Genomic DNA, 115,343 nt, shown 5'->3' on the forward strand with positions numbered 1-115,343 from the left:
AGAGCAAAGCGTCCGTTGTGCCAGAAGTTTCACTGGCCGAGCTCTCAATAAATGCGTGTGAAGACGCTGACTATACCTGGCGTCTTCAGGAGCAATTTTTGCCAAAGTTGAAAGCGCATAATTTACAGGCTTTGTTTGATACCATCGAAGTGCCACTCGTTCCGGTGTTAGTTTCTATGGAGCAAGCAGGCGTTAAAATTGATGTGGCAGTCTTAAAAGCATTAGAAGATAGAGTAGCTGCGCAGATAGGAAAACGAGAAAAAGAAATATTCGCACTAACGAAAACAACGTTTAATATTGATTCTCCGCGTCAACTTGCAACAGTCTTGTTTGAAACTCTTAAACTGCCAACGGCTGGCATTGGTCGAACGAAGTCTGGTTACTCAACTGCGGCGCCAGAGTTAGAAAAATTAAAAGGGACGCACGAAGTTATTGCAGCGCTACTAGATTATCGCGAGCTTACGAAGTTGCAGTCTACGTATATCACCGCCTTACCTAAAATGGTGTCTCCTAAGAGTGGCCGGTTGCACACGACGTTCAGTCAAGTAGTCGCTGCTACTGGTCGATTGTCTTCTTTAAATCCGAATTTACAAAATATTCCTGTGCGGAGTCCCTTGGGGGCACAGGTGCGTTCAGCGTTTGTTGCTGAGCCAGGAAATATACTTATTTCGGCTGACTATTCCCAAATTGAATTACGTATTGCAGCGTCATTGTCTAAAGATCCAGTCATGCTTGCTATTTTTCAGGACGGAAAGGATATTCACCAGGCAACAGCGGCACGTATCCATGGCATATCGGAAGCTGAGGTAACGAAAGAAATTCGTGCCACAGCGAAAGAGGTGAATTTTGGCGTGCTGTATGGTATGGGGGCGTGGGGGTTGGCAGCCCGAACAGGGTTGTCGCCCGCCGCAGCTCGGGAGTTCATTGATCGCTACTTCACAACCTTCGCAGGATTACGAACCTACCTAGACGAGTTACTGGTGACAGCCAAGAAGCAAGGGTTTGTTGAAACACTGTACGGTCGTCGGCGATACGTACCTGAATTGTCTTCGGGTGCCGTCATGGTGCGGCAGGCCGGTGAACGAATAGCGGTCAATATGCCTATTCAAGGGACCGCAGCTGACATGATGAAACTGGCTATGATTGCCGTGTGGAAAGGGCTACCCAGTATTTCCCCGGCAGCGCGTCTGGTACTCCAAGTGCACGACGAATTAATTATTGAAGCACCTATTGCAAGTGTTGGAGCCGTTGGAGCGTTTCTTCATGATGAAATGATTGCTGCGGCCAAGCTCAGTGTGCCGGTGGTTGTTAACGTGGCCGCCGGACATTCCTGGGGGTCGCTAGAGGCGCAGTAATTTATGGTGTTTCTCATTAGCGGTCCTGATACATTGCGAGCCCGCCGTAAGGTGTCAGAGATAAAGGCGAAATTTATACATGATGTTCCGAATGGCGCCGTCACCCGTATTGCTGGTGAGGGTATTACTGTTCGCAGTGTCCAAGAAAACTTTGGGGCTGCGCCGCTTCTCGCCCGTCGGCAACTCGTCATTGTGTCGGACCTCCTGCTCGTGAAAGAAGTAGCCGTTCATAGTGCGGTTGCTGCGTTTTTGGAGCGATTACAGCAAGCGAATGACAGCAATGTCATTGTTTTTTTTGAAACTGAAATAAAACAGGCCGGGCCACTCCTCAATTGGTTGAAAGCGAATGCGCTGTGCCAGGCGTTCCCAGTGCTAGATAGTCGGCAGATTGCTGCGTGGGTCGTGGCAGCCTGCAAAGAACGAGGACGAGCAATTACCCCTGGTGCTGTGGCGCAACTTGTTACCGGTAGTGGTGGTGACAATTGGCGGTTGCTGAATGAAATAGAAAAATTGCATGCCTATGTACCAGTCAACGCGCCGATTACGGAAGACGTTGTTGCAATTCTCTTTACGCCTACGGGCGAAGACAAAATTTTTGCAATGATTGACGCCGTCATCCGAGGAGAAACCGATACCGCAAGCTCGCTCCTCAATCGGCTCCTCGCCGATGGCGCCGCCGCAGAGAACATCGTAAGCCTGCTCGAGCAGCAGTTACGTACCGTGCTTCTCTTGCAGCTTGATGCCTCTGGGTCGGCATTACGTGGTGTGCATCCGTATGTAATACAAAAACTTCTTCCCGTCGCTCGACGGTCAGGAATGCTGGAAATTAGAAACGCCTACGCGGCATTAGCCGAGGTAGACGTTTCTATTAAGCAGGGGACAGTTGACGCAAAGACAGGATTGCTGCAGTTCGCTATGACGTCTTTTGCCAAAGTTTCATAAGGCGAGATTTTGTTCTCGCTGCCGCATTTTTTTTGAGCACCTTTTTCTTCACTGATTTATCAAGCATTTGAACAGTTGCTTTCAGCAGACTTTCTGCCTCGGCACTTTTTGTGCTCGCCGCTTTGCGTGCATTTTTCAACGTACGCTTTAGGGTCTCTCGAACAATCTTATTTTGTGCGGTGCGCTTCTTCGTTTGTCGCAACGCCTTCATTGCATTCGGTTTTCGAGGCATGTGTTTGTTGGGAAGTAAGATTCAATAAGTAGCGCTAGCATAGCAGTTTCCTTTGGAACGTCAACACTTTTTCTTATCTAACGTCCCTCGTTCGTTTTGAACGGCTGTTGTTGGGAGTAATCGTTCCAGAATGGTTCGCTCCGTCAGTTCAGTCACAGTAACCGCATTTTTCACTGAAAAAGGTCCAATTTCTGTACGACGAAGCTCTATAATGTAGCCACCCGTGCCAAGCGCTACCCCCAGATCGCGCCCTACTGCTCGTACGTATGTTCCAGATGAGCACGTCAGACTGATTTTTACGTCGTTATTGCTGTAGGTAATAAGTGCCAAGGCAGTAATCGTAACCGGCACGGGTCGAAGTGTCACTGGTTTACCTTGGCGTGCGTGAATGTAACTTGCGACCCCGTTAATTTTCTTAGCAGAAAATGGCGGCGGAAGCTGCATGGTGGTGCCGATAAATTTTTCGAGCGCTTTACGGACGGTTTCTTCCTTTGGTGGGGTAAACCCAGCCGTTGGTATTGGCGTCGCCTCGGCGTCGTCGGTGGCTGTAGTTGCCCCAAGCCGGATAGTTGTTTCGTAAGATTTAGTAAGTCCCAAAAGTTGTCCGAGTGCTTTTGTTGACGAACCAATACCGAGGATGAGGAGACCACTCGCATAGGGATCAAGCGTGCCAGCGTGACCAACCTTTATTTTTTTCCCATATGGGCGGAGCAGGCGTCGTACCGTGGCGACAACATCATGCGACGTCGGCCCGACCGGCTTATCGACCAGCAAGAATCCACTCGGTTGATTGTTTGAGGTCATGGTAGTCATTGTTGACGAAAAGGGTAATTTCTCGTATATTGAAGACCCTATGAACTTATCAGAGCTGGCTCGCCGCCTCAAGGTCTCTCCTAACGAGCTTCGGGAAAATTTACCCAGGCTCGGTTTTGATATTGGGCGGAAAGCAATTAAAGTTGACGATCGTGTTGCCACAAAAATTTTGCGCTCCTACGCACAGGCAAAACGGGAAATGGAGCAGCGCGACAAAGAGAATCGTAAGCAGCAAGAACTACAGACGGCAGTGGCCGCCGCCAGCACTGGCGTGGAGTTACCAGCCGAGGTAACGGTTCGCGAATTGGCGCAGATGCTTGGTATTAGTGTGCCGTTACTCATGACTGAACTTTTGAAGAACGGCATACTTTCATCATTGAATGATCGGCTTGATTTCTCTACCGCGGCAGTGGTCGCAGAAGATCTCGGTTTCACGGTAAAAGCAAAAGGTGAGAGTGGCTCAGGCGAGGGTACGGTTGGTGCCGCTGAAATGCTAAAAGAGGCGCTTTTGAATATCGAAACGCAGCCTCGCCCGCCGGTGGTTGTTGTCATGGGGCACGTTGATCACGGCAAAACAACACTGCTCGATACCATACGAAACACCAGCGTTGCCAAGAGTGAAAGTGGTGGAATTACGCAACACATTGGAGCCTACCAAGTAGAGCATAATGGTAAGTTGCTGACCTTCATTGATACCCCGGGCCACGAAGCGTTTCGAACCATGCGTTCTCGTGGCGCCAAGGTGGCCGACATTGCCGTACTTGTTGTAGCGGCCGATGATAGTTTGAAACCACAAACCCACGAAGCGCTCGCCATGATTCGTGGTGCCAATCTACCGTTTATCGTGGCTATAAATAAAATAGATAAGCCGGAGGCCAACATTGAACGGGTGAAACAGGATTTGGCTTCGATTAGTTTGCTGCCAGAAGATTGGGGCGGTAGTACTATTTGTGTACCAATCTCAGCAAAAAGTGGTGAGCATATTGATAAATTGCTTGAGATGGTGCTCCTTGTTGCCGATGTGAATGCCGAGCGGATTGTGGCGAACCCTGATGGTCGCGCTTTGGGCTCAGTTATTGAAGCTCGGGTTGATACCAGTGAGGGGCCAATTGCCACACTACTCGTGCAGAATGGCACCTTACGTCGCGATGACGTACTTGTGCACGGTGACACGTTAATTGGTAAGGCTCGACTATTAAAGTCTCACCTAGGCGTCACCATTGAGTCGGCAGGACCATCAACTCCTGTGCGAATTCTTGGGCTGAAAGAGGCTCCTGAGGTGGGGGATGTTTTAGAGGTTGCTGATAGCGACACGGAATATCGTACAGCGAAAAAGGTAAAACGGCAGCGTCAAATCATGGATGCCTTGCCAGCCATGCGCTCAGAAAATCAAGAAACACCAACCATTCTTCTGCCAGTGCTTCTTAAGGCTGACGTTTTGGGCTCGCTGGAGGCCATTGTTGAGGCGATTGAAAAAATGAGCACGAGTCAGGCTCGGGTTCAGGTGATTGGTCGCGGGTTGGGTCACATTACTGAGGGGGATATTGCTCGCGCGGCCGCTACCTCAGAAACGCTGGTGGCAGGTTTTCGTGTTCAGGCAACTCGTGAGGCTCGCGATGCCGCTGACGAACAGGGTGTTGCGGTCAAAACCTATGAAGTAATTTATGACCTCATTCGTGACATTAAAGAGCAGCTTTCGGGCAAGTTAAAACCTGAGATTGTTCGTAGCGATGTTGGTCTGGGCATGATTTTAAAGATTTTCCGCCAAGAGCCGAAACGGCAGGTTGTTGGTATGCGTATCACCGCAGGTCTTGTTACCGCTGGCGCGCTTTTTGAACTTGTTCGTGGTGGTGAAATTGTTGGGCGCGGTACGGTGAGCCGCCTGCAAGCGGGTAAGGAAGAAATTCGAGAAGCGGCCAGTGTTACAGAGTGTGGCGCAGAATTAACCGGTAGTGTGCCAAAATTTGTCGAACAAGATGCGTTGCGGTTTTACACTGAAGTTGAAGAGCGGCGTGCTATTGCCTAGCCGCTTATAAAGTTGTTATGACTCGTCGGACTGAGCAAGTAAGTGCAGAGTTAGCAACACTTATTGGTCGCTACCTCCTTGAGCAACCCGACGAATTAGATGGGGCATTGTGCACTATTACACGGGTGGAAACCACGCCGGACTTAGCGCATGCACTCGTTTTTGTGAGCATTTTACCGGATCAGCGGCGAGGAAGTGCGTTGGCGGTACTACGGCATTTTCAGCGACCATTTGCGAAACGACTCTTTCATGATTTGACCATGAAAGTAATTCCACGAATTCATTTTCATATTGACGACGTCTTCGTGCGAGCGAATGCAATGGAGACGTTACTAAATCAAGTAGCGGCTGAGCTTCCTCCACTTGAAGATGTCGCAGAGAAGCCATGACCTTTAATGCTTTTCGAGAAGCGGCCGATACCCTTCGCGCCTCGCGTAATCCGCTTATCATTCTTTTGCGGGATGTCGATGCGGATGCGCTCGGCACCAGTATGGCGGTGGCCCGGGCAGTTGCCCAGCAGGGTGCCCACGTTACGCTCTACTGTGGTGAACCTATCCCGGCCAATTTAGCTTTTCTGTTAGACGCTGCATTCCCTATTTCGACGACGTTGTCGCAGAGTGTCTTGGCGGCAACTGATGCGATAGTCGTTGCTGATGCCGGCGCTTTAGAAAGAACGGGTGTGGCCGAGGAAGTACGCGCATGTGTTGCACGGGGGGTTCCACTAATCAATATCGATCACCACCAAGTCGCGGCTGCGTTTGGCACCATCAATCTCGTTGATGCTGGCGCGTCTGCCGCTGCGGTTTTAGCCTACGACCTCATTAAACTTGGTGGGTGGATTATTGATCGTGATATGGCCACGGCAATATTGGCTGGAATCGTTGCTGACACCGGTAATTTTTCGAATGGCGGCACCACTATCCGCGCATTGGAAGTGGCGGCGCACTGTTACGCAACTGGTGCCGAATCACGATTAGTCATTCGCGCGCTCTACAATTCAAAACCGGTGAATGCTTTGAAGCTGTGGGGAGAAATTCTCTCACGGCTGACAAAGCATGAACGTCTTGGCATAGCGAGCACGGTAATTCTTGATGACGACTTTGAAAAGTACGCTATTGATGAAGAGTCTACCGAAGGGCTCGCTAATTTTTTGAATGGTCTTAGTGACGTGAAAGCCGCACTTATTTTAAAGCAGCTACCGAATAACGAGATTCGTGGCAGCCTGCGTACAACCAGAGACGATGTTAATGTGGGTAAATTAGCACAGGCCCTTGGTGGTGGCGGTCATCGAAAGGCTGCCGGATTTACTATACCAGGTCGCATAGTTCGTTTTAAAAATGGTTGGAAAGTTGTTTAAAAGTTGCCACGGGCAGAAGAGCGGACTATCCTAGTAGCCATTAGCCATTAGCCATTAGCCATTAGCCATTAGCCATTAGCCATTAGCCATTAGCCATTCTATTATGGTTCTTATTCCAACGGTCATAGAAAAATCAAATTTTGGTGAGCGAGCATATGATATTTACTCTCGTTTACTAAAAGAGCGAATTATATTTCTTGGAGATGTTATTGATGATCACGTTGCCAATACGGTCATCGCGCAACTTTTATTTCTAGATTCGGATAATTCAAAGAAGGATATAAAATTGTATATCAATTCACCTGGTGGCTCGGTAACGGCTGGGCTCGCAATATACGACACGATGCAGTACGTCAAAGCAGATGTCTCCACCATTTGTATAGGGTTGGCGGCGAGTATGGGGGCGGTACTGCTTGCGTCAGGCGCTAAAGGGAAGCGTTACATTTTACCTAATGCCGAAGTGATGATTCATCAAGTGATGGGGGGTGCTGAAGGTCAGGCATCGGACGTTAAAATTCGAGCTGAGCATATCGTCCGAATCAAAGATCGTCTCAACGCTATTTTGGCAGGCCACACGAATCAACCAGTAAAGAAGGTGGAGCAAGATACGGATCGTGATCGATTCATGACAGCCAAGGATGCACATCAGTATGGCATTGTCGACAAAATAATTACTTCATCGCCGAAAGCGTAGAGTGGCTAGTAGGGTGTATTGTTAAGGCATCTGGAGCACTTGGGGCCTTGCGATAATGGTATTTTGGTGGTATAGTTTCGCCGCAACGTTTCCTTTACCTATCCTCGAACATTCATTCGTTCCGAAACGGAATTGGTGATCGGCAGATTCATTTTCATGGCTTCTATTCCTGTTGTACGTGATTGATTGCCACCGACGCATCGTGCGCTTCGGTCTTGTGTGCACCAACTAAAAAGTTCGGTACGGGGGTGTTCGTTTACGAACACACTATGTCTGTAACTGTGGTTATTATTTCGTCTATCCTCGCGCTTGGCGTTGGGGCTGCTTTTGGTTACCTGGCTCGTCGTTTAGTTGGGTCGCGGACCGTTAATTCAGCTGAAGCTCGTGCGGAAAGTATTCTCGAAGAAGCGAAACGTCGAGAGAAGGATACTGTCCTTGGGGCAAAGCAAGAAGCTTTAAAAATTTTAGACGAAGCGAAGCAAGAGATTGCAGGTGAGCGACGGGAGCTAAAAGAACAAGCCCAAAAAGTAGAGAAGCGAGAAGGGTTGTTTGAGAAGAAGTTACTAGAAGTTGACGACCATGAAAAACAGATTGAAAAGGACAAGCAACGGGTCGAAGAACAGTTGAAGCAGGCAACGGAAGCGCACGCCGCAGCCGTAACGAAGCTTGAGTTGTCAGCCGGTTTGAATCGTGACCAGGCTCGCACTGAGCTTTTTGCCGCTGTTGAAGCAGATGCCAAAGAAGATATCGTATCTCGAATTCGTAAAGTACAAGATGAGGGGGCGACTGAAATCGAAGAAAAGGCCAAGCGAGTGTTGGCCATGGTCATTCAGCGCTGCGCCATATCACACGCCGCTGACACCATGACGACAACCGTTGATTTGCCGTCTGACGACATGAAGGGTCGCATCATTGGAAAAGAAGGTCGTAACATCAAAGCCCTCGAGCAACTTACCGGTGTTGAAATTGTTGTTGATGAGACGCCCGGGAGCATCATGATTACGGGTTTTAATCTGGTGCGTCGTCACTTAGCGAAGCGAGCCCTAGAGCGGTTAATGCTTGATGGTCGGATTCATCCGACCCGAATTGAAGAATCAGTGCTGGAAGCAAAAAGAGAGTTAGCCCTTGAAATGAAAAAAGAAGGTGAGGCTGCTATGTATCAGCTCGGGCTCACCGGGGTGGATCCTAAATTAGTGCAGATTCTTGGTCGGCTAAAATTTCGTACCAGCTTCGGACAGAACGTACTCCAGCACTCATTGGAAGTCGGTACACTGGCCGGATTATTAGCAGAAGAATTAGGGGCAGATGTTCCAGCGTGTAAGAAGGGCGGGCTTTTCCACGATATTGGAAAAGCGGTTGACCACGAAGTGCAGGGTGCCCATACAGAACTTGGTTACCGACTGATGAAGAAGTACGGCATGCCAGAGCATATCGCCTACATGGCAATTGCCCACCATGAAGATCGCCCTTCTACGTTAGAGGGTGTCATCGTTCGCACAGCTGATGCTATTTCTGGTTCTCGGCCAGGAGCGAGACGGGACAGCGTGGAGCGGTACATTCAGCGACTAGAAGAAATTGAAAAAGTTTCTTTGGCGGTTCCTGGTGTCACAAAAGCGTACGCCATTCAAGCTGGCCGCGAAGTGCGGGTCTTCGTGACGCCGACTGAAGTAGACGACCTTGGCATGATTAAAGTTGCGCAGCTCATTGCTAGAAACATTGAGAAGGAACTCAATTACCCAGGTGAAATTAAAGTGAATTGTATTCGGGAAAGTCGTGTTATCGAGTACGCTCGTTAGGCTGCTTGCCATACGCAGTACGCTTTACGATATACGGGGGAGGTGATAGTGGGTAGTGGAAGAAATGTTACTCAGTGTAGCTTATAGAATATGAACGCGACGCATCTTGCAACAGAGGAAAAATTTAAAGATTTGCGGGTGTGGCAGCAAGCCCACGAGTTAACACTTTTGGTGTATAAGATAACAAAAAGTTTCCCTGACACGGAGCGTTTTGCCTTAGTAAGCCAAATGCGTCGTGCAGCAATCTCAGTGGTTGCCAATATTGTCGAAGGGTCTAAACATCGTACAACGAAGGATCGTATTCATTTTCACGTTATAGCAAATGGCTCGCTCGAAGAGTTAAAATACTACTTCATTTTATCGTTAGATCTCGGATTCATTAACCAGAAAGAGCAGGAAGACTTACTTGATTTGGCGAGAGGCGTTGGTGCTATGTTACATGGTCTTACTAATGCTCTGCGCAGTGGCGTATAGCGTAAAGCATATAGCGTATGGGTTTAGCCATTCTTTTCCTGGGTGACGTTGTAGGGCGAGTTGGCCGTACTGGTGTTGCGAAAGTTTTAAAGCACTGGAAGACCCAACTGCAGCCAGATGTCATTATCGCGAACGCTGAAAATATTGCGCATGGGAAGGGCATTACCCGGGCGACCATCGAGGAATTACGTGTCGCTGGTGTCGATGCTTTTACTAGTGGGAACCATGTTTTCCGAAAGCCAGAGATTTACGATTTTATTGAGGACCCGAAATTGCACATTACTCGGCCGGCGAATTATCCGCCCGGCGTCGCTGGTAGTGGCGCCACCTTGGTGCCCACCCCACATGGTGACCTACTCCTCATAAACACGATGGGACGAGTTTTCATGCATGAAACATTGGATTGCCCGTTTCAGGCGGTCGATTCGGTTCTGGCGGATTACCAAAATCGCCCGCACGTCGCCACCTTTGTTGATATGCATGCTGAAGCGACCAGCGAAAAGATAGCCTTCGGTCACTACCTTGATGGTCGGGTTAGTGCTGTTGTTGGCACCCACACGCACGTAGCGACGGCTGACGCAGAGATTTTACCTGGTGGCACGGCGTACATTACTGATGTTGGTATGTGCGGCTATAAAGGTGGTGTGCTTGGCGTTGATAAAGCTAACGTACTACATGCCTTTTTAACGCAAGAGCCAGTTCGTCATGAAATTCCAGAAGCTGGTTTGTGTGCTGTAAACGGCGTGCTCGTTGTTATTGATGCCTCTAACGGCAAGGCAATTTCTATTCGGCAACTGCACGAAGAAGTGATGGTGTAGTGCCTGGGGGGTGCGACATTTAGCAAAAACCCAGCCTGGCGGCTGGGTTTTTTGTACTCTCATGGGGCACGCAGGAGGAGAGAGATTTTCTCGCGGCAAACGCTTCTTTTTGAAGAGAGGCGTCTACGTTTGAGATCTGCGTACCCCATGAGAGTGGGCGAGGGTGAAGAGGAAAACGGTTGAAGATACAATTTTCTTTCTTCACCCTCGCCCGGCGCTGAAGGAGGCTCTTCGGCGCCCTTTGAAGATAATGCAAAGTCGCAGTATCGGCAAAGGGCAACGCACCTCATTATTATATGGGAAGAGGCGGAAAACGAGTGCTGTCGTTTTTCCGCCCCGAAGAACGTGGAGTGGGTGCATTTAGGTGCACAACCACTCCGCATCGACCGGGTTGACGCTCATTGATGAGCCTTTTTCCACGGTCTGGAGAAAGACGGAGGGGGTAGAAGGAAAGTACCACCACACCTCCGCAGCGCGCACAAATGAGCCAAAGAGTGACCGGACGGTTTTTTCCGTAGTCGTTTTCTCTTTTTGTGCACATTCCGCGCGCTAAAGAAACTAGGGTGGGAGAATCGTGGAGCGTTGCGCTCCGGAAGGAATTCTCTTGGTGGACATCCACCCTAGGGTCCACAAGGGACCAGTTCTTTGTGAGTATTTTTACCCACGGACCTTGGGATTAGAAGCTGGAAGTATTGATCCAAGGGATCACTTCCGAAAGAGTAGTTTCAAAGAAGTGGCGCAGGATAAGCCGAACCAAATCTTTTCTCTACCGCCTTGGCTCTATAGCGAGCACAAGTCTAACCCCGAAGTCCGTAGGCAGCTCTGATAACAGAGCACCCACGGATGTTGGCCTTGTTAGAGACTCCCACCACCCTCCGGGCTAAGCGCTGGCGTGACCCGAAGGTTGCCGGCGTAATGATCTTTTAGCAGGGACTCGCGAGTTTGCACCAGCGAAAGCCTTGCTTTGAAATCTGCCCGTCCACGAAACGTGGAACAGGTTTAGCCCTTAAGGGTGGTAGGAACCTCACGCGATAACAAAACGGCGCAGCCGCTTTTGAAAGAGACTGCGCCGTTTTGGCGTACACCAACTAACCCTAACGGGTTTGTTGGCGAGTCTCTCTCCTCGCGTTTTGACTGAGGTTAAATTCAAAGAGCACGGTTTGTTCCATTTAAGGAACTAAGTAGCATAGCGCAGCTTAGGGAATATGTCAAGACTTAACAAGAAAAGAGCTGTATTTACTAAGAAAATAGGAGTTTTTGGTCATTTGTGGAAACTAAATCTATCGGTTAGAGTACTTGTGTATAGAGTAAAAGCACGTTTTTTGAGGCCTTAATAGAATCATCCTTGAACCAGGAACGCCTTGAATTTTAAGTATAGGAAGAGAAGTAAATTGGTACGATTTATGACACCACATTATTTAAATGACAAAGATCCCTGGTTACTGGGAGAGAATATTCCTGACTCAGATATTTTCTTTTTTCAAATTGTCTTCTCGTCATTTACAAACGACAGAAGTTACTCGTTCATTAAAAAGTACAAGAAAGTAATAGCTCCGTACGATAAATTTAATATGAGTTTCTATTTTGGAGAGAGAGATTCGTATCTTGTTGCGGAGAGCGTATTAAGGGCTTTGATAGAGCGTCCAAAGTTTGCCACAGAGCTAAATCGTAATATTGTTGCCTGGTCCAAAAAACTTATGCTATTTGCGCGTAGGGTAGCAAGAAAACCTTTGCATAAATTTTCAAATACGGCATTGTGGCGGTTATATGATGAACATGATCGTGTGCATACCAAGCTATACACGTATGGATGGTTGCCAGTGTCGGTCGATATGTTTCACAACAATATGACCACTGAGCTAAAGCGACGCTTGGCAAAAGTCTGTACATCGAGTCAAGAAGTCAACGAAGCTTTTGTTTTACTTACGACTCCTTCACAAAAAACAATTATTGCCAAAGAGCGTGAAGAGTTTTTGGCGATTTATACTAAAGCAAAACCATATCTAAGAAAGAGTGTTACTGCTGTTGCATTTCCGCTAAGCCTTCAGAGACTCTGTCGTCGACATCAGCAGCGCTGGGGGCATCTTGGATATATTTACGCCGGTAATGTAGAGCCGTTTTCGGTGCAATATTATATTCAAGAGATGGTTGATCTTAAGCGAAGCAACATAGAGGTAAGTAGTTTATTGATAAAAGAAAAAAGCCAATTGCTGGAAGCAGTGCGTAAGCAAAAAGCATTTTATAAAAAAAATAAGATGTCTCCTGAAGATGTGCGTTTATTTGCCGCCGCGAGAGATTTTTCAATAAGTAAACTTTTTCGCCGCCACGCCCAGCTGCTTGATCTTTATCTTCTGCACAAAAGCTTATTATCAGAAATTGCTCAGCGCCTTAGCCTGACACGTTTTCAGGTCCAGTTTATGTTGAAAGACGAAATAAAGGCGGCGCTTATCAATGGCAAAGTTGATGACTCCTTGTTGTCTGAGCGTTTAAAACAGGGCGTTTATTATACGGAGCCGGGTCTTGAAACTGTTTACACGGGCCGCAAGGCACGAGTCTTGGCTAAGGCGCTTGCTAGTGTTGGCATTGGTGAAGGGGACGAAGTTACTGGTCAAACGGCCCAACCGGGTTATGCAAAAGGTGTTGTGAAAATTATTATTCGGGCGAAGGATATCGCAAAGATGAATAAAGGTGACATTTTGGTGTCTATCGCTACTGACCCTGATATTGTGCCAGCCATGAAAAAAGCCGGAGCGATTGTTACTGATCAGGGCGGCATAACGTCGCATGCCGCAATTGTAAGTCGAGAGCTAAATAAGCCGTGCGTGATAGGAACTAAATATGGCAGTAAGATTTTTAAAGACGGCGATATTGTTGAAGTAGATGCAACGAACGGGATTGTAAGAAAAGTTACTTAAATAATGTGACTCAAAAAGGAAAACAAGAGTGGATACTAGGAAACGAGGAGGAGGGCGTTAGCCCGTGGTCCTTGGGTGTTTTTACGCCAGCCTTTCGTTTTGGTGTTGCTCGTCGCGCTCAATATTCCATCCCACACTTCATTGTGTTTGAAGGTACTCATATGCGTTGGATACCTAGTAAAAAAGATACAGAACAACTCTCAGAAAGGTTATTGAAGAAACAAATAAAAAATCAAAATTACCTTACGTTTGTGAGCCATCAATCGGTCAAATCTTGTGATAGATTGTATGACTTTTCTGATAAATGTTTAGAATATAATTACAGCCCTCTTAGCAATAAAGAGTTCGCCAACTTTTTTATCAATCACGAAAAGTTAGTTAGGGATGTTCTTGGTTGGGGCGTACTCCCGGCCTTAATGGATATTCCGCGCCCGGTGCTTTCCGATTACGCTACAGAGCTGCTATCTAAAAGAATTCGCCAGTTAAAGTTAATGGATTCTTCGGCCGATTGTTTTGCCAGCTTAACTGCGGATATTGATAATAATATTCAACGGCAAGAACGGTTAGCTTTAAAACGATTGGCCGTTGTGATTTACAAAAATCAGAAAAATGTAGAGGAGCGAATAAAAAAACATATAGCCAAATTTTCTTGGGCTTACTACGGATATATTGGGCCAATACTTAATGCTGGCCATGTAAAAAAGGAACTTAAAAGGTTGTTTAAAGAAATTAAAAAAACAGAAAAAGAATTAAAACAATTGCCACACGAAAAAAGACAAATCAAAAAAAAGCGATTGGAAATGGAACGTAAGTTAAAATTGACCACAGCCGAGCGTAAACTTTTTGAAGGAATGAGAGAAGTGATGATTATGAAGGCTGCTCGTCGTGATGCCTTGTCTTATTCTTTTTATGCTATGCAAGGCGCACTTCAAGAGCTTGCTCGGCGGTCTGGTGTGTCAATTAATCATATTCAAAACGTAGCTCCTTGGGAGCCGTCGTTACTGCTTCAAGGTAATTCTGATTTAAAAAAGGAATTACCAAAACGAAGTAAGATTTGTATTCTCGATGGAACTACTGTTAAACTTCGCGTTTTGTCTGGTGTCAAAGCAAAACAGTTTTTAAAGCAAAATTATAAGTCTGAAGTAGTAAAAAACAGTAAGGAGTTAAAAGGTCAGGTTGCCTGTGTAGGTATGGCTAGAGGTAAGGTAAAAATTGTTAATACGCCGTCTGACATGGTCAAGATGAAGCAAGGGGACATTCTTGTTTCTATTGCCACCACACCGGATATTGTGAGTGCTATGCGTAAAGCGGGAGCCATTGTAACGAATACTGGGGGTATTACCTCTCATGCGGCAATTGTGTCTCGGGAGCTTAATGTTCCCTGCGTGATAGGTACGAAGTTTGCAACCCAGGTATTTAAAGATGGTGATATGGTTGACGTGGATGCAAACAAGGGAATCGTGAGACGGATTAAATAACTAGCAGTTTATGGCATCAAAAAAAGATTGGTATGTTTGGGGTGAGTGGCCAGGAATTCCCTGGTTCAATAGTTGTTATATGTACACTCTTTCGTTAGATCTTTCAAAACGTACTGGTATACCAATTACACATTTTGCGACTGATTATAAAGAAGGGGTTCAACGCGTTTATTTGTTACGGCATGAATGGGAAAATGGTGGATTTTTGTATCTCAAAAAAATTCTCAGGAATCCTAATAGTTTAATCAAAGCGTTGGAGTCTATTGAGAGTAATGCAAAGAAATTAAAAGAGTTTAATAGCGAGGTACGGAAAATTGCAGTGGAAGCTTGCACATTGAATGAGTTGGCAACATTGTGTCATCGGTTTCACAAAATTAACCATGAATTATGGTCTGCGGGGATGGTTCCCAATTTATTAGAATTAAACCAAGCGCACCTTTCGGGTTATTTGCGCGGGTATATTAACAAACAAACTAAATCAGATATTTCTGCAGATGACTGGCAAATTTTGATTACGCCAACTAAAAAGTCGGCGGCCCAACAGGAAGAACTTTCGTTACTCTTGCTTGCTAATAAGATTTCAAAGAACATCAAGTTGAGACAGTTGTTTGAACGCAAGCAAAATGACGTTTCTGAAGCAATCGAGCTTTTACATTTTCCAAAGATTAAACAAGAAATTCGTCAGCATTACCAGAAATATAAATGGTTACAATTTGGATGGACTGGCCCAGATTCTACTCCTGAACAACTAATCGGACGATTGGCGGCCCTACTTCACGAAGGTTATGTTTCAACCTGCCTTCAGGACAAAATTCAGGCGGAACAAGTAGTAGCAAGGAAACAAAAATCATTGCTGTCGTCGATTGGCGTTGATAGAGAACATCGACAGTTGTTACAGTTACTTCAACGAATATTATTTGTAAAGACAGTACGCATGGATGCGCTTTACGAAGGTTACTCAGCCTTTCATCCGGTAGTACAGGAGATTGCTAAGCGTTTTTCACTTTCCTTGAATCAGCTTTATATGGTGTACCTTGGTGATTTAGAACATGCGGTGAGAACAAAATCCTTTGACCATGAAAAATTAAATGCACGTTCCCGTTATTCTGCGTGTATTAAACAGAACGATCGTCTTGTATTTTACAGTGGTGAGCAAGCCCATAAGAAAATGAGCTTAATAATTTCAAGTTTACCCAAGGTTAAAAAAACCCATACAGTTAGTGGTGAGTGTGGGTATCCGGGGAAGATCAGTGGTGTAATTAGGTTCGTTCCGACATCGAAGGATATGTATAAAGTAAAAAAGGGAGATATTTTATTATCCCAAGCAACTGACCCGTCTTTTTTGCCGGCCATGGAAAAGGCTGCTGGCTTTGTTACGGATTTGGGTGGCTTAACAGCTCATGCCGCTATTGTCGCTCGTGAAATGAAAAAACCTTGCGTGGTTGGTACAAAAATTGCCACAAAGATTTTTAAGGATGGCGATATAGTTGAAGTGGACGCAAGTAGGGGGATTGTTAAGAGAATAAAGTAGTATTTAGTTTGACAAATCACTAATAAAAGGGTATAATTGCTTTATTAAATTTAAATAAGATTATTATGTTTCACGAAAATTCATTTTCCGAGGCGCACAGAGAAGCAAAAGATGAAGGGAGAGAAAAAGGGAAAAATGTTTCTGTACAGTTTGTTTTTAGACGTCATGAGGAGCCAGGAAAGACTCCAACAGGTATGTCAGCAGATTTTTTAACTGAGAAAGGAATCGCTGGTGCGAAGCAGCGTGGACATGACTTAGCAAACAGTGGTGAGTACGTAATGTTTTTTGGTAGTAAAGGTGTTCAACGGGCACGTGAGACCGCGGGGCATATGATTGGCACATTTCGTGATGAAGCAGGGGCTGCTGCACTTATTAATAAGCCAATGACAGCAGAGGATCAGCAACGTGCAGGTCATGGTGAATTACCGCCCGGAGACGTTGCTATTTATCGATCGAGTGATCTTAATCCTGTTCCTAATTTTGCCAAAATAAATGAAGCAGCAAAAGCTGAGGGGGCAAAGACGATAGATGAGAGCGTGCAGTACTGGTTGGATAATCCTGAAAAGGCAAAAGAGTTGGCTGCGGGAACCCCAGAGGAAACGGCTGCTGAGTTGGCACACCGATTGGGTCTTGGTATAAAAATGTCGGGGAAATTATACGAAGACACGAACTTAAGAGTGGAGAATTTGACTCATGGTCCGAAGCTCGAAGCGTTACTACATGAAGTAATGATTGATGATACTGGCAAACGGGGGTTTGGCCGACTCGAAGAGATGGGAGGAATGTTTCAACCAGGTGAAGATGTAAATTTGGCAATTCATCGTAATGATGAAGGGGAACTAGATCTAGGTGGTATAGACTTTCGTGGAAAACACTATGGTGTAGATATGGAGCGTCTTGATGAGTTGCGAGACCTTTACAGGAAAATGCAGGAAGAAAAACGTAAAAAGTAACAATTAATTTCGAATCATGTTCAGTAAGGTATTTGAGGAGATAACAAAAAAAAACGTTAAAGAAGCCGGAGGCAAAGGTGCATCATTGGGTGAAATGACCCACCTTCTCCAAGGATTCGGCGGGCAAGCCCACGGAGTGGTGCCGCCGGGTTTTGTTGTTCTGGCCGGTGCCTTTGATAGATTTCTGAAAGAAACTAATCTGAATCTTAAGATTGAAGCTGTTCTCAAAAAAGTAAAATCTAAGGATTTAAATTCAGTTGAAGTTGCCTCAGAAAAAATCAGAGCTCTGATGGAACGGGAGAAAATACCAAAAGATATTCAGGTAGAAATTAAGGAATCATATCAAACGTTGAGCAAAGGAAGGGCTATGTTTGTGGCAGTTCGCTCGTCTGCCACCGCGGAAGATTCTAAGGCTGCTTCTTGGGCAGGGGAACTCGAAACGTATTTGAACGTCACAGAGAAAAATCTCATGCAGTCGGTCATGAAATGCTGGTCGTCATTATTTACGCCGCGAGCTATTTTTTATCGCTTTGAGAAAAAGCTTCATCGTACCCCTGTTTCAGTCGCTGTTGTGGTGCAGCAAATGGTTCAGTCTGAAGTGTCAGGCATTGCGTTTACTGTTCATCCAGTAACAAAGGATTACAACCAAATGGTTATAGAAGCGGGGTTTGGTCTTGGTGAGGCAATTGTATCTGGGCAAGTAACGCCAGATACGTATGTCATAGACAAAAAGAAATTTGGTCTTCTTGATATCAATGTATCAACACAAAAATTTAAAATTGTGAGAGGGCCGAAAGGCAACAGTGATAAAAAATTGAGTGAGGCCGCGGGTAGTAAACAAAAACTAACTGGTAAAGAAATTATTGAGTTAGCTAAACTGTGTGTAGCTATTGAGAAGCATTATAAACATCCGCAAGACATCGAGTGGGCTTTTGTAAAAGGAAAATTTTACATTACGCAGTCGAGGCCGATTACGACGCTCGGTTAATTGTCAGTAAACGTTAACGACCCCCTTGCTTCTCCTTGCAAGGGGGTCGTTCGTTATTTCTTGCCAGTTGGTTGAGGCGCAGCCGTTTCAGCTGAGCAAGGACCACGCTTCGCGAAATTTCGCGTATTTCCCGCGATACGGTCGTTCTCTGGTCGACCGCGTGATGTAGGCACTCTTTTTCCCTGCAAGTGCATCCCAGGGTATAACGTATATCCGGTCTATGATTCGACCCTGGTTATTGGTCGGCACACAGACGAAGAAGTCGGTATACTCCTTCAGATGTTTTCTTGTTCTTCTCCTGCATGGGCCGAGGTTGAAGAAAGCGGCTTCATAGTGGTATCGGTATTCCCAGTTACCACTTTTCGTCCAACTAGACCGCTTTTTCATCCAGCCCGTTCGAACTGCTATGCGCTGAGTTCGTCCACCTACCTGGACAGTAAAATCGTAGCAGCATTGCCAGTCGCTATATCCGTAGACCTGATGGTACGAAATACCCAGGTCAGCGAACAATGTTGCCATCCTCGCGACGGTCGCCGCGTGCACCATATGAGGTGCTTTTTTATTTTTCATCGGTGACACCCTCTTCAGTTGCTGGCCGTATCTTAGTTGATGCTCGTTTTGTGTCAATCTTTACATACTAACGCCCGAAACGTTATGATGAGCGCACTTCCAAAAGGCACTAGTGGGGCGGCCATGGTGTAGTGGTTAGCACAAGAGGTTGTGGACCTCTCGGTGAGGGTTCAATTCCCTCTGGCCGCCCCAGTGGTGCTTTTTGTACTTTAAGGACAACCCTTCGGGTTTTCCTTAATATTCCTTTCCTTCAGCAAAGGCCGTTCGTTTCTTCTTCCGCGCGACAACGAGCAGAGCTCTACGGTCGCCGTGCTCAGAAGAAACTCACTATGATTTGATAAAAGCTAGCTGAGAAAGACTTACATCGAGTAAAGAGGCGACTAGAGATTTTTTTGAATACAGGTTTGGTCAATTTGCTATACTGACGGTATGCAAGATACGAAACATATTGCCTGGCATGCTGAGCCGGTTCGATTAGTGCTTGAACATTTTAATGTAGTGCCAGCGACCGGCTTACCAGTCGGGGCGGTTTCAAAACAGCGGTTGGTCGATGGTATGAATGAGTTGCCATTTCGTTCTGGCCCACGATGGTGGCAACTTGCCCTCCATCAGCTGACGAGCCCGCTCATTTTTATTTTATTATTGGCCGCTATTTTGACGGCATGGCTCGGCGAGACGGTTGATACAACCGTCATTCTCACCGTTGTTACTATCAATGCCGCCATTGGTTTTTTCCAAGAGTATCGATCACAGCGAATGATGGAAGCGCTGCGACGAATCGTTCGCGTGACGACGATTGTTTTGCGCGATGGTACGCCGAAGCAGGTAGATGCGAGTGAGCTTGTGTGCGGGGATATCGTACTTTTGAAGACGGGGAGCAAGGTGCCAGCTGACGTTCGTCTTATTGAGACTACGGACTTTGCCGTAAATGAGGCACTGCTGACAGGTGAATCCGTTGCCGTGAAGAAACATACCGACCCAGTTGTTGAAGCGGCTGTTTTGGCAGACAGAACCAGCATGGTATGGATGGGAACAACCGTCGAACGCGGCGCAGCTAGTGGTGTTGTGGTGGCTACGGGATTGTTAACTGAAATGGGCAGAATTGCGGCGCTTTCCTCTTCGGAGGTGAATAGCAAAACACCACTGCAGCAACGGTTGCAGCAATTGGCTCGTACTATCGGTTGGGTCGTCTTTGCGGTTGGTGGCTTACTCATGGTGCTTGGGGTCATTAACGACATTCCTTTTACCATTGCCTTTAAAACCGCTGTGGCTGTGGCAGTTGCTGCAATTCCGGAGGGCCTGGTGGCAGCACTCTCCGTTGTATTGGCCGTTGCGACGACGCGTATTTTGCGACAGCGCGGTCTTGTACGAACACCGTTGGCTGCTGAAACCTTGGGTTCTACAACGGTCGTGTGCACAGACAAGACCGGAACATTGACGGAAGGCATAATGCAAGTACAAAGCGCCCATATTGTAGGTTCAAATACAGTGCCGCTTCTTACTTTGGCACTTGCGAACGAAGCCGTTATTGAACAGCAAGAAGTCGGTACGGTTATTCGTGGTGAATCGACAGATCAAGCAAAACTGAATTACGCAATTTCTCAAAATAGTGAATTGACGAATGCACGATTACACTATCTTGAGCAATTTTTTTTACCTTTTGATTCAACCGCTAAATACATTGCCACGTTTGTGACTGATCCGGCTGACCCTGGTGTTTTGCGGATACTTGTTTGTGGGGCACCCGAAGTACTGCTCGCTTCGTCATCGGTACTTGGAAACGGTGAGGTATTAGGTACTTCTCAGCAGATTTCATTAAAAGCCGAGCACGATACGCTTGCGAGAAAAGGGTTGCGGGTAATCGCAGTCGCTGACCGTACAGTTTCGATCAAAGAAGCGCCTCATGACATTGCGGCCGCACGTGTGCTGATTCACGACTTAACGTTCCGTGGGGTATATACGTTGGCTGACCCAATTCGGTCAGACGTTATCGAGACATTACAAGAAACACGGGCTGCTGGACTGCGAGTGGTCATGGTGACTGGAGATCATCTCCTTACCGCCAGTGCGATTGGTGCAACTTTAGGGTTTCGAACAGCGCATGAGTTTATTGCCGATGGATTATATCTTGATACGTTGGATGATGACGCATTGCGTCGTGCGGTGTCTCGCATTGAAATTTATTGCCGCGTTACACCAGAGCATAAAATGCGAATCGTGCAGGCTTTTCTGGCAAATGGCGAATCAGTCGCCATGACCGGGGACGGCATCAATGATGCCCCTGCATTACGTGCGGCGGATATTGGTATCGCCACAGTTTCCGCGACGGACGTAACAAAGGAGGCGGCTGACCTCGTGCTGCTTACGAATGGACTGGGTACGATTGCCGCGGCCATTCGTGAAGGGCGAATTGCTTTTGATAATATCAAGAAGGTGGCACTGTTTCTTTTTTCGGCGTCGTTTACTGAGCTTATCTTGATTTTAGCCGCAATTTTCGTTGCTGCACCACTACCACTAACGCCCGTCATGATTCTTTGGGCAAATGTTATTCAGGATGGGCTGCCGACTTTTTCATTGGCGTTTGAGCGAGGCGAACAGGATGTTATGCGTCGTCCACCCGTGCCTCGTCGTGCGCCAATCTTAGATTCTGACGGTCGTATTATCATATTCGGCACTGCGGTTATTCGCGACGGGCTGCTGGTTGGCGTCTACTTCTTCTTTCTTTGGGGGTTGTCGTATCCCTTACTGTACGCCCAGACGATCATGTTTGCCGCTATTGCCATTAATCCACTCCTGTATATTTTTGCTCTGCGCTCTTTCCGCCAACCCATTTGGCGGACGGGCCTCCGGGGTAATTGGTTCCTATTGGTGGCGAGCGCATTCGGTCTGCTTCTGGCTGGCGTTGCCATCTATCATCCTCTGTTCCAGCGTTATCTTGGTACAACAGCGCTTCTGCCACGTCATCTCGGTGTCATCCTTGTAGTTGCACTTTTTAATGTCGTGGTGATTGAACTTGTAAAGTACGTCGCTCGTAATCGCACCAATCCGTTGCGCACGGCAAGTGCCTAGAGTCCACCAACAAACTCTTCGAACGTTGTTTCCTTTTGAGGAATTTTTTCAGCCGATAATGGTAGGGTAAAAATCATTCGAGTTCCTTTTCCTTCGTCTGACTCGGCATGGATGTCGCCGCCGTGGTTCTTGACGATGTTTTTCACAATGAAAAGTCCTAAGCCAGAACCCTCTGTTTGCATTCGCACGACGTTGTCACCTCGAAAGAATTTGGTGAAAAGTCGATGCATCTGGTGTTTCGGAACCCCAACGCCGTGGTCTTCAATCGTAATCTCCGCATGATCGGTATACTTCTTTACGCGGACATCAATTAATCCGCCCGGCTGAGAGTATTTGATTGCGTTCTCAATGAGGTTTTGCAGTACGAGCTCCATTTTTGCTGGATCAATCTGTAGGGGCGGGAGGGTGAAGTTCGGCTTGTCGTAGGCAAGGCTTACCCCGTGCGCGGCTGCCTCAACACGGAACCGCTCAATAGCCTTTTCGAGGTAGTCGAGCATATCAGTTGCTTGGAAAACATAACCGAAACGTCCTTCTTCAATACGGGCGACGTTGAGTAGATCACCAACGAGCCGAATCATTCGCTCATTTACTTTGTATCCACGATCGAGAAAGTCACGCTGTTCTTGACTAAGTGGGCCAATATCTCCATCACCGAGCATTTTCATTGTCCATTTTACTGCTGACAGTGGGGTGCGCAATTGGTGAGCCGCAATCGAGATGAATTCTGATTTCATTTGGCTAATGAGCTGTTCGCGTCGACGTTGGACTTCCAGTCGATCAATCATGACGTTAAAGGCCTCGGTTAATTCAGCGATTTCATCTCGCGACGTCGGCTTTAGTCGATACTGCAGATCGCCCTCACCAACCAGGTGCGTCAGACGGACGAGTCGTTTGAGTGGGCGAACGAGAGAAGCAGAAATAATACTTCCAGCAAAAATGACCATAATAACCACAAGCACCAGAATAAGTATGTTCTGGGCCAAGAGTACTTGTTCGATTTGGCTGACACTGCTCTCTGGCAAGAATTGGCGAATGGAGCTTTGGTAGATGGTAACGGTTAACCCCGCAGAAATTGCGATTGGTGTTACCGATAGCATGAAAAAAGTTATGAGGATGCGCAAAAAAACAGAGCGTCGGCTCACGCCGAGCGTTGGCGTTGCCGGTAGTTTGGGCAGCGGTACTTCTGCGCTCAGGTCAACCGTGAACGGGTTTTTTAGTGCTTCCGTTTTTGGTATCACTTCATTGGTTGGCATATGACCCTTCAGACTGTGTTACAAAAAGTTGGCTTTCATCCTTCGCCTCGTCATGAGTGATGATAATGTACACAAACAGGAAACCAGCAACGTATAACAGCCGGAAAACAACAAGTGGCCAACTAGTGATGACTTTTGATTCGTCTATACTGCCCAGGAGTAAGTAAAGCAGTAGAGGAGCAGCTAGCAGTGCTTGATAGACGTCGCCATTTGTTGCCCGGTTTCTTAAGCGATGAACGATATCATAGATGGCAAGCGCAGCGAGTATTATTACTTCAATGCCGAAAATGCGAAATGAGTATATATTCACCGTTGCCTCGGCAGAAAAGCTCGTCACGTCATTTAAAGGGATTCCGCCTGGCCGTAACACGAAAGCCAAAGCGGCAATACCCATACAGAACGAAAGTAACGCCGCTATAGTGCTGAACAATTGAGAGTTTGTCACTCGTAAAACAAGAAAAGCGAACAAGGCAGGACCACCAAAAAAAACAGATGCTTGCACAAGCATGTCGGCGTAACCAATCCATTCCCCAGCGTATCCTAAACCTGCCGCCACATAGCGCACCGCAGAGCAGCCCCACACAAGGGTTGTAAACCACCAGAACCACGTATACGACTCAAGCGCCGGTGTAGACCAGGTGTGCCGGCGGGTCAAACGTATCGTTAGAGCCAATGATGCTAATGCAACCGTGGCGCTTACAAATGCGTTCACCATTATGCCGATGTTGACGATAGTCCCTGAAAGCATGAGGAAATTGTACCATAGCTGGCTTAAAATATAGCCGTAGATTCCTCGACGAGACTCTGAGCATTCTTTATACTGACAGCTAGTTAAGGTGCGCTCGCTTCATACTAGTTAATAACGCATGTACCTCGAGAAATTAGAAATTCAAGGATTTAAAACCTTCGTTCGTAAAACTACCCTTACGTTCCCTCAGCCAAAAACTGGTGAGCGTCGTGGCGTTGCTGGAATTGTCGGCCCTAATGGTTCCGGTAAGTCAAACTTTGCCGATGCCTTGCGATGGGTGATGGGAGAGCAAAGTTTAAAATCTCTACGGGGTAAAAAGTCTGAGGATGTTATTTTTTCTGGAACCGAGAAACTGCCGCGGGTTGGCATGGCCGAGGTGTCTCTTTTTTTGAATAACGAGGATCGACAAGCGCCAATCGATTTTAGTGAAGTCGTAATTACTCGACGATTGTATAGGAGCGGTGAATCTGACTACCTCATTAATAATAAAAAAGTTCGTTTGCAAGATGTCACCCTCCTGCTCGCTGAGGCCAGCTGCGGACAGAAAACCTACAGTATTATAGGGCAGGGTATGGTCGACGCCATTTTAATGGCCACACCACTTGAACGGAAGGCCTATTTTGACGAAGCATCTGGTACCCGACCCCTACAGTTAAAACGTGAAGAAGCAGAGCATAAGTTGCGACAAACTGAAGATAATTTGCGACAGGGCGACGTACTCATTGAGGAAATTGCTCCACGACTTCGTTCATTAACAAGACAGGTTCGAAGATTAGAGCGGCGGGAGGAGGTTGAAAAAGAACTTATCGAGCTGCGACATCATTTTTATGGTTCCGCCTTGTTCCAGAGTCAGCAAGCTATGCGCAGAAGTGAAGCAGAGCTGAATGCAGCTGCGGCACTGAGAGAAACAGCCACAAAGACGTTACAAACACTTGAAGAACAATTTGGCACACTGGAACGAACTGTTGGGGACGGCGAAGGATACCAACGCTTAACAGCCGAGTATCAACGTATTTGGGATGCCCGAGCGGCGGTTAGTGAGAATATTTTACGGTTGAAAAGTCAACTGGCGGCGAGTAGCGCAGCCGTAAACCAGGCAGTATCGGTGCCAGCATTAACTGAAGTTTACCATGCGCTGGAACGAACGGTGGGTGCTTTACTCGATGCAGTAGAGGGACAAAAGCAACTAGATAGCGTAGCTATTCAAGCGCACAGCAATTCGCTGCGAGAGCATCTTGTTGTTTTTCGAGGCCATTTATTTGGGGCTACAGAGGACGATACAGAAAACACTACGTTTACTGCTGAATTAGAACAGTTTGAGAATGAGGCCACACATCTCGCTAAGTCGCTTGATGCGGCTCAGCAGCAAATGCAGCAGTTCCACGAAAAAGAGCGAGAGAAAAATAAAACTATTTTTGACCTCGAACGCAGTGTTCGCACGGCTCGTGAACACGTAAGTGGTTGCGTTGAGAAAGAACATGAACATCAAATTACACTCGCTCGATTAAGTGCGACTCGTGAAGCGTTGAATCGAGAAATTGCGGAAGAGTTGAATGGCGCAACACCACGACCCGAGACAACACTATTTTCTGAACCAGAGCAAAGTGAGATGCGGCACCGCATGGAGGGGCTAAAGCGCCGCCTGGCAGAAATTGGAACGATAGACGAAGAAACAGCAAAAGAGTACGAAGAGACAAAGACACGGTTTGAATTTTTAACTGGTGAAGCCGAGGATCTTCGCAAGGCAACGCATGACCTTCGGCGTGTGGTGCGGGAGCTTGATGAAACGATTGCCCGACAATTTACAGAGTCTTTTCAACGCATCAGCAAAGATTTTGAAAAGTTTTTTACCGTACTTTTTAATGGTGGTACGGCAAAATTAGTGGCGGTGGCGGTTGACGACCCTGGGGTGAGCGACGAGGGTGGTATGGACTCGACCGGGTTTGAAGCGTCACGAGAACGAACCGGCATTGATATTCAGGTGACCCCGCCAGGGAAGCGATTGAAACACATTAGTATGCTTTCGGGTGGTGAACGTGCGCTGACATCTCTCGCGTTAATTTGTGCCATTATCTCTTCCAATCCATCGCCGTTTGTGGTGCTTGATGAAGTTGATGCTGCGCTTGATGAAGCGAACTCTGTGCGGTTCGCAGAAATCATTGATCAACTTTCTCATCGAACGCAGTTTGTCGTTATCACCCATAACCGAGCCTCCATGCATCAGGCAAATATTCTCTATGGCATTACCATGAGTGATGATGGGGCATCAAAAGTACTATCATTGAAGCTAGAGGATATTGAACGAACACTGCCCGAGACGGCTTGACGTGGCCAGTCTTTTTACCTATACTCAGTCGACGCTCTGAATGGGGCGCAATTAAATTTACTTTTGTCATTTTGCCATGGTAACTATTCGTTTAAGTCGTGTCGGCAAGCGCAAGCAGCCAACGTACCGATTTGTCGTTCAAGAAAAAGGCCGAGATCCGTGGGGAAGCCACATTGAAATTGTTGGTCATTGTAACCTGCGCTCTACCCCAACATCGGTAGTATTAAAGACCGATCGTGTGCAGTACTGGCTGTCGCAGGGAGCGCAACCATCAGATACAGTTTGGAACATGCTTCTTGACCAGAAGCTTGTGACGGGTGACAAGCGGAAGACAGTTGTGGTGAGTAAAAAGAAGAAGGCCAAGATGGCCGAAGTGGTTGCCAAGGCTGCCGCCGAGAAGAGTAAGGAAGAAGAGAAGGTAAAAGCCGCAGAAGCAGCGAACGCAGCTGAGGCAACTCCTGAAGTAACTTCTGAAGCCCCAACAGAGCCGGTTGCGGAGTAACAGTTGCTCGTACATTTAAAGGCCAACAAAACCCTCACGAGCGTGAGGGTTTTGTTATTAAGATTCGTTGACAGGCCGTGCGGAGGTTGCTACCTTTCAGCAAAGCCCCATAAGGGGTTCCAGGCTGCAATTAATACCCAAGGTCGACAGTACTGGATGTAATGAAGTAAAGATAGTAACTAAAAACAATGGAAAAAGATCAAGAGTTTGTTGAGTATGTTGTTCGTGGTTTAGTGAATAGTCCTGACGAAGTTCGCACTGAGCGAACCGTTGACGAAATGGGTGTGCTCATTACCGTTTTTGTCGCACAGGACGATAAGCGATATGTGATTGGTCGAAAGGGTCAGAACGCCCAGGCGCTTCGAACCTTGCTGCGTGTTGTTGGCGCTAAGAATAATGCTCGGGTGAACCTAAAAATTTACGAGCCAGAGGAAGAGCGACAGGCTCGTTTTGCGAAGCGTGATGCTGAGCGACCACAGGGTGAAGCACCAAGTCGTGCCCCTCGTGAAGCGGCACCAATGACGAGAGACGAAGACATCGACACTAGTGCGGTGGACGACCTCAAGATTTAGTTCGTTTTTGTAGAACGATAAACATACCCCGACGTACGTCGGGGTATGTTTTTGCTTTTTTTTCTTCAGTAGGTAATGATTGACTTATGCTTACGATAGACATCCTTACCCTTTTTCCAAATATATTTGATTCGTACTATGGCGCGTCAATTTTAAAACGTGCGCAATCGAAGGGGGTTGTTCGTATTGCCGCCCATAATATTCGTGATTTTACGGCTGGTCCGCAGCATATGACCGATGATCGACCATACGGAGGTGGGGCAGGCATGGTGATGTTGGCAGAACCTATTTTGAAAGCGGTAGAGGCTGTGAAAAAAAACAGTAAGACTTCAGCAAAGCGACGAAAAATTATTGTTATGTCGGCCAAGGGAAAACCATTTACTCAGAAAATGGCGTATACATGGGCGAAACAGTATGGTCACCTTGTTATTATTAGTGGTCGGTACGAAGGTATTGATGAACGAGTAACGAAAATTCTTGCTGCCGAAGAAGTGTCGATTGGGCCCTATGTTCTGACCGATGGAGACGTGGCTGCTATGACTATCACTTCTGCGGTTACTCGGCTTTTGCCCGGTGCTATTCGACTGGAATCACTGGCTGAAGAATCTCACTGGGATGCACTCGTCAAAGAAGAGTCACAAGAGAATGGTTCGCTTGAGTACCCGCACTATACTCGACCAGAAATCCTTACGTGGAAGCGCAAAAAGTACACGGTGCCGAAGGTCTTGCTTTCCGGAGATCATAAAAAAATTGACGAATGGCGTAAGAGTGAGCGACTAGAAAAAACCACTTGACTGACTACGTAACGGCTTTTAGGATTAGTGCACTACGCAACGTCCTAAAAAAGAGGAGGAAAGGAACGATGAAATCGAGCACCCGGCCGGTAGTCGTCTACGCCCGTAGTTACTGGTACAGTTTCCTGCGCTACTGGCGGAAACTGGAAGCCCGGTATGAAGAGTTTGATGCGACGTACCGTCGCATCTATCCAAAGTGAGCCTTTGGGGCCGAGGGATGACGCCGTTGTCTCCCTCGGCCTCGGCACAATGGTTGACCGCTTTATGTAAACTCTGTATTATTTTTTCCAATCAAAGCGGAGGAGGATTGCGATGGGTGTACTTGGAACCGTTGTGTTTGATGTAGTCATTGGGTGGCCGTTCGCCCTTGTGGCCTTTGTCCTCTGGAAAGACGGCGCATTCGATCAGCGCTCAAAGCCCCCAAAGGTTTGAGCAAAACCCGAGCCTGGAGGAGGCGAGGAATGGAAAAACTGAACCAGTTTTACCACCTCGTTTCCTCCCGCGCTCGGCAAAAATGACCACTTGACACCCCCGGCTGGGGGTTTTATTATATGTAGGCTAACAAATTAATAGCAAAGGCTATTTACTAGCTAGCCGTTACAAGTGTAGTGGTCCCCGAGAAGCTTTTTCGGAGGCAGACAAAAGGGCGAAACTTTGGTTTCTCTCTTTTTTCTTCCGACGAGAGCGATTACCCAGAGAACGTGCTACGCCGCTTCAATTGAAGCGGTCGAGGAGTTCTTCAATCGTTTTTTCGGAAGCTAACAGAACATTGACAACTGTACAGTGGTAAGGAAACTTCATTGATTTCTTTTCGCTGGATAAACGAGCCGGTGTGCTCGTGGACCAGCACCCTTCTTGGAAAGTATCGCAAGATATTTAAAAGAAGATACTCATGAGAGTTTGATCCTGGCTCAGGATGAACGCTGGCGGCGTGTCTAAGGCATGCAAGTCGAACGACTGACGCAAGTCGGAAGTGGCAGACGGGAGAGTAACACATTGGTAACCTACCCCACATAGGAGGATAACCCCGTGAAAACGGGACTAATACTCCGTATAATCCTTCGGCTTAAGTTGAAGGATGAGAGGCGCAAGCCGATGTGGGAGGGGCCTATGCCCTATCAGCTAGTTGGTGAGGTAATAGCTCACCAAGGCTACGACGGGTAGAGGGCGTGAGAGCGCGACCCTCCTCACTGGGACTGAGACACTGCCCAGACTCCTACGGGAGGCTGCAGTCAAGAATCTTCCGCAATGGCCGAAAGGCTGACGGAGCGACGCCGCGTGCCAGAAGAAGGCCTTCGGGTTGTAAATGGCTTTTCTCAGGGACGAATTAATGACGGTACCTGAGGAATAAGAGGTTGCTAACTCTGTGCCAGCAGCAGCGGTAATACAGAGACCTCGAGCGTTATCCGGATTTATTGGGCGTAAAGGGTCCGCAGGCGGTCTAATGCGTCTCTCGTTAAATGGTTCGGCTCAACCGAACCACTGCGTGAGATACGGTTAGGCTAGAGGCTGGGAGAGGTATGCGGAATTGCTGGTGTAGTAGTAAAATGCGTTAATATCAGCAAGAACACCAAAGGCGAAAGCAGCATACTGGAACAGTTCTGACGCTCAGGGACGAAAGCGTGGGGAGCGAAAGGGATTAGATACCCCTGTAGTCCACGCCGTAAACGATGAATGCTAGGCATTGGCAGTATCGACCCTGTCAGTGTCGTTGATCTAAGGTAACCCCTTAAGCATTCCGCCTGGGGAGTACGGCCGCAAGGCTAAAACTCAAAGGAATTGACGGGAGCCCGCACAAGCGGTGGAGCATGTGGTTTAATTCGACACTAAGCGAGGAACCTTACCAAGGCTTGACATCTCTGGAATCCGCCCGAAAGGGTAGAGTGCCCGCAAGGGAACCAGATGACAGGTGCTGCATGGCTGTCGTCAGCTCGTGTCGTGAGACGTAGGGTTAAGTCCTTCAACGAGCGCAACCCTCATCCTGTGTTAAATATTCACAGGAGACCGCCCGGGTAACCGGGAGGAAGGTGAGGATGACGTCAAGTCAGCATGGCTCTTACGCCTTGGGCGACACACGTGCTACAATGGGGTTAACAACGGGACGCCAAGTCGAGAGACGGAGCAAATCCTAAAATAACCCCCCAGTTCGGATTGAGGTCTGCAACTCGACCTCATGAAGTCGGAATCGCTAGTAACCGCGCATCAGCCACGGCGCGGTGAATACGTTCTCGGGCTTTGTACACACCGCCCGTCACGTCAAGAGAGCTGGTCGCACCCGAATACCCAGTCCGGGTAGAAGGTGAGGCTGGTGATAGGGACGAAGTCGTAACAAGGCATCCGTAGCGGAAGCTGTGGATGGATCACCTCCTTTCTAAGGAGATATATATGTTTCGTTTCTCACAAATGAAAACATAGCCAGTCGACCCCACATCGTTCAACTTTGTTGAACTATGAGGGGCCCCGCAAGGGTGGCAACACGAGAGATATTGAAGTTTCCTTCCACTGTACAGATTGTTAATAAAAAACCACTCCGACAAGTAGTCGGAGTGGTTTTTGGTGTCTGTTTAGTTTTTTGAATCGTAGGTAGCGGAAAGAAAATTGAGTGATTTGCCACTGTCTTTGAGGAGTTTGGCGTTCAAAGCTTCAGCCGCTTTGAGGTAGGTTAGGAGTTCTGGCGGGCAGTCGGACGCTTCTAACGCCCGACGGTAGGCAGCGAAGTCTTTGATAAGGCAGTGCCCACCAACACCGCGACCATCGTCATGAATAACATCGGTAAAAGAGGATTCAATATTGGGGTCAGCCACGAGTGCCTCTCGCACGTCGTCGTATGAAACTTCGTAGTGCTGGCAGAGTTCGTAGAGTGAGTTAGCAAAAAGAATTTTTAAGTAGCGATACACATTGCCGCCGTACTTAACAAGCGCCGCCGCACGAGCGTCCATTATTTTTACGTACGGCGCGGGTGGGAGAATAGCAATGACTTCTTCGGCGTGTGGTCGTGAGATTTCTGTGACGCCAATGATATGTCGAGCTGGGTTCGCCACTTCTTCAGCTGCGTACAATGCTCGTAAAAATTCTGGCGCATGAATGATGGCAACCCCTGGTCGGAGTGCCTGTAGTTTGTCGGTTGTTTCAGGGAGGATGGTTGATTTAATGACAAGCACAGCACCATCACGCACTAGCGGAAGGGCAGCGACTAGTGCGCTGTCGTCAAAGCCTTGTGGCGTGGTTGGTGTGGGGACAGCAATGAAAACGATGTCGCACGTTGCAATCGCCTCGCGGTTTTCGATGAAGGCAGGTTCGAGGCTATAGCGAACAATGTCGTAACCTCGTGCGGCAAAATTGTCAGCGTACGCTTTGCCAACAAATCCTTGCCCAATGAAGCCGATGCGTTTCGTCATGAATTTATTATACAACGAGAAAGTGGGGATGGTCATCAAAAATAAAAAAGCCCTCGATGGTGGGAGGTCATTGACGGGATACTTTAACTTTTACACTTCGGTCAAGAAACAAATTTTGATGGCTTTCTAAAGTGCTTTGATAGATATTTTAAGGCTTGCCGACGTACTTCGCGTCGGGCCAGTTATTCACGAGTTTCTAAAGAATAAAGATCGTAGGCAATTTCTTCGTAAGGATGAACTTTTTTCAATGCCACTAGAACATCATCGACAACTGCAGCATCGCATTGGCATTCAATACGTTCTTCTTCTACTTCTTCAAATTTTCCGACCTCGCCTATGGTGGGATTAGCACCTTTCTCCGGCTTAAAACGACCAATCCCTCTAGTACTAAAAGAACAGAAAGAATAATTTCCTAGTTTTCCAGCTCCGGCTTCGGCAATGGCTTTTCGACATTCATCGGCATTTGCCAAGGGCACCGTAAAAATGAGTTTGTATTTATTGGCCGACATAAGGTCTCGATTGTTTGATAAGTATTATTGGTGGCTACGATGAATAGGGTCGAACCGTTCAAGGGAACTTTATTAGATCCCGTCTTCAATTTCTCTCGGTATAAACCGAGCGAAGTTACTCGTAGTAAATCTATCGAACTATTCGAATGATGTTTTGGGTCCTCGTTCGAATAACTAACCAAGCTGTAACTATCATACAGAACGTATCCCTTTTTCCCGAAGAGCAGCGGTGACTTCTATGCGTTTTTTATTTTCTGGATCTTCAAACCCATTGGTAAACGACACTGTTAAGCCACCTTCCCGATTGCGGCTGGCTCTGATGCCGTCCAGACCGTCATGGGCGATAGGAAATGTATAACGATTCTTAAGTTGTTCAATTATTATTTCGTCTGAATATTCACGTGCGTTTAATCCGCACTCTGAAAGGACCTCTTTAATAATTGCTAGTGTACGGAAATACTCAGCATATTCTTGTGTTTCTAACCTTGGTTCCTGACTAGATTTTTCACCCATTATATTGAGGATTCAACTTTGAATAATATAAAGGTAAGACGTGATATTATTTTTAGCCATCCTTCGCCAAGGCTTCGGAGGACATTCTTCGCTTTTCTTCTTAACTACTTTATGGCTGTGCCATTCGTGGCTCGAAGAGCGAAGAATGGTGGGCGTGGATGGACTCGAACCATCGACCTCTTCATTATCAGTGAAGTGCTCTAACCAACTGAGCTACACGCCCTTATGAATGCGAAATCTCAAATGAACAATGTTTCCAGTCTACTACTCTTTACTATTCGACAAACCCGTCACGATACGAAGCGATGAGCGGGTAATCTCCGCCAGAGGCGGATCCGCCGTTGGCGGAAGCTGCTTGTCCGCCGTAGTTCGCCGCGGCGAACGGAGGAGGGAGCTACACGCCCGTAATTTTCAATGTGGGGGCACTATAGCAGACGAGCTGGTGAGGTGCAATAATTGACCATTTCACCTTCTGTTCATTATGCTTGGCTCGAGGTCAGGAAGAGGAGGTGCCGCTGTGCCCAAGTTTCATTGGTACGAGGTAGTAACCTTGCCGATTCTTGCAGTCATCGGGCTGCTGGCCGCGGGCGCCTGTATGGCGTGGCTGTTCCAGCATCCCGAAGAGTGCAGAGGTCGTCGGTGAACTATCCGAGGGGGGGGGTATCCGAACACGGAGCCCCCCTCAATCCCTTTCGTCTTGCCTCATTGCCTGATATTGGGTACCTTTTGTCTACCCAATACTGCGTCGTTTTGTAGTTTTTATTGTTACATTTCCTGTTATGCCTCATGCCGAGGTAGCTCAGTGGTAGAGCAGTGGTCTGAAGAACCACGTGTCGTCAGTTCGATTCTGACTCTCGGCACCAAGACGTTAAGGCAAACCTTCCGGTTTTCCTTAATATTCCTTTCCCTCAGCAGGAGGGCGTTCAAAAATTATTCCGTCGTCAGCGAACATAGTTCTACGGCCGACGTACTCATAATTTTCTCACTCGCAGAAAACTCACTTTATGCAAAGAACCGTTCTGTTTTGCGCATAGGGTAGCTAAGTCTTATCGGGGATTGGCGCAGTTGGCTAGCGCGCCTGCTTTGGGAGCAGGAGGCCGCCGGTTCGAGTCCGGCATCCCCGACCACATTAATTTACATTGCGACTTAGGTCGCAATGTTTTTAATATCAGTAGTCCCGCATCCTAAGTTTCCATTCCTGCTAAGCAGGAATGTATAGTAAGTCGGTAGTGCCGCTAGCGAGCGGCGCAGAAGGGCGGGGCCACACAGTGAGTTTAGTTCATAAAAAATTCCCTGACCCAATTTGGGTCAGGGAATTTTTGGTGTCCCGCTGTGGCGGGACTACTGACTATTTAGAGTTATGGACTTCGTCATAACTGAATTATTGAAGCCGCCCCACTACTGTGGGACTACTGATATTTTATACCTTTCGACCAGGTCGAAAGGATTGTTAATGATGCGGGAGGGAATTCCGACGCCCTTCGTCGCCAGCAGTGCGACTCAGTGCTCTGTCCTGGGCAGCGCTGAATGCTGCGCTTGCTCGCATCCATCGGCGCTCGCTTAATTCGTCGCGTCTTCCGACGCTCCTCATTGCTTGCTGCTGCCCGCGACCGAAGGAAGTGCCTGTGGTATTCGATTCCCTCCGATCGTACATAAAAAATTCCCTGACCCAAATTGGGTCAGGGAATTTTTGGTGCCGCGGGAGGGAATCGAACCCTCACGAGGTTGCCCCCACAGGATTTTGAGTCCTGCGCGTATACCAGTTCCGCCACCGCGGCAGCACTCAAACAATAGTTCCTCTTCAGCACTCGCCCATCAATTGTGCTCAAAAGCGTTGAAAGGCAGGTGAGGCGCATTGTATTTGTGTTCTGGTGCGTTGTCAAAGGGGCGCAAGTGAAGGTATACTGCCCCTCATTAATGTATACACAGTATGTCTGAACTGCGTTCCGTTACCCTAGCCTCCATAGATACAAATCCTTGGCAACCAAGGCACGATTTCGCCGTTGAAGAATTGGCTGGTCTGGCTGCTTCAATAAAAGAGCACGGCATTCTTCAGCCACTTGTTGTAACTGAACTACCAAGCGGTCGCTACCAACTTATTGCTGGTGAACGGAGGTTTCGGGCTGCGAAACAAGCCGGATTGTCGAAGGTATTTGTCATTGTGCGCGAAGCGAATAATCAACAGCGATTAGAATTGGCTCTCGTTGAAAACTTGCAGCGACAGGATTTAAACCCCATTGAACGAGCACTAGCATATCAGCGGCTGATGCAGGAGTTTCAACTAACGCAGGTTCAGGCGGGTGAACGGGTGGGAAAAACACGTTCGGCGGTTGCTAATGCCTTGCGACTCCTTGATTTACCGGCAAAGATTCAAGAAGCAGTCCGACAAGGTGTGCTTACTGAAGGGCATGCGAAAGTTATTGCTGGGTTACCTACAACACAGCAGATGAGTTTCTTTGAACGAGTAATGGCTGGAAATTTGTCTGTTAGAGAAACGGAACGAATTGGTCGCAAAGTTAAAGCTGGCCGCCCTGCCGCCCAAGCGTCAGTAAACGAGGATGAGATAATCGATCACTACCGGGGACTACTCGAGGGGGAGCTAGCGACGAAGGTAGAAATTAATGACAAGGCTGGTTCAGGTGAGGTAACTATTCATTTTTATAGCGAAGAAGAATTGCAACGAGTGGTACGAAAGATTTTAGGCAAAGAAGAGGGGGAGTAATTTTTGACTATTTATTACCTCAGTTTTAAACCTATCCCACATTTATATTTCGTTTAGTTTATTGTTCACTTTCTTGCTTGTCCAAGAAAGTGGTCGCAAAGAAGGACACCCTCACTCCGACACTTACGCGACTTCTCGCACTCTGGCACAGACTGGTCATGAACTCCTCACTATTTGTTCGTCAGACAGCATGACCAGTGTTTTGTCTGTGCCAGAGTGCTGGTCGCTGTGGTGCCTACGCTAAAGGGTTAAGAATCCAAAAAACCCGTTAGCGACGTCAGCCCAGCGGTGCTGCAAGAGCTTGCGCTTTGGAAACGGCCATGTGTTCGACAAAGCGGGAAGCTGAGAAGTTCATGGCCGAGCTGCAAGGTCGCGCAGCTAACCGCGTCGCTAGCGGCGCGAGGGCATCGTTCTTTTGGTAACTTTTCTTGGATGAGCAAGAAAAGTTACAGTATTCATTACACTTGGTTTATAACGGGCAGCACCATTGGTCGACGACGAGTGGCGGCATACAGCATCTGTCCGACTTCGTTGCGAATCTTCTCATTGAGGTAGGATTCAATCGCTGGATTATCTGGTGTTGTTGCCTGGACAATCTTTTTCACTTTGTCCCTCACTCGGCCAACCAGTTGGGGTTGATCTTTCATGAATATAAAACCTCGAGAAATGATGTCTGGTTCACCAATAAGCGCATTAGTTTTTCTGTCGATGGTAACTATGACAACAAACATTCCTTCTTCAGCCATGGCTTGTCGTTCGCGAAGAACAACGCTAGAAACGTCACCAACCCCTAGGCCGTCGACAAAGACGTAGTCTGCGGGGACATGTCGCTTTGTTAGCGTTCCGCCATTCTTTGTGAATTCGATAATCTGTCCATTGTTGGCGATGAAAACATTTTTTGGATCAACCCCAGTTTGCACCGCTAACTCGCCTTGGGTCACAAGGCGGAAGTGATTGCCGTGCTGTGGAATGACATATTTGGGCTTGAGGAGTCGGTGCAGTAACTTCAGGTCTTCCTGCTTGGCGTGTCCGCCAGAGTGAATGTCCATCATGGCGTTGTTGTAGACCTTGGCCCCACGGCGAACGAGGGAGTCCTGTAGTCGCTCGACCGTGCGCTCGTTTCCTGGAATGACCGATGAAGAAAATATGATGGTGTCACCTTTTCGTAAGGATACAATGCGATGCTCGTCACGAGCGATTCGCATAAGTGCAGAATTTTGCTGTCCCATAGCACCCGTGCATATCACAATGAGTTTATTGTCTGGATAGCGACTAAATTCATCCTCTTCAATGAGAACACCCTTTGGTACCTTGAAGTATTTCAGGCGCTGCGCAATTTCGACATAGTTGTGAATACTGCGGCCGAGGAGCAACACTTTTTTCCCTAGGACGTTCGCAATGTCGATAACTTGCTGATGTCGGGTGAGGAGTGACGCAAAAGCCCCGATAATGACCCGACCTTCGGCTTTTCCAATGAGCTCTGCTAGATTTTCTCCAACCTCTTTTTCTGATATTTGGTATCCAGGTGAACTTGCGTTTGTGCTGTCTGGCATGAGCGCGAGAATACCTCGGTGGCCAAGGTCAGCGAGACGAGCGATATCGGCCGGTCGTTCATCAACCGGTGTGTAGTCAAATTTAAAGTCACCAGTGTGGGCGACGGTACCAACTGGTGTGTGAATAGCCACACCGAAAGCATCGGTAATGTTGTGGTTTACGTGGAACGGCTCAACGACGAAGTGTTTTCCAATCGGCAATTTCTTTGTTGAGTCTACTTTAATGAGCTTTAATTTTGAGGCGCGCGGGAATTCATCTTGGCGACGTTGAATTATGCCCAGCGTTAAGGGGGCAGAATAAATTGGTGGGTTGCCAATCTTTTGAATGAGATACGGTATGGCACCCATGTGGTCCATGTGCCCGTGCGTGATAATGACTGCGCGGATTCGTTTTTCTTTCCCCTTGAGGTAGTCAAGATTGGGGATTATGAAATCGATGCCAGGCATGTCTTCTTCTGGAAACTGAATCCCCATGTCGACGATAATAATATCGTCAGCATATTCGAAGATGCAGCAATTTCGGCCGATCTCTTCAAGTCCACCAATGGGAATAATACGAAGTGTGCCACGGGCAACTTCAGACTCCACGGCTGGTGTTGTTGGCTTCGGTTGAGTAACGGAAACTGGTGTTGCGACGCGTTTTACGTTCGCGGGAGTGGCCGTTGTTTTATTGATAGACGGCTGCTTGTCATTGGGTCGTTCGTTGCTGCGGAAGCGATGATGCCCCTGGCCACGTGGTGGCCGACTACTAAAGCGGGACTGTTCCATGTATTTTTGCTGCGGTCATACCAAAGATTTGGTAGAGCCGACGGTTGTGGTAACGGTGAATAAAAAAACTGCGTTAACTTTCTAGTAATTGTGGTTGTTGACGATTCAGTACTGCTGTAGTCAACACCATGGTGCCCTGGGAGGGACTCGAACCCTCAATCTCTTGCGAGAACTAGCTCCTGAAGCTAGCGCGTATACCAATTCCACCACCAGGGCAAGTGAGCGGGGGTGTTTTGTCGATGGCATTGTTCGATACGGCTTCGTTCGACGAGTAGTGCTCGAATGAAGCTGCGTATATCTACCGTAAGGGTACAACGTACAACGTAGTGCTAATCTTTTAAAGATGAGCAGTTTTGTTCTGCGTTCTACTGATTCATTTTATAGCGTAGCATCTAACGAGCTCTATTTGTACCACGACTTTTCAGTTATGTCAAGAAATATTAACGAGAAAAAGCTCGTTTCGTTTCGATATACCACGTGTTCAGTGTTGTAAATCGATCAGCCGGTATGGCCAGTTTTGGAATGCTAACGCCGTGTATCTCGTGACTGATAAGATATTGGCGGATGGGTGAGTATAAGAATATGGCCGGTGTCTCGTCGCTAATTATTTTTCGTAGCGCCGTGAACAGCTCCTCCCTTGCCGCAGTGTCTTCTGAGCGACGAATGCGATCAATGAGTGTGTCGGCATCAGCATTTTCAAAGAGTGACAAGTTGAGTCCGGGATCGTTTTTTTGCGACGAATGCCAGAAGGGATAAGGGTCAACAGTGGCAGCGTAAACAATAGTGTAAAGGAGTGCGTCATACGCACGTGGTCTGAGCACTGTATCGCGGACGTGGTCGGCGGTTGCTGGGGCAATGATGTTGATTTTAACGTCTACGCCAATCGTTCTCCAAGATTGTTGAATGAACTGGGCAACGTCGCGATCAGGTTGGCGATCTATGGCGGTGAGCGTGACACTGAGCGGCGTGCCTTGGCGATCTGAACGAAGGGTGTCGTTTACTTTCCAACCCGCACTGTCGAGCAAAGCTGCTGCCTGTGTTCTCTCAACTGTGCCTGTATCCGCCGCTTGTTTCGTACCCATGACATTTGTTGGAAATGGACCACGACTAACGTTTGCCTCGCCAACGATAGTACTTAGCACCAGTGCTCGGCGGTCAATTGCTAAATTTAGTGCTTCACGTACTCGCCCGTCGGCCAGTGGCCCTTTTTGACTGGTATTAAAAAAAACAGCAGTTATCGCAGGTAGCTGCATATCATAGCGGTTGAAACCTCGGCTTGTTTTGGCCAAAAGTTCAGCGTCACTGTTCGCTATCATAGCCAGGCCGTCGACCGTACGACTTTGCAGGGCGTCGAGCGCTGAAGTTTCGTCTGGATAGAATTTAAACGTCAGTCGTTCGATGTAGCCAGATTGATTGGTATTTTCGGTCGGCACGAATGAATAACTTCGCGTTGTTCCGTCACTATCTTTTGCCAATGAAGAAAATTGCCATGGACCACTGCCGATGGGTCGACTGTTGAAATCGGATTGACGTACTTGATCGGTCGGTATTTCTTCCCAAATATGTTTTGGAATTATGCCAACGGTGAGGATTTCTAAAAACGCGGGGTACGGTTCGGGGAGAGTAAATCGAATTGTTTTATCATCGACTCGCTCTACGACAACCCCTTGAAGTGTCTGTGCCAACGGACTGCGTAGCGCCGGGTCTGTAAGTCGTTCGAATGTAAAGACCACGTCGTCAATGGTGACCGGTTCGCCATCATGCCAAATAGCTGTTTGCTTAATAGTGATGGTGTATGTTTTTTCATTGTCCATTGAAATCGTATCCGCTAAGTCTGGCACTGGCTTTAGGGCAGCGTTGTAACGGAAGAGCCCCGAGAAGAGTAGTCGGGTTAAATCGGTATCAATAGCAGATGTTTGGGCCAGCAAAGGGTTAAGGTACGTTGGTTGGCCAATCAATCCTTCGCGATAGGTTCCACCAGTTTGTGGTGCGAGCGCGAGGTGTGTATTAAGTTGATTAACACTAATCCAAATGCTCGAGACAGTAATTAATGTTAGACAGGTCGCAATAATGCGCCGCTCTTTTTTTGAAAATAAAGTTGTCGAATATAATAATTGCTGGCTACTCGGTAGCCAGGTTTTCACTCGCTTAATAAAACGAAGAATGGCGCCGTCGTTCATGATTGAGATCGCTAGTAGTTCTCAGTGAGTAAGCTGGCATGCGCCAGCACATCACTCCAGCGTCATTAAAGAAGAACGCGAGCTAATGATACAGCAGCGAAAAGTATGCCGAGCGTAACCGTTACCCGGAAGAGTGAACGCTCGATGCCACGCTTGGCATAGGAGATGCCACCACTGTTGCCACCAAACGCACCACCAACATCACTACCACGTCGTTGCAAGAGAACGACGATTACTAAAAGTACAGCCAATATAATTTGGGCGTACGGGAGAAAAGGAAGAATTAATTCTACGTTTGCCATAGCTGCGTATGATAATTGGTATAGGTAATAGAATGAAGAAGTAGCAAGAATAGGCGTATACTATATCAGGGAATCACTCAGGGGTCAAAACGTTGCTTGCGTATTTTTAAGAGTCCTCGGGTGCCGCTTCCGGTTACTTTCATGCGCGGTGACTGTTTCCGCTGACGAGTTTTTTGTTTTTTCTCGACAGACCGAACAGTCGGATGGTCGAGATCGTAATCATGCAGTGGTCGCTCAAGCATAACAGTAGACAGTGTGCCAGTTTGGTGGTACAGTTGGCAACTGTTTCAGGTTCCGTTTGTTGCTACGAATTCTTTTAACCAAGCCTTTCACTTGGTGCGTCCTATGGATCAGCATTCGCAAGCAGTACCGAAGCGGTGGCGGCATTGGTTGGCGCTCATCGTTATAGTTGGCGTTTTTATAGGAGCACTGTTGCTTCGATTATTTGGTTCGGGCGATACCTTGCCGTCCAGGTCTGGATTTACCGTTGGAACTGTTCCGACCAACAGTACGGGCGCTGGGTCGCTAACTCGCTCAAGTAATCCCACCCTTGGACCAATTGATGCCCCCGTTCAAATAATTGAATTTTCAGATTTTGAGTGCCCGTTTTGTCAGCAGTCTTATTCCGCTATTCGAACGTTGGCGTTGCGCTACCCAGAAAAAGTGCGCGTCGTTTACCGACACTTCCCCGTGGCGTCTATTCATCCAAACGCGGTAGCTGTGGCTGAAGCCGCTCAGTGTGCTGCAGCGCAGGGAAAATTTTGGCCGTATCACGATCGATTATTTCAGAATCAATCCGCTATGACGAAAGTTCATCTCATACGGTATGCCAGTCAGGTGGGTTTGAGCGAACAGCAATTTTTAACCTGTATTGAAACAAGAGCGCAGCAGGTAGTAGTGGAAGAAGATTTGGCTGATGGCGTACGCCTTGGGGTGCGTGGTACCCCGACGTGGTTTATAAATGGTGAAAAAATAGAGGGTGCGCTGACGCTCGAAGGACTTACGGGCGTGGTTGAGCAGTTTAAGTAAGTATGAAGCGTTTTTTTCTAACAAGTAGTCTTTCTGTTGCCATGCTGATGCCGCAGCTGGTAAGGGCAATTGAATTTGTGCCATCAATATCAATTCCTGGAGTCGCTACAGCTGGCGAAAAAATTACCATTACGGGCAGTACTTTTGGTGAGTATATTGTCGGTCTATACAGTACGTCGCTGTCCGTTGGTGCGATTCTTTCCACGATTGTTTTACTCGTAGCTGGTTTTATATGGCTGACAGCGGCCGGGAATGTTGGTCAAATCGAAACAGCCAAAGATGTCGCCGGTGGAGCTGTGTCAGGTTTAGCCTTACTTTTATTGTCGTGGGTATTACTCAACACCATTAATCCTAATTTGGTTAATTTTAAAACCCTCGATATTGAATCAATTGTTGAACGGCCACTTTTTGACTCACAAACAACATATTGTTGTTTGTGTGGAGAAACAAACCCAACATGTTCTGATCGTGTTACCCCATCAAAGGGTGAATGTCGCTGTACTGATACGAGCCTTTCAAAACTGTACGTATCAGAAAGTGAATGTGCTGCTCTTGGAGTCGGCTGTCAGTACATTGCGCAAACGGAAGCTGTACAGCGGCAAAATGCTCTTTCAATTTGTCAAAAAGAAAATCCGAGTAAAACGTGTCGATTACATACTTCTTCAGCAACGTGTTCAAATGTGGCGGAATGCCAAGCTGACTTAATAAGTAGTGGACGTTCGGGGCCATGTACATTAGAGAATAGCTGCGCATCTACATATGCATGTAACAAGGCGTGGGATTGTAGTACCGCAACCCCGAAACTAATTGGACCAGATGAGATGGGCTGGGCTGGTATAAGGGGGTGTTGCAGACCAGCCGGTCGCGACGGTGATGCGTGTGGTGATGACGGATTAATAGATACTGCAAATGATGATTGTGCTTCTGGCTACCATTGTGTAGCTCCGGATACTCACTATGGGCCAGCTTTTGAAGTCGGTGTCTGTCGTCCGAACACGTAATAATTATGCCAACTGAAATTGTTGTAAAGGGCGCCCGCGTCCACAATTTAAAGAACATTGACGTCACTATTCCTCGAGACAAGCTGGTGGTTATTACTGGTTTGTCTGGTTCAGGAAAGTCATCATTGGCGTTTGACACAATCTACGCTGAAGGTCAGCGACGGTACGTTGAATCTTTGTCGGCGTACGCCCGACAATTTTTGGGGCTCATGGATAAGCCAGACGTTGACCAGATTGACGGATTGTCACCAGCAATCTCTATTGACCAAAAGTCAGTTTCCCGGAATCCGCGCTCTACTGTCGGCACTGTAACGGAGATCTATGATTATCTGCGTTTACTTTTTGCTCGCATCGGTCAACCACACTGTCCAAAGTGTGGCCGTGAAATTAGTCCGCAAACTGTGCCACAAATTGTTGAACGTATTTTAAAACTGAAAACCGGCCTTTTCTTAATACTGGCCCCGCTGGTGCGTGACCAGAAAGGTGAACACAAACGACTGCTTGATGAGGTTGAGAAAGCGGGCTACGCCCGAGTTCGCTATGACAAGCTTCTTTATACAATTGCGGAAGCGCGCGAGTTAGCCATTGATAAACAAAAGAAACATAGTCTGGAAGTTGTTATTGATAGACTTGAGGTGCATGAATCGGTGAGTGCCGAGCTTAAAACAAGACTTCGTGAGGCGCTTGAGCAAGCGCTGGATCTCGGCAACGGGCTCGTCATTATTCATGAAACCGTGAATGAAACAGACCACCTTTTCAGCCAGCATTTGGCCTGTGCGCACTGTGGTCTGGATATACCACAATTAGAGCCAAGGAACTTCTCATTCAATAGCCCGCATGGTGCCTGTCCGACGTGTACGGGCCTTGGAACGAAACAAGAGATTGATCCAACCCTGGTTATGCCTAATCAGCGGTTGTCGATTGCGGAAGGAGCGGTTCGTCCATGGTCGCGTTCAGCGGCCAGTCAGTATTGGCATATGACCAAGCTTGAGGATGTCGCTCGCCGGCGAAAATTTTCTCTTACCGTGCCAGTGAGCGAGATGCGACAGCAAGATATAGATTTGGCTTTGTACGGCGATCCAGAAAATGATTTCGAAGGCGTTATACCGTTTCTCGAGCGACGGTATCAAGAGACGGATTCTGACTATTTCCGAAATGAGATTGAGGCGTACATGCGCATTACCCCTTGCCCGGTTTGCCGCGGACAACGACTGAAACCAGAAGCGTTGGCCGTAACGGTTGCGGGTCAGTCTATTGCGGAGATAACGGGGCTCACCATTAAAGCGGCTCAGGCGTTTTTTGTTACCTTAGCCGCCCCAAACAGTTCATTTACCAAAAAAGAAAAAGAGATTGGTCGGCAGATTTTTAGAGAAATAAGCGCCAGACTCACTTTTCTTGTTGATGTTGGGTTGCCGTATCTCACCCTGCATCGGTCAGCCACTACGCTTTCCGGTGGTGAAGCGCAACGTATTCGATTAGCCACTCAAATCGGTTCGTCTCTCGTTGGCGTTGTGTACATACTTGACGAGCCATCAATTGGTTTACATCAACGAGATAATGCGCGACTCATTACCACCCTCAAAGCACTTCGAGATATGGGTAACACGGTGCTCGTTGTCGAACATGACGAAGAGACGATGCGCGCGGCTGATCACCTCATTGATATTGGGCCGGGAGCTGGAAAGCATGGTGGTGAGCTCGTTGCCCAAGGTACACCAGCGGCCGTTGCCAAGAATCCTAAGTCGCTGACGGGTCAGTACTTGTCTGGGAAGAAACGTATTGCCGTTCCGAAACGGTATCGGACAGGGTCTGGGGCGGCCATTGAAATTATTGGTGCCACTGAGCACAACTTGAAGAATATTGATGTCACTATTCCACTCGCTAAGTTTGTGGTCGTTTCTGGTGTGTCGGGTTCAGGGAAATCAACATTGATTACCGATATTCTTTCTAAGACCCTTGCCCAGCGTTTTTACGGAGCGAAAGATTCACCTGGTTCGTATAAAGAAATGAAGGGGCTTGAGCTGTTAGACAAAGTCATTACCATCGACCAGTCGCCGATCGGTCGAACGCCGCGGTCAAACCCTGCTACATATGTTGGTTTGTTTACCCCCATTCGTGATTTATTTGCCAACCTGCCTGAATCAAAGATTCGGGGGTATCAACCTGGTCGATTTAGCTTCAATGTGAAGGGTGGGCGTTGCGAAGCCTGTCAGGGCGAAGGTCAGGTGGCGATTGAAATGCAGTTTCTGGCTGATGTCTACGTTGATTGTGACGAGTGTCACGGAACACGGTATAACGCGTCAGCATTAGAGATTCATTATCGAGGAAAACACATCGCTGAAATCTTGAATATGACCGTCGAAGAAGCGCGATTATTTTTTACCAATATCCCATCTATTCGCATTAAGCTTGATACGCTTTTTGATGTTGGGCTTGGCTACCTTCGACTTGGACAACCAGCCACAACGCTTTCCGGCGGAGAAGCGCAACGGGTTAAATTGGCAACGGAGTTATCTCGCCGTGCCACAGGGAAAACACTCTACATATTAGATGAGCCAACAACGGGATTGCACTTCGAAGATATCAAGCATCTGCTCGACGTGCTGCAGCGGCTGGTTGATAAAGGAAACACTGTGCTGGTGATTGAGCACAACCTGGACGTGATTAAGTGTGCCGACTGGGTTATTGACCTTGGTCCAGAAGGAGGGGACCAGGGGGGTGAGATTGTGGCAATTGGTACGCCAAAAGACATTGTTAAGGTGAAGCGGAGTTATACCGGACAGTTTTTGAAAAGCCTTGTGTAAAGACTCTATGTCACAACCGTATAATCATCGGGCAATTGAAAAGAAGTGGCAGGAACAGTGGGACGAAAAGGCCACCTTTAAAGTTGTTGAAGAGAAAAACCGGAAGAAGAGTTACCTGCTCGTAGAATTTCCTTACCCTTCCGCAGAAGGGTTACACGTTGGGCACCCGCGAAGTTACACCGCGATGGATGTGCTGGCTCGTAAACGACGGGCACAAGGTGAGTTAGTACTTTTTCCAATGGGATTTGACTCGTTTGGTTTGCCGGCAGAAAATTATGCCATTAAAACTGGGCAGCACCCGGCGGTTATTACAAAAAAGAACATTGAGAATTTTCGGCGGCAGTTAAAAAGTCTGGGGTACTCGTTTGATTGGTCTCGGGAAGTTATTACCTCCGACCCCTCGTACTATCGCTGGACACAGTGGATTTTTTTAAAGCTGTATGAGCGTGGGTTAGCGTACAAAGCAAAAAAAGCTATCAATTGGTGTCCGTCCTGTAAAATTGGGTTGGCACACGAGGAAGTCATAAATGGCAAATGTGAACGGTGCGGCACTGAGGTTCTACAGCGGGAAAAAGAGCAGTGGATGTTAAAGATTACTGCATATGCTGATAGGCTACTCGACGATCTAGACACCGTTGATTACTCATCACGCATTAAGATACAACAACAAAATTGGATTGGTCGTAGCGTAGGCACCCAATTTAGTTTTCGGTTGCGAGGAGTTACTGGTCAGGAAGATGATAAGCATGAGGTTCGTGTATTTACGACTCGACTCGATACTTTGTATGGGGTCACGTTTATAGTCGTGTCTCCCGAGGTTGCATCATTTTGGATGGATATAGGCTGGCAAGCGAGGGACGAAGTGCGAGACTATGTTTCAAAGAGTTTGGCAAAGCGTGAATTGGAACGAACAGAAGCAAAAGATAAAACAGGTGTTGACGCTGGCATTCGGGCGGTACACCCATTGACCGGAGAAGAACTGCCCGTGTGGGTGGCTGATTACGTCCTTGGTGCGTACGGCACAGGGGCTATTATGGCAGTACCGGCGCATGATGAACGAGACGCGGCGTTTGCTGAAAAATTTCATTTGCCAGTTCGTCGTGTGCTCGTTAGTGATGCGGCCGCAGGTTTATGGACAGGGGAGAGTGTATTGGAAAATTCAGATAAATTTACTGGCATGACCTCCGCGGATGCTCGCCGCGCCATTGCCACAAAAATTGGCGCCGAAGAAAAAACACAATATAAACTGAGAGATTGGGTTTTTTCACGACAGCGGTACTGGGGTGAGCCTATTCCAATGATACTGTGCCAGGGTTGTGGTTGGGTAGCAGTGCCCGAAGCGCAGTTGCCAGTTGAGCTTCCGAATGTAGAGCGATATCAGCCAACTGACAGTGGTGAATCACCACTGGCCGCTATTACCGATTGGGTTCAAACGATTTGCCCCACCTGCGGCGGCTCGGCAGAGCGTGAGACTGACACCATGCCGAACTGGGCGGGTAGTTCTTGGTACTTCTTACGATATGCAGATCCAAAAAATACTACCGAGCTTGCCGCACTGGATAAGCTGGCCTATTGGACTCCGGTTGATTGGTACAACGGGGGAATGGAACATACGACGTTACATCTTTTGTATTCTCGTTTTTGGCATAAGTTTCTTTATGACCTTGGGTTGGTACCAACAGCAGAACCGTATGCGAAGCGTACGTCGCACGGTATGATTTTGGCTGAAGACGGGCAGAAGATGTCGAAGTCGCGCGGTAACGTGGTTAACCCTGACGAAGTGGTAGATGCTTTCGGTGCGGATACGTTGCGGGTGTACGAAATGTTCATGGGACCATTTGAAGATGCTATACCGTGGAGCACAAAAAGCATGGGCGGCGTTCGCCGTTTTCTAGAACGCGTATGGAAGTTTGGTCAACAATTGCAGGATAGGTCGGTTGGTAGTGGAGAAGCACAGACAACAATACTGCGTCATGAAACAGCGCAAGCAGTTAAAAAGGTGACTGATGACATTGAACAATTTCGTTTCAATACTGCGCTCTCTGGAATCATGGAATTTTTGAATGCGTTCACAGAGCAGAAGACTAGCAGTCGAGATGAACTCATAGAACCGTTTAAAACATTGCTGGTTCTTTTGCAACCGTTTGCCCCACATGTGACGGCAGAGCTTTGGCAACAAATCGGTTCCGCTGGGTTCATCTGGGAAGCGCCGTGGCCAACGTATGATGAAGCAGATTTAGTGACCGACGAAGTCACCGTCGCCGTGCAAGTGAATGGGAAATTGAGAGGTACGATTATTATTGGTCGAGAACTTGATGAGCAGGCACTTTTGACCGCGGCTATGGCGCATCCAAATGTTTCCGTATGGTTATCTGGTAAAGCCATACGAAAGACAATCGTGCGCCCAGGTGCACTGGTGAACTTCGTTCTTGAGTAAGGTATGGCGGTTGTTCAATTGAGCAGTATACAAGAATGTGTGCGAGCATTGCAGCAGGGTGGCCTTGTTGTTTACCCAACAGAAACAAGCTATGCGCTAGGGGCTGATCCTCGCAGTGCTAAAGGACTAAAGGCCATTTTCGAGGCAAAAAGTCGCTCAAAAAATATGCCTCTCTCACTCATCGCGTCTTCTGTTGCCTCGGCAGAACGCCTGGTTCGTTTTTCGTCGAAAGCAAAATTGTTGGCCGCACAGCATTGGCCGGGGCCACTGACGCTCGTCTTACCAGCAAAATCTTTATCTTTGGCTCGTCGATTGGGTAGCTTAGACGGCACCGTTGCCGTTCGTGTTTCTTCTTCTCCTGTTGCAATAGCACTCGCTCGGCGGATAGGTGGAGCAATCGTCGCGACGAGCGCGAACAAGAGCGGCGCGGGGGACAGTTATGATGCGCGTGCAATTGAAAAGTTCTTTGCCGCAGACGACGCACTTATTTTCTTTTTTTCGAGTGGTCGTTTACCGCGACGGTTGCCTTCGACCATAGGTCGAGTCGTCGGTGATGAAGTCACCGTGCTGCGCCAAGGATCCATTTCAATAAATTTTTAATCATGAACGCTAGTACAAAGGCTGCGAAGAACGAACAGCATGGTACGACCGAATTGCTTCGTCAGTATGGCGTCATGCCGAAGAAAAAATTTGGTCAAAATTTTTTGGTTGACGACGAGGTGTATGACAGCATCATGACGGCTGCTGCCGTTCAATCCTCAGACACAATTTTAGAAATTGGCCCCGGTGTTGGATCGCTCACCGAACGACTCGTCGCAAAAGCGAATCGTGTTGTAGCAGTCGAGATTGATAGAGAGCTTGTTACCGTTTTGCGTGAACGGTTTGCGGCGGTCAGTAAACTCGAAGTGTGTGAAGGAGATATTTTGGCAAAGCCTCTGAAGGCGTTTAATGTGGCCGCACCATATCGCGTCGTAGCTAATATTCCGTACAACATCACCGCCGCGCTCATTCGTAAGTTTTTATCAGATGATGTGCAGCCACTATCTATGACGCTTCTTGTGCAGCGAGAGGTTGCCGAACGTATTGTGGCGGCGCCGGGAAAAATGAGCTTGCTCGGCCTCTCCGCCCAACTGTACGCCACCCCAGTTTTTGTTCGGTCAGTGCCACGGGAAAGTTTCTATCCACCGCCAAGTGTCATGAGCGCCGTTGTTCATTTTTCATTGGTACATTCGTATCCTTTCAGCGACGTTCCAGAAGCATTTTTTTGGCGGGTCGCAAAAATGGGTTTTGCCGGTAGAAGAAAGCAGCTACAAACAAATATTCGTGCTGGTTTTCAGCTCTCTCGAGAAGCGTGCGATGCTATTTTTAAAAAAAGTAACATTGCCGAGCGTGCCCGTGCCCAAGAGTTGACCGTTCTACAGTGGCACACGTTGTCACTGGCGCTACAAAAGTTGTAGTTTTTCAAAGAATAATGGTGCTTTATTTCCGAGTGGAAGCATAAAGGACGAAGAGTACTTTTTGACAGCGTTTTCCTTTGACGGGGAGGGTCATTCTCTGCTATAATGAGTGGGTGATTTCCACAATTCTTAAAATAAAAAGCTAGCGAACCATCAAGGAAAGTCGATGATGGATTTTTTTCAAAAACTTGGCGTTCGATTTGATCAGCACAGCCAATCAATCCTGTTGGCGTTTCTGTTTTTTGTTGGTGGCGTTGGTCTCATTCTTGGTGGAATGAATTTGCGAAGCTCTTTACGAAATCCATTTATTGAAAAGGGTGTTGGCGCTCTTCAAACAGCCGAGGGAACAACAGCGCTGGTTGACACTGATGGTGATGGCTTAACCGACGAAGAGGAATTGGCGCAGTATGGCACGAGTCCGTATTTGGCGGATTCTGACTCAGATGGCGCAAACGATGCCGATGAACTTGCTGCGAGCAGTGACCCCAATTGTCCAACTGGAAAAAATTGTCAGGCCGTGGCTGAACTTGATGTGCCGAGTAGCGCCGGTGATACCTTCTCGTCGCTCCTACAGGTTTCTGCAAATGGCACAACAGAACCAAGTGCGGCGCAGATTCGAGCGGCGTTGCTCACTTCCGGTGTGGCTGAATCAGAATTGGCAAAACTAACTGATGAAGAAATAGTTGCTGGGTATCGTAGCGCTGTGCAGGCTCAAACTTCAACGACAGCGAGTGATGGCGTTCAGAATCTTTCGACAGAAGAAATTCGAAAGGTACTTAAAGAGCAAGGAGTGACTGACGAGCAGCTCTCCAAAATTTCTGACACCGAACTGCTGAAACTTTACGAAGAGACGCTGCGTCAGACGCAGCCGTAGTTTTTTATATGCAGTTAGGATTACATAATCGGCAAAAGCGTCATCGGTTCGTGGGTGCACTACTCGCGCTTGTGTTTTTATTTACTGGCACGTTTGGAGCGCCGCAACGGGCGAATGCGCAAGCCATCAAGGCCTTTACGACATCGGTTAGTGACATTTGGACTTCACTCCAAACTATTGGAGACAAAGCGGTGGCGGCGTACGAGAAAGCAGCAGATATAAAAACAGAAGCACTGAAAGAGTCGGCCGCGGTGAGCTTTCGTCAGGGCGTTAGTTATTTTTTAAATAAGATTGCCAGTGACACAGCCGTGTGGATTGCCAGCGGTGGGAAAGGGCAAAAGCCACTCTTTATTACGCAGGGGTGGGGTTCCTATTTGACCGATGCCGCAGAAGGGGCGGCCGGTGCTTTTGTTGATGGACTCATCACCGGCCCAGTGGCAAGTTGCCAATGTCGTGATCAATACGGCTCAATCGAACCAAATACGGCGACCGAGGAGGTGCAGTGTTTGACTACAACTACCATAAACGGAATTCCTGTTGAGTGTCAGTGGACCCCTGGTACGAAATCAGATTCAACAAATACGTTGGGACTTATTGCCCAAGGGTTATGTGCACCAGATGCTGATATTCAACTTTCCATTAATTTAGGGTTAGCGAATTCCGGTCGACAGCGTGCCCCGAAGTGCACCTTTAGTCGCATTAAGCATAACTGGGAGCAATTAATTCGAGAGAAAAACTTTCTACCAACGCTTTCTCAGAGTTTTAACCCCAGTCAAAGCGACCTCGGCATTGCGTTGACACTGCAGTCAAATCTGTTGCTTGAAAAAAGAGAAGCCAAAGAGCGGGCAGAAAAAGAGCGACTTGAAGCTGGTGGGTATAAGCCAGTAACGGGCGGCGTAGGGGATGTTTTGAAGTTACCTGGTCAGACGGTGCGAGGTATTTTTGACGGTGTTTTTAAAACGACAACTGAGCAGAATCAATCGCCGACCGGCACCATTATTGGTGATGCTGTTGATATTTTTGTGAATACATTGGCCACTAACTTCTTGAAAAATCTTATCAGCGGTGGATTTAGTGGTAATACTTCTTCGAGCGGTGGGAATAAACCTAATTTGAGTAATTTTGAAGCCGAATCCGCCACTGAAGGGGTTCTTGGCGCGCAAGCTCGACTGGCGCAAGAGCTTCGTCCACGGTTTACTGTTCCTGGTCGGTATGACGTGTTGTCACAGCTCGTGAGTTGTCAGAATACAAAAAATCCAGGGCCGAATGATTGCGTCATTACTGATAGCTTTCGGAACGCCGTGTCGCAGCGCCTTACCGTTCGTGAAGCTGTTGATCGCGGACTCATTAACGCAGACGCACCGTTTGGATTTGTTGCGTGGGATCCACAATCAGTTGAGCCAAGTTACAATGAAGGGATACCGTATCGTTCAATTCTTATTCTACGAAAATATAGGATTGTACCAGTCGGGTGGGAGTTAGCCGCCCGCTACATTGAACGTTTTCAAGATGATTCCCCAAAACGAGTTACGCTTGGTGAGTTACTGAACCTTTACGATCAACCAGAGCTGCCGGGTGGAGCATTGAACCCATACTATCATTTAGTCGATCCGTCATGGGTGCTCGTGCCACCGGATTCGTTTTGCAAGTTGCAAGGTTCTGGTCCACAAATTCTAAGCCAGGATGTTTTGCCCGGTGTGGACTCTGACAATGATGGCAAGTTCACTTCAGTTGGTGATACCGCCCCCAAAGTCGCGATTTCTCGAAATGCAAATTACTGTGCCGATGAACAGACCTGCATCGCTCGAGATAATGATGGGAACTGTAAGTTCTACGGGTATTGTACCGAAGAAAAACAAGTTTGGGATTTTGGTGGGAAGAGCTGTTCACCTCAGTTTTCAAGTTGTACCACATTAAAAAATGAACTCAGCGGTACTACCGTCTCCTATCTCCTCAATACGGTTGATTTTTCTCCATGTGACGCTAGTTCCGTTGGTTGTGCCATGTATAGTGCAACACCATTGTCTGATACAGTCTGGAGCACGAGTGATGTCATATTCCTGAATAACCAAGCAGAAACGTGCAGTAAAGATGACGCGGGGTGCCGAAAGTTTATTCGTACCGGCGCGCAATTTCTAAATGGGTTAAGCACAAATTTAGTTCGTAATCCTGGATTTGAAGTGGTTGCAGAGGACAACAGCTTTACCGGATGGACCGCAAATGGCGGCGCCGTGGAGTCGGTCACCGAAGCGCAATTTAGTGGGAGCCGGTCACTCAAGGCAACAACACTTAGCGTGCTATCGCAGTCAGTTCTCACTGGGCCACTAGCCAATCAAACCGTTACGCTTTCATTTGAAGCTCGTGGAGCCATTGCTGGTCAAGTTCTTGGTTATACCCTTGCGGCAGGTGATGCCATACAGACAGCCGCTACCCTTACCACCGAGTGGCAGCACTATGAGGTGCGGAAAACCTATGGTGCCACAGCTGCTTCATCACTTACGCTGGAGCTGTCAGTCCTTACTGGTGTCGCAATTGACAATGTAAAGATTCAGCTTGGTGCCGCGTCGGCGTATTCAGCATATGGCGAAGGGGCAAGTAATAGTTCGGTGTATTTAAAACGAGCACCGGCGTACCTCTCTGCGAAGACTGACATCGACTTTCTTGCAAGTAACGAACAGAGTTGTCGGCCCTCGGCGGTGGCTAGTGATGCCGTAGATGAGAATAGTGAACGGGCGGAATGTCAGCCGTATGCCCGCTACTGCACACCGCAGGAAGCTGGTTGTCTGCGCTATACGCCCACCAATCGCACAACACCGGTAACGGCCGTGAGTGGTTCTTCGTGCCCGGGCGAGTGTGTTGGCTTTGACACCTACACCCAAGGGAAAACTTTCTTTGAGTCGGTAAAATTTGTTGACCTTATTCCTACCTCGGGAGAGCGTTGTTCAGCCGCCGCGGTTGGTTGTGATGAATTCACAAACTTAGACACAACAACGCAAGGCGGCGAATCGCGCGAGTTCTACCAACAGGTTCGATTCTGTGAATTACCAGGTAGAGCAGATGCCGGGACATTCTACACATGGGAAGGGTCAGACGACACCGGCTTCCAGTTGCGAGTCTTTACTTTAAAGAAAACGGATGTTGGAGTAGAAAATTATTTTGTAAACGATGTCGGTGACACCGGTGTTGACAGCGCCGCGCCGTGTACGAAAATTGATTGGTCCGACGATGGTCAGTCTGCGACCTGTGCTGATACAACGCAAACCGCTGACCCGGCGTGGCGAACCTGCAACGAGAACACCTATCAAGGGAATCCCGATTGTCGACAGTTTTATAATGAAGCTGGTTTAGTGTCGTACCGTTTGCTATCCCACACCATTAGCGTGACGGACCAATGTCGGCCATTACGGAAAACGACGTCCAACACCATAGATTGTGAGGCATCAAATGGTTGGTGGAACAGTGCGTTGCAGGCCTGCTTGTATCAAGCCGTGCCAGGTGAAGGTCGGCAGTGTAATGCGGCGGTTGCTGGCTGCCGTGAGTATCGAGGCGGCACAGCCGCTCGATATCGAACTATTTTAAATGACACCTTTGAGCGTGGCACTGGAAACTGGGAGGGTGGACGATTAAGCCCGGTGGCCAGTACAGTCGGCGGACATTCGTATGAAATACTTGATCGCACTACCCGTAAACCAGTAACGGTTTCTGATGGTAGCAGTACGGCAGTTGACGGCTCGGTTACAAACGGGGCAACGTACGTCGTGAGTTTTTCAGCACGGGCACAAAATGGCGATACTGATTCAGCTTTCGTACTTTCTTTTGAAAGAAAGAGCGGGGAGGTCGACCTATTAATTACAGATTCTTTAACGAATGAGTGGCAAACATATCAGAGTGACCCAGTAACTATCTCTGTAGACCCTACTGACCCCCTGGTTGGTTTACTTATAACGCATGCTGGTGCAGGTCGCGCTTATGTCGATAACGTTACATTACGCACCACGAGTGATACGCATTACCTCATTAAAAATTCTTGGCAAACACCATCCGCTTGCTTTGCTCCGGACACTGGGGAACCCTATTTGGGTTGCCAATCATATAGAGTGAGTGACGGTTCGGAACGTTCTGTGTGGGAGTTTGGCGGAGCCTGTCATGATAAGGTCGTTGGCTGTGAAGCCGTCATCGACACGCAAAACACAACGATTGGTGAAGTAGCCCCCTTTGCTAAGACATTTGCTGAGGACAGTGAAACAATCATTACCGTACCTGAAGACTCGCTCGACTATATCGTTAATGACCCAGCCAAAACATGTAAAGTAAGCGCCCAAGGGTGTGAGCTTTTGGGGAAAGCAAACCTTTCTACTGCGTCAGCATCTCCAACCCTTCCGTTGGCCTTAGCGGTTTTGCGATGCCACACACAAAGAAATTCTTGTGTTTCAGATTTGCGCATTAGATTAGTTGCCGCCGGGTATGATAAAGATTTGCTAACAACACCAGGTATTGATGAAAATTTAGTAGCGAAGTTTGACAGTAACGTTTTAGGCGCTAAGGATGCGTTACTCATCTTGCGCAATTCTGTTGGTCTTGGAGATCCAAACATTAGCACCTGGACGACAGGAGCTGTCTTAAATAATCCTGACACCTACGACAGTATTCTTTGTCGAATTGATGAGCTTCAGTGTTCTGCCTTTACTGATAGCGGTGGCTCGACGTATTACTTTAAAGATCCAGGTAGCCAAATTTGTGAATACCGAACTGACAAACCAATCGCTGGTTGGTACGTTAAGGGAACCATAAGTCTGACCCCAGATTGTAACGCTAGTCAGAATGATCCTGACGTTAACATCCACATTGCCGGTGGCACTGCGCCTAGCCCGCAGTCTGGGTTTACTGGTGTGTGTCCGGCGCAGCAAAATAGTTGTCGCGAATTTATTGATCCTCGGTCTGATGGCAGCGCTAACATTCTCTATAACGGTGAGTTCATATTGAAAACTGATGACAAACCAGTTCGGTGGAAGGAAACGGTTCCTGGGGATATAGCTGATGTAGAGGGTGGTGTTAAAATTATGGAGGGTGGTCTTGAGCAAGAGCGGGTGGCACTTCGAACGCGCACCCTGTACGTATTGTCAGCCGAGGTGAAAGCGGTAAATGCCGCCGCTACTAAAACAGCGGGCTATGTCGGTATAGATTGTGGCGTGGGTGAAGTGTTTACTGCTAGTGATATTCCCTATGCCTTTGCCGTGCCACGTTCTACGGAAACCTTCGAACGATTCAGTACACAGTTTTATGTTAGTGGTGACGACCAGGGTGATTGCACCGTTAGTGTTGGTTTGGCGGCAAGTTTGCTTCCTCGAGACAAAAGCGAATTTACCACAAATAGCGGTGTGATTGTTCGTGCCATTAGCTTACGCGAAGCAGGACTACACTATGAATTAGCCAATGGTGTATCGCAAAAAGATTGTGCTGGTACGGTAAACAATGCGAACTGCGTGCTGGTTGGTGTGCAGCAAGACTTCACCCAAAAAGGTATCACCGCCAATTTTGATGCCGATACAAGCCCCACAAGTACGAAAGTGCCAAACAGCGATAGTCGGGGAGAGTATGTATGTATTACCGCCGAGAGCCGCTGTGTTGGAACTGATAGGGCGTGTACTAATGATAGCGACTGTCAGCTGCAAAAAGATGCAACGTTCATTGCTAGCGTGCAGCCAGGTCGCGAGTGTGGTGCATGGCTATCTTGCCGGACGGCCAGAACAGTTGTCAAAGGTGGGGTTACTAATAACGTTTGTCTGGAGGTTGAAGGGTGCCAAGAGCTCGACGACAAGGGGAATTGTATTCGACGAGCCCCAGACGTTATTGATACTGACCTGACCTACACGGCAGCCACCGTCGACCTCTTGCGTAATCGGTCCGGGTATTCAAAGGTCGGCTTTGACTGGACAACGGATCCGTTGAAGAAAAAAGTGATTCAGGGGTATTTAGCGCCAGGGATGATGAGCCAAATTGGTCAGTTAGCCGGGAATTTTAATGGTACCTTTGAGAGCGCTAGCATTGTTGGTGAACCGTTCGGGTGGGTTGGATGGGGGCAAGGCCAGAATATGCTGGTGATTGGTGACCCACTGGCTGCTCAGGATGCAGGCATTAGTTATCCTGCAGAAGGGAAGAATGTACTTGAGGTAAACGCCAATCATGCTGATCCAGACGCCAATCATGCTGATCCAGACGACGATTACGTGCTTAATGATGCTTCAACAAATCTTTCTCGCTTTATTCCCGTTACACCAAACACCGAGTACGTGCTATCTGCTTTGGTGAACACAAGGCAATTCACTGGTGAAAGTAGCGAAGTTCGTGTCTTTGAATACAACGGCATTGCTGAAACTATTCCCAATGCCACGGGTGATAAGTTTTCTGCTCTACTTAACCTTGGTCGTGGGACTGAGTGGACTATTCGCACTGATAAATTTACAACAGCTAGCACTACGAGTTACGTGCGACTGCAACTTTCATGGGTGCCGCAGGCCGGTAAACCAGAGACTTCCGGGTTCTGGTATATTGATGATATTAAATTACAACCAGCACTTGAATATCAGAAAAATGAGTTTTATAACCCTAACGACCTGGCGGGTAGTAGGGTTGCTCCTGACTTTCCACCACTTGCCTATGAGCGAGGTTTAGAAACGCTTGATTATAAGTACGCTTCACAGTCATGCCGGCTTTACCCGCAGGCTGATGCCCTGTCGTGCTCCTACTTTGACGACAATGGATTAAAGCAGCGCGGTAAACTGGGTTATTGTTTGGAGTGGGACACGCAAAATAAGAATTACTGCATCCAGTGGTGGCCGGTGGACAATGTTATTGGTGAAGACAGTGAAGAAGATCGAGCCGGTTACGACGGCCCCGTTCCTTTGTACCAGTGCATTGAAACCTACGACGGCTTCTTACCAGCCACCAGCAATAATTTTTACGGTGTCTATTACAATGGCAAACATTCCTCAATTAAAATAGAGGATCCGTGGGAAAGCTATCAGATAGAAGCAGATAGTACCGTTGTCATCGACCTCTTCAAGAGTGGCTTTGATGGTTTGCCAAATGTGTCATCCGGTGGCATTACTGATAAGCCTGGTACCTGCAACAGAGATGGCGGTGACATCACTGGGTGTGAAATCGCGATTCGTATATTGAAGGCTAGTGATGACGAGGATGAATGTGCCGAGGTGTATGTTGGTAACAAAATGGGACAGGTCGTTAATGGTGACGACAGTGAAGACGGGGATGTAAAAGTGAGAGCGGCAGAAGTGACAAGAGTTACAACCCGCAAGTCAGCCGCCTTTCTTGATTTAGCTGATCTTGGCCCTGAAAATAGTAAACGCAACTATCGGTATCTTAAAATTTCAACTATTGATACTGGTTGCGATCAATCAGAGATTCGGCTTTGGGTCCGTCCTAACTTTGCCTGCACGGCAGTGCTTCGAACAGTGGACGAGGATGGTACTAATAAGGCCTACGCCAGTCGGGTAACGTCTGGAGCTACCTACCCATTTAGTTTTCCAGGCGGTCTAACCTACGGGTATTCAACTGATAGCCCACCATTTGGTTCGGCGGTGCCGCCAGCCCCGGCGGGAGATCCCACGCAATGGGATACCAATACTGAAGCTGGAAAACAGGCACTGTTCGCTATGCCGAAGCAGGTGAATACTAGCAACAAAGAGCTCGCCCGAGCTGGTGGCCCGTATAGCTGTCTTTCGATTGGTTCAGTGCAACCTTTCGTTGCCGAAGGTGAGCCATGGACCTGGGGAGGGACGGTTAGCATTAGGCAGCCAGCATGTGCTTCTTATCTTGGTGTACCTGGAGTAGTCGGGGGTCGTAATGAGGCGGTTAAACTGCTACAAAATTTATTTGTTAAGAGCTACGGGATGTGGGAGTGGAAGAATGAAGCATACACTCCAGCAACTGGTGCTATTTTAACAGTACCGGATGAGCGGTGTAAGAATAATGTTCGACCCGAACCGGATGATCCTGATGCTGCCGATGCTTGCTTTGTGTATCCAGGTATTCCAAAGGCTGTGTTAGACACAACAACCGTTAAGGATGTCGGTGTTGTTGGTATTAGATTCACCGCCGTAGCTGACTCCGACCAGGAGCCTATTGTGCAGTACATAGTAGACTGGAGGGACGGCTCTAAGACTACGCAAACAGGCTTACGACTTTCCAGCCGTTCAGAAATTGCGCAGGCGATTTCGCTCACTCACAATTACTCTTTTGATCAAATCAGTCAGTGCAAAGAAAATGGTGATTGTGGGGATGTTGGCGGTACCGGTACCGATAGCAATCCGTTCACTGTCAAGCCACAGGTGCAAATTCTAGATAACTGGGGATTCTGTAGCGGTAGTACCCTTGGTTCGGGAGACAGCCTGAGCACGGGTGGCTGTACAGGCTCATGGAAAGAGACGGAAAACGAGGTAGAGATTACCAGATAGGGTATGGCAAATACATTTAGCAGCGTTGACGAACAATTGCTTGCCCAAAATAGTGATGTGGGTGAACAAGAGCGCGCACAGCAACTGCGTGGGCTGCAGTCTATTGCCCGTCGGCAACTCGCCTCGCGGGCGGTGAAAAAGGGTGCTGGGGCAGCAGCCCGTTCGGGCGCCATGGGGGCCGCAAAAGCCGCTCGAACAATTTGGATTATTATGGCTGCTCTTGCCACCCCGGAAGTCTTGACGGTCGTTATCGTTTTGATGCTTCTTGTACTCTTCATGAATTACGCCTTATCGATACCAGTTGTCGGCGACATACTGAAGTGGTTTCTATGAGTTTTCGTGATCTCTTAAAGAAGAAATATATACGTCGTCAGGTATTGATAGCTGCAATGCTCGGTTTCATTGTCATGCTTCCTATCGGTGTTAAGGCAGCAGGGATTGGTGACGGGATTCAGGGGACCATCTTCGGAGTACTTTCATGGGGCATTTATGGCATTGTGCTCTTTTTATCTCGTTTTACCGTTTGGCTTGTCGGTTTTTTAGTAAGCATCGGACAGTATAACGGATTTATTAATTCACCAGTTGTGTTGCAGGGTTGGGTGGTATTGCGAGATATATCGAACATGTTCTTTGTACTCATCCTACTTTTGATAGCGTTTGGCACCATCCTTCATATTGAGCAATATCAAATGAAACGATTGCTGCCCAAAGTGCTCCTCATGGCAATCTTGGTTAACTTTAGTAAAGCCATCGCCGGGCTGCTGATTGATTTCTCACAAGTTATAATGCTCACTTTTGTGGCGGCGTATCAGGCTGCCGGAGCGGGGAATTTAGCGCAGGCAATGCATCTAGATAAAATTTTAGCAATAAAAAATACAGAGGATGGTGGTTTGTTTGATGAAGCTGCTGCCGAGACGCTCGTGGCATTACTACTTGCACTTGTATACATAGTCGTTGCCTCGGTTGTTGTTGGGGCTTTTGCGGTGATACTTGTGGTACGAATGGTGATGTTGTGGTTGCTCATCATTTTTTCACCACTCGCCTACGTCCTTTCCGTTGTGCCTATTGGGCAAAAGTATGCCAGTCAGTGGTGGGAAAATTTTGCAAAATATGTAATTTTAGGTCCGGTCATGGCATTTTTCTTGTGGCTATCACTCGCCACACTGCCGACCCTTATTGCAAGTGACGCCGACCTTGCTGTTCGTACACAATCAAGCGGTAGCGCACAATCACTCGCCGAAGAGAAAGAGCAAGTCAAAACCATCGGTATTACAGAGATTGGCTCTGGGTCTGTGATGTCCGGATTTCTCATCAGCATCGTTATGCTCTTTGCGTCGCTCATGTTTGCAATCCAGACTGGTGGCGTGGTTGGGAAGATTGCTGGTGGTGCCTATGGTCAATTACTGAGTAAAGGCACCACAGTGGCAAAGATACCATTAGGCCTTGCCAGTTGGGGAGAAAGAAAGGTTGCTCGCATGACGGGTGGTGTAACCGCATTTCTGAACCCAGTCCGGGTTGCTCGGGCTTGGCGTGGTTACGCTGCACACAAAGCGGGTCGTGAGGAGGCAGAAATTGGCTATCGAGCAGGGAGCGCCGCTAGTGCTCATTTTGCCGCTGGTCGAGGGGTGCGCGGCGCACTGCGATTAATGGCCGGAGCGCATGAAGATGCTTTTGAAACGTATATGGGAACGCATGGAGTGATGCGTTTTGTCAAAACCATGAGCGGCAACAGTAAAACAGGTACGAATGATTTTCTTGATGCGAAACGATTACAGCAAGAGGCAGATATTGAGCGGGAAACTTTCAATGCCGCAACTGATAAGGGGCGAGTAGATAAGATTCGGCAAATTGGAAAAGAGCACTATGCCGACAAATTTCGTACCAAGATTATGAAGGAGGAAGTTGATCGCGTCAGTGTTATTCGTGGTTTTGGGAAAAGCGACAATAAACTTGACCCCTATAATTCACGTAAAGAAATTAACGATGAAGGTAAGCAAGAAGTAGTTACCCTTAAAGACGCAGCAGAAAAAGCAGGCGTTGATTTAACAGACACTAGCAGTAGTACAACACAGGCGTTTCTGCGTGAATGGGATGAAGATAATGCCCGTCGTGATTTAGGTAAGCGGCCAGGTGGTTTGGAGGGTCGGGTGAGCGCACTTGTTGCAAAAAAGGGCGATGCTGATATTTTGGACCAAGGCAAACGTACGCTCGGTGAGAAATTAAAAGCGCAAGAATCCTATGTTACGGAGCTTATGGCGGGTGGGCTTTCGAGCACAGAAAAAGCAACACGTGAGCAACAAGAAAAGACAGTAGATGAAGAATTACGACGTATTACTGCGGCGCTTAAAACGGCAAGTGGTGTTGAGAAACAATCACTCAACGCACTAAAGACAGAATTACAGAAAGAAAAAAAGAGTGGTCGATTTGATAAAGACACTGCAGGTAACTACTTACTGACCAAGAAAGAACGGGATGAAAATAAAGAGAAAATTAAAGACTTCAGTGATCCTCGCCGGGCTGATTACAGCAGTGCGCTTAAAGAGCAGAAAAAGCTTTACGGGATGACGTTAGACCCAGCCGACGCCGCAGAAAAGATGGAAATTGACCGTGCGAAAGCGAAGGCAGATGAAATAATGGCTCGTAGAAAGGAGCCAGATGTGGCACCTCGCCCGTATTTTGCCGAACAAGCATTCAGGCATTTAGAGTCGGAAGAATCGTCGAAATTACCGCGCGAAGCCATGGAGTACGACGAAATTGATGCATTACTGAAAGATGCATTACATGAGGGGAACATCGTGAAAACATCAGCGCTCATGAAGAAAGCGGCGAAAGATGCTAACGACAACGAAATTTGGAATAGTTTCGGTTATGGTAGTGGGCCCGAAGGTGCTGAGCAATTTAGAAAGGCAAAACTTGTCCCATTAATGGGGGACCAGGCCTCAATGTCACTCATGAGTGAGCTGAACTATATTAACGAAGATATTGGTCACACTAACACCACTCGTTCGTATGGGGTGAGGAATGGTTCATACTATAAGAAATCTGCAGCTGAGCAATCGGCATCCGCGGCGTGGGAAGTAACGAAACGGCAATCACGAAACTTTTTGCAAAATACAAACCGACTTGGTTTTGGGTATGAAGATACTGAAGGCAAGTTTCACCTTGATTTAACTGGCAAGCTTATCATTTCATCAATGCAAAATGACATGAATTACCGGTTGAATCGAAAAGAGTTTAACAACAACCTATTGTTGAAATTACTAGAAGACGTAGATTCGCTCGACGACATGGTACGACGGGGTCTATTGCGGAGAGATTTGGTTGATAATATGAAGTCGCTAGGCCGAGAACATGTGCGGCGCGGTGTACCGAATAGCCCGGGTGGTTTTGAGTCAATGGCACGGCAGCTTTCCGTTTAGGTAAATTTCACTATGCCAATAACAAAAAAAAATGAAACAATCGAGGTGGTGGCGAAAGCGCTACCCAATCCAGCATATTTAGAATCGGTTACAAAATATTTCCACGAGCAAGTTTTCGTGGAAGATAATGCTCGAGAGGCCGATAGGTTTTATCGTGTTTTGGTCGAACTGTTACCGAAAGACTCTTTTAAAGAGCGATACCCAGAGCTCTACACTGGCTATGAAAAGCTGCTGTATGAATGTCAATTCTATGCCTTTGCTTGGTTGACTGAAGATGAGGCTCTCAACCTAGTGCGTAATCATTTTTCCCTTGCGTTCCAGCTCTCCGCTATTTTAGAGCTCCGCCGGAAAATAAGAGTTAAACTTATCGCTGATTATCAGATAGAGGCACGTGATGCTTTCAAGGAAAAGTTACGGCGAGCAGCAGAACAAAATACTGAAGTCATTACTGGTAAGCAGCTGCAGCAAGACGGAGCTGCTACAACAGCCCCTCCAACGGTTGGCAATTGGATCAGAAATTATGTGGGTGCTGTTGGTACAGCAGGGCCGGTGGACGCGCTCCGACAAGCCGAATATTTTACAAAAAATAAGAATTTTGACGCACTGACACAGACGGAGAAAGAGGGCATTCGGTGGTTATTGGAAATATACGAGTCACTTCGGTGGTCGTCTTTGACACCGGAAGGTTTAGAGGAAGTACTCTCTACAAATATTGATGGGAAAGAGGTGCTCATTAGTGGAGGGGAGGTGGAGGAAATTTCTCCTGAAATCCGTAAGCTGGTGCAGAAATTTCAAGAAGTAGGGCTCATTTCTGAGAGTGAAAAACCTTCGCCTGCCGTGCTTGAAGCTGCTGTGGCGGCATCTACTGTTATTGCAGAAAAACCCGTCGCGATGCCGCCGCTTGTTCTCCCTGTTGCCCCTGCACTTGTGACTGGTGAATTGCCACGCATTTCTGCCTTGCCTGCTCCGCCAGTGGTTTTACCATTACCTCCAGTTGCACCAATTATAATTCCAAAGCCACCTGCAGCTGAACCACGGGTTGAAAAAATTATTAATCCCACTCCGCAAAAGGTGGTGGTCACTAAAACGAGCGAGTCGCCATCAATGGTTGACGTGAAACGGTTTGGCGGTGCTGTTGGGCCAATTGATGAGTTACGACTTTCGACACTGAATGATTTTCGTAAACTTGACCCAGATCCAGCTGAGGCGGCGAAGCGAATACTGCAAAAGATTCACCTCCTTGAAGATGAATCATATGATCGGAAGGCCGACGCCATTCGTGCCTGGCGACAAAGCCCCGTTCATCGATTGTATTTAGACGTCATCGACGAGAGTGTTCGCACAGGTATGCCAGTAACCGAACTCTTTGAGAAATACAACGTGCGCCAAACGGAATGGGAAGCACTTGGCACGTTATCTCGTGATTTGAGTAGCTAAGTATGCAGCAGTTTATTATTCCCCAGTTCATTGATGAAGAACCCCATATTCTTGGGCCGATAACTGTTCGACAGTTTTTGCTGCTTCTCATTGCGGGCTTCTTTATTTTCCTCAGCTATCGACTCGCGGATACTGCCTTATTTATTGTGCTGACCATAGTACTACTCATCATAAGCATAACTTTGGCATTCGTTCGGGTGAACGGTCGCCCTTTTCATTTCTTTTTGCTAAATTTAGTGCAGACATTGCAACGTCCTCGGTTACGCATTTGGCGCAAAGAAGTGAGCAGAGAAGAAATTCAGGACGAATCAAAAATGCCAGTCCTCGTCCCAACTGTCATAGTGGCGAAAGCGCCCATTAGTCGTTCCCGTTTGGCGGAACTCTCACTCATTGTTGATACGGGTGGGGCATATGCTGGTACTGAAGGTAATTAGCGTGTAATTGAAAATAAGTGGCTAAAAGAAAGGCAAACAAGGCAACACTGAGTACCCAGCGATTTCTAGAAATCGCTGAAGTGCATGATGATACCGTTGTCCTTAAGGATGGTAGCCTGCGTGCGGTACTACTTGTTTCGTCAATCAATTTTGCCTTGAAGTCAGACGATGAACAGGAAGCGATTATTCAGGGATATATGAGCTTCTTGAACTCTATCGATTTTTCGCTTCAAGTGGTTATGCAATCTCGCCAGCTGAATATCGCTGGCTACCTTGATAAGTTAACAGCCATTGAGCGTGAGCAGACTAACGAGCTCTTAAAGATGCAGACGGGTGAGTACCGTCAATTTATTAGAGAATTGGTTGAATTGGGGCAGATTATGAATAAGCGGTTCTATGTGGTGGTGCCATATCAACCTGGGAGCGACAGTCAAAAGCCATTTTTTGCACGACTCCGTGAGGTGTTGCGACCAGCTTCAATCTTGCGTCTCAGTGAGGATCGGTATCTTCGGCATCGACATGAATTAATGCAGCGGGTTGATCATGTGACGAGCGGGCTTAATTCTTTAAGCCTCGAAGTTCGCATGCTTGATACACAGACGTTAGTTGAACTGTATTATGGAACGTATAATCCTGAGAGTGCGCGGTTAGCGCCACTTGTTGATCTCCATGATTTGCAGGTCGATGATACGGCGTTCCGTTCTACACCATCACTATGATTACCTTGAATCGAAATAAAAAAAAGATTGCTGCCGCTGCTGAATCCGTTTCGGTCGAATCTTCAGCGCAGAGCCGAGAGGCGTTGGAGATCGCAAGAGTTTACCAGAAAGGCGTTATTCGATTGCGTGATATTGTCGCGCCGACTGCGTTTGAGGTTGAAGCATCGTATATTAAGTTGAATGACCAGTACGTGCGCACACTCTTCATAACAGAGTATCCACGGTACATCTCGGTTGGTTGGTTCGCACCACTCATCAATGTTAGTACAACCATTGATCTGGCACTCTATATTTACCCAGTGAGTTCGGGAATTGTTTTAAAGCAACTCCGAAACAAGGTGGGGTCACTGGAAGCAGAAATTATCGCGGAGCACGAAAAGGGTGCACCGCGCGATCCTATTAAAGAAACAGCATTAAAGGATATTGAACGACTCAGAGATGACCTGACACAGGGGGTAGAGAAGTTCTTTCAATTTGGGCTTTATGTGACGTTGTACGCTGATACGCTTGAGCATCTTGATAGGACAACAGGGGATATCGTGCAGCTGCTTGGCACGAAGCTTGTCTATGCTCGAAAGGTGCTCTATCAGGCAGAGCAAGGCTTTATTTCAACCGTCCCACTTGGCGTTGATGAACTGCAGATTACCTTCAACATGAACACGTCACCTATTTCTTCTGCGTTTCCCTTTGTTTCTTCAGAACTGACTAGTGACGACGGCATACTGTACGGTATCAATAGGCACAATAACAGCCTCATTCTCTTTGATCGGTTCTCGCTGCAGAATGCGAATACGGTCGTGTTCGCCACCTCTGGAGCTGGAAAATCGTACACTATTAAGCTTGAGGTACTGCGGTCCCTTATGCTTGGGGTGGACGTTATTGTGATTGACCCTGAAAAGGAATATCAACACCTTTCTGAAGCGGTCGGTGGCACCTACTTAAATATTTCATTGGCCAGCGAAAGCAAGGTAAACCCTTTTGATTTACCGCGCGGTATTGGTGACGATATACAGACAGGGGACGTCATTCGTAGTGCCGTCATTACGCTGAAGGGATTACTTCGTATCATGCTCGGTACGTTAACAAGCGAAGAGGATTCGCTGCTTGATCGCGCCCTCTTGGAAACATATGCCAAAAAAGACATTACACCCGAATCTGACTTAACCCGAGTAGAGCCACCAATTTTGGCCGACCTGGAAGACGTTTTGAACGGTATGCAAGGCACGCAAGATATGGTGGCCCGGTTGCAAAAATATACCAAGGGGACGTTTGCCGGACTTTTGAATAGCACAACAAACGTCGTCACTGATAATCAACTAATTGTTTTTTCAATCCGAGATTTGGAAGATGAATTGCGACCAATTGCAATTTACACAATTATAAACCACATTTGGAATTTGGTTCGCAGCGAGCGAAAGAAGCGGATTCTTGTAATTGATGAAGCCTGGTGGATGATGCAGCACGAAGACAGCGCCAAGTTTATATTTGCGTTAGTGAAACGGGCTCGTAAATACTATCTTGGGGTAACGACTATCACGCAAGACGTCAGCGACTTTTTAAGTTCACCGTATGGATTAGCGGTAGTGAATAACTCAGCGATGCAACTCTTGTTGAAACAGTCACCAGCCGCCATTGATTTGGTACAGAAGACATTTCTTTTGACTGAAGGCGAGAAGTACCTGCTACTGGAGGGCAGTGTTGGTGAAGGCATTTTCTTTGCTGGGCCGAAGCATGCGGCTATTAAAGTTGTGGCTTCGTATACGGAAGATCGTTTGATTACAACTGACCCACGGCAACTCTTAGAAATGGAGGCGGCGGCAAAGCGCGACAACGCTACACCGCCAGTAGCATAATGTATATGACTCGACGAACAAAGATAATAATAGGTGTTGGGTTCTTGTTGGGCGTTGGAGTGCTCCTATACTTTCTCTTTCAATCTCGACAAACCCCGCCAGAGGTTACTCCGCCACCGGCAAAGCCAGCAGTTGAAAATAGAGACGATGGTACTGCCCAGGTGATTGGTGGCGTCGAACCTACCCCAGAAAGCACAGCGCTTCGAACTGCCCGGTTTGTCGCAGAGCGGTACGGTACGTTTTCGAGTGATGAAGGTCTGAATGGGGTGCAAGAATTAGTCGCTGTTTCTACGCCTCAAACCACTGAATGGCTAACGGGAATCTACATACCGCAAGTAACATCGCGAATGAAAACTAGTGTATTTTACGCTGAATCTGCTCGCGTGCTTGCGGCAACAATCATTACGATAAACGATACAACCGCCGGCGTTCATATTCGTCTACAGCGTCAAATTACTGAAGGGAGCGAAGAACGGATGAATAATGCTGAATTGGATATTGAACTGACGCGAAGTGGGAACACGTGGCTTGTTTCAGGCATTTTTGAAGACCGCTGATGAGCGCAGTTGTTGAAGTATGGCGCTGGCTTACAGACGTAATCCAGCGTTTACTTTTTCCAGTGTTTTGTTTGCGCTGCGGCGTGGAAGGTGATTTTTTATGTGCTGCTTGTCAAAAAACTGTGCCACCGGTGCCGGTTCAAGTCTGTGTTTTTTGCTCGGTGTCCAGCCCCAATGGGCGTACGTGCAGTGCCTGCAGCCGACATGCGCTTGACGGCGTTTGTGTGCGTGGCATGTACGATGACTGGAGTTGGCGGGTGCTCATTACGGCCTGGAAATTTCATGGTGCAGCAATCACGCCGCTCCTCAGTCGGCTTCTTGAGGATAGTATCGCCGTGCTTCCAGAAAGTTATCGGACTGGGAAGTTTATGGTAGTTCCAGTACCGCTTGCTAGACGTCGACAACGTGAGCGGGGTCGAAATCAATCAGCGGAGCTCGCGAATGCGCTTGTCGGTCATCAGTTGATTGTAGCTGCGCTTACTCGTGTTCGAGAGACCGCCCAACAATCGCAGTTATCAAAAAAAGATAGGATACGAAATGTTCATGCTGCCTTCAAAGCTAATCCTGCGCTTGTGCAACCGGACACAAACTATCTGCTCATCGACGACGTAGTCACTACTGGGGCTACGCTTGAACAAGCGGCGCAGGCGCTTAAAGAAGTCGGCGCAACGTCTGTTTGGGCAGTTACTCTAGCAAGAAGTCGCTTGCTTTAAGTGCTAGTGAGAAAGAAGAAACAAAAAAAGTTTCTAACGGGTACTTCATCTATTTGCCGTCGCATGGTAGGGACGATTGGCGGAACTTTGAACCAAAAGAACGGCTTAACTTCGCGATTATCGATAAAAGAAAAGGAAAATTAAGACGAATTTACGAGGAAAATCTAAACTGCTTTGAAATTCCAAAGCTCGCGCTTAAAATTATTGAAGAATGATCGATTTTAACTCGGCAATGTTATTAATTATAAAATCTGGTTTTAAAGCTTCGAGTCTTTCTTTTGTGAAAAATCCCCACGTTACCGCTCCAGTCTTTACTCCCGCGTTTTTGCCTGCTTCTATTTCATGATTTGAATCGCCGATAAAGATAGTTTCTTCCAATTTAAAATTATTTCTTTTTGTTAATTCATATAGACTTTCGGTTTTGTCATACGCATTGGTGATAACATCATAAAAAATATCTTGGAGTCCAAAACTGACAATTTCTGGCAAAAGAGTTTCAGGGAAATCAGAACTTAAAACTGCAATTTTAATTCCCTTTCTTTTAAAATCTTTAATGCTTTCTACAATTCCAGGATAAGATTTTCCTTTTGGGGATTTAGCGACCGCGCGTCTGTAAGCAGTCTGTTCTTCTTCAAGAGTAAGATGGGGTGCATATTTATTATAAAAACGCATGTAGGGTTGTTCCCATTCTTCCTTCAACTCTATTAATGAAATTGGTTTCAAGTCTAATTCCTCAAAAATTCGATTAACAACAATTAGCTGATTTTCAACTGAATCGTTTATCACTCCTGACCAATCAAAAATTATATTTTTAAACATACGTATCTATTTTAAACTTGGATATCTGACGGTGGTGGCCCGCCAAATCAAAGGAATTTCTTCGGACAAGGATTAGTTCACTCCTTCGGCGTGCTCAAAATACATCTTTAGCTCTAATATTTTACGAAGTTCGCTCTAGTCGACACTGCGGAGAGGGTGGGATTCGAACCCACGGTACCTTGCGGTACAACAGTTTTCAAGACTGTCGCCATAGACCACTCGGCCACCTCTCCGCACTACCGACTAGTTTTTCCACCAGAGGCGGATCCACCCTTGGTGGACAAGACTGTCGCCATTGTAACCACCGACTACCTAGAAGTCCCGCGAAGGCGGGGTCGGACACCTCTCCGCACTACCGACTAGTTTTTCCGCTTTTGGCTGAGCCACTTCTTTACGAGGTAAATATACCAGTGATTATGGCGTCGGCATAGTTTAGCTACTTCCCGATCGAATGGCAAATTAACTTTCTAAAAATCCACCAGACTGATGTTCCCATAGTTTTACATAGAGTCCTTTCTGGTGAATCAATTCCTCGTGTGTGCCATCTTGAACGATTCTTCCTTGGTCTAGAACAATGATTCTATCTAAGTGTTTGATGGTAGAAAGTCGGTGAGCAATAACCAAAGCGGTTTTTCCTTTCATTAATTCCCAAAGTCCTTCTTGAATATATTTTTCTGACTCAGAATCTAGTGAGCTCGTCGCTTCATCTAAGATGAGAATAGGTGCGTTCTTCAGCAGTGCCCGAGCAATGGCGATTCGCTGCCTTTGTCCGCCACTTAACTTGACACCACGTTCACCAACCAGAGTTTCATACCCTTGCGGCAGTTGGTTGATGAATTCATCAGCGTGGGCGATTTTTGCTGCTCGTACTATCTCTTTTTTGCTTGCCTTACTATTTCCATAGGCAATATTTTCAAGCAAAGAACGGTGAAAAAGTAGTGGTTCTTGGGGAACATAACCAATCGCTTCTCGGAGTGAAACCTGACTAACCTTCTGGATATCTGTGTCATCAATTGTAATCGTACCTGAGTTAACATCAACAAATCGAAGAAGTAACTTTGTCATCGTTGTCTTTCCGCCACCGCTTGGACCGACTAAACCAATTTTTTGATGCCCTTCAATTTGAAGGCTAAGGTCACGAAGGAAGGGCGTATGTTCATCATTCCCCGAATAGGTAAAGGTAATTTTGTTGAAACGTATTGCACCGTTTTTAACATGAAGCGTGGTTGCTCGGGGAGCGTCTTCAATAAGTGGTGCGGTTAGAAAAAGTTGCGTTAGCTCAGCCGCTTCGCTAACAGAAGATTCAAATTGACGGTAGACCTTGTTGATTTCCCAAAGGACTCGCGTAGTGAGAGCGTAGTAGGAAAAAATAATCATAATTGCACCGGCGGACAACCCTAGTTGTTCTGCAAATAGTACGGCAGCGATGAGCCCGCAGGTGTTGGTGAGCACATAAATAGGTGAGATTACCGTGTCGAATCTCAGGTTTTGAAAATTTGCTGCCCGTCTGTATTTATCAGTAAAGTCAGCAACGTAGGTGCTAAAATTTTCTAATTCCCATTTTTCTTTTGCAAAGGACTTAATAATAATCATGTTGCCGATGGCGTCAGATAATTTTCCAGCAACTCTGCTGCTGGCATCATGACGAAGGGATACCAAGTGAGCGCGGCGGCGAATAATTGGTAGAGCGACAACGAGAGCAATCACGATCCACATTACAAGTATGAATGGCAGCCACGGTGAGTACTGCCATAGGACAATGAGCGCAAAAAGTATTGGGAAAATATTATTTGTCACACTGAACGCCAGTGTATCGGTGAACGTTTCGAAATTTCTAGAGAAGGCCATAGCCTTCTTGGTTAATGAACCAACAAAGTTATTAGCGTAGAAGTCATAATCTCGGTCAGAAAGTCGTTTAAAAACAATTCTGCCAAGGTTGTAAAAAGCATTGGCTTCGATTTTTACCAAATAATGAAAACCAATTCTCCAAAAAATTTCACCGAGCATCCATAAACTTGCAAAAGCAAAGATGTATGGCGCAGCGGTTGTAAGTGAGATGGTGCCATCAGCGACAAAAATGTTAATGAGTCGGCCGACAATGAGTGGGGGGACAAAAAAAACGAAAATCGTACCAGTTGCTGGCATAAGAAACGCTGCCAGCGAGTACCAGGGGTAGGCCCGGTATTGATCGGTAAAGTCCCGCAGTACTTGTCGTACTGCATCAGGAGTAATAAGTTGCTCTGCCATAGACAGTTACTTTAGCCAATTTCGTGAATATGTCCATTATAATAGAAAAAACTTCTGCAATGTGGCAGAAGAAGTTCAGCTGGTGAGGTAGGTGGAGGATTGTTTCGAAATGATTTCTGAACGACCCTGAGGGAGGGATTTCCGGCGTGTCTCGTCGTCAGCAGTACGACTCAGTGCTCTAATTTGAAGGGGAGGGATTCGCCTACAAATCGCTTCGGCTTCCGCCTCAGCGTTCGCAGGCCGCCCCTCGCGGTCTTCGTCGTCAGCAATACTCCTCAGACATCGCTGCGGGCTTCTCACCCCTCACACGAGCAAATCAATTTGCTCGTTCCCTTCCTCGGAACACTGACATTATTATATTTATCTTTTGGTATGTTCCTCGGAAGGTGGGTCGGGAATCGGTCACAACTCTCGTCGGCTTCCGCCTCCTCGGTCGCGACCCCGCCTCACGGTCTTCGTCGTCAGCAATACTCCTCAGACATCGTTCCGGCTTTCGAATCCCTCACGCGAATGAAGCAGTTCATTCGCTCCCTTCCTCGTTCACAAAGTTCACTTCGGAAGGGGAGGGATTCGAACCCTCGGTACGGAAAAAAACCGTACAACGGTTTAGCAAACCGTCGCCTTAGGCCACTCAGCCACCCTTCCGTATGCATCTGGCTACGCCAGATTATAAAAAACCGTCGGCTTCGTGCCCCCGGGGTTGTTTTTTACAACCCGCCGAATGCTGCGCCTTCTCGCATTCAGCCCACTCAGCCACCCTTCCATCAAGTATTTAACGTCTGCCAAGTGTAGCCGCGAGGGGTCGATTCGTCAATTGACAAAATTGACCCAACACAGGCATTTCCGTATACTTCTCAAGTAAACTATGGAAGAGCAAACAGATACAGATAGAAAGCCAGTTCGTTTTCAATGGGTGGTACCGGAGTACCACGAGTATGACCGTAGTCGGGAATGGTATATTGTTGCGGGGCTATGCGCTCTTTTTTTTCTGGGCATTGCCATTTGGTATCAAAATTTTCTCGGTGCAGTTTTGGTGCTCATCCTGACCATTATTGTGGTTGCCCAGCATGGTCAAACACCAATTGACGTAGCCGTTGAGCTAAGGGAAGACGGTATTCAGATAGGATCCGCCTTCTTTCATTATCGCGACTTGCAAAGTTTTTGGTTCATTTATGAGCCGCCTGATGTGAAAACCCTCTACTTTGATTTCCGCAGTCAATGGAGGGTTCGATTGCCTGTTCCATTGCAGGATATGGACCCAGTCGCCATTCGTGCTATGCTGCTGCAGTATCTTGAGGAGAATTTGGAACGTGAAGCAGAGCCAACCAGTGATTCCTTAAGTCGTTGGTTACAATTATAGAAACAACGTTCTTCGTTGTGCGTCCCTGTAGCTCAGCTGGATAGAGCGCAAGCTTGCGGAGCTTGAGGTCGCAGGTTCGACCCCTGCCGGGGACGCAGAGCGCGGAACATTAAAGCGTGAAGTACCATACGTTAACCAGTTCAATTGCAATACTTTCCGGCGTGGGGCCGAAGCGTGCTGCTTTGTTTGCGCAGCTTGGTATTAACACCATTGAAGATTTGCTATTGCATGCCCCCAGCGGCTATGTTGATTATTCACACCTGGCCACGATTGCAGAAGCCGGAGCAGGCGAACCCATTGCGCTGCGGGGTGAACTATCAAGCGTAAAATCTCGTCGCAGCTTTCGAAATAGAAAAGTATCGATTCATACAGCCACATTTTCAGACGATACTGGCAGCATTCAGGTAACGTGGTTTAATCGGTTTTCTATTCCTGCACTGCGTAGTGGCCCTGTGTATTTGACGGGTGTAATGCAGCTGGTTGACGGTAAGAAGCAAATTAGTAACCCAATCGTTGAATCTGGGGACTGTGAACCGGTCGTCGCAAATCACATACTTGCGGTTTATCCTTTAACAAAAGGGCTTCAGCAGTGGCACGTCCGTCATGCAGTAGCTGCGGCGTTACCACTGCTTTCTAAATGCACTGACCCACTGCCTGGTCAGATTCGTGTGGCAAATAAGCTCGTTACTTGGTTGGAGTCGATACGAGATATTCATGCCCCACGTGACTTGCAAGTCGTTTTAACTGCCAGGCGACGGTTGGCCTTTGATGAATTACTAACATTTCGATTGGCACAGGCATTTGTGGCTCGAGATGCGGGCAAACAACGTTCGCATAAAATTACGGTTTCAGCTTCAAAGCGAGCAACGTTGTTGGCGCAGCTACCATTTCAGTGCACGCCTGAGCAGCAGCAAGTGCTTGAGGCTGTTTTTGAGGACATTGCGAAATCCAAGCCAGCCCGTCGATTAATTCAGGGTGAAGTAGGAACTGGCAAAACCGTGATTGCTGGTATGGCGCTTGCGGCTACTGTCCAGCAAGGCTTACAGGGATTGTATCTAACCCCGACCGATGTACTGGCCCGTCAACAGTATGAAACCCTGCATACGTGGCTAGAAGGCCTTGGGGTTAAGGTTGCCCTACTGACAGCTCGGACAGGCCTGTATGCTGGTCTCCCCGCCACGCCGCTAGCAGTACGAAGGCTTGCAGCTAGTGGAGAGCCAGTACTATTTGTTGGAACTCATGCGGCTGTTACCCACAAAACGACATTTTTAAAACTCGGGTTGGTTGTAATTGATGAGCAGCACCGTTTTGGCGTTGGACTTCGTCATCGAGCGTTTCAATCAACCGGCCGTTCACTCGTTCCCCATACTATTTCTATGACCGCCACACCAATTCCGCGAACATTACAGCGAGCTATGCTGGAAGGCTTTGTTTATTCGACGCTTCATACGCCGCCGTTTGGTAAGCGACGAGTACACACTGCCATTGTGCCCACAGACAAACGTTCGATTGCTGAGGCCCGTTTACGAAAACGTTTACAGACAGGTGAGCAGGCCTTTGTTGTTTGTCCGCTCATTGACCCATCAGATGTGCTGGGTGTTCAGTCAGTGCAGGAAATGTTGCTGCACCTTCGGCACGTTTTACCAGACAGCACTATTGCCGCAGTACATGGGCGTCTTTTGCCGGCGGAAAAAGTGTCTATTTTTGCTGATTTTAAAGCAGGTAAGATTCAGGTTTTAGTAGCAACAACAGTAATTGAAGTTGGTATTGATGTTCCAGCCGCGACAATAATGGTGATCGAGGGCGCGGAACGATTTGGCTTAGCACAGCTGCACCAATTGCGTGGACGAGTTGGTCGTGCGGGCGGTGAAGGTTTCTGTTTGCTGTACGTAACCAAAATGACTGCTCGGGTACTTCACAGGCTGCGTTTATTTGCGAAGACCGATGACGCTTTCCGTTTGGCCGAGTTGGATTTATCACTGCGCGGTCCGGGTGAATGGTTTGGCTTTCGACAATCTGGTTTTCCTGAGCTGCGATTTGCCGACCTTTCAGATTCCGAAACACGTGCCCTGGCTGATTCAGCGGCGGAGACACTTTTGCGCATTGACCCTAAGGGAGCGACGTATCGAAAATATTATGAGGCTGCGCAAAAGCTATGCAGCAGCGCCGATACTGGTCTTTAGGAAGAGAGCGTTTTAAGAAGTGTGGTCGCTTCTAGAAGTGTTTGTGCGATGAGTTTCTTTGGTTGACTTGGTAATTTTTCGTCCACTCGGGGGCTCGCAATGATTGCTGCAGTAATACCGAGCCGTTTGGCTGTTTCTAGGCGCCGAGCGGCTTCTGATACAGGACGAACGTCACCGTGCAACCCTAACTCGCCGTACGCCATAAGTGTTCGCGGGACCGGCAGATTGTGTATGGCACTAATGATTGCAAGCGCTACTGGCAAATCAAGCGCCGGCTCGGTTACTTTTAGTCCTCCAACTAAGTTACAGTGAATATCAAAGTTCGAAAGTGACTTCCGAAACTGTTTTTCTATAACCGCAGTTATAAGCTGCAAACGATTCGTATCAAAGCCGCTACTCCGTCGTTTGGCATTACCAGAGCGGGTCGGGGATAGCAAGGCCTGTACCTCGACCAGAAAAACCCGTGAGCCTTGCACAAGCGGCGCAAGCATTGTGCCAGGGACGGGACGTTTCGTGAGATCGATGAAGGTAGCCGAAGGGTTTTGTACAGGACACAAACCTGCGGCCGCCATTTGCCACACACCAATTTCTGTAATACCGCCAAATCTATTTTTAATAGCTCGAAGTATTCGATGTAAGCCGTCGTCGCTTTTTTCAAAGTATAGAACAGTATCAACCGTGTGCTCGATTAGTTTTGGTCCAGCGATGCCGCCGGTTTTTGTAACGTGTCCAATGATGACAATGGGTGTTGCTGTATGTTTGGCAATCTCAAGCAGCGCATCTGTTGCATCGGCCAGGTCTCTCGGTCGGTTTGCCGTAGCACCGCGTTCTGTGCGCATGGTTTGTAAAGAATCAATAACGACGAGTGCGGGTTTTAGGGTTGCAATGCCATGAGTAATATTTGCAATCGTTGGTTCGTCGAGAAAGTGCAGTGCGTCATTTGTAATGCCTCCCAAACGGTTCAGACGAAGCCGAACCTGCTCACCTGATTCTTCACCTGAGACGTAGAGAATAGAGCGATTAGCCAGTGCCAAGTGTCGAGCAATTTGCAGCAGGAGTGTTGATTTTCCTACACCAGGGTCGCCGCCAATCAGAATAAGTGCGCCGGCCACAACTCCACCACCCAAGACCCTGTCGAATTCTTCGTCGCCAGTGGGGAAACGGGTTGCGCCTTGTGGTGAGGAAAAATTACGAAGCGACGTTGCCGCCTTTGTGGCAGTAGTCTTTGCCGCTTTTACAGGCGCTGAAACGATAAGCGTACCCCAGGCTTCACAGTTGCGACATTTACCTTCCCATTTTGGGAAGTGGGCGTTGCAGGCTGCGCAGGAATAAGAAGCGACCTGTTTCATGAGCTATTTTGTCGCTGTGCAGTCGTTCATTTCAATGTGCATATGGGGTGGTTTCGTTTCCCAGAGTGGGGGTTCATACCCACCACCGATATTTGGACACTTTGCTACTATAATGTCGCGTATCCTATCAAAGTCTTCAAACGTTCTTGCTCGTATATCGACTGCGCATGAGAATCCCGATGGTAGAGAGCCAGATGAAAGCTCACCATAGTGCTTAGAGCCACGGTGATGTTGGCAGTTTGTACTGCTACTGTACGTTTCGTTTGGGTCCCAAGGGGTGCAGGTTCCTTTGGCAATATTATCGTCAGAGATGCTGTTAAATGTTACGTCTACATTGGACTTGATACAGCTCATCAATTCAGCTAGTTGTTTTGTTGCGTGCGCTCCTTGGTCAGAAGCAATTGGTAAATCGGAGAAGGTATCTTCGCCAAGTGTGACCTTTGTGCAACAGCAAACGTTTGTTCCCTCTGTTGGTTGTGGCTGGGGGCAAGAGGAGAAATTGGCGTAGGCCGCGCCTGGGCATTGCTCACTGCCGGCTGGGAATTTTTCTAAATCGCGCCATGAACAAAATTGCGCAGCATCAATGATGGCCTTTTGTTCGAGTGGTACATTAGCAATATATGCTAAGTTCAGCGCAGTGAACTTCGTTAGCTGGGGGTTAACCGTGTAGAGGATTACATATGAACCGAGCATGAGTACAAGCCCTATGACAGCGCCGCCAGCGTAGGTCTGGGCGAGGGAGATTCTATTCGTGTTTCCCGCAGCCGTTAGCCATATAAAACCAGAAACTAGTAACACTATGGCCGCAAGTAGTGTAGCGGCGCTAACCGCTAGAATATATAAACTGGCTATGTATTCGCCAATCCAGGGTATGCCGATGCACCTTTGAGTGGGATTTGAAATATCCGAGCATGCAGTGGGCGCTCCAATAGCTGAAAAGTCTACGATTTTAAACGTTAAATCAGGTACTTTAAATTTCGGCTCTTCAGCCTTCGCTACTGTGCCAACGAAAGAAATGGTCAACGACGCAACGAGTACCGCCAGTGCTATGAAGCGCCGGTTCATATTATTGCTTCGTAGCGTGGAGATTAATGACTTGTGTCAGTTCTTCGCTCGTAATGAGGCCGGACACTCGCTGGTCATTTATGAATAGATACGGAGTACCATCCACACCAAGCGCGTTACCTTCTTGTACGTTTCGCAATACCATATTTTTCGCTTCAGTACTTTCCATGCAAGCCGTAAAGGTATTCGATTTCAAACCCAACGCTGACCCAAGGGCTAGTAGGTTGTCTTGGTAGTGGTTTGTGGTAGCAAATAGCGCATCGTGAAATTCCCAGAACTTACCTTCTTTACCGGCACACCAGGCAGCTGTGTGGGCTACGAGCACATTTGGGTGTACAGACGAAACAGGAAAATCGCGCCAAACGAGACGTGCTTTTTTATTCGTGTCCACCTCACTCTTTAAAAGCGTCGCCATGTCCCGACAGTAGGGGCAATCAAAGTCAGAAAAAATAACAATTTTTACCGGTGCGTCTGAAGCGCCGTATGAAAAATCATCAGACCGTGTGGTGGGTTCGGTTATCGTGGGCGTTCTTGTCCCAGTGACAAGTGGGTTACCAGCAGGCTCGAACGTACTCCCGGTGTTTATGGGTTGGGATGTTGTTGGTAGAAGCGTAAAGCGTAAAAAGAGGTATAACGTAACAATGGCTGCTAACAGTATGGCACCGACAAACGGGAGAAGGGTTGTTTGTGATTGTTTCATAGACGTAGACGAGAAATCCCGCCAAAAATAGTTTCAATAGTTAGCCACAGTCCGTCAGTGCTGACCGAGAGCTGCCGAACTGTTTCAATGGGAACATCTGGGCCAATCTGTTCACGGGTGCCAGTGGCAAGATCAATTGCAAAAAGGTTATCGCGGTAGCTATCAGCAATACTTGGCGAAAGCCCTGCCCCTTCGGGTAGTTCTGTTGGAACAGCGCAGACAACTTTTGTCTGGCTGGAGAAGGTGCATTTGTCGGCCCACGTTGTAACGCCAATGCTGTGCCTGTTAGCGCCAATAGCTTCACCACTGGCATCAACCAACCACACCGTCGGCCGGTAACCTGTTGCGGCAGACGAGACACTGTAGAGCAACCGTTGCCCATCTGGCGTCCATTTGGCTTGCATGCCGACACCTGGAACAGTGAGTGATCGGTAGTTCTCTCCATTGAGGCCAATCAGGAAGATATCTTGCTGGTCAGCGGCAGACGGGGTGTGCTGATACCCAAGTATGTCCCCTCGAGGGGACCACAGCACGTCAACTGAGGCAGCATTCCTACCGAGTGGTTCAATTGCTTTTGCGGCTGTGCCGTCGACATTTGCTGTGCCCAGCCAGTTATTATCTGGGTCGAGTGCCAAACTTTTGAAGGCGAGAGATTCACCAGTTTTGTTAAAAGAAAAATCTTCCCAGTGTTTTGGGAGGGTGTACTGCGTATCCGATTGAAAATCATAGACAATATTTGCGCCGTCCGGAAATTCAATAACTGCCTGCTCGCTCGTAGGTGACCAGGTAACATTTTCTGCGCCCAAAAATGATTTTTCTCCAAGTTGTTTGATTGTTCCGTCTATAGCAACTTGCTGAAATTCGCCGCTTCTGGGTTGATAGAAGCGAACGTTACCAGTGTTGGCGGTGGTGCTAAATACTGAACCAGTTGTGGTAATTGCCGTTGGTGCTTCGACTGCTGTGCCGTCTGCGCCAATCAGTACAGTTCTGCCGTCGACAGTTGTTCTTGGTGCACCAGGTCGAGCCGTAGGCAGCGTGGCGGAGGGGGTGGGGGTGGGCGCACTAGGGGGCGTTGGTGTTTTTTTGAAAGCGATACTATAAAGGAGCGTTGCTATAAGAGCAACGAGCAGGAGGAAACCAGTGATGAGCAGTATTTTTCTAAGTGAAATATGTGGCATAGCTAGGCGAGTCGCCAGCGATTGCCATGCTTCGTCAAAGCGAGGGTAAGCGGCTTCACGCCGCGTCGAGCGAGCAGCCGTTTGGCAAGCGCTTCCTCTACAGTACCACGGAGCACATGTTGAATGCTACGGGCGCCGTTGCCGTGCACTGTTGCGGCTGTTAAGAGGGCAGTGCGCGCGGCGTCAGGCACCAGCAGTGTTACGCCGCGCTCTGCTAAACGTTCGTTGAGTAAAGCAACCTCTCTCTCGAGTAACGTTGCGAGCTCGTCATTTGCAAGAGACGTTAAGGATAGTACAGCGTCAAAACGTTCGCGAAGCTCTCCAGGCAGGAGTTTGGCCGTAGCTTCGAGAATATCTTCACTAGCGGCTGTTGCGTTATGCGTACCAAAGCCCAGCGAACTGGCCTCCTTGGGGAGCGGGTTCATGGTGGCGACTATTATGGTTTGTCGAAAGCTGATGACTCGTCCCGCACCATCTCGGAGAGACCCTTCGCTTAGTATTTGTAGGAGCAATTGGTAGACATCCCTATGGGCACGGTTAAGTTCGTCAAAGAGGATGACGCGATACGGTCGCCGTCGTACAGCCTCCGTTAGTGCGCCGCTTTCCTTGTAGCCAACGTAGCCAGCTGGTGCGCCAATAAGTTTCGCGACCGTGTGTCCCTCGGTGTACTCACTCATATCAAAGCGAAGCAGGGCATCCTCGGATTGGAAAAGTGTTTGGGCCAACGCTTTCGCCAGCGTTGTTTTTCCGACGCCGGTAGGACCAGCCAGGAGAAACGAGGCCAGGGGACGATGCCTATCAGATAAACCTAACGACGAGCGGCGGATTGTTTCTGAAACGGTTCGTCGAACATGCTCATGACCAATAAAACGTTCACCAAGCGACGCTTCTAAATTATTGAGTCGGGCGTGCTCGTCGAGGGCGAGTTCACGCACGGGTACACCTGTCCAGGCGGTGAGGATTTCGGCCACCGTCTTTGCCGTCACTGTTGGTAGGTCAGTTGAATCATCGGCCGCAAATGAGGCTTCAAGCTCCAGCCGACGAGCATGGTGGTCGCGTGCTTCGTCGCGCCAACGAATCGCTTCTTCAAATCGTTCCTGTGTTGTGGCCGTTTCTTTGCGTTTTGTGGCCGTTCGTTCAGCGGCGGTGACTTCTTGAATGCGACCAATGAGGGCTGGCGTTGCACTTTTTAGTGCTGCTCGAGCGGCTGCTTCATCAATAAGATCGATTGCCTTGTCAGGGAGAAACCGTTCTGGTAGGTAGCGTTCGCTAAAGCGGATGGCGGCGTCAATGGCTTCATCAGTAATACGAACACCATGGTGCATTTCATAGCGACGACGAAGTGCGTGGAGAATATCACGGGTCGCGCTTGGGGTTGGTTCAGACACGCGTACTGGTTGGAAGCGTCGTTCAAGCGCGCCATCAGATTCAATATGCTGGCGATACTCTTCGAGAGTTGTGGCACCAATGCAGCGAAGTTCTCCACGAGCCAGCGCTGGTTTTAGAAGATTAGCCGCATCAATAGAGCCTGTGGCAGCGCCGGCGCCCACAATGGTGTGTAATTCGTCGATGAATATAATGATGTCTGTGTTGCGTTTCAGTTCGTCTAAGACCTGCCGTATGCGGTTTTCAAATTCACCTCTAAACATTGTACCCGCAATAAGTGAACCAACGTCGAGCGATACGATGCGCTTGCCTTTGAGTGCTGTGGGAACGTTCCCTTCGGCAATCCGTTTAGCGAGCCCTTCGACAATGGCAGTTTTACCTACGCCCGGATCGCCAAGGAGGACGGGGTTATTTTTTGTGCGACGAAGTAGTATTTGCATGACCCGTTCTATTTCTAGTTCACGGCCAATGACCGGGTCGATTGCCGCCGCTCGTTCAGGATTTGTTAAATGAGTACCAAACCCCTTAATGACGCTTGGTAACTCATCAAGCTCGTCGCTTGTTGTCGCGGTATCAATAAAGGTTTCCGTTAGTTCGGTTAACTTTGCGTCACTCTTCATAACGAGCTCGAGTTGTTTTGCTAGCTCACGAGTATCCCAATGACTGTGGCGAAATAGTCGAAGCGCTTCCCCCGGACGGTCGAGGATGGCCTGTAGGAGATGTTCAGTTCCTATATACGTGTGCTGTGCACGGTAGGCAATGGCGGTTGCCCGCATCAGTGCTCGACGCGCATCAGCAGACAGGAGTGGCGTTGCGGTGCTTGTTGCTGTTGTTTGCTCAATTAAGAAGGAACGCAACGCTTCAATGTCGAGTTTTGCACTTGCTAGCAGCTCAGCTGACAGGGAACCACGAGTTTCTGCCAAGGCGAGGAGCAGGTGAATCGGCTCAACGGTTGCCTGCTTCGCTTCCCGTGCTAGCGTATTTGCTCGACGGAGCGCGAGAGAAAGGTAGCCGCTGAATTTTGTAGATTTAGTAGACATACTTATGCTCCGCCACCCATTGTCCGGAGCGCGGTAATCCGCTCTTCCAGGGGTGGGTGGGTAGAAAATAGAGAAGCGAGTCGTCGGGATGAGCGTGGGAAGGGGCTGGCAAAATAGAGTGAGGCTGTGGCGTTTGAGGCGCTCGTTGTCATTTGGTTAGCGTCAGCAATTTTTTCTAGCGCCGAAGCCAGCCCTTCAGGATAGCGACTGAGCAGCGCGCCATCAGCATCGGCTAGAAATTCACGGCGGCGTGAGATGGCCAGTTGTAATAATTTGGCAATAATCGGGCTTAGTACAGCCAGTGCCAATCCGACGATAATCAAAATTGGTGGGGTGTTCTTTGTGTCCCGATTCCTGCCAAAGAGGTGGGAGTGAATGAAGAAGTCTGAAGCGATAGCAATGAAGCCAACCAGTGTAATGGCCAGCATGAGATACCGCGTGTCGAAGTTTTTAATGTGAGAAAGTTCGTGTGCCAGGACACCTTCAAGCTCATTCTTGCTTAATGTCTGTCGGAGCCCTGCAGTAACCGCGATACTTGCGTGCGCTGGGTCACGACCAGTGGCAAATGCGTTCAGGGCGCTGTCTGGCAAGAGATACAATTTTGGCGTTGGTATACCGGCAGTAATGGCCAAGTTTTCAACTATGCGGTGTAGTTCAGGGTCTGCGTCGTAGGGCAGCGACACAGCACCGGATCCTGTAAGAGCGATTTTATCACCCGCGAACCAGCTCGTGAGCGTACTGGTGAGTGCCAAGAAACCAGCCATGACTAACAGTGCTGGAGTGTTGCCACTAATCGTACCGAAGACGTAGCCAATAAGAAGCACCAAAGCAACTACCGCACTGATCAGCAGTATAGACCGTCGTTTATTCGCAACAATTTGTTGATACATTAGGTAAAGGAAACAGCAACAGGTTCACGACTGGCCGTTGCATCAAGCTCAAAGAACTCTGCTTGGTGGAAACCAAGTGGGCCAGCAATGAGGTTGGTCGGGAAGACAGTTTGTTTAATGTTGTAGTCTCGCACCAGTCCGTTATAGAACCGTCGGGCAGCTTGTACTTTGTTTTCTGTATCAGCCAGTTCACGCTGCAGCTCAACAAAATTGGTGGATGCTTTGAGGTCTGGGTAGCTTTCTGCGACCGCAAATAAGCCACTGAGACTGTTTCCGAGTGCCGCTTCTGCTATGCCTCGTTCCGCCATGGTGGCGGCTTGCAGGGCAGCTGCTCGGGCCGCGGTTACTTTTTCTAATGTACCAGCTTCATGCGCCTTGTACCCCTTAACGGTTTCGACAAGATTTGGAATAAGGTCAGAGCGTCGTTTCAGTTGGATATCGATATCCGCCCAGGCCTCAGTCACGTGGGTGCGGGCACGAATCAATCCATTGTAAAAAGAAATGATTCCTAAAATAATGACGACAGCAATAATGGCAAAAATACTTAGTGGTGTCATAGGAATTTTCTTGTAATGTGTGGTATAATAAATTTTGAGCGAACCATATTTTCAATCATTTTCTTTTGCAATCGTACCGAAAAAACAAGCAAACGTCAACGTTTGCGGAATTTATTTCTCGCCCTGTTGTTCGGGGTATGTATACAAACGCATGCGGCCTACGAGTTATCTTGGATTAGATATTGGCTCAACGAGTATAAAGCTCGTTGAGTTGCGAGCCACCGCTGGCGTGCCTGAGCTAGCAACCTACGGCATGGTGACCGTACCAACGCTTCCAGCTGCTCGTCAGTATGATACGGGTCAGTTGGCTGCCACTGTAGCCACGTTACTGAAACAAAGCCGAGCAACAGCTCGGGGAGTGTACAGTGCCTTACCAACAGAATCAGTCTTTACCTCAATCATTACTGTACCGCAGGGGAATGCGAAAGCTGTGGCAGCGGCAGTTCACACGGAAGCCGCGAAACTGCTTCCTCGGCCAATTGACGAGATGGTGCTTGATCCACAACAACTTAGCGTGAGCGCTGATAAACACTCCGTTCGTATACTGCTCGTGGCGGCTCCACGCGAGTTGGTTGAGCGATACGATACTATTTGTCGATTGGCCGGAATTGAATTGCTTGGTCTGGAAGTCGAGAGCTTTGCTATGGTGCGTTCCTTGGTTGGTAAAGACCCTGCTTCGGTAGCGATTGTAGACTTTGGTGCGACAACAACAGACATCATCGTTGTGGCCAATGGGGTGCCAGTTCTTTCTCGCAGTGTACGCATTGGTGGCCGAGACTTAACTAGTGCGCTGCAGTCGGTGCTGGGCGTTGACGTTGCGCTAGCCGAACAAGCAAAGCGAGATGCTGGTTTGGCTGCCGGAAACGTTGGTTTGGCTGGTGTCTATAAAAAAACAATTGAACCCGTAGTCCACGAGTTGCGTTACACGCTTGATACCTATTTCGAGCAATCCCAGCGACGGGTTGAGAAGATAATTCTCACTGGCGGCTCGTCATTACTGGTTGGGCTTCCTGAATACATTTTTCAAGAGACGGGGTTGCGCACGTTTGTTGGTAATCCATGGTCTCGGGTTCGCTATCCATTAGAACTTGAGAAGGTGCTGTCAGAAACAGCCGGACAGTTTAGCGTGGCGATTGGTCTGGCGCTCCGACCATTTAAATCATAACGAACTATGGATGTTAATTTCCTGTCTTCTGAACGTCGTAAACGGGAAGTTGAAGAACGTGAACGTTTAGCAAAACAGCTATTGCCAGCTGAACTACATGAAGCCGAGGGGCTGTCGAATTCGCCACAATTAAAAACGGTGCGAGCAGTACCGACGAAGACCGAAGCAGAGCCGGCTAAAATTGAATTGAGTGAAGTCGTGCAGCCAGTTATACCAACGGTGATGCATCCTGCAGCGGTGGCAAGCACCATCAGCATGCATGAGCCTGAGACGCAGCAGGCGAAGCCAGCAGTAGACCGGTCGATTTCCGTTCCGCCGCCTGTGGCGAAAAAAAATAGTGCTCCACACAGTGCAACAGTCGAGATGGTGCGAGGGCCAGAGGCAAAAAAACATAAAACAGGAATGACACGAACCGCCGGAAGGCTCGTCGAATACGCCGCTTTACTTAGTATCGTTGTCGTTGTGTTTGTAAGCGGGGTAGCCATTGGCGTGTCTATGCGTCGTTCACCAGCACCGGTTGCTCCCGTGGTGTCAGGTATTTCGCTCATAGAACACGAAGCAGCCATGGCCTCGGCTCGAGATGTGCTTCGTCTCGCGCACGTTGCTTTGATTCAAGAGTCGCTTGATGAATATTGGCGTCAAAATGAAGCTCGCTTTCCAAGCGGCGTTGAAATTGTGCTGGGGACCGACACAACGCAGTGCCTGGGTGCGGCCGGTTGGATTAGTAGAGATAGTTGTATTCTTCCAGTTAATCCTTCGGACAATAGAATATATTTGAGTGCCATGCCGCGTGATCCGGGTACTGGTACCTACCGGTACACGGTGCTCGAAGCCGGCCGGGCCTATCGACTTGAATTTACGCTTGAAACAGATGCGCCGGGGTTTAAGGCCGGTCCACAGCAGCGGACGGGCGGCGCTGTGCCAGCAGCGGAAGTTGCGTCATAGCCATGCCAGGGAACGAGCAACAGGCGAAGGTGTTATTAGTTGAGGATGATGTAGGAATTTCTGAAATGTATGCGACGGCACTCCGTATGGCTGGGTACACTGTGCAGACAGCCCTTGACGGAGCAGCCGGACTTGTTGCCGCGATCACCGAACCACCCGACGTTGTACTTCTTGACATCATTTTGCCAGAGCTCGATGGGTTTGATGTGCTGCAGCGACTAAAGGGAAACAGTAAGACAGCACAGATTCCCGTTCTCCTTTTGTCTAATCTCAGCCAACCAGAGCAGGTGGAGCGGGGTAAAGTACTTGGCGCTGTGGATTATTTTGTAAAAGCGAACCACATTCCAGCAGATATCGTTCGTCGACTGGGTGAATTGTTGCCTGGTCGTTTGTAAACCGTTGCGAAGAAGTTGTATGACTGGTAAACTACTCTCGTGCATTTACGCACTTGTGCATAGTGATATGATTCAAAATTTTCAACTGAAAGGGGGTGAACACGCATGACGATAGTTCGAAAAGGTTTCACCTTAATTGAGCTGTTGGTGGTCATCGCCATTATTGCGTTGCTTTCGACCCTCGCAGTAGTTGCTTTGAACAACGCTCGACAGAAATCACGGGACGCCAAGCGCGTTGCAGACGTGAAGCAAGTACAGACGGCATTGGAGCTTTACTTCGCTGATCAGAACGCTTACCCAATCGCAACAGTTACGCTCGGTGGTGCATCGGCCACTTGTCTCTCTTCTGGAGGCGGCATCAGTGGTTCTTGCTCTGGTACGACTTACATGGGTCAAGTTCCATCAGCGCCAACTGGTACGTATGATTACGATTCTACGGCTGGCACTGACTACACTATTGACTTCACCCTCGAAGGTCAGACCGGCAGTCTCGCTTCCGGTTCGCATACTGCTAACCCAAGCGGCATCCAATAGTTTTCGATTCACTATTTCGTTTTCATAAAGTACACCCCAGAACTTCTGGGGTGTACTTTATTCGTCGTAACTGTTTGTGACTGCTAGAATACGATGTATGAGCATAGTACTCGTCAAGGTGCGGCAGTACGCCATTCGTCATACGTCGAGCATATTTCTTGCTGGCGTCGTCATTCTCGGTGGGGTGCTGCGCGCTATACATCTTGGCACCGAGCCTTTTTGGGGTGACGAAGCCTTGAGTTTTGATATCGCAACTAATTTTTCAAGTGCCGCTGCGTTAATCGACTACCTCAAGTTAGTTGAAGTGCATCCGCCGTTGTACTACTTGCTTTTGCAATGGTGGACGGTTTTCGGTGAGGGCGAATTCATTGCTCGGTTACCCTCGTTTATTGCTGGCCTCGGTGTTGTTCTCGCCACGTATGGTGTGACGCATTCTTTTTTTAAATCCCGCACAGCGGCAATTGTAGCGGCCTTGATTACTGCGCTCCTTCCTTCACAAATTGAATTTAGCCAAGAGGCAAGGCCTTACGCACTTTTTACGTTAATCGGTTTAATCACCCTCTGGTGTTACTCCCGGTATCGGCGGTCGGGGAATCGGTATTTTTTGGTTGGTTATGGTGCCGCGATGCTCGCTGGCCTGTATGTACACTACTCGTTTTTATTCTTTGCGGCTTCTCTGGCTGTGGTGTGGCTCTTTGACGCCGCGTATCCAGAATCCAGCATTGAAAAGCGGCGCAATTGGTTTCTGGCTTGGTTTTATACGCACGTCGCAATTGCACTTGGGTTCATGCCGTGGCTGAGTACTGTATTTTATAAATTGTTTCTTGGGGAGTATGAACTATGGGGCGTCGCCAGAAGCATTGGTAATGGCGTACGCTCAGTTAGTTTTCCGAGCGTCGTTAGTGACCAGCTGCTGTGGCTAAATGATTTTACAAAAGTGGCGCCGGTCGTTACCTTCGCTGTGTTCTTCTGGAAGCTTGTTTTTCTTTTGTGCCTTGCGTACACCGTGCGTAATCTGTGGCGTCGTGGCGAATTACCAGAAAGTCGAGGGGCAGTGCTTTTGTTGGCCGTCGCCGTATTGTCGCTTACCGGTTTTCTATTTTCACCCCAGTCCATCAGTTACACGCCCAAGTTGCAGGAGCACATACTCATCAATAGTGTTCTCTTTGCAATGCTCATTGGGTATGCACTGTCGCTTATGGCCGTGAAATTGCGATTGCTCTGTCTTGCTTTGTTTATCATTAGTACGGTGCCGTTCACTGTGCAAGTCGTCGGGAACGACGAGGTGTGGGATACCCATCATCGCCTGCGGATAGTCGCCAATTTTATCAACGAATCGTTTCAACCAGGAGACGTCGTTATCACTGAGTCTGCTTTTCTGCGCACTGATATAAATCATTATCTGCGCACCGACATCGAAACGCATTCCATTTTACCCATTGGCTACTTTGGTAATGATTTGGGACAATCCCGACAGACGCTTGGGTTAGTAGAAAACGAGTCTCAATTTCGTATTTTTCGTCCGACCAACGCTGCGGTAGTTGGTCAGCTTGAACAGGTATTGGAGCGTGAGCAGGCAAAGCGTGTTTGGTTGGTATTTTTTATCGACCCGAGCACACTTACGGTCTGGCTAGAAGCTAATGGCTGGCGGGCTAGCTTTCTTTCCCCAAGTTCGAGCTTGTTACCAGTGAACATGTATACGAAGCGTACACAGTTATGATTATACTAATGTCATTTATTCTCGGGCTTTTCGTGGGCAGTTTTTTAAACGTGCTCATTCTACGAACAGTTGCAGGAGAATCGTTCATCACGGGACGTTCACATTGTCCGCAGTGTGGGGTGACACTTTCCTTTTTACATATGTTGCCGGTCGTTAGCTACCTGGCGCTCGCTGGTAAATGTGCAAAGTGCCAGTCATCAATTTCGCTACAGTATCCAGTGGTTGAATTTGTCACGGGTTGCTGTTTTGCGTTACTAGCATCGTCATACGCTCCAGCTGAACTCAGTATGCTCTACCCGTATCTGCTGAAAGATTTCGTTATTACTATGGGGTTACTAGCACTTTTTGTTTTTGATGCGCGTTGGTATGCGGTGCCCGATGCCGTTGCTTTGCCCGTGGCAGGCGTAGCTGCGTTTTTGAACATACTGCTCGGTATGCCATGGCGAGCAGTTTTTCTTGGTGCTGCTGTTGGGGCCGGGTTGTACGCCGTTCTTTGGGTGGTCTCGCGCGGTCGCTGGGTTGGGGACGGCGACATTCGGTTGGGTGCTGTGGTGGGGGCGGCGGTTGGCTGGCCAGGAACGCTCGCCGCACTCTATGTTTCGTATCTTATTGGTGGCGTGGTGGCTATTGCGCTCGTGGCAACAGGGCGCAAGGAACTTGGTGGTATGCTTCCAATGGGTACATTTTTGATGGCGGCTACTTTTTTTGTCTTACTGTTTCCTGAACGCATTGCCGTTGTCACAAATTATTTCCTTTCTGTATGGCACTAAAAAAATCAGAAGCCAAAGAGCGAATCAGTGTTTTGCGGCAGGCCATTGAAACGTACCGCTACCAGTATCACGTACTTGATGAAGCGTTACCGATTAGCGATGCCGCACTTGATTCTTTGAAGCACGAACTTTTTACGCTCGAAAGTCAGTTTCCCGATTTAGTAACCCCAGATTCGCCTACGCAGCGAGTTGGTGGGCAACCGATGCCGGCGTTTCGAAAAATCGAGCACACGGTGCCGCAGTGGTCTTTTGCTGATATTTTTTCTCCAGAGGAGCTAGAGAGTTTTGATACACGAGTAAAAAAAATGCTTGGTTCGTCGGCCGCTGCCTATACGACCGAGCTGAAAATTGATGGCCTACATATTGTACTTACGTATGAACGAGGGGTGTTGGTGTCAGCGGCGACCCGTGGGAACGGCGTGGTGGGAGAAGACGTAACGCATAATGTTCGCACCATCGCCAGCGTTCCATTGACGTTGCGCCGGCCGGTAGATGTTGTGGTTGAAGGTGAGGTGTATATGAAAAAATCTGTTTTTAATGCGTTGAATAAAGAGCGCAAAACACGGGGGGAAGAATTGTTCGCCAACCCTCGGAACGCCGCCGCCGGTGGTATTCGGCAGCTTGACCCTCGTGTGGCTGCCGAGCGACAGCTTGACGCATTTTTTTACGATATTTCAAAAGCAGTCGATGCTCCAGCCACGCAAAGTGGCGAGCTTGAAACGCTGGTCAGCCTTGGATTTAAGGTAAATAAACACTTCCGTCGCTGCACCTCAGTTGCTGCGGTCGTGGCGTATTGGAAAGAGTGGCAAGCAAAACGGGAGAAAGAGGATTACTGGATTGATGGTGTGGTGGTGAAGCTAGATAGTGTCGCTGATCAGGTGCAACTTGGCTATACCGGAAAGGCACCACGGTGGGCGGTGGCGTTTAAATTTCCAGCCGAGCAAGCGACGACGGTCGTTGAAGCAATTGTTGTTCAAGTAGGTCGGACGGGTGTTTTAACGCCGGTGGCTCAGTTACGCCCTGTCATTGTTGCTGGCACAACCGTCTCACGGGCAACATTGCATAATGAAGAAGAAATCAAGCGGTTAGACGTCCGTATTGGTGACACAGTTATTTTAGAGAAAGCTGGAGATGTTATTCCTGACATTGTTCGAGTGCTGCCGAATTTACGAACCGGTCGTGAGCACGTTTTCGTTATGCCAACGCAGTGCCCAGTTTGTGGCGCGGCAGTGGAGCAGCGGCTTGGTGGTACGAAGCGCACAGTTGGTCGCTTCTGTATGAATCGAAAGTGTTACGCACAAAATTTGCGTCAGAACGTGCACTTTGCCTCGCGCAGCGGGGTTGATATTGTCGGCTTAGGTAAGAAAGTTGTTGAGCAGTTGATGCAAGAGAATCTGGTGCGTGACCCAGCCGATTTTTTCTCGCTTACTGCAGGAGACCTCGAACCACTCGAGCGCTTCGCCGAAGTGTCAGCCGCCAAGTTGGTTCACGCTATCCAAAACGCGCGACGCATTCCACTCGCTCGCTTTATCAACGCTCTTGGCATTCGTCATGTGGGTGAGGAAACTGCTTTTGCGCTGGCCGAACGTTTTGGCACGTTCGAGTTGTTTGCTGCTGCAAATTCCGAAACGCTGCAAAAGGTGGCTGATATCGGAGGAGTGGTAGCGACGAGTATTGCTGAATGGCTCTCAGACACGACGCATCAGCAGCTGCTGGAAAAGTTTACGAGTAATGATGTCGTTATTGTGCCGTACGTATCAAAAAAAACTGGTGGTGCCTTTCAAGGAAAAACAGTTGTCATCACTGGTACTTTAAACACCATGAGCCGAGATGAAGCGAAAGCCGCTGTTCGGTCGGCGGGGGGAAAAACAGCTGAGAGTGTGAGTAAAAAAACAAGCTTTGTGGTGGTGGGCGAGAACCCTGGCAGTAAGGCGGCGCGAGCGAAATCGCTTGGTGTTCCGGTGCTTGATGAAACGGCTTTTCAGCGTTACTTGAAGGAGCGGCCGTAATTGCGTACCATTGGGACTCATATGGCATTAACGAAAGAGGACGTCATTCATATTGCAACGCTCGCTAGGCTTGACTTAAGTGAAGCCGAAATCGACAGCATACAAGGTGAGCTGTCTAAAATTATTGCCTACATTGATGAGCTGCAAGAAGTTGTTGTCACGGGTGTCGAAGAAACAGCGCAGGTAACGGGGCTAACGAATCGTTTGGCAGCAGACGTCGCCAGCCCATCAGACACAGCAACCCGCCAGCTCCTCCTTGAGGCTTTTCCTCTGCGCGAAGGGGACTACCTCAAAGTGAAGGCAGTGTTTGAATAGTATGGCGAAACTGCATGAATTAACGCTGGTTGAAACAGTGGCTGGTTTATCGGCTGCTGAGTTTAGTGCTGTAGACGTTACGAAAGCATATCTCGATCGCATTGATGCCTTGAATCCAACACTGAACGCCTATCTTACTGTGGCGCATGAATCTGCCTTGGCTGCAGCTGAGGATGCCGACAAGAAACGCGGAGAAGGAGAGAGCGCGCCACTTCTAGGCGTTCCGATTGCTGTTAAAGACGTCATTATGACGCTTGGCATGCGCACCACGGCCGCTTCAAAAATGCTGGAGCACTACCAATCGTCGTTTGATGCGACAGCAGTGAAGCGATTGCGTGCGGCGGGTGCTGTTATTTTGGGTAAGACCAATCTTGATGAATTTGCTCACGGTGCTTCTACTGAGAATTCTGCGTATGGCCCAACCAAGAATCCTTGGGACACCTCACGCGTACCTGGTGGCTCTTCGGGCGGTTCAGCTGCGGCGGTAGCAGCTGATTTATGCGCCGCCGCCATTGGAACGGACACCGGTGGTTCTATTCGGCATCCTGCAAGTTTTTGTGGTGTGCTTGGTATGAAACCAAGCTATGGGAGAGTTTCGCGTTCCGGTCTTCTTTCTATGACGTCTTCCACTGACGTCATAGGTCCCATGACGAAAACGGTTCTGGACGCCGCGCATATGCTTGAAAGTATGGCCGGCGGGGACGATGCTGACCAAACGACTTCACCGGAGGCGGTCTTAGGTGGCACGTACACTACAGCCATTACTGCGTTGCAAGATTTACGAGGCAAAAAGATTGGCGTACCAAGAGATTTTATTGCGACCGGTATGCTGCCAGCAGTGGCTGAACGGTTCGAGCAAGCACTGGCGGCTGCGAAAGTATTAGGCGCAGAAATAGTTGATATACAATTACCAACCGCACGGTACGGTATTGCCGCATATTACGTTATTACACCCTGCGAAGTGAGTTCTAACCTGGCTCGATTCGATGGCATTCGCTATGGACACCAAAGTAAGGCTGCTGACTCGCTTTTTGGAGTGTATGCAAAATCACGTGGTGAAGGTCTTGGGCCAGAGGTGAAACGACGGGTTATGCTTGGTACCTATGCCCTGTCGGCTGGGTACTATGACGCATACTATAAAACTGCCCAGAAGGTGCGCACCGTCATTGTTCGAGAATTGGAGGCAGCGCTTACGCAGTGTGATTTTATCGCGACCCCTACCGCGCCACACGTCGCCTTTCCAATTGGTGAACAAAGTAATGACCCGCTGAAGATGTACTTGGAAGATATTTTTATGAGCCCAGCGTCACTTGCCGGGTTGCCCGCCATTTCGCTGCCAATGGGACTTGTCGCAGGTGGTGATGGCGTTCGTTTGCCAATCGGGTTGCAGCTTATCAGTCGACGATTTGACGAAGCTGGATTATTTGCGGGGAGTGCGGTATTGGAAAAACAGTTGCCAGCCACCGGTCGTCCGACACTTGGCTAACGTATGCCAAAGGTCGCGATTGTAATCTTCGTACTTTTTGCCATAGCTTTCATATTTTTACTTTTCAAGCGGTGGCTGGTTCGAAAACTTCGTTCGCGAGAATTCTCACTTACTGACAAAAAAGCCTGGGCAGAAAAATGGGCGAGCATTGAAGCACTTGTTGACCAGGGTGAAACGCATTGGTCAATCGCAGTGATTGAGGCAGATAAGTTGTTTGACCGAGTACTGAAAGCAAAGTCGCTGCCGGGAAAAGACATGGGGGAGCGTTTACGGTTTTTAACCCGCAGCAAGCCGCAACTACGTTATGTGTGGCCAGCTCATTTGACTCGAAATCGTTTAGTACACGAAGCGAACTACCAGCCTGACAGGGGAACAGCTCGCCGAGCTGTGCACACATTTGGTAAAGCGCTTCGCGAACTCGGCGTGCTATAATCAGGTAATGGCAGTTATATACGACACTATAATCATTGGCGGTGGTCCGGCGGCGACGGGTGCTGGGGTGTATGCGGCTCGAAAGCGTATGAAGACGTTACTGCTTACTGAGTCGTTCGGTGGTCAGTCGATTGTTTCGGACGATATTCAAAACTGGATTGGTGAGCCACACGTGTCTGGTATTGAGCTGATGCAAAAGTTGAAAGCTCATCTCAGCGCCTACGCTGATGTTCTTGAAATTAAAGAAGGGGTGCGCGCCACCGAAGTTGTGAAAATAAAGTGTCGAGAGAATCGCATATGCGACTTTGTTGTTACGACGACGAATGGCACAAAGTACACAACAAAAACCGTCATTGTTACGACTGGTGCGAGGCGGCGGATGCTTGGGGTGCCGGGTGAAGCAAAACTGAACGGGAAGGGTGTGGCATACTGTTCAACGTGCGATGCGCCGCTCTTTAAAGGTAAAACCGTCGCTGTTGTTGGTGGCGGGAATGCTGGGTTAGAAGCGGTTGAGGATTTGTTTCCCTATGCGGAAAAAGTTTATTTACTCGTGCATGGCGATGCACCAACGGGCGACCCCGTAGTGTACGCGAAAGTGAAGGGCAATGAGAAATTGAGTATTTTAACAAATGCTGAAATAAAAAAAGTGTCCGGTGATACATTTTTAACCTCGATTACCTATACCGTTGACGGTGCGAAAGAAGAACGTGAATTGCCCGTGTCCGGATTATTTATTGAAATTGGTTCTGTTCCGAATTCAGAGCCGGTGGCTAGTTTAGTTGACCTCGACAAGGCCAAACAAGTAGTGGTGAATCCTCGTACCTGCGCTACATCCCAAGCTGGTATTTTTTCGGCCGGAGACGTAACTGATGACCCATTCAAACAAAATAATATTTCTGCCGGGGACGGCGTGAAAGCAGCACTTTCTGCCTACTATTACCTCATGGAGCAAGAACGGGCGAACCCGATGCTTGAAAGTGCTGACGCGAGGTAAAGCTATTTGACACACCAGCTTACCCGCCGTTAAATAAAGAAGTCAGTTCCACAACTTCATCAAGGGGGAGGGCTTTTGGAGTCGCTCTTTCACAGGAGGAACGAGTCATGGATGGTTTGGAGCTTGTCGTGCGGTTGGACTACCAGTCGCCGCCGTTGGTGGCGCACTTGCGTGAGACGGGTATGACTGCCCACATCATTCGTGGAGGTACGATTATTCATCTCGAGTCTGTGATTTCCGGATATCGAGTGCCTGAGCTTTTGGAGAGCCAGTTGCAGCGAGACACGGGGACCATCCGGCTTCAAATCCCTGAACGGGGTGGCAAAGACGTTGGCTTCGGCACTATCGTCTGCGGCCTGAGCGGCTGCAAGATACGGCCGTATTGGTCGTCTGCGTTTCCCAAAGTGTGCGGTGAACACGCTCGCTTCACTGGTTCAAAGGGCCTCATCACCGTGACGTACCGGCCCAAAAGGAGGTGTTGGACAATCTCTCGTTACCTGGTGAAACGTACCGGAAATCTCGCCGAGGTGCTGCCCTCGATTCTCTGGCAGGGGTGCGAAGAGGTGATGCCAAGCCACGTGTGGGAACTTTTCGGTGCGGCATGTGTCGCAGCGCAACAGAAGGCGGAGTGCCCGCGTTGTGTGCACGCGCATTTCGCGCTTCCATTCCGGCACCATTGAGGTGAAATTTTCTCGTGGGGCGGTTGCAACAGCAGCCGCCCCACGCCCGTTAATTTGATAAAGAAAAGCGCCGCCTCACGGTGGGAGAGGCGGCGACTTCTGGAAGTACTTGCTGCGGTCCACCCACATGAGAGCGGCGACCCCGAGAACGGCGATTGCGCCGTCAAGCAAGTACATTGTCTTGTAGCCGGCGATGGTGTAAGGAACCAGGCCGGCGAACGAAAGGATTAGGAGGACGAAGGCGACAAGTGCGCCTCCAACTGCGGCCTTTGATCGTCTGAGTGCCCTCCAGTTGATTCGAATCTTCTTGCGCCGCCGCCGAGGCCGAGCCGTACGTTTTTTGTTCTTCACGGTGAACCTCCAAGCCGTTGTGGCGAACAAACCTTACGCCTGGCAAAGGGGATGGGTCAAGCAGTGCCTTGCTTCATAAACCTTGAAAACGTATCCTTCGACTACGTTCAGGATAAATAGTGAGCAAGCATACCTCTCTGTTCACTGATTGTGCGTATTTCTGGTATGATGCGGCAGTCCCAATCTTGAGATTTTGGAGAGGTCGCATATCCCTTCACAGGGACTTCCTTGTTGGTCGGTGGTCTAGCGCACTCGATTGTTGAAAATCCTGTCATTCATAGTTATTAAATAATAAGGACGGGAGAAAGCGTTCATTGTATTTTTGGCGGAGAGGTCGCATAGTGGTCTAGTGCGCTCGCTTGGAAAGCGAGTGACCCGCAAGGGTCCGCGGGTTCGAATCCCGCCCTCTCCGCCAAAAATAGAATGCATACCGCAAGGTATCAGAGGTGGAGATTTATGGTGAGTGGGGTGAATCAGTTTCACTCTTGGCGTAAAAGTCGATATTTAAAATATGAAATTTGAAGGCGCGCCACAATTTAAGCCAGAAGAAAAATTACAGGAACGCTTGCAGGCGCAAGTGGAAGTTTTTGCCGACAAAGGCGTAGAAAACTTTACAGAAGAGCAAGCTAAAATACTAAAATATTCTGCCGAACTTTCTAAAATAAAAGATTTAAACAACTTACCACCGGATTTGCCGGAAGAGCTTGTTGCTCTAATTCAAAAACATAAAGACACTTATGTAAATTTCTTGCGCCAAGAAAGAAAATTGGAAACCTCTTTCATTGAAGAAAATATCAAAACGTATAAGGAGAAGTTTCAACCAGTAATCGCCGAATTGAAGGCAAAAATGGCGCATGGAAATTTCAAAGAACTTCCTGAATATCTTGGTTCTGGAAGCAATGGCTCAGCCTTTCGAATTGAGGTGGATGGCAAAACGTACGCCGCGAAATTCTCAAAAAGTATTACTCAAGTAAATTTTGAGATCAAGCCACTTCTTCGAGCAGAGGGTATTCCACACACTTCCCAGCTTGTCAGCTATTCTTTTGACGATGGCGTGGTGATTATGGAGCTATTGGAAGGAACGGAGGTAGCAAATTTTACACCAGAAGAAGCACCAGAATATTCTGACGAACACATAATTCAACTCATTGACACGGTGCGAGAACTCGACGCGAAAGGACTTGTTATTGACCCGAAGGCGTCTAATTTTATGTATGACCCGGAGCAAGGGTTTTCTGTTTTGGACTACCATTTAAAAACTGCTGGTAGTAGATACGGACTTCCGCAAGAAATAATTAGCTTGAGAATTGCTCTTACGGCAAGAAAATTTGAAACACTTGACTACAAAGCTCCCGATTTCGAGGAAAAAGAAAAAGCACAGTCAATAGAACGAAATAAAATTTATTTGCCGTTAATGGTTCGTCTGTTCGGTATTCTAAAAGAAAAATATCCTGATATTCTTGCAGAGTGGCAAAGACAGCAGGATGAAGATAAGAAAAATCCGAATATGTCAGTTCCCGATTTGATTGACAGAAGATATATTTCACAAAATCCTGAGTTAGAACCTCATATTAAAAAATTAGAGGAAATGGGTTTTTAAGATGTTAGATTTATATGATTCTTTACCACGGCTCTCGACATAGAGTAGATAAGCTAGAAAGACGTCAGGCGCAGGCTGCTGATGGTCTTACTGTTCCAGAGGGAGAACTACTCGAGGCAATATATCTCACCCCGGATCGTGGTTTTGCAATTGCTATGGCAGCGCGACCCGATGGGCTAACAGAGATTAATGATGAAGAACACAAGATTCATTTTGAGCATCCCGAATTGTTTAACCCAGAGCAAGAGATTTTTCTTTATGCTATTGCTGCTGAATCCTTAAACGGCGGAAGAATCGAGAAAATTGACGAAAGGCAATACGCAATACTGGATGCCAAAGAAATTATTCCGAGTGCAGTCGAAGAGCTTCGGGCAGGAGAAGTCGAGAAATACTACGAACTTACAAATTGGAAAAGAGAAAGCGAAAAGGATATAAATAGTGAGATGCGTAATAGTGATTCTCGAAGATAAGATATTGACCCAGGTCCGCAAATTCTTGTTTGGCCCAATTGCTTGAAATTTCGTACAATATGCTTACTACAGTAATGCCCGACCTTGGTAGTCCGAGGAATTTCCTTACTAGCATGGAAAAAATAAATGAAAACTATGGCAAAAAATCTAATAACAATATCGTATCTAACAAAAAATATCTCAACAGTAATCGGCTTAGTTTTGATTTGGCGCGGTATTTGGTATGTGCTAGATGAGCTAGATATGCTGTTTTTTGATGGTGGTCACATTTGGACCACGGTAGTGGGCATCATTGTTGGTTTCCTCATTCTATATATACCAGATAAAGATTTGAAAGAAATTGAAAAAATGTAATGAAATTGCGAACGACATTGAAATAGAGGACTTGCAAGTTGCATGATAGTGAATCAGAAAATTCGGGGTGGCATACTAACCACTATTGGCTATATACTTTCACCGCTCTCGTGGTGGAATGATTTGCTTATCAATATTCCGTTGGCGTATGCATTTGCATTTCCATTCGGACTTATATCGAGAGATTTATTTCTTCCAATGATGGTTTTGGGTTATTGGATAACAAACGTTGTTGGTTTTATCTTGATGCATCACGGGGTTAAGGACATCCTCTCGAAAGAGGAAGGCAGCTATACACGTAAGGAATTAGTAAAAGATTTTGCTTTTTCACTTGCCTACACCGTACTCGTTGTTGCCCTTGTTGCAATAGGCTGGCTAAAATTTCCTTTGGAATAGGTTAGCTAGCAGTAATATGGTTTTGATTTAAACAGTATGGCTGATAGTAAAAAGTTTGATGAACTCATAGACAATGAGAAATACCAAGTTTTTTTATTCACCAGTTCCGGTAATATACCATTTCATTTTGCGGCTCATCCTTGGTTTGTGATTAATAATCGTGGCTTAATTTCTAGATGGGAAGTTCTTTTCAGAAAAATGTATCACGAGACGAATGGGGGGCATTTGTATAAAAATTTCTTTCCGCTATTTCAAGGAATTGAGGTAGTTCATTTTTCGCGCAAGAGTGTTTGGAAGGCAAAGTTGCTTGGTAGCATAGAGGGTGATACTGCGAAAAAAATGGTGTCGTTTATAGAGAATTCTTATTCCACGTATCCTTTTCGAGATAGGTATTTTTTGACTGGTCCAAACAGTAACACCTATCCGCAGTGGGTTCTTGATCATTTTCCTGAGTTTGCAGTGAAATTACCGTGGAATGCCTTTGGTAAGAACTATGCACGCATGGTAAAATAAAAAAAGAAAAAAATATGCTGCATAGTCATCAAACAACAACCTGGTCTAGCTTCGTTAGCAATAACACCTCCTTTTGATAGAAGCGGGGGTCTATGATGCATTGTCCCGCTAACAGGCGGGTTTTTTATTTTTACCATTTTCAATAGTCAATACTATGATTACTCTCAGTGAACAGTCGTTTAAAAAATTACTTATAGCGTTAGCGTTGTATCTAACGTCGCTTTTCGCCGCCAATACGCTGGGGCTTAAGATTATGCCCTTTATTTTTGGTTCTCACTTGTCGGTTGGCGTGTTCTCTTTTCCGGTCGTATTCTTGATGACTGACGTTGTTGGTGAAGTGTACGGTAAGCGAATTGCCAAACTATTCGTGCTGGCGGGTTTAGTCAGCACACTACTTTTTATTGCGTATTCATTTCTATCCTTAGCGCTCCCATGGTCTGCTGAAGGCGAGTGGGCGAAGGAGGGGTACAATTTGATATTTGGCATTTCAGCTCGCATTGCCATTGCCTCAGTTGTGGCCTTTGCTATTGCTGAGTATCAGGACGTGTTTTCTTTTTTCTTGTTACGCGAAAAGTTTGGGGTACGGTTTTTCTGGTTGCGTTCTATGTTGTCAAACCTTTGGTCGCAGTTACTAGACACGGTAGTATTTATGGTCATTGCATTCGCCGGTGTGTATTCGACGGCCACGCTCATAAGTATCATTATTTCCTGGTGGCTTTTTAAAGTTGCTATGGGGGTATTGTATACGCCGCTTTCTTACGTCGGCATTTATCTTCTTCGAGAGGCGGAATAATAAACTACTGTGTTAGCAGCACCATTGTTAATGTATGAATGAAATGTTTGTTAAAGCAATAAAAACTGGAATTTTTGAAGAAGGGGAGGATTTACTTGCCTTTATAATTCGTTACGTCAAAAGTATTCAGGATCAGTCCATCATTGTTGTCACTTCGAAGATTGTCGCTTTATCTGAAAACAGAACAGCGATTGTTCCCAATAAGAAAGCAAAAGAAAAGTTAATTCTTGGCGAAAGCCAATTCGCACTACCAACGAAACACGTATGGCTTACCGTCAAAGACGGTTTATTGATGGCCAACGCTGGAATTGATGAATCAAACGCAAATGGGAAATTGATACTGCTACCAAAAGATAGTTTCAAAGCCGCGCGATTGCTTCGTAAGAAATTGCTAGTGAAGTACAAAGTGAAAGAGCTCGGCGTGCTCATTACCGACAGCCGCACTAGTCCGCTTCGCGCTGGCGTAACGGGCGTGGCACTTGGTTATGCCGGCTTTCGGGGTGTGAAAGATTATCGGGGCAAGCGGGATATTTTTGGTAGAATCGCCAAATATTCTCGAACTAATGTGGCGGATTGTTTGGCAACTGCCGCGGTGCTTGTAATGGGAGAAGGCAACGAACAACAGCCATTAGCGGTCATTAAAAAAAGTGGTATAGAGTTTTGTGATACCGTGAATCGTAAAGAGTTAGAAATTGCTATAAAAGATGATATGTATCGGCCATTGTTTTCGAAATTACGGAAGAAGTAGTAACTATATGACAACGAAAAAACCATTTGCGCCGCTTCTCGGTCAGGTGTTGCAAAAAATTGCACCTCGCATTGGCGCAAAAGTTGTGATGGAGCCCGAGTGGAATGTTGTTGGGCAAATTATCTTTAAGAATGGTCGAAAGCGGTATTTTCGTTATTCCAGTCTTGACTTGAATTCTTTAGGTTCGTCTGAAGTAGCCAAAGATAAAGACTACGCTAATTTTTTTATGAAACGCATGGGGTACAAAATTATACCTCACAGCAAAACGTTTTACAGAGATGATTGGGGTAAGGCAATTGGTCAACCACGGCGGAACATTGCGGCGGCGCACAGGCATGCGCAGAAAATTGGTTTTCCTGTTGTGGTTAAACCAAACAGTGGTAGCCAGGGGTCTGGTGTGTCACTCGCGCACAATAAACAAGAATTTTATCGAGCCGTAAAAGCGGCGTTTACAAATGACCGCATTGTTCTTGTGCAGCCACAAGTGAAAGGGAAGGACTACCGTCTGGTGGTTCTCGATAAGCGAGTCATTTCTGCTTATGAACGGGAACCTATAAGCGTCGTTGGCAATGGAAAGGCAACCATCATGCAGCTTATAAAGCTAAAGCAGCAAGAGTTTATTCTTGCAGGCCGCGACACGCAACTAAGGCCACATGACCCACGTATAAAAGAAAAACTAAAGCGTGACGGCCTTACGTTTCGTTCAATTGTGCCGCGCGGCGAGCGCATTTATTTACTCAACAATGCAAACCTTTCAACGGGTGGAGATTCGGTAGACGTTACTGCTATTGTTCACCCGAGCTTCAAAAAGCTCGCAGTACAATTAACTAAAGACATGGGGCTCCGACTTTGTGGCGTTGACCTTATGGTACGAGGCGACATTACCCAAAAACCAAATGAGTATTGGATTCTAGAAATTAATTCTGCACCCGGCCTCGACCACTACGTGCAAACTGGTAAGGCTCAAGAAAAAATTGTTGAAGCGTTGTATCTCGAGGTTTTAAAAAGTATGGAAAAGAGTGGGTAATTTTTTAAACTTTCCAAGTTTTCACATTCGAGCCAGAATACAATATGTCTAAAAATATCATTCGTCATATCTGGTTTGATTTTAGCGGCACGCTCGCTTTTTTGAAGCTCGAGCGGCACAACCGCTTACGCTATGAGTCATATGCAAACGTCATGGGTAAGCCTGTAACCGAGGGCTTGATGAATGACTACGAGAAGCTGTTTAAGCAATGCAATGGTAGTAACGCAAGCGTTTTTCGTTCCCTGGGCCAGTCGTCTAATTTTTGGTCAGAACAGGTAAATAAGGTAGACCCAGTTGAACTCTATGAGCTTTCGGCAAGCAATGTGCCAGCCATTCTCAAGCAAATCAAGGAACATAGGGCAATTTCTCTTTTCTCAAATATTGAGGTAGTAAATATTTTGCCCGCATTAGGTATTGACCCGTTACTGTTCACGAATATTTTAAGTGCGGGCATGGTGAAAGAACCGAAACCTGCTTTGGACGGGTTTCATAAGCTAGTGGAATTAAGTGGAGTACCGGCAAACGAAATTTTATATATTGGTGACAGCGAGGTAAAGGATATTATGCCGGCGAAGGCAGTCGGAATGCAGACCGCTATGATGTGGCAGAAATCAGCTGCGGCGAATCATTCTTTTGAAAAATTTGAAGAGATTTTGGATTTCTTGGAGTAGCACCAGAAAGCATTAGTGTTGCTGCGACGAAGTATAGTACCTTGACGTTTTGAAGTTTTTTCATTAAGTTACCTTGTCCTTTTGCTAGGACAAGGTCTTTGAGAATCGATTATATTCACGTTCGCGAACAGCCACAGTTGCTGGTTCAGCAACATGGAGGGTGTCATGTCTGGATTCGAATGGCTTCTCGTTCTTTTGGTGGTCAAGCTGGTTGCGGTGACTTACTTCTTGGCGTCCGAGATGCTCAAGAAGTTCGGTTTCATGCAGCAGTTCATCGCGGTGTCGAACTGCGTCGTTACCTGGGAATGGCGGGCGGATGAGCCTGTTTTTGAGCCAGCAATGTGGAAGGTGATGATTTGCCATCCGGACTGTCGGCAATTCGGCGCCCTCATCGGGTTCAAGCTCAACATCCTCGGCTACACCGGGTTTGATTACTACGGCTATGTTCAGTCAGATGAACAGGGCAGAGCCGTTTTTTCAACTTGGCTTGGTCGAAAGCCGTGCACGTTCCAGTTCTTGGTGGGCATGGACGCGTCTGAGTTTCAGGTCGCTTCGATCTGCGAAGAAACTATCGGCGAGCCAGCTACAGCCCGGTTCCCACCCCACTGGTGGCAGCGCTTCAGTTTCTTCGCCTGAGACAGCGTCGAGACGAGGGCGATACAGTCGCAGAAGGCCCGGAGCTATCACGTTCCGGGCCTTCAATCGTTTTTAGGTCACAAATAAGGTGTCTTAACAAATAGCTAACGAAGGCTTACTATAAATGTACAAAGTTAGGGTGCCAAAATCTGTTACCGTCATTGACGCGTAAGGCGCTTTCTGTAAAGAAAGTGTACTTCTTTTTTATAGATACTTATTTTGGTCGGTCGTTTTGTTTGTAATTAGCTAACACAATGATAGAAATAATCAAAAAAAATTTAAAATCCGGCCTAACCGTTTCACTCATTTCTATTCCGCTCTCTGTGTCTCTGGCCGTTGCTTCAGGCGCGACACCAATTATTGGTATCATCACTGCTATTTGGGCTGGTCTGGTGGCCGCTTTGTTTGGGGGAAGTCACTTTAATATTATTGGTCCCACGGGCGCGCTCTCTGGTGTGGTGGCGACATATGTCATTTTGCATGGGCTTGATGGGTTGCCAATGCTCACCATTCTTGCAGGTGCTTTTATTGTTGCTGCATACCTTCTCAAGTTAGAGCGATACCTCATTCTAATTCCGTCGAGCGTCATTCATGGCTTTACGTTGGGCGTTGCTTTTATCATTGGTCTTGGGCAATTAAATTTTGCTCTTGGATTACGTGCAATTTCACAGCACGAGACTTTTTTTGCCAATATCACCGAATCGCTCCGTCATCTTGGCGACATTTCTTGGCCAACTTTCGGTGTCTTCTCGTTGTTTTTATTAGGGCTTTTACTTTTTAAAAAAATAACTCCAGCACTGCCGGGCGCTATTGTGCTGGCGCCGGTTGGCATTGTGCTGGGGTACTTAAGTCAGACAGGCTTTGTTTCTATCCAGCTGCAAACGCTTGGTGAAAAATTTGGCGCTATCGGTTTTCATTTTTTTGAAATGCCACACCTCGCTTTTTCTTTTTTTATGGTGCAAACGGCCGCTGTGGTTGCGCTTATTGCCATTTTGGAAACTATGCTGTCTGCCAAGATTGCCGATGGTATGACAGGAACGAAACACGACCAGCGGAAGGAAATGTTCGGTCTGGGGCTTGCTAATATCGTGTCTGGTCTTGTTGGTGGTATGCCAGCTACGGCAGCGTTAGCCAGAACTTCACTGAATATTAAAACGGGCGCGACAAATCGAGCCTCGGCAATCATTAGTGTTGTCAGTGTTGCTATTATCTCGCTTTTATTTCTTGGGTACTTTAAGTACATTCCCTTAGCTGTCATTGCGGCAATTTTGGTGTTCGTTGCGATGCAGATGGTGGAGGCAGAGCATTATGAGAAGCTGTGGCGATACGAACGGTCTGGGTTTTATATTTCTTTTGCAGTTGCGACAGCAACAATCATTATTGACCCCATTGTAGGCATTCTTTTAGGCGCTTCAATTTCGTTACTACTGTTTGTAGATACAATTTCTCGGGGCCATTTTGATCTTTCTGTTGGTACAGCAGACGAGGGGCTAGTTGATTCAGATGCGGGGGTAACTTTGAAAGAAATTAAAGAGGACACCGGCGTTTTACTGTATTCGTTTCGAGGAAAGTTATGCTACATCAACAGTAGCGCTCATGTGAGTCGTTTTGAACAGAATCTAAAAAAATATAAATCTGTCATTTTGCGATTACGGGAAGTTTACTTCATTGATACTGATGGGGTAGAAGCCTTGGATGAGATTATTTCAATTGTTGAGTCGAGAGGCCAGCAAGTGCTTATAGCAAGCGTTGATCAGAGCGCGCTTTACTTACTTGAGCAATTATCGCAGGGATATCGATTGCTAAAAGCAAAAGGATTGGTTTTTAATAAAACAGAGCATGCTTTGCGTTTCTTGGGCATACCAACACATCATAAAGATTAAATGAGATCGGTTATAGCGCTTGCTGTATTGGTAGCCAAACGGTATTTTGAAATATATGAACAATAGTATGGATATATATAAAGGCCATTGTCATTGTGGCGCTGTTACGTTTACTGTCGAAGCTGATTTAGAAAAATCAATTACTTGCAATTGCTCGCGATGTGAGGCGTTGGGGTTAATCTTGACGTTTGTACCAGCGGCGCAATTCACGTTATTGTCCGGGGAAGAAAATTTAACAAAGTATCACTTCAATAAGAAAACAATCGACCATTTGTTTTGTGCAACGTGCGGGGTTGAATCATTTGCAAGGGCTACAAATAAGGCCGGCGTCGCAACTGTTGCCATAAATATTCGCTGCCTTGATAATGTCGACCTGTCGGCGTTAAAGCCCACAGCAGTAGACGGTAAAAATTGGTAGTCAGTTTTCTTCCCAACCCCTCTCTGTTAGCGTTGCTACTGAGAGGGGTTGGAGTTCGGCGCTTTTTTATGTGATCATGGCCCTGATTTTCGCCGCCGTTATTGCGATCACAAATCGTGCCAGTTCCTTATGGTCATCGACGTCAAAGGGGAAGACTTGAATGATTCTTCCGCCGTTTACCAGGGTGACATCCAGAACGGTATAGCGACAGCGACGGTGAACTTCACGATAGATCACCGCACACAAAGCTATCCAACCGATTAACATCGCTAACGCTGCAGTGATTGCCCAGGTTTGGTAAGTCTCAAAGACAATCACTGCTCCAATCACCGCGATGGTAATCCTGTCTTCAGTGGATACCGTGGCGGAGCGGACTCCCAACCTGCCGCGTTCGATGTCTTCGGCGTAGAAGTTGACGGTGTTGCCGTCAGCAGTAATACTGGCACGTGTGTCGTTGAGCGAGATGGTCGCCCCGGCCTTGAGGGTAGAAGCGAAATTAGCCATGGCAGATACCTCCTCCTGCCTTTCAAATTTTCAAAGAGGGCCATAGTTTATCGATGACAGAGAGGATTGTCAATTACGCATTTGTTCCATTAGTACTCTTCACGTATATTCAATTCACCATACTAAAATTCTTTTTTACATATTAGTTTCTATGGATACTCGAGATGCTGCACGTGTTGATGTACTTACGAATTGTATTTGGAATTACCACTTGCTTCATCAGGAATTGCAGCCTGCCGATTGCATTATAGTGCTCGGCAGTCACGATACGCGCGTTGCTGAATACGCTGCCAAACTTTTCCTCGATGGCTGGGCGCCGCTAATTGTTACCTCGGGTGGCTTCGGTCGTTTGACGAAAGATATTTGGAGTGTCAGCGAAGCAGAAACTTTTGCGGCTGTCATTCGTGGGTTGGGTGTGCCAAGTGACAACATTCTTATTGAAAACGATTCAACCAATACTGGTGAAAATATTTCTTTCAGCAGGGCACTCCTTCAATCGAAGGGCTTAATGCCCATGCGCGTTATCGCTGTGCAGAAACCTTATATGGAACGACGTGCTTATGCGACGTTTCAAAAGATATGGCCAGAGGTAGAAGTTATAGTAACGTCGCCACCAATTGCATTTGCAGATTATCCGACGAAGTTTCGCTCTAAAGAAGAAATTATCAATATTGTGGTGGGGGACTTGCAGCGCATCAAAGTATACGCAAAGCGAGGATATGCAATTCCTCAGGAAATACCAGCTACTGTATGGGAGGCGTATGAAACGCTAGTGGCCATGGGGTACACAAGTCACCTTATTGCGGATGCTACTTAATCCAAACCGTTTTGATATTTGTAAATTCCTTTAAGCCGTAACTAGAGAGTTCTCGTCCATAACCAGATGCGTTGGTGCCACCAAATGGCAGGCGCGCATCTGATTTTACAATGCCATTTATAAATACGGCTCCAGCGTTTATTTGCGCCGCTATTTTTTCAGCTGCAGCGGTGTCTTTGGTCCAGATACTGGCACCAAGGCCAAAACGGGTGTCGTTTGCAATACGCACTGCATCGGCGGCGTCGGTGGCTCGAATGACGCTTGCCACTGGGCCAAAGAGTTCTTCGTCATATGCCGGCATACCTGGCGTTACCCGCGTGAGTATGGTTGGCGGAAAATAGTTACCAGGTTGGTTTAAAGGTTGTCCGCCCGTTACCAGAACAGCACCCTTTGCGACAGATTCATTTACTTGCCTAGTTAGTTCTTCTACTGCGCTAGCATTCACAAGAGGGCCAAGCGTTGTTTCGCTAAGCATCGGGTCCCCAATGACAGCATTTTTGACCGCAGTGGTGAAAGCCAAAAGAAACTGTTCATACACCGCATCCACAACGATAAAGCGTTTGGCGGCAATACAACTTTGGCCGTTGTTGAGGAGTCGTGCTTTAGCGGCCCATGTTGCCGTTTCTTCAATCGGAGCGTCGGCCAGAACAATGAAGGCGTCACTGCCGCCAAGTTCGAGCACGCTTTTTTTAACAAGTGAGCTGGCTAGTGCCGCCACCTTGGTTCCAGCTACCTCGCTACCAGTCAGTGTGATTGCTTTTACAGCCTCGTGCTGCACTACTCGCTCGACCATTGACGCTGGTATGGGAAGGTTTTGAAAAACACCTTTCGGAAATCCGGCCTCAATGAATAGTGCTTCAATAGCCGCCGCGCATTGCTGAACGTTTGAAGCGTGTTTTAATACCCCAACGTTGCCTGCCATGACTGCTGGCGCGGCAAAACGCATAACCTGCCAGTAGGGGAAATTCCAAGGCATAACAGCCAAAACAACACCGATTGCATCAAATCGCACATAGCTTTTGTCGGCGTCGGTCACGACAAGTTCGGTTTGCAAAATTCGCTCCCCCATGTCGGCGTAGTAATCGCACACCATGGCACATTTTTTAACTTCCGCTATAGCCTCACTAATTGGCTTTCCCATTTCACGGGTTGCGAGCGTAGCAAGCTCAGCAGCGTTTGTAATGAATAAGGCACCAAGTTTTTTTAGAAGTGCGGAGCGTTCCTGCAGTGTTGTTTTTTGCCAGCTTACGAAAGCGTCATTGGCACGTTGCAGTGAGTCGCTCAGCTCAGTTTGTGTGAGCTCGACGGTTTCGTGAAATACTTCTCCAGTGGCAGGATTAGTTGAGCGGAGTGTCATAGTGTTAGCACGTCATTGAATAGAGTTCGTCGGTCAGCACTTTTTGATTGTGCGAATAGTCGATTGGCACCTCAATTAAATGAACCCCGCCTGCTGCGAAAGCATTTGTAATTGCTACTTGAAGTGCTTCGGCACTTTCAACTTTGAGCCCAGTGGCACCAAAACTCGTTGCGAGAACAGGGAAGTCTGGGTTACTAAAACTGAGCCCAAAGTCTGGGAGCTGCATGCCGTGTTGTTTCCATTGAATCATCCCAAAGCCATTGTCGTTCAAAATAAGGATAACCAGGTTTAGTTTTAAGCGAACAGCTGTTTCCATTTCTTGGGCATTCATCATAAATCCACCATCGCCACATGCGGCCAACACTTTTTTTTCTGGGTTAAGGAGCGCGGCGGCAATGGCTGAAGGAAGGCCAGCGCCCATTGTGGCGAGTGCATTATCAAGCAGCAGCGTGTTTGGTGAGTACGTCGTGAAGGCACGAGCAAACCATAATTTATACATACCGTTGTCGAGGCAGAGGATGCCGTCGTCAGGTAGCGCCTTTCGAACGTCGTGAACAATGCGCTGTGGCGCCAGTGGGAATGTGTCGATAGCAACGTCACGGGTAATATGTTCTTGAAGTTTATTTCGGGCTCGCTCGAAGCGGGTGAAATCCCACTGTGGTTGTGGCTGCAGCTTTTCTTTAATTTGCCAAATGGAATTTGCTATGTCGCCAATAACTTCGATTTGGGGAAAGTACACAGGGTCAATGGTGGCTGGGCTAAAGTTAATATGAATAACTTTTGCGCCGTCCACAGTCATTAAGAATGGTGGCTTTTCAACAACATCGTGACCAACGTTAATGATAAGGTCGGCCGCGCTAACAGCGCAGTGCACATGGTCGCCAGCTGATAGGGCAGCAGTGCCGATATATTTTTCGTGCCGTTCATCGACAACGCCTTTTCCGAGCTGCGTGCAAAGGAATGGAATACCAGTTGCATCAATAAATTCGCGCAACATTTTAGCGGTTAGTTTTCGGTTTGCTCCCGCTCCTATAAGCAGTAGCGGATGCTTGGCTTCGGCAATTGCCGCCACTGCATTCTTGATTGCCTTTCCTTCGGCTATTGGTCGCCGAATAGGGTTTACTGGCAAAGGTTCTATTTGAACTGTTTCAGCTGCGATATCTTCCGGTAATTCTAAATGCACAGCCCCAGGTCGTTCCTCTTCTGCGGTTCGAAATGCTTGGCGTACTAATGCTGGAATAGTGGCACTATCAATTATTTGATGGGTGAATTTTGTAACCGGCTGCATGACAGAAACAGTATTGACCATTTGAAACGCACCCTGCTTGTTTTGCTTGACTGGTTTTTGACCAGTAATAAATAGCGCTGGCATGCCGCCAAGATTTGCGTAGGCCGCCGCGGTGATAAAGTTGGTAGCACCCGGCCCGAGGGTAGAGAGGGCTACACCTGATTTACCAGTTAGTCGGCCAATGGTTGCTGCCATGAAACCTGCAGCTTGTTCGTTTCGTGTTGGGATAAAAGTAACTTTTGCTGTACGAAGCGCTTCAAGCAAATGCAGATTTTCTTCACCAGGCACACCAAAGACGTATTGCACGCCCTCATTCTCGAGGCACTTAATGAAGAGTTTAGCTGCGGTCATAGGTGCCTCCTATAATACGGCTTTTTTGCCATTAGCGGCTAGTATTAAAAGGAGTGTTGCCCGAGTCAGTTACCTTGACGTTGGAGCTCATTGAGGAGTAAGTTTCGTGCGATCCGCGAGAAGCGGAAATTGAAAACTTGACGGTTCGGAGGCAAGAACAATGTTAAGTCTAGCAATGCGGGTATGGGATGACTTCCATGTCCATCTTCGATACATCAATGGGCTGCTTCCTGTGGTGCTGCCTTATACGGCAGCCTACTGCCAGAGAGGTCTGGTGATGCCGAACACCGACCCAGCCATAGCAGACCATCTCATGGCGGCACGCTATGGAAAGGCCATTCGTGACCTGGCACCCGGGTTTACGCCGCTCTTATCGTTGAAGCTGCTGCCGACGACCACGTGGGAGACCATTTCGTACGCAGCACGGGCTGGCGTTACGGCGGTAAAGCTTTACCCTAAAGGTCCGGGTGGAACGACCGGTGCACAAGCTTCGGGGGTCGACATTAACGACCTTGAGGCCTACGACTCGGTTTTTGAGGCCATGCAGCAGTTCGATCTGGTTCTCTGCGTGCACGGTGAAGTGCCGTGGGTAGAACCGGAATTCGGCGAGCGAGCATTCTTGCCGATTATGGACTATCTTGTCGAGCGCTATCCGCGCCTGCGGATTGTGTTCGAGCACGTCTCGAGTGAAGATGGTGTTCGTTGGGTGGAGCGGGCGCCAAAAACGGTTGCGGCAACAGTAACGCCGCATCACCCCATTCTGACGGCTGCGGACATCCTCGACGGACCGCACCACTGCTGTAAGCCGCCGCTCAAAGGGGCGGAGCATCGCGCGGCAATTCGTGGGGCGATGTTTTCGGGTAACCCGAAGTTCTTTTTCGGGTCAGACTCGGCGCCACATCCTGACGAGGCAAAGAAGGCCATTCCACCGGCGAATGGCCAGTTCAATGCACCGGTGGCACCTGGACTTCTCATGGAAGAATTCGTCCGCGAGTTCGGGGACGTTCGGGTAGCTATTGGACGCCTCGAGTCGTTCACGTCCGAGTTCGGAGCCGATTTCTATAGGCTTGAACGAAATACCGGTAAGATCTGGTTGAAAAACGAGCCATGGGTGGTGCCCATGAACTATCACGGCATCACGCCGATGTGTCCTGGTCGGACGGTTGGCTGGCAGTTGGCGGCGTAGGTTGCGAGGCGAATGGTCGGTGCTGCAAAAGGGGATGCAGCACCGACCAAAAGACTTGAAATTCTTTTTTAATTTTTTTGTAGTAATATAGAAGTGTACAAATTGGGCATATGCCCAATTTATTTAATAGGATTATTTATGAATAAGAAAATCTGGCTTGGTGTGGGGCTTGTTACTCTCGTGTTAGCAGGGGGTCTGGCAGTGGTAAAGCAACGGCAAATGGCATACCGAGGAGAAGATGCAGTTGCAACAGATGACGTTCGAGTGGGTAAACCTTTCGACGACGAAAACGAACCATTTGAAGTGTCTGATGAGGATGAAGAGCAAGGTGAGGATAGCGAAAAGGAGACAGGGGAAGGGTCTACCACGCCTGTTGACACCACTATTCCTCCAGACCAAGCATCTGCTCCGAAGGTTGCTGGCTACACTTTGACAGACGTAGCCACACACAGCACAAAGGAAAATTGCTGGTCAGCAGTTAATGGCAACGTGTACGACCTTACCAGTTGGGTTCCGAAGCACCCGGGTGGTGATGCTGCTATAGCGCAAATTTGTGGAAAAGATGGTTCCGCTTTATTCGCTGGTCAACATGGCGGCGCAGCAAAGCAGGCTTCAATTCTCGCAACATTTAAAATCGGCGTTCTTCAGTAAGTAACGGCGTAGTTATAAAACCATCCCGCCGTGTGTCGGGGTGGTTTTATTTTCTGAGTGGCAGCGGTAGAATCTATGTATGGATACAAAGCCAACAACGAACGCAACCGGCTTACCTTCGCGTGAACAAACGGAAGCAGCCGCCAAACGAGCTGCGGCCATGCCGCCAAAGCCCATAGCACCACCAGTTATTCTTCCTGTCGTTGTACCTGTTCCAGCAACACCGAAACCTACACTACTCAAGCGACTCATCACCATTGTTCAGTTTCGGAAACAGCAGCGGAAAGAGCGAATGGTACTATTGGCAGAAGAATTAAAATCGATAACAACCGAAGACGTTCGCCGACGTATTCGTATTACTAAAGTGACTGCTCGAAAATATCTTGAAGAGCTGGTACGAGAAGGTCGCCTAACGCGTCAAGGGAAGAAAGGTTCGTATACGTATTATTCCGTGACGGTAGGGAATAGTTGAGGTGATTTGATTAAAGCTGTTTGGTGAGCTGAGTTAAAATAGTATTTCGTTCGGTCATGCTTCGGGCGTGCATGATGACAATGATGCTGCCGTTAACTTTCAAAGAAACACAACGCTGGGCTTCAACAAGAAAGCCTGTTTTTGCGGCTTCTGCGCCGTACGTACGCAGACTGTAATTTCTGTCAGCAACTGTAATTTTTCGTGACGGTGCATTTTGGGTATTGATGATGTACGTGCCGGTGTTGCTCGGTGCGGCAATGTCGGCATTCGCAAATGCCGCCTCAGCAATGAGTGCCATTTCATACGGGGTTGTTACATTTTCTGCGCTGAGTCCTGTTGGGTCGAAAAATTCACTTTGGGTTAACCCTAGCTGTTTGATTTTTGCATTCATGGCGGCAATAAATTCATTCCGCGTCAGGCCGGAGCTGTCAACGAGCGCAATGGTGGCTTGGTTTGATGAAGCAATCAGCATGGCCCACCATAAATCACGCTTGGTAAGAACGTCACCAACCTTTAAATTCACTTCGCTTGTTGTGTCGTCGCCAACAACAGAGATTGGATAGCTGAGGTGAAACTGCGTTACTGCCACTGTGTCGTCCCACTTACTTGCAATGCCGTGGTCTATTAAAACAAGGGCTGTTAGCAACTTTGTCATTGAAGCCGGCGGCAAGCGGTGCTGCGCGTCGCTGCCAGTCAGAAGTGTCCCGTTTACCACCTTTGCATACGCAACACTGTTGAACGCTGTGTCAGGCACGAGTTGATTCGGTGAGGTTGGGATAGTAGCGAGGTCAGTGTTTTTAATACCTAATGCTTTGGCACGCATGAGCTCGTACGCCGCTGTGCCGTCTTTGAGATAGGTGCGGCGACCATCCAGCGGGTTTACGTACCACGCTTCGCCGTTCTGCTCGACGTCTAAAAGTATTCGCCCAGCCAAGCGCGAGCCGAGGATAGTTTGGCGTGTGGGTTCTGTGTCTGTTGGGATAGTTGCGAGGTTACTGGACGAAATGCCAAGGCCAAGTGTACGCATTAATTGGTAGGCGGTTTCGCCATTTTTTAGGTAGTAGCGAGTGCTCGTAAGCGGTTCTATGTACCACGCACGGCCGTAGCTTTCGACCTGCAACACAATTCGACCAGCGAGGCGGACGTTGAGCGGTACACTAGATGGTGCGGCCGCATGGACAGAGGTGGCAGGAAAAGTTAAAAAAAGTAGTACGCTTAAAAATAGAAGTTTCTTTTTCATCATAGGAATACAGTATACTGCTGTAAGTAAGCAATACGCTATACGCTGTATGCTATACGGAATAAATTGAACGTTGAGCATATGAAAGCATACAAAAAAGAGTTAGAAGTGTGTTTTAGTTTGGTGCCATATTTGCACCGAACACTGCTCAGGCATTACAAACGTGGTGTACGAGGATTAGCATATAAACCGAATGGCAGCGAAGTAACGGCAACTGATCACGCCCTTGAGCGAACGGTTACGAAAGTGTTGCGGCAGCACTTTCCAAAGGATCAAATAAACGGTGAAGAATTTGGCGTTACTGGCGGCAATTCAAAAAGGGTGTGGGTGATTGACCCCTTAGACGGCACGGCACAGTTCGTGGCCGGTACGGGAAATTTTTGCAGCATGATTGGACTGGTTGAGAATGGTCAGCCAGTGCTTGGGTTCATTCATTTACCAAACAGCAACGAAACGTATTATGCCACCCGTGGCGGCGGGGCATACATGCGAAAGAGGGGAGTAACAAGAAAATTGGCTCTGCGACAGGTGCCCGACATAGAGGTAGCAAGATTTAGCGGGCCGAGTGACTGGAATAAAGCCACTATACTTCGGCAAAAGGTTGCAAAAGCGATAGGGTTACCACAGTCACATTATCGTGCCATTGGGAGCATTGGGGTTGAGCACTGTATGGTGGCCAGCCATCAACTGGACGTTGTTCTTACAACTCACCCACAGCTTGGCCCGTGGGACGTTGTGCCGTGTGAGGTAATTATTACTGAAGCGGGTGGAACGGTAACTGATTTGTCGGGCAAGGTAGTGCGGCCCAACGGAACAGCGCGTGTATATAATCGCGGCATTCTTTCCACTTCGACTATAGTACATAAACAAATTTTGAAACGATTACGAAAAGCAGGCTATAAGCAGTAGTTTGTTTTAATGCTTGACCACTTCAAGCAGGAGCAGTAAGGTTTGCACGATTCGAAATATAACTACGCCTTGCAGTTGCAGCGTAGAGATGCCGCTCTAACGAGAGCGTTCAATGGAGGACGGATCATGGATCGTTTACAAATCGGTGACTGGCTATGGCGAAGGGTGGTGCAGCCGAGGTTGTTCGCATGTGACGCGGAAGAAGCACACGCGCGAACCATTGAGTTGCTGCAGCGAATGCAAGATTCGCGTCAGCTTTGGCTGCTCCGTGCACTCTACCAGAGTCCGCACGTGGACCAACCGGTAAACATCGGCGGCGCGCAGTGGCGGTGTCCGGTCGGCGTTGCCGCTGGGTTAGACAAGCAGGGTGAAGTCGTCCCGGCGCTTGATGCGCTGGGGGTTGGTGCCATCGAGGTCGGCACTGTCGTGCCAGAGCAACAAGACGGCAACCCGAGGCCGCGGGTGTTTCGCTACCCGCAGTTTCGGGCGTTGACAAACAGGTACGGCTTCAACTCCGTGGGTGTGGAGCAGTTCGCGTTGAATCTGCAGAAGGGAATGCGTTGCAATCCCAAGGCTTCAATTGGGGTGTCGATTGGGAAGAACAAGGCGACGCCCGATGATCGAGCCATTGACGACTATGTCAAAGTTCTGGCTCATATCTTGCCGCTGCTGCGCGAGGGCGACTACATCGTTGTGAACATTTCGAGCCCGAACACGCCTGGGCTGCGAGATATCTTCTTGCGCTTGTATTCATTTCTCGGTCAGTTCATGGACCAGGCCGAGCAAGTTGCATTTCAGTTGGGGGTACGTATGCCGCCGGTGCACTTGAAACTACCACCTGACTGGGCTGGCGACATGGCGGCTGATGTCGAGGCGGCAGTGATGGCAGCGGCCAAGTCGGGGATTCGTGCTATTCAGGCAACCAACACGACCACAGACGAAGCCATGAAGCGGCGGTTGGGTATCATCGAAGCTGGTGGCCTATCGGGGGCACCACTGCTCGAGCCTTCGAATCGCGTGCTCGAGGTTTGCGCCTATGTCAGGCGGAGGCACGCCCTGGATATTGGGCTGGTCGGGATTGGCGGCGTTGAATCGGGGAGCATCGCGCTTGCCAAGATTGGGCTCGGTGCGGACGCTGTGCAGCTTTACAGCGGGTTGGTCTACCGTGGTCCGGGCTTGGTGCATGAGATTCTGAAGGCTTTCGCTCGTCGGGTAGGCTAGTTTGGGTGTGGTATGCGGGGGCGGTCGTTTGGAGGAACGACTGCCCCTAGTTTTTTTAAAATAAAAAAACCGCCCATCGGCGGATTTGTAGCAAAATTTTTTAGGTAGTGGGGAAGGCGGTAAGACCTTCCCGCGGAAAACTTTTTCCTGCTTACCCAGGTTTTTGATTCACCTCCTGCGGATGCTGATTCCGGTCGGTATCGGGCCTTTGCCGGGAATCTCCGGCTGTTCGCTGCCAGTTTCGCCTTCGTGACATTCGACCCTGAAGAGCTCCCCCGTACTTTCACGGAAGACGACAACAATCCAGTTGCCGTAGTTCTCGCTGTTGAAGTCGCACGCGTAGCAGTCATCGGCCTGGACGCTGTGGGGGTTAATCCACGGAATGTCTTCCAGGTCGACGATCAGTTCCTCGCCTTTCTTGAACCGTGGCGGAACTTCCGTGGCGTAGGCCCACCGTTTGGCCTTCTGCCGGCCGCCGTGCCCGTTTGCGACCGTGAACGCGATACGGTCGTCCTTCATGGGCACCTTCATCGACCGAGCGCGCGGGGCTTCGGGGTGCCGGTAATCGTTCTCGTGGAAGAAGATTTGTTCCACTTCTCCCGTGACCCGCACGAACCCGAAGCGTTTGTCGGTGCGGTCGTCAAAGCGCACAATGGTGCCGTACCTCATTTCACTCTCCTTGTCCTGGTTGGTTGTGGTTTGCCTTCCTGTTCCTCTAATACTCCCCAAAAAGGACTCAGCAATGTAGCAATAAATTGCTGCCATGTCAATGGTTCCTCGTTTGACAATTACTCAGTAAACCTGTACCTTTCTTCTATCGAAACGCCCCAACCGGCGTTTTCGTGTATTTCCGAGAGAAGGAGAAAGATAACGGATGGATGAGTTGGATGGAGTCGTTGACGAAGACGACAGTGTGAGTCTGCTTGATGAAGTAACTGAGGCGCATTTGCGGCACCCCCTCGCTCGCGAGGTTTTCGACAGGTGCCACATGCGCATTGCAGTTGGCCCCGGCAGGTGGCGGATACCGCGCCCGGTGGCAGAGACCATCAAGGCCTGCGGCCAGTAGCTGACCACAGTCAATGGTAACATGGGGGTCCGCACGCAATGCCGTCGCGGACCCTCACTTCTTCTGCTATACTTTCTGAAACTTATAGAAAAGCCATGATTTATTTTTGGATACTCGTGTTTGTGCTGTCAGTAGGTGCGCTCATAAAAGGTGCTGACTGGTTTACGGTGAGCGCTGAGCGAATCGGACTTGCGCTGGGGCTCACCCCGTTTATTGTTGGTGTTACAATTGTCGGCGCCGGAACATCGTTTCCAGAACTCATTTCATCTATGGCCGGTGCGCTGCGCGGTGTAACTGATATTGTTGCCGCAAATGTGATTGGTTCAAATATTGCTAACATTTTGCTCATTGTTGGATTGGCGTCTGTCTTTGCCAAGAAATTGACTGTCTCAAAAAATCTCATTGATTTAGATATACCGCTTTTGGCAGCCAGCACCGCCTTGCTGTTAGGCGTGGTCTGGGACCAAACAGTAACGTTTGGCGAGGGAGTGCTGCTTGTGATTGTCTACTGTGTATACTTAACGTATACCGTTGTTCACGTTGATGACGAGGTAGAGGTGGCAGTGCTGCCGTCGAGAGTGACCCGACGGGAACACATTGTGCAGCCGCAGCAACTTGTTACAGTCCGCCCGACATTACGGTTTTTTGATATCGGGATGCTCGTTCTTGGCCTGCTTGTACTTATTGTGAGCGCCAAGTACTTAATCGATTCACTTATTGCGCTTTCGTCTCTCACTGGCATTGCGGTTGGTGTTATTTCAATTACGGCTGTGGCGGTAGGCACATCACTTCCAGAGCTCATCGTTTCGTTGCGTGCGGCGATGCGTGGTAAAACAGAGGTTG

Annotated in this window: 96 protein-coding genes, 10 tRNA genes and 1 rRNA gene (2 of these 107 cut by a window edge); 77 read left to right on the forward strand and 30 right to left on the reverse strand. The window is 48.0% G+C overall.

The annotated features are described in order from the left end of the window. Both polA and holA read left to right on the forward strand, forming a co-directional pair. Positions 1-1,355: the final stretch of a DNA polymerase I gene (gene polA / locus WC052_00265; protein ID MFA7286092.1), read on the forward strand. The gene continues 1,360 nt to the left of window position 1, outside the view; the window shows 1,355 of its 2,715 coding nt (coding positions 1,361-2,715); the start codon falls outside the window, past its left edge; it ends in the stop codon at positions 1,353-1,355. 3 nt (positions 1,356-1,358) lie between these two features. Beyond that, positions 1,359-2,297, forward strand: a complete 939-nt coding sequence (gene holA, locus WC052_00270; GenBank protein MFA7286093.1) for a DNA polymerase III subunit delta — start codon at positions 1,359-1,361, stop codon at positions 2,295-2,297. Here the strand turns inward: holA and rpsT are convergent. Together rpsT and truB are read right to left on the reverse strand one after the other, a co-directional pair. Further along, positions 2,269-2,529, reverse strand: a complete 261-nt coding sequence (gene rpsT / locus WC052_00275; GenBank protein ID MFA7286094.1) for a 30S ribosomal protein S20 — start codon at positions 2,527-2,529, stop codon at positions 2,269-2,271. The two genes, holA and rpsT, sit on opposite strands and share 29 nt — an antisense overlap. A gap of 60 nt (positions 2,530-2,589) precedes the next feature. Beyond that, on the reverse strand, positions 2,590-3,342 hold the full coding sequence (gene truB, locus WC052_00280; protein MFA7286095.1) for a tRNA pseudouridine(55) synthase TruB: 753 nt from the start codon (positions 3,340-3,342) through the stop codon (positions 2,590-2,592). A 40-nt stretch (positions 3,343-3,382) separates the two neighbouring features. Here truB and infB point away from each other — a divergent pair, with 40 nt between their 5' ends. The 14 genes from infB to WC052_00350 all read left to right on the forward strand — a co-directional run bounded on the left by infB (position 3,383) and on the right by WC052_00350 (position 22,011). Beyond that, the gene (gene infB, locus WC052_00285; GenBank protein ID MFA7286096.1) at positions 3,383-5,368 is read left to right on the forward strand and encodes a translation initiation factor IF-2; all 1,986 of its coding nucleotides are present in this window, start codon (positions 3,383-3,385) and stop codon (positions 5,366-5,368) included. A gap of 17 nt (positions 5,369-5,385) precedes the next feature. Further along, on the forward strand, positions 5,386-5,757 hold the full coding sequence (locus tag WC052_00290) for a ribosome-binding factor A (protein ID MFA7286097.1): 372 nt from the start codon (positions 5,386-5,388) through the stop codon (positions 5,755-5,757). After that, positions 5,754-6,725, forward strand: coding sequence for a DHH family phosphoesterase (locus WC052_00295; GenBank protein ID MFA7286098.1), 972 nt, complete (start codon positions 5,754-5,756; stop codon positions 6,723-6,725). The genes WC052_00290 and WC052_00295 overlap by 4 nt, the downstream gene beginning before the upstream one ends. Before the next feature lie 103 nt (positions 6,726-6,828). Then, entirely contained in the window at positions 6,829-7,419 is a 591-nt protein-coding gene (gene clpP, locus WC052_00300) for an ATP-dependent Clp endopeptidase proteolytic subunit ClpP (GenBank protein ID MFA7286099.1), read from the forward strand. 269 nt (positions 7,420-7,688) lie between these two features. Further along, positions 7,689-9,215, forward strand: a complete 1,527-nt coding sequence (rny, locus tag WC052_00305) for a ribonuclease Y (GenBank protein MFA7286100.1) — start codon at positions 7,689-7,691, stop codon at positions 9,213-9,215. Between the two features lie 90 nt (positions 9,216-9,305). Beyond that, positions 9,306-9,689: a four helix bundle protein gene (locus WC052_00310; protein MFA7286101.1), complete on the forward strand. Its 384-nt coding sequence runs from the start codon at positions 9,306-9,308 to the stop codon at positions 9,687-9,689. A gap of 17 nt (positions 9,690-9,706) precedes the next feature. Beyond that, a complete protein-coding gene (locus WC052_00315) occupies positions 9,707-10,507 on the forward strand; it encodes a TIGR00282 family metallophosphoesterase (protein MFA7286102.1) in 801 nt (266 codons plus the stop codon). A 1,403-nt stretch (positions 10,508-11,910) separates the two neighbouring features. Beyond that, on the forward strand, positions 11,911-13,422 hold the full coding sequence (locus tag WC052_00320) for a PEP-utilizing enzyme (protein MFA7286103.1): 1,512 nt from the start codon (positions 11,911-11,913) through the stop codon (positions 13,420-13,422). Positions 13,423-13,427: 5 nt separating this feature from the next. Continuing rightward, on the forward strand, positions 13,428-14,900 hold the full coding sequence (locus WC052_00325) for a PEP-utilizing enzyme (GenBank protein MFA7286104.1): 1,473 nt from the start codon (positions 13,428-13,430) through the stop codon (positions 14,898-14,900). A gap of 10 nt (positions 14,901-14,910) precedes the next feature. Then, complete coding sequence (locus WC052_00330; GenBank protein ID MFA7286105.1) at positions 14,911-16,431, forward strand: PEP-utilizing enzyme; 1,521 nt, start codon at positions 14,911-14,913, stop codon at positions 16,429-16,431. A 65-nt stretch (positions 16,432-16,496) separates the two neighbouring features. Continuing rightward, a complete protein-coding gene (locus WC052_00335; GenBank protein ID MFA7286106.1) occupies positions 16,497-17,384 on the forward strand; it encodes a hypothetical protein in 888 nt (295 codons plus the stop codon). A 16-nt stretch (positions 17,385-17,400) separates the two neighbouring features. Beyond that, a complete protein-coding gene (locus WC052_00340; protein MFA7286107.1) occupies positions 17,401-18,372 on the forward strand; it encodes a PEP/pyruvate-binding domain-containing protein in 972 nt (323 codons plus the stop codon). Positions 18,373-19,059: 687 nt separating this feature from the next. Then, positions 19,060-19,134: transfer RNA gene (locus WC052_00345), tRNA-His, on the forward strand. A gap of 237 nt (positions 19,135-19,371) precedes the next feature. Further along, positions 19,372-22,011 carry an HAD-IC family P-type ATPase gene (locus WC052_00350; GenBank protein ID MFA7286108.1) on the forward strand — a complete coding sequence of 880 codons (2,640 nt, stop codon included), beginning with the start codon at positions 19,372-19,374 and terminating at the stop codon, positions 22,009-22,011. Here WC052_00350 and WC052_00355 read toward each other — a convergent pair. After that, on the reverse strand, positions 22,008-23,264 hold the full coding sequence (locus WC052_00355; protein MFA7286109.1) for a HAMP domain-containing sensor histidine kinase: 1,257 nt from the start codon (positions 23,262-23,264) through the stop codon (positions 22,008-22,010). The genes WC052_00350 and WC052_00355 overlap by 4 nt on opposite strands. Further along, complete coding sequence (locus WC052_00360; GenBank protein MFA7286110.1) at positions 23,251-24,012, reverse strand: hypothetical protein; 762 nt, start codon at positions 24,010-24,012, stop codon at positions 23,251-23,253. Before WC052_00360 ends, WC052_00355 begins: the two co-directional genes overlap by 14 nt. 118 nt (positions 24,013-24,130) lie before the next feature. On the opposite strand from WC052_00360, the gene WC052_00365 reads away from it, so the two are divergent. The 6 genes from WC052_00365 to WC052_00390 all read left to right on the forward strand — a co-directional run bounded on the left by WC052_00365 (position 24,131) and on the right by WC052_00390 (position 30,577). Next, positions 24,131-26,338 carry an AAA family ATPase gene (locus tag WC052_00365; GenBank protein ID MFA7286111.1) on the forward strand — a complete coding sequence of 736 codons (2,208 nt, stop codon included), beginning with the start codon at positions 24,131-24,133 and terminating at the stop codon, positions 26,336-26,338. A gap of 76 nt (positions 26,339-26,414) precedes the next feature. After that, positions 26,415-26,840: a 30S ribosomal protein S16 gene (rpsP, locus tag WC052_00370; GenBank protein MFA7286112.1), complete on the forward strand. Its 426-nt coding sequence runs from the start codon at positions 26,415-26,417 to the stop codon at positions 26,838-26,840. A gap of 188 nt (positions 26,841-27,028) precedes the next feature. Next, complete coding sequence (locus WC052_00375; protein MFA7286113.1) at positions 27,029-27,412, forward strand: KH domain-containing protein; 384 nt, start codon at positions 27,029-27,031, stop codon at positions 27,410-27,412. Between the two features lie 86 nt (positions 27,413-27,498). Next, positions 27,499-28,206 carry a tRNA (guanosine(37)-N1)-methyltransferase TrmD gene (trmD, locus tag WC052_00380; protein ID MFA7286114.1) on the forward strand — a complete coding sequence of 236 codons (708 nt, stop codon included), beginning with the start codon at positions 27,499-27,501 and terminating at the stop codon, positions 28,204-28,206. A 68-nt stretch (positions 28,207-28,274) separates the two neighbouring features. Further along, positions 28,275-28,406 carry a hypothetical protein gene (locus tag WC052_00385; GenBank protein MFA7286115.1) on the forward strand — a complete coding sequence of 44 codons (132 nt, stop codon included), beginning with the start codon at positions 28,275-28,277 and terminating at the stop codon, positions 28,404-28,406. Positions 28,407-29,094: 688 nt separating this feature from the next. Continuing rightward, a 16S ribosomal RNA gene (locus WC052_00390) occupies positions 29,095-30,577 on the forward strand. Between the two features lie 193 nt (positions 30,578-30,770). Here WC052_00390 and WC052_00395 read toward each other — a convergent pair. The 4 genes from WC052_00395 to WC052_00410 all read right to left on the reverse strand — a co-directional run bounded on the left by WC052_00395 (position 30,771) and on the right by WC052_00410 (position 32,849). Further along, a complete protein-coding gene (locus WC052_00395; GenBank protein ID MFA7286116.1) occupies positions 30,771-31,604 on the reverse strand; it encodes a hypothetical protein in 834 nt (277 codons plus the stop codon). 182 nt (positions 31,605-31,786) lie between these two features. Beyond that, positions 31,787-32,113, reverse strand: coding sequence for a hypothetical protein (locus WC052_00400; protein ID MFA7286117.1), 327 nt, complete (start codon positions 32,111-32,113; stop codon positions 31,787-31,789). Positions 32,114-32,305: 192 nt separating this feature from the next. Next, positions 32,306-32,626, reverse strand: coding sequence for a hypothetical protein (locus WC052_00405; GenBank protein ID MFA7286118.1), 321 nt, complete (start codon positions 32,624-32,626; stop codon positions 32,306-32,308). Between the two features lie 146 nt (positions 32,627-32,772). After that, positions 32,773-32,849, reverse strand: a tRNA-Ile gene (locus tag WC052_00410). A gap of 294 nt (positions 32,850-33,143) precedes the next feature. Here WC052_00410 and WC052_00415 point away from each other — a divergent pair. From WC052_00415 to WC052_00425, 3 genes are all read left to right on the forward strand, one after another. Continuing rightward, positions 33,144-33,269, forward strand: a complete 126-nt coding sequence (locus WC052_00415; protein ID MFA7286119.1) for a hypothetical protein — start codon at positions 33,144-33,146, stop codon at positions 33,267-33,269. A gap of 145 nt (positions 33,270-33,414) precedes the next feature. Then, positions 33,415-33,489: transfer RNA gene (locus WC052_00420), tRNA-Phe, on the forward strand. Between the two features lie 187 nt (positions 33,490-33,676). Continuing rightward, positions 33,677-33,753 (forward strand) — tRNA-Pro (locus WC052_00425). Between the two features lie 564 nt (positions 33,754-34,317). Here WC052_00425 and WC052_00430 read toward each other — a convergent pair. Beyond that, positions 34,318-34,404, reverse strand: a tRNA-Leu gene (locus tag WC052_00430). A gap of 152 nt (positions 34,405-34,556) precedes the next feature. Here WC052_00430 and WC052_00435 point away from each other — a divergent pair. Then, complete coding sequence (locus WC052_00435) at positions 34,557-35,348, forward strand: ParB/RepB/Spo0J family partition protein (protein ID MFA7286120.1); 792 nt, start codon at positions 34,557-34,559, stop codon at positions 35,346-35,348. Between the two features lie 458 nt (positions 35,349-35,806). Here WC052_00435 and WC052_00440 read toward each other — a convergent pair whose 3' ends face one another. The 4 genes from WC052_00440 to secG all read right to left on the reverse strand — a co-directional run bounded on the left by WC052_00440 (position 35,807) and on the right by secG (position 40,151). Continuing rightward, on the reverse strand, positions 35,807-37,669 hold the full coding sequence (locus WC052_00440) for a ribonuclease J (protein MFA7286121.1): 1,863 nt from the start codon (positions 37,667-37,669) through the stop codon (positions 35,807-35,809). 129 nt (positions 37,670-37,798) lie between these two features. Beyond that, positions 37,799-37,885 (reverse strand) — tRNA-Leu (locus WC052_00445). A 224-nt stretch (positions 37,886-38,109) separates the two neighbouring features. Then, positions 38,110-39,849 carry a peptide ABC transporter substrate-binding protein gene (locus WC052_00450; GenBank protein ID MFA7286122.1) on the reverse strand — a complete coding sequence of 580 codons (1,740 nt, stop codon included), beginning with the start codon at positions 39,847-39,849 and terminating at the stop codon, positions 38,110-38,112. A gap of 65 nt (positions 39,850-39,914) precedes the next feature. Beyond that, positions 39,915-40,151, reverse strand: coding sequence for a preprotein translocase subunit SecG (gene secG / locus WC052_00455; protein ID MFA7286123.1), 237 nt, complete (start codon positions 40,149-40,151; stop codon positions 39,915-39,917). A gap of 345 nt (positions 40,152-40,496) precedes the next feature. Here secG and WC052_00460 point away from each other — a divergent pair, with 345 nt between their 5' ends. The 16 genes from WC052_00460 (at position 40,497) to WC052_00535 (ending at position 67,359) form a co-directional block, all read left to right on the forward strand. Beyond that, entirely contained in the window at positions 40,497-41,180 is a 684-nt protein-coding gene (locus WC052_00460) for a DsbA family protein (GenBank protein ID MFA7286124.1), read from the forward strand. A gap of 2 nt (positions 41,181-41,182) precedes the next feature. Continuing rightward, on the forward strand, positions 41,183-42,181 hold the full coding sequence (locus tag WC052_00465; GenBank protein MFA7286125.1) for a hypothetical protein: 999 nt from the start codon (positions 41,183-41,185) through the stop codon (positions 42,179-42,181). A 5-nt stretch (positions 42,182-42,186) separates the two neighbouring features. Beyond that, positions 42,187-44,985, forward strand: a complete 2,799-nt coding sequence (gene uvrA, locus WC052_00470; protein MFA7286126.1) for an excinuclease ABC subunit UvrA — start codon at positions 42,187-42,189, stop codon at positions 44,983-44,985. 7 nt (positions 44,986-44,992) lie between these two features. Continuing rightward, positions 44,993-47,422 (forward strand): leucine--tRNA ligase, encoded by a 2,430-nt coding sequence (gene leuS / locus WC052_00475; protein ID MFA7286127.1) that lies wholly within the window; start codon positions 44,993-44,995, stop codon positions 47,420-47,422. 3 nt (positions 47,423-47,425) lie between these two features. After that, positions 47,426-48,022, forward strand: a complete 597-nt coding sequence (locus WC052_00480; GenBank protein MFA7286128.1) for an L-threonylcarbamoyladenylate synthase — start codon at positions 47,426-47,428, stop codon at positions 48,020-48,022. A 2-nt stretch (positions 48,023-48,024) separates the two neighbouring features. Next, on the forward strand, positions 48,025-48,879 hold the full coding sequence (gene rsmA, locus WC052_00485) for a 16S rRNA (adenine(1518)-N(6)/adenine(1519)-N(6))-dimethyltransferase RsmA (GenBank protein MFA7286129.1): 855 nt from the start codon (positions 48,025-48,027) through the stop codon (positions 48,877-48,879). Between the two features lie 169 nt (positions 48,880-49,048). After that, positions 49,049-49,753 (forward strand): hypothetical protein, encoded by a 705-nt coding sequence (locus WC052_00490; GenBank protein MFA7286130.1) that lies wholly within the window; start codon positions 49,049-49,051, stop codon positions 49,751-49,753. Between the two features lie 8 nt (positions 49,754-49,761). Then, positions 49,762-58,227, forward strand: a complete 8,466-nt coding sequence (locus tag WC052_00495) for a carbohydrate binding domain-containing protein (GenBank protein ID MFA7286131.1) — start codon at positions 49,762-49,764, stop codon at positions 58,225-58,227. Positions 58,228-58,230: 3 nt separating this feature from the next. Continuing rightward, positions 58,231-58,560, forward strand: a complete 330-nt coding sequence (locus WC052_00500) for a hypothetical protein (protein ID MFA7286132.1) — start codon at positions 58,231-58,233, stop codon at positions 58,558-58,560. Next, positions 58,557-61,646, forward strand: a complete 3,090-nt coding sequence (locus WC052_00505; protein ID MFA7286133.1) for a hypothetical protein — start codon at positions 58,557-58,559, stop codon at positions 61,644-61,646. The genes WC052_00500 and WC052_00505 overlap by 4 nt, the downstream gene beginning before the upstream one ends. Before the next feature lie 12 nt (positions 61,647-61,658). Next, on the forward strand, positions 61,659-63,083 hold the full coding sequence (locus WC052_00510) for a hypothetical protein (protein MFA7286134.1): 1,425 nt from the start codon (positions 61,659-61,661) through the stop codon (positions 63,081-63,083). A 2-nt stretch (positions 63,084-63,085) separates the two neighbouring features. Beyond that, a complete protein-coding gene (locus WC052_00515; protein MFA7286135.1) occupies positions 63,086-63,517 on the forward strand; it encodes a PrgI family protein in 432 nt (143 codons plus the stop codon). A gap of 17 nt (positions 63,518-63,534) precedes the next feature. After that, positions 63,535-64,236, forward strand: a complete 702-nt coding sequence (locus tag WC052_00520; GenBank protein MFA7286136.1) for a hypothetical protein — start codon at positions 63,535-63,537, stop codon at positions 64,234-64,236. Continuing rightward, positions 64,233-66,089 (forward strand): ATP-binding protein, encoded by a 1,857-nt coding sequence (locus WC052_00525; GenBank protein MFA7286137.1) that lies wholly within the window; start codon positions 64,233-64,235, stop codon positions 66,087-66,089. Before WC052_00520 ends, WC052_00525 begins: the two co-directional genes overlap by 4 nt. A 5-nt stretch (positions 66,090-66,094) precedes the next feature. Continuing rightward, positions 66,095-66,646: a hypothetical protein gene (locus WC052_00530; GenBank protein ID MFA7286138.1), complete on the forward strand. Its 552-nt coding sequence runs from the start codon at positions 66,095-66,097 to the stop codon at positions 66,644-66,646. Beyond that, positions 66,646-67,359 (forward strand): phosphoribosyltransferase family protein, encoded by a 714-nt coding sequence (locus WC052_00535; protein MFA7286139.1) that lies wholly within the window; start codon positions 66,646-66,648, stop codon positions 67,357-67,359. The genes WC052_00530 and WC052_00535 overlap by 1 nt, the downstream gene beginning before the upstream one ends. Before the next feature lie 201 nt (positions 67,360-67,560). Here the strand turns inward: WC052_00535 and WC052_00540 are convergent, their stop codons facing one another. From WC052_00540 to WC052_00555, 4 genes are all read right to left on the reverse strand, one after another. Then, complete coding sequence (locus WC052_00540) at positions 67,561-68,178, reverse strand: HAD family hydrolase (GenBank protein MFA7286140.1); 618 nt, start codon at positions 68,176-68,178, stop codon at positions 67,561-67,563. A 148-nt stretch (positions 68,179-68,326) separates the two neighbouring features. Then, positions 68,327-68,411: transfer RNA gene (locus tag WC052_00545), tRNA-Ser, on the reverse strand. A gap of 226 nt (positions 68,412-68,637) precedes the next feature. After that, complete coding sequence (locus WC052_00550; GenBank protein ID MFA7286141.1) at positions 68,638-70,425, reverse strand: ABC transporter ATP-binding protein; 1,788 nt, start codon at positions 70,423-70,425, stop codon at positions 68,638-68,640. Between the two features lie 555 nt (positions 70,426-70,980). Next, positions 70,981-71,070, reverse strand: a tRNA-Ser gene (locus tag WC052_00555). Between the two features lie 220 nt (positions 71,071-71,290). On the opposite strand from WC052_00555, the gene WC052_00560 reads away from it, so the two are divergent. From WC052_00560 to WC052_00570, 3 genes are all read left to right on the forward strand, one after another. Continuing rightward, entirely contained in the window at positions 71,291-71,785 is a 495-nt protein-coding gene (locus WC052_00560) for a hypothetical protein (protein MFA7286142.1), read from the forward strand. 21 nt (positions 71,786-71,806) lie between these two features. After that, positions 71,807-71,880: transfer RNA gene (locus WC052_00565), tRNA-Arg, on the forward strand. Positions 71,881-71,901: 21 nt separating this feature from the next. Further along, positions 71,902-73,968: an ATP-dependent DNA helicase RecG gene (locus tag WC052_00570; GenBank protein MFA7286143.1), complete on the forward strand. Its 2,067-nt coding sequence runs from the start codon at positions 71,902-71,904 to the stop codon at positions 73,966-73,968. Here the strand turns inward: WC052_00570 and radA are convergent. Genes radA through WC052_00605 form a run of 7 tightly spaced genes read right to left on the reverse strand, consistent with a single transcriptional unit; the run spans position 73,965 to position 82,133 of the window. Beyond that, a complete protein-coding gene (gene radA, locus WC052_00575; protein MFA7286144.1) occupies positions 73,965-75,317 on the reverse strand; it encodes a DNA repair protein RadA in 1,353 nt (450 codons plus the stop codon). The genes WC052_00570 and radA overlap by 4 nt on opposite strands. 3 nt (positions 75,318-75,320) lie before the next feature. Continuing rightward, positions 75,321-76,382, reverse strand: a complete 1,062-nt coding sequence (locus WC052_00580; GenBank protein ID MFA7286145.1) for a hypothetical protein — start codon at positions 76,380-76,382, stop codon at positions 75,321-75,323. 1 nt (position 76,383) lies between these two features. Then, positions 76,384-77,082: a DsbA family protein gene (locus WC052_00585; protein MFA7286146.1), complete on the reverse strand. Its 699-nt coding sequence runs from the start codon at positions 77,080-77,082 to the stop codon at positions 76,384-76,386. After that, on the reverse strand, positions 77,079-78,260 hold the full coding sequence (locus tag WC052_00590) for a hypothetical protein (protein MFA7286147.1): 1,182 nt from the start codon (positions 78,258-78,260) through the stop codon (positions 77,079-77,081). The genes WC052_00585 and WC052_00590 overlap by 4 nt, the downstream gene beginning before the upstream one ends. A gap of 2 nt (positions 78,261-78,262) precedes the next feature. Next, entirely contained in the window at positions 78,263-80,686 is a 2,424-nt protein-coding gene (locus WC052_00595; GenBank protein ID MFA7286148.1) for an ATP-dependent Clp protease ATP-binding subunit, read from the reverse strand. Positions 80,687-80,688: 2 nt separating this feature from the next. Next, positions 80,689-81,576 (reverse strand): M48 family metallopeptidase, encoded by an 888-nt coding sequence (locus tag WC052_00600; GenBank protein MFA7286149.1) that lies wholly within the window; start codon positions 81,574-81,576, stop codon positions 80,689-80,691. Next, a complete protein-coding gene (locus WC052_00605; GenBank protein ID MFA7286150.1) occupies positions 81,576-82,133 on the reverse strand; it encodes a LemA family protein in 558 nt (185 codons plus the stop codon). The genes WC052_00600 and WC052_00605 overlap by 1 nt, the downstream gene beginning before the upstream one ends. A gap of 151 nt (positions 82,134-82,284) precedes the next feature. Between WC052_00605 and pilM the strand changes: the two genes are divergently transcribed. From pilM to WC052_00665, 12 genes are all read left to right on the forward strand, one after another. Next, positions 82,285-83,298 carry a type IV pilus assembly protein PilM gene (gene pilM / locus WC052_00610; GenBank protein ID MFA7286151.1) on the forward strand — a complete coding sequence of 338 codons (1,014 nt, stop codon included), beginning with the start codon at positions 82,285-82,287 and terminating at the stop codon, positions 83,296-83,298. A gap of 6 nt (positions 83,299-83,304) precedes the next feature. Then, positions 83,305-84,243 (forward strand): hypothetical protein, encoded by a 939-nt coding sequence (locus WC052_00615; protein MFA7286152.1) that lies wholly within the window; start codon positions 83,305-83,307, stop codon positions 84,241-84,243. A gap of 2 nt (positions 84,244-84,245) precedes the next feature. Further along, positions 84,246-84,638, forward strand: coding sequence for a response regulator (locus tag WC052_00620; GenBank protein ID MFA7286153.1), 393 nt, complete (start codon positions 84,246-84,248; stop codon positions 84,636-84,638). A 105-nt stretch (positions 84,639-84,743) separates the two neighbouring features. Beyond that, a complete protein-coding gene (locus WC052_00625; GenBank protein MFA7286154.1) occupies positions 84,744-85,172 on the forward strand; it encodes a prepilin-type N-terminal cleavage/methylation domain-containing protein in 429 nt (142 codons plus the stop codon). Between the two features lie 97 nt (positions 85,173-85,269). Then, a complete protein-coding gene (locus tag WC052_00630; GenBank protein ID MFA7286155.1) occupies positions 85,270-86,892 on the forward strand; it encodes a glycosyltransferase family 39 protein in 1,623 nt (540 codons plus the stop codon). A gap of 8 nt (positions 86,893-86,900) precedes the next feature. Next, positions 86,901-87,662, forward strand: a complete 762-nt coding sequence (locus tag WC052_00635; GenBank protein MFA7286156.1) for a prepilin peptidase — start codon at positions 86,901-86,903, stop codon at positions 87,660-87,662. Continuing rightward, positions 87,653-89,671, forward strand: coding sequence for an NAD-dependent DNA ligase LigA (gene ligA / locus WC052_00640; protein ID MFA7286157.1), 2,019 nt, complete (start codon positions 87,653-87,655; stop codon positions 89,669-89,671). The genes WC052_00635 and ligA overlap by 10 nt, the downstream gene beginning before the upstream one ends. Before the next feature lie 21 nt (positions 89,672-89,692). Continuing rightward, positions 89,693-89,986 (forward strand): Asp-tRNA(Asn)/Glu-tRNA(Gln) amidotransferase subunit GatC, encoded by a 294-nt coding sequence (gene gatC, locus WC052_00645; GenBank protein ID MFA7286158.1) that lies wholly within the window; start codon positions 89,693-89,695, stop codon positions 89,984-89,986. Position 89,987: 1 nt separating this feature from the next. Further along, complete coding sequence (gene gatA / locus WC052_00650; GenBank protein ID MFA7286159.1) at positions 89,988-91,472, forward strand: Asp-tRNA(Asn)/Glu-tRNA(Gln) amidotransferase subunit GatA; 1,485 nt, start codon at positions 89,988-89,990, stop codon at positions 91,470-91,472. Positions 91,473-91,475: 3 nt separating this feature from the next. Then, entirely contained in the window at positions 91,476-91,904 is a 429-nt protein-coding gene (locus tag WC052_00655) for a hypothetical protein (protein MFA7286160.1), read from the forward strand. 7 nt (positions 91,905-91,911) lie between these two features. Continuing rightward, positions 91,912-92,898: an FAD-dependent oxidoreductase gene (locus WC052_00660; GenBank protein MFA7286161.1), complete on the forward strand. Its 987-nt coding sequence runs from the start codon at positions 91,912-91,914 to the stop codon at positions 92,896-92,898. A gap of 107 nt (positions 92,899-93,005) precedes the next feature. Beyond that, complete coding sequence (locus tag WC052_00665) at positions 93,006-93,578, forward strand: hypothetical protein (GenBank protein MFA7286162.1); 573 nt, start codon at positions 93,006-93,008, stop codon at positions 93,576-93,578. Between the two features lie 75 nt (positions 93,579-93,653). On the opposite strand, the gene WC052_00670 is transcribed toward WC052_00665, so the two are convergent. Then, positions 93,654-93,959, reverse strand: coding sequence for a hypothetical protein (locus WC052_00670; GenBank protein MFA7286163.1), 306 nt, complete (start codon positions 93,957-93,959; stop codon positions 93,654-93,656). Between the two features lie 297 nt (positions 93,960-94,256). Between WC052_00670 and WC052_00675 the strand changes: the two genes are divergently transcribed. The 12 genes from WC052_00675 to WC052_00730 all read left to right on the forward strand — a co-directional run bounded on the left by WC052_00675 (position 94,257) and on the right by WC052_00730 (position 103,438). Continuing rightward, positions 94,257-94,344 (forward strand) — tRNA-Ser (locus WC052_00675). Between the two features lie 96 nt (positions 94,345-94,440). Next, positions 94,441-95,529 (forward strand): hypothetical protein, encoded by a 1,089-nt coding sequence (locus WC052_00680; GenBank protein MFA7286164.1) that lies wholly within the window; start codon positions 94,441-94,443, stop codon positions 95,527-95,529. Between the two features lie 14 nt (positions 95,530-95,543). After that, the gene (locus tag WC052_00685; protein MFA7286165.1) at positions 95,544-95,999 is read left to right on the forward strand and encodes a hypothetical protein; all 456 of its coding nucleotides are present in this window, start codon (positions 95,544-95,546) and stop codon (positions 95,997-95,999) included. 396 nt (positions 96,000-96,395) lie between these two features. Further along, a complete protein-coding gene (locus WC052_00690; protein MFA7286166.1) occupies positions 96,396-96,749 on the forward strand; it encodes a hypothetical protein in 354 nt (117 codons plus the stop codon). A 36-nt stretch (positions 96,750-96,785) separates the two neighbouring features. Further along, positions 96,786-97,262 carry a DUF3750 domain-containing protein gene (locus WC052_00695; GenBank protein MFA7286167.1) on the forward strand — a complete coding sequence of 159 codons (477 nt, stop codon included), beginning with the start codon at positions 96,786-96,788 and terminating at the stop codon, positions 97,260-97,262. 154 nt (positions 97,263-97,416) lie between these two features. Further along, the gene (locus tag WC052_00700) at positions 97,417-98,055 is read left to right on the forward strand and encodes a queuosine precursor transporter (protein MFA7286168.1); all 639 of its coding nucleotides are present in this window, start codon (positions 97,417-97,419) and stop codon (positions 98,053-98,055) included. A 34-nt stretch (positions 98,056-98,089) separates the two neighbouring features. Then, positions 98,090-98,803: a coenzyme F420-0:L-glutamate ligase gene (locus WC052_00705; protein MFA7286169.1), complete on the forward strand. Its 714-nt coding sequence runs from the start codon at positions 98,090-98,092 to the stop codon at positions 98,801-98,803. 7 nt (positions 98,804-98,810) lie between these two features. Then, the gene (locus WC052_00710; protein ID MFA7286170.1) at positions 98,811-99,830 is read left to right on the forward strand and encodes a cyanophycin synthetase; all 1,020 of its coding nucleotides are present in this window, start codon (positions 98,811-98,813) and stop codon (positions 99,828-99,830) included. Positions 99,831-99,874: 44 nt separating this feature from the next. After that, the gene (locus tag WC052_00715) at positions 99,875-100,501 is read left to right on the forward strand and encodes an HAD family hydrolase (protein ID MFA7286171.1); all 627 of its coding nucleotides are present in this window, start codon (positions 99,875-99,877) and stop codon (positions 100,499-100,501) included. A 165-nt stretch (positions 100,502-100,666) separates the two neighbouring features. Beyond that, positions 100,667-101,137, forward strand: coding sequence for a hypothetical protein (locus tag WC052_00720; protein MFA7286172.1), 471 nt, complete (start codon positions 100,667-100,669; stop codon positions 101,135-101,137). A 254-nt stretch (positions 101,138-101,391) separates the two neighbouring features. Further along, complete coding sequence (locus WC052_00725; GenBank protein MFA7286173.1) at positions 101,392-103,020, forward strand: SulP family inorganic anion transporter; 1,629 nt, start codon at positions 101,392-101,394, stop codon at positions 103,018-103,020. 55 nt (positions 103,021-103,075) lie between these two features. Next, entirely contained in the window at positions 103,076-103,438 is a 363-nt protein-coding gene (locus tag WC052_00730; GenBank protein MFA7286174.1) for a GFA family protein, read from the forward strand. Positions 103,439-103,504: 66 nt separating this feature from the next. Here WC052_00730 and WC052_00735 read toward each other — a convergent pair whose 3' ends face one another. Then, positions 103,505-103,942 (reverse strand): hypothetical protein, encoded by a 438-nt coding sequence (locus tag WC052_00735; GenBank protein MFA7286175.1) that lies wholly within the window; start codon positions 103,940-103,942, stop codon positions 103,505-103,507. Between the two features lie 151 nt (positions 103,943-104,093). Here WC052_00735 and WC052_00740 point away from each other — a divergent pair, with 151 nt between their 5' ends. Further along, positions 104,094-104,759, forward strand: a complete 666-nt coding sequence (locus WC052_00740) for a YdcF family protein (protein ID MFA7286176.1) — start codon at positions 104,094-104,096, stop codon at positions 104,757-104,759. On the opposite strand, the gene WC052_00745 is transcribed toward WC052_00740, so the two are convergent. Both WC052_00745 and WC052_00750 read right to left on the reverse strand, forming a co-directional pair. Next, positions 104,752-106,116, reverse strand: a complete 1,365-nt coding sequence (locus WC052_00745; protein MFA7286177.1) for an NAD-dependent succinate-semialdehyde dehydrogenase — start codon at positions 106,114-106,116, stop codon at positions 104,752-104,754. The two genes, WC052_00740 and WC052_00745, sit on opposite strands and share 8 nt — an antisense overlap. 4 nt (positions 106,117-106,120) lie before the next feature. After that, positions 106,121-107,755 carry an acetolactate synthase large subunit gene (locus WC052_00750; protein MFA7286178.1) on the reverse strand — a complete coding sequence of 545 codons (1,635 nt, stop codon included), beginning with the start codon at positions 107,753-107,755 and terminating at the stop codon, positions 106,121-106,123. Positions 107,756-107,930: 175 nt separating this feature from the next. Here WC052_00750 and WC052_00755 point away from each other — a divergent pair, with 175 nt between their 5' ends. The 3 genes from WC052_00755 (at position 107,931) to WC052_00765 (ending at position 110,064) form a co-directional block, all read left to right on the forward strand. Next, a complete protein-coding gene (locus tag WC052_00755) occupies positions 107,931-108,941 on the forward strand; it encodes an amidohydrolase family protein (protein ID MFA7286179.1) in 1,011 nt (336 codons plus the stop codon). A 138-nt stretch (positions 108,942-109,079) separates the two neighbouring features. Continuing rightward, positions 109,080-109,592 carry a cytochrome b5 domain-containing protein gene (locus WC052_00760; protein ID MFA7286180.1) on the forward strand — a complete coding sequence of 171 codons (513 nt, stop codon included), beginning with the start codon at positions 109,080-109,082 and terminating at the stop codon, positions 109,590-109,592. Positions 109,593-109,671: 79 nt separating this feature from the next. Further along, positions 109,672-110,064 (forward strand): DUF977 family protein, encoded by a 393-nt coding sequence (locus WC052_00765; GenBank protein MFA7286181.1) that lies wholly within the window; start codon positions 109,672-109,674, stop codon positions 110,062-110,064. A 10-nt stretch (positions 110,065-110,074) separates the two neighbouring features. Here WC052_00765 and WC052_00770 read toward each other — a convergent pair whose 3' ends face one another. Further along, entirely contained in the window at positions 110,075-111,307 is a 1,233-nt protein-coding gene (locus WC052_00770) for a serine hydrolase (GenBank protein MFA7286182.1), read from the reverse strand. A gap of 78 nt (positions 111,308-111,385) precedes the next feature. Here WC052_00770 and WC052_00775 point away from each other — a divergent pair, with 78 nt between their 5' ends. Beyond that, complete coding sequence (locus WC052_00775) at positions 111,386-112,213, forward strand: inositol monophosphatase (GenBank protein ID MFA7286183.1); 828 nt, start codon at positions 111,386-111,388, stop codon at positions 112,211-112,213. Between the two features lie 126 nt (positions 112,214-112,339). After that, the gene (locus tag WC052_00780; protein MFA7286184.1) at positions 112,340-113,434 is read left to right on the forward strand and encodes a quinone-dependent dihydroorotate dehydrogenase; all 1,095 of its coding nucleotides are present in this window, start codon (positions 112,340-112,342) and stop codon (positions 113,432-113,434) included. A 168-nt stretch (positions 113,435-113,602) separates the two neighbouring features. On the opposite strand, the gene WC052_00785 is transcribed toward WC052_00780, so the two are convergent. Continuing rightward, on the reverse strand, positions 113,603-114,103 hold the full coding sequence (locus WC052_00785) for a hypothetical protein (protein ID MFA7286185.1): 501 nt from the start codon (positions 114,101-114,103) through the stop codon (positions 113,603-113,605). A 205-nt stretch (positions 114,104-114,308) separates the two neighbouring features. On the opposite strand from WC052_00785, the gene WC052_00790 reads away from it, so the two are divergent. Next, positions 114,309-114,500: a hypothetical protein gene (locus WC052_00790; protein ID MFA7286186.1), complete on the forward strand. Its 192-nt coding sequence runs from the start codon at positions 114,309-114,311 to the stop codon at positions 114,498-114,500. Positions 114,501-114,595: 95 nt separating this feature from the next. Next, on the forward strand, positions 114,596-115,343 hold the 5' portion of the coding sequence (locus WC052_00795; protein ID MFA7286187.1) for a calcium/sodium antiporter. 239 nt of this gene lie beyond the right edge of the window; 748 of the gene's 987 nt are visible here — the first part of the coding sequence; the start codon lies at positions 114,596-114,598; its stop codon lies beyond the right edge, outside the window.

The organism is Patescibacteria group bacterium (genome assembly GCA_041675205.1).
Lineage (GTDB): Bacteria > Patescibacteriota > Patescibacteriia > GWA2-46-9 > GWA2-46-9 > JBAYUF01.

Bases quoted from the DNA above. Each gene is read 5' to 3' on its own strand.
- holA (MFA7286093.1), top strand. From the start codon at position 1,359: ATGGTGTTTCTCATTAGCGGTCCTGATACATTGCGAGCCCGCCGTAAG.
- rpsT (MFA7286094.1), bottom strand. From the start codon at position 2,529: ATGCCTCGAAAACCGAATGCAATGAAGGCGTTGCGACAAACGAAGAAG.
- truB (MFA7286095.1), bottom strand. From the start codon at position 3,342: ATGACTACCATGACCTCAAACAATCAACCGAGTGGATTCTTGCTGGTC.
- infB (MFA7286096.1), top strand. From the start codon at position 3,383: ATGAACTTATCAGAGCTGGCTCGCCGCCTCAAGGTCTCTCCTAACGAG.
- WC052_00290 (MFA7286097.1), top strand. From the start codon at position 5,386: ATGACTCGTCGGACTGAGCAAGTAAGTGCAGAGTTAGCAACACTTATT.
- WC052_00295 (MFA7286098.1), top strand. From the start codon at position 5,754: ATGACCTTTAATGCTTTTCGAGAAGCGGCCGATACCCTTCGCGCCTCG.
- clpP (MFA7286099.1), top strand. From the start codon at position 6,829: ATGGTTCTTATTCCAACGGTCATAGAAAAATCAAATTTTGGTGAGCGA.
- rny (MFA7286100.1), top strand. From the start codon at position 7,689: ATGTCTGTAACTGTGGTTATTATTTCGTCTATCCTCGCGCTTGGCGTT.
- WC052_00310 (MFA7286101.1), top strand. From the start codon at position 9,306: ATGAACGCGACGCATCTTGCAACAGAGGAAAAATTTAAAGATTTGCGG.
- WC052_00315 (MFA7286102.1), top strand. From the start codon at position 9,707: ATGGGTTTAGCCATTCTTTTCCTGGGTGACGTTGTAGGGCGAGTTGGC.
- WC052_00320 (MFA7286103.1), top strand. From the start codon at position 11,911: ATGACACCACATTATTTAAATGACAAAGATCCCTGGTTACTGGGAGAG.
- WC052_00330 (MFA7286105.1), top strand. From the start codon at position 14,911: ATGGCATCAAAAAAAGATTGGTATGTTTGGGGTGAGTGGCCAGGAATT.
- WC052_00335 (MFA7286106.1), top strand. From the start codon at position 16,497: ATGTTTCACGAAAATTCATTTTCCGAGGCGCACAGAGAAGCAAAAGAT.
- WC052_00340 (MFA7286107.1), top strand. From the start codon at position 17,401: ATGTTCAGTAAGGTATTTGAGGAGATAACAAAAAAAAACGTTAAAGAA.
- WC052_00350 (MFA7286108.1), top strand. From the start codon at position 19,372: ATGCAAGATACGAAACATATTGCCTGGCATGCTGAGCCGGTTCGATTA.
- WC052_00355 (MFA7286109.1), bottom strand. From the start codon at position 23,264: ATGCCAACCAATGAAGTGATACCAAAAACGGAAGCACTAAAAAACCCG.
- WC052_00360 (MFA7286110.1), bottom strand. From the start codon at position 24,012: ATGCTTTCAGGGACTATCGTCAACATCGGCATAATGGTGAACGCATTT.
- WC052_00365 (MFA7286111.1), top strand. From the start codon at position 24,131: ATGTACCTCGAGAAATTAGAAATTCAAGGATTTAAAACCTTCGTTCGT.
- rpsP (MFA7286112.1), top strand. From the start codon at position 26,415: ATGGTAACTATTCGTTTAAGTCGTGTCGGCAAGCGCAAGCAGCCAACG.
- WC052_00375 (MFA7286113.1), top strand. From the start codon at position 27,029: ATGGAAAAAGATCAAGAGTTTGTTGAGTATGTTGTTCGTGGTTTAGTG.
- trmD (MFA7286114.1), top strand. From the start codon at position 27,499: ATGCTTACGATAGACATCCTTACCCTTTTTCCAAATATATTTGATTCG.
- WC052_00385 (MFA7286115.1), top strand. From the start codon at position 28,275: ATGAAATCGAGCACCCGGCCGGTAGTCGTCTACGCCCGTAGTTACTGG.
- WC052_00395 (MFA7286116.1), bottom strand. From the start codon at position 31,604: ATGACGAAACGCATCGGCTTCATTGGGCAAGGATTTGTTGGCAAAGCG.
- WC052_00400 (MFA7286117.1), bottom strand. From the start codon at position 32,113: ATGTCGGCCAATAAATACAAACTCATTTTTACGGTGCCCTTGGCAAAT.
- WC052_00405 (MFA7286118.1), bottom strand. From the start codon at position 32,626: ATGGGTGAAAAATCTAGTCAGGAACCAAGGTTAGAAACACAAGAATAT.
- WC052_00435 (MFA7286120.1), top strand. From the start codon at position 34,557: ATGTCTGAACTGCGTTCCGTTACCCTAGCCTCCATAGATACAAATCCT.
- WC052_00440 (MFA7286121.1), bottom strand. From the start codon at position 37,669: ATGGAACAGTCCCGCTTTAGTAGTCGGCCACCACGTGGCCAGGGGCAT.
- WC052_00450 (MFA7286122.1), bottom strand. From the start codon at position 39,849: ATGAACGACGGCGCCATTCTTCGTTTTATTAAGCGAGTGAAAACCTGG.
- secG (MFA7286123.1), bottom strand. From the start codon at position 40,151: ATGGCAAACGTAGAATTAATTCTTCCTTTTCTCCCGTACGCCCAAATT.
- WC052_00460 (MFA7286124.1), top strand. From the start codon at position 40,497: ATGGATCAGCATTCGCAAGCAGTACCGAAGCGGTGGCGGCATTGGTTG.
- WC052_00465 (MFA7286125.1), top strand. From the start codon at position 41,183: ATGAAGCGTTTTTTTCTAACAAGTAGTCTTTCTGTTGCCATGCTGATG.
- uvrA (MFA7286126.1), top strand. From the start codon at position 42,187: ATGCCAACTGAAATTGTTGTAAAGGGCGCCCGCGTCCACAATTTAAAG.
- leuS (MFA7286127.1), top strand. From the start codon at position 44,993: ATGTCACAACCGTATAATCATCGGGCAATTGAAAAGAAGTGGCAGGAA.
- WC052_00480 (MFA7286128.1), top strand. From the start codon at position 47,426: ATGGCGGTTGTTCAATTGAGCAGTATACAAGAATGTGTGCGAGCATTG.
- rsmA (MFA7286129.1), top strand. From the start codon at position 48,025: ATGAACGCTAGTACAAAGGCTGCGAAGAACGAACAGCATGGTACGACC.
- WC052_00490 (MFA7286130.1), top strand. From the start codon at position 49,049: ATGGATTTTTTTCAAAAACTTGGCGTTCGATTTGATCAGCACAGCCAA.
- WC052_00495 (MFA7286131.1), top strand. From the start codon at position 49,762: ATGCAGTTAGGATTACATAATCGGCAAAAGCGTCATCGGTTCGTGGGT.
- WC052_00500 (MFA7286132.1), top strand. From the start codon at position 58,231: ATGGCAAATACATTTAGCAGCGTTGACGAACAATTGCTTGCCCAAAAT.
- WC052_00505 (MFA7286133.1), top strand. From the start codon at position 58,557: ATGAGTTTTCGTGATCTCTTAAAGAAGAAATATATACGTCGTCAGGTA.
- WC052_00510 (MFA7286134.1), top strand. From the start codon at position 61,659: ATGCCAATAACAAAAAAAAATGAAACAATCGAGGTGGTGGCGAAAGCG.
- WC052_00515 (MFA7286135.1), top strand. From the start codon at position 63,086: ATGCAGCAGTTTATTATTCCCCAGTTCATTGATGAAGAACCCCATATT.
- WC052_00525 (MFA7286137.1), top strand. From the start codon at position 64,233: ATGATTACCTTGAATCGAAATAAAAAAAAGATTGCTGCCGCTGCTGAA.
- WC052_00530 (MFA7286138.1), top strand. From the start codon at position 66,095: ATGACTCGACGAACAAAGATAATAATAGGTGTTGGGTTCTTGTTGGGC.
- WC052_00535 (MFA7286139.1), top strand. From the start codon at position 66,646: ATGAGCGCAGTTGTTGAAGTATGGCGCTGGCTTACAGACGTAATCCAG.
- WC052_00540 (MFA7286140.1), bottom strand. From the start codon at position 68,178: ATGTTTAAAAATATAATTTTTGATTGGTCAGGAGTGATAAACGATTCA.
- WC052_00550 (MFA7286141.1), bottom strand. From the start codon at position 70,425: ATGGCAGAGCAACTTATTACTCCTGATGCAGTACGACAAGTACTGCGG.
- WC052_00560 (MFA7286142.1), top strand. From the start codon at position 71,291: ATGGAAGAGCAAACAGATACAGATAGAAAGCCAGTTCGTTTTCAATGG.
- radA (MFA7286144.1), bottom strand. From the start codon at position 75,317: ATGAAACAGGTCGCTTCTTATTCCTGCGCAGCCTGCAACGCCCACTTC.
- WC052_00580 (MFA7286145.1), bottom strand. From the start codon at position 76,382: ATGAACCGGCGCTTCATAGCACTGGCGGTACTCGTTGCGTCGTTGACC.
- WC052_00585 (MFA7286146.1), bottom strand. From the start codon at position 77,082: ATGAAACAATCACAAACAACCCTTCTCCCGTTTGTCGGTGCCATACTG.
- WC052_00590 (MFA7286147.1), bottom strand. From the start codon at position 78,260: ATGCCACATATTTCACTTAGAAAAATACTGCTCATCACTGGTTTCCTC.
- WC052_00595 (MFA7286148.1), bottom strand. From the start codon at position 80,686: ATGTCTACTAAATCTACAAAATTCAGCGGCTACCTTTCTCTCGCGCTC.
- WC052_00600 (MFA7286149.1), bottom strand. From the start codon at position 81,576: ATGTATCAACAAATTGTTGCGAATAAACGACGGTCTATACTGCTGATC.
- WC052_00605 (MFA7286150.1), bottom strand. From the start codon at position 82,133: ATGACACCACTAAGTATTTTTGCCATTATTGCTGTCGTCATTATTTTA.
- pilM (MFA7286151.1), top strand. From the start codon at position 82,285: ATGCGGCCTACGAGTTATCTTGGATTAGATATTGGCTCAACGAGTATA.
- WC052_00615 (MFA7286152.1), top strand. From the start codon at position 83,305: ATGGATGTTAATTTCCTGTCTTCTGAACGTCGTAAACGGGAAGTTGAA.
- WC052_00620 (MFA7286153.1), top strand. From the start codon at position 84,246: ATGCCAGGGAACGAGCAACAGGCGAAGGTGTTATTAGTTGAGGATGAT.
- WC052_00625 (MFA7286154.1), top strand. From the start codon at position 84,744: ATGACGATAGTTCGAAAAGGTTTCACCTTAATTGAGCTGTTGGTGGTC.
- WC052_00630 (MFA7286155.1), top strand. From the start codon at position 85,270: ATGAGCATAGTACTCGTCAAGGTGCGGCAGTACGCCATTCGTCATACG.
- WC052_00635 (MFA7286156.1), top strand. From the start codon at position 86,901: ATGTCATTTATTCTCGGGCTTTTCGTGGGCAGTTTTTTAAACGTGCTC.
- ligA (MFA7286157.1), top strand. From the start codon at position 87,653: ATGGCACTAAAAAAATCAGAAGCCAAAGAGCGAATCAGTGTTTTGCGG.
- gatC (MFA7286158.1), top strand. From the start codon at position 89,693: ATGGCATTAACGAAAGAGGACGTCATTCATATTGCAACGCTCGCTAGG.
- gatA (MFA7286159.1), top strand. From the start codon at position 89,988: ATGGCGAAACTGCATGAATTAACGCTGGTTGAAACAGTGGCTGGTTTA.
- WC052_00655 (MFA7286160.1), top strand. From the start codon at position 91,476: ATGCCAAAGGTCGCGATTGTAATCTTCGTACTTTTTGCCATAGCTTTC.
- WC052_00660 (MFA7286161.1), top strand. From the start codon at position 91,912: ATGGCAGTTATATACGACACTATAATCATTGGCGGTGGTCCGGCGGCG.
- WC052_00665 (MFA7286162.1), top strand. From the start codon at position 93,006: ATGGATGGTTTGGAGCTTGTCGTGCGGTTGGACTACCAGTCGCCGCCG.
- WC052_00680 (MFA7286164.1), top strand. From the start codon at position 94,441: ATGAAATTTGAAGGCGCGCCACAATTTAAGCCAGAAGAAAAATTACAG.
- WC052_00685 (MFA7286165.1), top strand. From the start codon at position 95,544: ATGATTCTTTACCACGGCTCTCGACATAGAGTAGATAAGCTAGAAAGA.
- WC052_00690 (MFA7286166.1), top strand. From the start codon at position 96,396: ATGATAGTGAATCAGAAAATTCGGGGTGGCATACTAACCACTATTGGC.
- WC052_00695 (MFA7286167.1), top strand. From the start codon at position 96,786: ATGGCTGATAGTAAAAAGTTTGATGAACTCATAGACAATGAGAAATAC.
- WC052_00700 (MFA7286168.1), top strand. From the start codon at position 97,417: ATGATTACTCTCAGTGAACAGTCGTTTAAAAAATTACTTATAGCGTTA.
- WC052_00705 (MFA7286169.1), top strand. From the start codon at position 98,090: ATGAATGAAATGTTTGTTAAAGCAATAAAAACTGGAATTTTTGAAGAA.
- WC052_00710 (MFA7286170.1), top strand. From the start codon at position 98,811: ATGACAACGAAAAAACCATTTGCGCCGCTTCTCGGTCAGGTGTTGCAA.
- WC052_00715 (MFA7286171.1), top strand. From the start codon at position 99,875: ATGTCTAAAAATATCATTCGTCATATCTGGTTTGATTTTAGCGGCACG.
- WC052_00720 (MFA7286172.1), top strand. From the start codon at position 100,667: ATGTCTGGATTCGAATGGCTTCTCGTTCTTTTGGTGGTCAAGCTGGTT.
- WC052_00725 (MFA7286173.1), top strand. From the start codon at position 101,392: ATGATAGAAATAATCAAAAAAAATTTAAAATCCGGCCTAACCGTTTCA.
- WC052_00730 (MFA7286174.1), top strand. From the start codon at position 103,076: ATGAACAATAGTATGGATATATATAAAGGCCATTGTCATTGTGGCGCT.
- WC052_00735 (MFA7286175.1), bottom strand. From the start codon at position 103,942: ATGGCTAATTTCGCTTCTACCCTCAAGGCCGGGGCGACCATCTCGCTC.
- WC052_00740 (MFA7286176.1), top strand. From the start codon at position 104,094: ATGGATACTCGAGATGCTGCACGTGTTGATGTACTTACGAATTGTATT.
- WC052_00745 (MFA7286177.1), bottom strand. From the start codon at position 106,116: ATGACACTCCGCTCAACTAATCCTGCCACTGGAGAAGTATTTCACGAA.
- WC052_00750 (MFA7286178.1), bottom strand. From the start codon at position 107,755: ATGACCGCAGCTAAACTCTTCATTAAGTGCCTCGAGAATGAGGGCGTG.
- WC052_00755 (MFA7286179.1), top strand. From the start codon at position 107,931: ATGCGGGTATGGGATGACTTCCATGTCCATCTTCGATACATCAATGGG.
- WC052_00760 (MFA7286180.1), top strand. From the start codon at position 109,080: ATGAATAAGAAAATCTGGCTTGGTGTGGGGCTTGTTACTCTCGTGTTA.
- WC052_00765 (MFA7286181.1), top strand. From the start codon at position 109,672: ATGGATACAAAGCCAACAACGAACGCAACCGGCTTACCTTCGCGTGAA.
- WC052_00770 (MFA7286182.1), bottom strand. From the start codon at position 111,307: ATGATGAAAAAGAAACTTCTATTTTTAAGCGTACTACTTTTTTTAACT.
- WC052_00775 (MFA7286183.1), top strand. From the start codon at position 111,386: ATGAAAGCATACAAAAAAGAGTTAGAAGTGTGTTTTAGTTTGGTGCCA.
- WC052_00780 (MFA7286184.1), top strand. From the start codon at position 112,340: ATGGATCGTTTACAAATCGGTGACTGGCTATGGCGAAGGGTGGTGCAG.
- WC052_00785 (MFA7286185.1), bottom strand. From the start codon at position 114,103: ATGAGGTACGGCACCATTGTGCGCTTTGACGACCGCACCGACAAACGC.
- WC052_00790 (MFA7286186.1), top strand. From the start codon at position 114,309: ATGGATGAGTTGGATGGAGTCGTTGACGAAGACGACAGTGTGAGTCTG.